Source organism: Agrococcus pavilionensis RW1, from assembly GCF_000400485.1.
GTDB lineage: Bacteria > Actinomycetota > Actinomycetes > Actinomycetales > Microbacteriaceae > Agrococcus > Agrococcus pavilionensis.
Genome location: NZ_ASHR01000030.1, coordinates 111,489 through 219,256 on the forward strand (window position 1 = coordinate 111,489; position 107,768 = coordinate 219,256).

Here is a 107,768-nt window from a genome sequence, read left to right on the forward strand (position 1 = left end):
CGACAACCCGGCGCCCACGCTCGTCGAGCTGCGCATCGACGCGGCGAGCGGCACCATGACGGAGACGCGCTGGGCGTCCTACCGCTCCGGCGGGGTGTGGGCATTCCAAAGCACACCGTTCAGGACGCGCGCGATCCTCGCAGGAGTCTTGCCACCTGGTCGATCGTTGCCGTCGGGGGGCTCCGTGGGGCGTGCGTTCGACTACTTCGCAGCCGACGGACGCGCGCTGCCGCTGCCGACGAGCGGGCAGCTCACCGACGCGCAGCGCGCGGAGGTCTCGTCGATCCACGTCGCCCTGGCAGTGCAGGCGCAGCCCGGCACCGCGGCCGCCCCCGCTGTCATCGAGACGACCGTCATGATGCCGAACATCCCCGAACCGGACGAGGAGGACTGATGCGCAAGAACCTGCAGATCCTCAGCGAGCAGCGCGATCGCGGCGCCGCGCTGATCCTCGTCATCGGCATCGGCGCGCTCGTGACTGCGCTGATCGCCACCGCGATCGTCGTCGCGGTGAACGGCTCGCGCCACGCTCGCAACGACGTCGACCGGCAGGGAGCGCTCGCGGCCGCCTACGCCGGCGTGGAGGAGTACCAGAGCCGCCTCGATGCGGATCCGGGCTATGTGAACTCGGGCAACGACGACGCCGCGTTCAGCGCGGGAAGCGGGCTCATCGACGATGTCAGCAACCCGGCGCTGGGCTACGGCGGCAGCTGGGCCGACGTGCCCGGCTCAGACGGCACCGCGAGCTACCGTTACGCGGTCGACACGTCGCGGTATGACACCGAGGGCACCATCCGACTGCAGTCGACCGGTCGCGTCGGCGATGAGACGCGGACCGTCGTCGTCGACCTCCGGCAGGACGAGTTCCTCAACTACCTCTACTTCACCGATTACGAGATCCAGGATCCCGCGGTGTCGCGCAGGACGGACGCGTGCAAGAAGTACTCCTATCAGGGACGCGACGACACCTACTGCGGCATCATCCAGTTCGGCAACGGCGACCGCGTGCTCGGGGAAGTGCACTCGAACGACACGATCTACGCGTGCCAGGCGACATTCGACGGGACCGTCACGACCGCTTGGGCACGGCCGTCCGGCGTTCGGTACCTCAGGACGAGCGACTGCAACCGAACCCCCGTGTTCGAGGTGCGCGATCCTGTGCGCGGCAACTCGCCGCTGTACCGCCGCGCGCTCCAGATGCCGGAGACCAACACCGAGATCCGCGCTGACGCGATCGAGTCCGGCTGCCTGTACACGGGGCCGACCAGCATCACGTTCACCGCCGACGGGCGGATGGCGATCAAGTCGCCGTGGACGCGAGTCACCAGGCCAGGAGCTGCAGTGCCGAACCCGCCCGAATGCGGAGACCCGGCCTCGGTTCGCGCTGGCACGACGATCCCGGTGCCGAACGGCGCCGCCATCTACGTGCAGACCGTGCCAGGAGCCGGGGATGTCAACTACTGGACGACCAACAAGCCGAGCTGCGGACGGGGGAACCCGGTCGGATATCCGCGCAGCGATGAATCGATCCCGGCAGAGGTCGACGGTGTGCCCGCCTACGGCTGCCAGAACGGCGACATCTTCGTCCAGGGCACGCTCGACGGGCAGGTCACGCTCGCGGCCCAGAACTACGTCTACGTCGTCGGCAGCACGATGTACGAGGACCCCGACGACGACATGCTCGGCCTCATCGGCAACAACATGGTCTGGGTCTGGAACCCGATCATCAACAGCCGGACGGAGCCGCGCAACGTGACGATCCACGCCGCGATCCTGTCCCTCCGCAGCTTCACCGTGCAGAACACCGCTGAATACGCTCGGGCCGACAGCCGACTCAGCGCCACCCCGACGCTGACCGTTCGCGGATCCATCGCCCAGCGATACCGCGGGATCGTCTACACGAGCTGGAGCTCGGGCTGGACGTCCTACAGCACGGGCTACACCAAGAACTACCAGTACGACTCACGATTGCGGTTCCGCTCGCCGCCCCACTTCCTATCCCCGGTCGCGACACGCTACGGCATCTCGACGTGGATCGAGTCCCCTCCCGCGTACGACGCCCAAGGGAACGAGCGGTGATCGCCGCGATCGCGGGAGTCACCGGCGGCTTCGGCCTGCTCATCGGCTCCTTCCTCAATGTCGTGATCTTCCGCGTTCCGGCCGGGCGCTCGATCGTGAACCCGCCGAGCGCGTGCGGTGGCTGTGGCGTACGCATCCGGCCGTTCGACAACGTGCCGGTGCTCAGCTGGCTGCTGCTGCAAGGTCGGTGCCGCGACTGCAGCGCTCGCATCTCGCCGCGATATCCGATGATCGAGCTGCTCACCGGGCTCGTGTTCGCCGGTGTCGCGTTGCGGTTCGCGCCGTGGGAGGCACTCGAGCAGTCATCGCTCGCCGCGATGGGGCCGGTCGCCGAGACGCTCGCGTTCGCGGTGCTCGCTGCCGTCGGGATCGCGCTCGCGTGGATCGATCTCGACACGCAGCGGCTGCCGGATGTCATCGTGCTGCCGTCGTACTTGGTCGTCGGCGCGCTGCTCCTTGCAGCCGCCGCCGCGACGGGAGACTGGGGAGCGCTGCTGAGGGCGGCAGCCGGCGCAGCGATCCTCTTCGCCGCGTACTTCGCCATGGCGTTCGCCTACCCGGCCGGCATGGGGCTCGGCGACGTCAAGCTCGCGGGCCTGCTCGGCCTGGCGCTGGGCTGGCTGGGCTGGGGCGAGCTCGCGGTCGGCGGGTTCGGCGCCTTCCTGCTCGGCGGTGCGTTCGCACTCGTGCTCGTCGCACTCGGCCGTGCCAAGCGCGGCAGCGGCATCCCGTTCGGCCCCTGGATGCTGCTCGCAGCCGCGGTGGCCGTCTTCGCAGGCGAGCCGATCTGGCACGGATACCTGCAGCTCGTAGGACTGGAATAAGGGGGATCCGATGGCGAACAGCATGGTCGGACTCGACATCGGCGCGACGGGCATCCGCGCCGCCGAGGTCACGCGCACCCGGAAAGGCATGGCGCTCGCGCGCTACCACTCGATAGCGCTTCCGCCCGGTGCAGTCGTGCGCGGCGAGGTGATGGAGCCGCACGTCGTGACGGGCGCGCTGCGGGAGCTCTGGAAGCGCGGCAAGTTCTCAAGCAAGCGCGTCGTCCTGGGCGTCGGCAACGACCGCGTGCTCGCTCGCGAGCTGACGGTGCCGGCCGCTCCGCTGCCGATGATCCGCGAGTCGCTGCCCTTCCAGGTGCAGGACCTGCTGCCGGTGCCGATCTCGGAGGCGATCCTCGACTTCTACCCGATCAGCGACGCGGGCCACGGCCAGGTGCACGGGCTCCTGGTCGCGGCGGTCAAGGAAGGCGTGCTCTCCACGATCGAGGCTGTCAGGCGCGCGAGGCTCGAGACGGTCGCCGTCGACTTCGTACCCTTCGCGCTCACGAGAGCGCTGCCGCAGCGGGCCGAGGACGGCGACGCGATCGCCGTCGTCGACGTCGGCGCCCACACGACCACCGTCGTCATCTCGCGGGCGGGTGTGCCGCACTTCGTGCGCATCATCCCGACCGGCGGCGACGAGGTCACGCAGACCTTGCACGCGCGGCTGCAGCTCGAGCGGCCGGTCGCGGAGGACGCGAAGCGCACGCTCGGCCTCGGCATGAACGGCTTCATGCCGCACGACCAGCCAGTCATCGAGGCGATCCGCGAGGTGACGGGGGAGCTCGTCACCGGCGTGCGCAACACCGTCTCCTACTTCGCGAGCTCACGCCCCGACCTGCCGGTGCGCCGCGTCGTGCTGACGGGCGACGGCGCGAGCCTCGGCGGGTTCCCCGCTGCCCTTGGGGAAGTGATGCGCTTGCCCATCGACTGGGGCGACCCGCTCGCCTCGGTGCTGACGAAGGAGCGCGACCGCCCTCGCACGAACGGCGCGGCGAACCGAGCGGCCGTCGCGCTGGGCCTGGCGATGCGGAGCGCAGCATGAAGGTCTTCGGGATCACCATCGGGAGCGGCGACCCGGCTCCGCTGATGCTCGGCGCGCAGCCGGCCGTCAACCTGCTGCCGGGCGAGGTGCTCGCCGCGCGCAAGAGCCGAGGGGTGCGGCGCGGCATCGTCGCAGCCGCCATCGTGCTCATCGTCAGCGCGGGCGGCGGCACCGCCGCCGCGAAGCTCCAGGCCCTCGCAGCCGAGGTCGAGCTCGCCTTCGCGGAGGCGCAGACCGTCGAGCTCCTCGCCCGTCAGGCCGAGTTCGCTGACGTGCTTGCGGTCGAGGCGGAGATCGAGGCGCGCCAGGCGGCGCGCGAGGTCGCGACCGGCACCGAGATCGACTGGCGAAGCGTGATCGACGGGATCGTCGCGACCCTGCCGGAGGGGGCGACGCTCGTGAACGTCACCGCCGAGGGCAGCTCGCCCATGGCCGGGCACGCGCAGCCGGTGGCACCGCTGCAGGGCGCACGCGTCGCGACGGTGACGTTCACCGTGCGGAGCACCGCGATGCTGCCCGACGTCGTTGATGCGCTCGAGGGGCTCCCCGGGTTCGTCGACGCGCAGGTGCCGACGCAGACGGTCACCCCCGAGGAGGGCATCGTCGACTCGACCTTCGTCGTGCACCTGGACGAGGGCGCCTACACGAACCGCTTCCCGCCGACCGTGCAGGCGCAGCCCGAGTCGGGCCAGCCGGCAGCCGGCGCGGAGGGCAGCACGGATGCGGAAGCCAGTGGCGAGGAGGGCCAGCAGTGAAGGCATCGGATCGGCTCTGGAGCCTCGGCTCGGGCCTCCTCGCGGTCGGCATCGCGGCCGGCACGTGGTTCGGCGTCATCTCGCCCGACCTGCAGGCCGCGGCGACCGCGCGGGACGACCTCGCGATGGTCGAGCAGCAGAACGCCATCCACCAGGCGCGCATCACGGTGCTCGAGGAATCGGCCGCCAAGCTGCCGCAGTACGAGGTCGAGCTCGCCGAGCTCGCGCAGGGCATCCCCGCGGAGGCGGGTTACGCCGACTTCATGCGCCAACTCGAGGCGCTCGCCACCGAGACCGGCGTGACGCTGCAGTCGGTCACGAATGCCGACGCGATCGCCTACGTGCCGCCGGTGGTGGAGGCGGCGGCGCCTGCCGACGCGTCGGAGGGGACGGACGCGGCCGCAGACCCGGCGGCCGCCGATCCCGCGGCCGCACCGACGGGAGCCGCCCCCACGCCGCACACGAATCCGCTCATCAACGAGCAGAACTTCGCCGCGCTGCCGATCACGATCTCCGCGACCGGCGGCACGGCGGAGCTCGGTGACTTCCTGCAGCGCCTGCAGATGGGCACGAGGCTCACGTCGGTGACGAGCACGACGCTCACGACGGCCGTCGACGACGTCCCGGGCACCGCCGAGATCGTCGGCTACCTCTACGTGTTCCGGAGCGCGCTCACCGGCCCCTGACCGGCGTCCTCGAGAGGCGGTGTGGGAGAATCGGTGCAATGCGCACCACCCACGCCACCTTCTCGATGTCGCTCGTGGGTGAGACCGACGTCACGCTCCTCGTCCTCCCCGCCGCGGCCTACGCATCCGACGACCGCATCGACGTCACCGTCGACGGCGCACCCGTCGGGTGGCGCATCCAGCCCGCTCAGCACGACACCCGCGAGCTCGTCTTCACCGCCCCCGCGGGGCAGCTCGAGGTCGAGATCCGGTCGACCGTCTCGGGGCTCGAGCGGCCCGTCGACGAGGGCGACCCGGCGCGCTACCTCGACGACTCGCGCTACGTCGAGGCGAGCGCGCTGCGCGGCTTCGTCGACGAGCGCTTCGGGCGCGCGAGCGGCCACGAGCAGATCGCGGCGATGCGCAACTGGATCGCGCGCGGCTTCACCTACTCGCCGTCGCTGTCGGAGATCGACGACACCGCGGTCGACACCATCCGCAAGAGCGGCGGCATGTGCCGCGACTACGCGCACGTCATGATCGCCCTCGCGCGCGCGGCCGGCATCCCGGCGCGCTACGTCGGCGTGTACGCGCCGGGGCTGCGACCACCCGACTTCCACGCCGTCGCTGAGGTGCTCATCGACGGCGAGTGGTTCGTCGTCGACCCGACCGGACTCGCGCCGCGGCAGAGCCTCATCCGCATCGCGACGGGGGCGGATGCGCTCGAGACGGCGTGGGCGACCACGGCGCGGAACCCGATCACGCTGCAGTCGGTGGCGGTGCGGGCGGAGGACGACGCGCTCGAGGAGGGCGCTATGGACGACGTGCGGGCGCTCGTCAGGATCGGCTGAGCGGTCTCGATGCGCCCGCTGCGCGGGCTACTCGACCAGCGGGGAAGCTTCCGGCTACTCGACCAGCGGGGGCGAGGCGGGGAGGCTCAGCCCAGGTTCGCGAGCACCTGGTCGAGCACCTCGCGCGCGTCCTGCTCGCTCGTGAAGTACTGCGAGGCGACGCTCACGATCGTGCCGCCCGACGGCGCCGTCGCGACGCCCAGGTCGCCGACGGTCTCGAACGCGGGCGCCTGGAAGCCGTCGGGCTGCTGCAGCACGCCGACGACGAGCCGGTCGCCGCCCGTGACGTGCTGGTACGCGCACACGGTGCCGCCCGCATCCACGATGTCGGCGATCGCGCCGGGCAGCGTGCCGGCGTCGCTCGACGGGGCGAAGTTCGGGTTGAACGCGTAGAGCTGGTCGGCCGTGTAGACCTGCGAGCACGGCACGTCGCCCGCGACCGGCGGCGTCGTCGGCAGCGCCGAGCCGGTGGGCGCGGGTGTCGGCTCGGGGCTCTCGACGGGCGTCGTCGCCGAGGGCGAGGGCGTCGCGGTGGGTGAGCTCGAGGCCGACGGCGACGGCGACTCGCTCGGCGCGAGCACGCCCGGCTCGCACCCCGTCAGCGCGAGCGCGGTCGCCGAGGCGATGATCGCGGCGGGCAGGAGACGACGGATGCGCTGGGTACGGCTCGGCATGCTGTCAGACTACGGGCGCTCCCACGCCCGGGCGGTCGAGGCGCGCGCAGTACCCTAGAGGGATGCAGCCCTCCTCGCTCTCGTCCGCCGTGCTCGCCGCCGTCCAGGGCGCCGTGGGCCGACGAACGGCCGAGGTCGAGGTGCGCGAGGCCGACATCGTGCTCGAGCGGCCCCGCAACCGCGACCACGGCGACTGGGCGACGAACGCCGCGATGCGCTTCGCGAAGCGCGTCGGCACCTCGCCGCGCGAGCTCGCCGACGAGGTCGCGGCCGAGCTCGCCACGATCGACGGCATCGCCAAGGCGGAGGTCGCGGGCCCCGGCTTCATCAACCTCACCCTCGCGGCCGGCGCCGCGGGCGAGCTTGCGCGCACGATCGTCGAGGCGGGCGACGCCTACGGCGCGGGCGAGAGCCTCAAGGACGTGAAGATCAACCTCGAGTTCGTCTCCGCGAACCCGACCGGACCCATCCACATGGGCGGCACGCGCTGGGCCGCCGTCGGCGACAGCCTCGGCCGCGTGCTCGAGCGGCAGGGCGCGCTGGTCACCCGCGAGTACTACTTCAACGACCACGGGGCGCAGATCGACCGCTTCGCGAAGAGCCTCGTCGCGGCCTTCCGCGGCGAGCCGACGCCCGAGGAGGGCTACGGCGGCGCCTACATCGCCGAGATCGCCAAGCGCGTCGACGACGGCTACGACGGCGACCTGCTCGACCTCGACGACGCCGACCTGCAGGAGACGTTCCGCGAGCGCGGCGTGCAGCTCATGTTCGAGGAGATCAAGCGCGACCTGCACGACTTCGGCGTCGACTTCGACGTCTTCTTCCACGAGCACCAGGTGCAGTCCGACGGCTCGGTGCAGCGCGCGATCGACGTGCTGCGCGAGCGCGGCCACGTCTTCGAGGAGGACGGCGCGCTGTGGCTGCGCACGACGACCTTCGGTGACGATCGCGACCGCGTCATCGTGCGCTCGAACGGCGCCCCCGCGTACTTCTCGGGCGACCTCGGCTACTACCAGAACAAGCGCGAGCGCGGCTTCGAGCAGAACATCATCATGCTCGGCGCCGACCACCACGGCTACGTCGGCCGCATGATGGCGATGTGCGCGGCGTTCGGCGACACCCCGCACGAGCACCTGGAGATCCTCATCGGCCAGATGGTCAACCTGCTGCGCGAGGGCAAGCCGGTGCGCATGTCGAAGCGCGCGGGCACCGTCGTGACCATGGAGGACCTGGTGGATGCGGTGGGTGTCGACGCCGCTCGGTACGCCCTGGTGCGCTCGAGTGCGGACACGCCGCTCGACATCGACCTCGAGCTGCTGACGCAGCGCACGAACGACAACCCCGTCTACTACGTGCAGTACGCGCACGCCCGGATGTCGGCGGTCGCGCGGAACGCCGTCGCCGCGGGCGTCGACCGCTCGGAGTTCCAGCCGGAGCTGCTCTCGCACGAGACCGAGTCGGCGCTGCTCGGCGCGCTCGCGGACTTCCCGCGCGTGCTCGCGCAGGCCGCCGAGCTGCGCGAGCCGCACCGCGTCGCGCGCTTCGCCGAGGAGCTCGCCGGGCTTTACCACCGCTGGTACGACGCGACGCGCGTCGCGCCGCAGGGCGACGAGGAGGTCACGGCGCTGCACCGCACGCGGCTGTGGCTCAACGACGCGGCCGGCCAGGTGCTGCGCACGGCGCTCGCGACGGTCGGGGTGTCGGCGCCGGAGCGGATGTAGCTCCCCTCCGCCCGCTGAGCGGGTCGAAGCGCGGCTCAGCCGGCGGCGAGCGACCCGAGGTGGCGGTGCACCGACGAGATGACGACCGCGCCCTCGCCCGCCGCGTTCGCGACGCGCCGCACCGAGCCGCGGCGCACGTCGCCGACCGCGTAGAGGCCCGGCAGGGACGACTCGAGCGGTGCCGGGTCGATCGCGGGGTCGCCGAGCCACGCGCGCCGGCCGCCCTCCTCGAGCACCGCGAGCCCGGTGATGATCGAGCCCCAGCGGTCGCGCAGCACCTCGGGCGGCAGCCAGTCGGTGTGCGGGCGCGCGCCGATCGTGATGAAGAGGGCGTCGGCGCGCTGCTCGAAGCGCTCGCCGCTCGCGCTCCGCTCGAGCACGACGCGGTCGAGCCGGTCGACCCCCGTGCCGCCGACCGCGTCGACGACCGATGCCCCGGTGATGAGGCCGACGCCCGCCGCGAGCAGCTGGTCGACGAGGTATTGCGACATGCTCGCCGCGAGCTCCTCGCCGCGCACGACGAGCGAGACCGAGCGCGCGTAGCGGGCGAGGTGCAGCGCCGCCTGGCCGGCCGAGTTGCCGCCGCCGACGACGAGCACGTCGCGTCCCGACTGCGCCCGCGCTTCGACCGCCGTGACGCCGTAGAAGACCGACGCGCCGACGAACGGCCGCAGGCTCGACACCGCGAGCCGGCGATACGTGACCCCGGTCGCGACCACGACGGCACGTGCCCTCGCGACGTCCCCCGGCGCGACGTCGAGCTCGAAGATGCCCTCGACCGCGCGCACGCCGACCGCGCGACGGGTGTGGCCGAAGCGCGCGCCGAACACCCACGCCTGCTGGTAGGCGCGCTGCGCGAGCTCTGCGCCCGACACCCCGCGCGAGAACCCGAGGTAGTTGCGGATGAGCGAGCTCGACCCCGCCTGCCCGCCGATCGACTCCGCCTCGAGCACGAGCGTGTCGAGCCCCTCCGAGGCCGCGAACACCGCCGCGCCGAGCCCGCCGGGCCCCGCGCCGACGATCGCGACGTCGACCGTCTCCTCCGGCAGCGTCGTCGTGAGCCCGTACGCGCGCGCGAGCGCGGCATCGTCGGGATCCGAGAGGATGCGCCCGTCGGCCGTGCGCACGAGCGGCACACCCGCGTACCGCACGCCCGCTTGCTCGAGCAGCGCCGACGCATCTGGAGAGGAAGGATCGAGCTGCTCGGTCGGTACCCCGCCCCGCTCGAGCCGCGTCTGCAGCGTGTGGGTGCGGGCTTGCGCCGCCTCGCCGATGACGGTGAAGCCGCGGTGCCGCTTGCCTGCCGCGCCCTCCCAGTCGCGCAGCAGGTCGGTGACCGCGCGGTGGAACGACTCGTCGGGGGAGTGCAGCGGGCGCACGACGTAGTAGTCGATCTGCAGGTGCTGCATGAGCTGCAGCACGGCGTCGGCGGTCGCGCGGTCCGACCACGCGCCCCACTCGATCACGAGCCCGCGGCGCGCGTCGCGGAACGCCTGCCGCGCGATCGCGAAGACGCTCCCGCGCCCCTCGACCGGCGCCGCGTCGTCGGCGAGCACGAGCGCGAGGTCGCCGCCGCTCGCGAGCAGCGCGTCGATCGCGGCAGCGCCCGCGGTCGCGCCGTCGGCCTCGAGCACGCGGTAGTCGAGCGCGTAGCGGCGCCGGAGGGGCTCGAGCAGCGAGGCCCGCACGGCGTCGTCGGCCGAGACGACCAGGATCGCGGGCGCATCCGCCGCCTCGAGCGCCGTCACGTCGCCTCCTCGCCGCAGGGGAGCGACGGCCCGGCCGCCGCGCGGCGAGCATACGGCGCAGCCCGCGCTCGCGACAGGGGCCGATTCGGCGACCGCGCCTCAGCGCTGCCGCTGCACCGCCGGCCGGTAGGCCGAGACGCTCGGCTCGCCCGGCACCCAGAAGCGCCAGGGGAAGGCGGATGCGTCGCCACCCGGACCGCTGACGCCCACGCGAGGCCCGGTGCGGTAGGGCGGCGGCACCTCGGCCGGCGCGAACGACCACGTCGCCGCCTCGACCCCGTCGGGGCCCGTCACGCCGTCGCCGAGCTCCGCGCCGGTCAGGGCTGCGCCGTCGTCGACGAGCGTCGCGCCGAGCGCCTGCGCGACGTTGCCCGGGCCGCGCGCGAGCTCGCCGGTCGGCTTCGTGCGTCGCCGCGCCGAGCGCCGCTCGAGCGCGAGCTCGTGCCCCTCGACGATCTCGCCGGCGCGCACGAGCACGCCCCAGCCGTGGCCCTCCGGCCCCGCGACGATGTTGACCGCGTGGTGCATGCCGTAGGTGAAGTAGCAGTAGACGCGGCCGCCGGGGCCGAACATCGTCGCGTTCCTCGCCGTCTTCCCGCGGAACGTGTGCGCGCCCGGGTCGTCGCTGCCGCGGTAGGCCTCGGTCTCGGTGATCCGCACCGCGACCGCGCCCGACGCGTCCGCCCGCCGCAGCACGCCGCCGAGCAGGAGCGGCGCGAGCTCGAGCGGGTCGCGCTCGAACCAGCTCGGGGGAGGGGTGGGCACGATCGGCACCGTATCGGGCGCGCCCGAGCGTCGGCTTGCGGATGCGGTGGGTCACGCAGGGAGTCGATGTCACGGGGGGAGGCGCGATTCGACTCCTTGCGGGGCGGATGCCGGGAATCGACTCCCTGCGTGCACCGGGCACCCGCGGCTCGTCGCGAGCAGCGGTGCGATCGCGGCGGCGGGTGCACTTCGACCGCTGCTCGCCGCGGATCGGCGGGATCACCGCCGCTCGCGACAGCCGGCGAGGCGCACAGGCGCCGAGCGGCACGCGGCGGTTGCCTAGGATGGAGGCAGAGCGCCACAAGCGCCGACGCCGCCTGCCAGCCAGGCCCACAGCACCCCACCCGGACGGAGTCCCGTGCCGCATCCGCTCGCCCCGCACCTCACCGACGCGGGCGACCCCAACGCCCTCGCCGAGGGCGTGTGGCCCGCGTCGGCCGAGCGCGTCGACGGCCGCCTGCGCGTCGGCGGCGTCGACCTCGAGCGCATCGCCGAGCAGCACGGCACGCCCTTCCTGCTCGTCGACGAGACCGAGGTGCGCGGCCGCGCCCGACGGATCCGCGAAGCCTTCGAGGCCGCCTTCTCGCCCGAGGCGGGCGGCGCGGGCGTCGACGTCTACTACGCCGGCAAGGCGCTCCTGACGGGCGACGTCGCCCGCTGGATGCGCGACGAGGGGCTCCGCATCGACGTGTGCACGGGCGGCGAGCTCGCGATCGCGCTCCGCGCAGGGGTCGATCCCGCGCTCATCGGATCGCACGGCAACAACAAGTCGCTCGCCGAGATCGAGGCGGGCGTCACCGCCGGCATCGGCACCTTCGTCATCGACTCGGCCATCGAGGTCGAGCGCATCGCCGCGGTCGCCGAGCGCGCGGGCCGCGTGCAGCGCGTGCGGCTGCGCATCTCGGTCGGCGTGCACGCGTCGACGCACGAGTTCCTCGCCACGAGCCACGAGGACCAGAAGTTCGGCATCCCGATCGACGAGGCGCCCGCGGTCGTCGCGCGCATCCGCGAGCTGCCGAGCCTCGAGCTCGCCGGCCTCCACACGCACATCGGCTCGCAGATCTTCGACCACGCGGGCTTCGCCGAGTCGGCGCGCCGCATGCTCGCGCTCCACGCCGAGCTCGGCGCCGACGAGCCGCTCCCCGAGCTCAACCTCGGCGGCGGCTTCGGCATCGCCTACACGGCCGCAGACAGCCCGGAGCCGATCGAGGCGATCGCGTCGAGGCTCGCGGATGCCGTGCGGCAGGCCGCGGGCGAGCTCGGCATCCCGGTCCCCAGGATCGCGATCGAGCCGGGCCGCTGGATCGTCGGCCCCGCCGGCGTCACCGTCTACTCGATCGGCACCGTCAAGCCCGTGCGGCTCGCGGACGGCGCCCGCACCTACGTCGCGGTCGACGGCGGCATGAGCGACAACGCCCGCCCGGCGCTCTACGACGCGCAGTACTCCGCGCGGCTCGCGAACCGCGCGTCCGACGCGGAGCCGACGCTCGTGCGCGTCGCGGGCCACCACTGCGAGTCGGGCGACATCGTCGTCGACGCCGAGTGGCTGCCCGCCGATGTCGAGCCCGGCGACCTGCTCGCGGTCGCCGCGACCGGCGCCTACTGCCACTCGCTCGCCTCGAACTACAACGCGACGCCCCGCCCGCCGGTGCTCGCCGTCGCCGACGGTGCGGTGCGCGTCCTCGTGCGCCGCGAGTCGATCGACGACGTGCTCTCGCGCGACGAGGGCCTCGCGGCCTCGCCGCCCGCCGGCACCGAAGCCCCGCGACCCGACGACGACACGACCGGAGCCGCAACCGCATGAACCCCTACCCCACGGACCACTACCGATCGCTCCGCATCGCGCTGCTCGGCGCCGGGAGCGTCGGCTCCCAGGTCGCCCGGCTGCTGCTCGAGCACCGCGACGAGCTCGCCGCGCGCGTCGGCGCGCCGCTCGAGCTCGTCGGCATCGGCGTGCGCGACGTCGCCGCGAAGCGCGACGTCGAGCTGCCGGCCGAGCTGCTGACGGACGACCTCGGCACGCTCGTCGCGAGCGCCGACATCGTCGTCGAGCTGCTCGGCGGCATCGAGCCGGCGCGCTCGCTGCTGCTCGACGCGCTCGCCGCGGGCGCCGACGTCGTCACCGCCAACAAGGCGCTCATCGCCGCGCACGGTCCCGAGCTCTTCCAGGCCGCCGAGACCGTCGGCGCGCAGGTCAACTATGAGGCGGCGGTCGGCGGGGCGATCCCCATCATCCGCCCGCTCGAGCAGTCGCTCGCGGGCGACCGCGTCATGCGCGTCATGGGCATCGTCAACGGCACGACGAACTTCATCCTCGACCGCATGCACACCGAGGGTTCGACCCTCGAGGAGGCGCTCGCCGTCGCGACCGAGCTCGGCTACGCCGAGGCCGACCCGACCGCCGACATCGAGGGCTTCGACGCCGCGAGCAAGGCGACGATCCTCGCCTCGCTCGCGTTCCACACGGTCGTCCCCGTCGAGGTCGTGCACCGGCAGGGCATCACGGGCGTGACGGATGCGATGGTCGAGCAGGCGGAGCGGAACGACCGGGTGCTCAAGCTCGTCGCGATCTGCGAGCGCCTCGAGGGCGAGGGCGGCGAGGCCGTCTCGGCCCGCGTGCATCCCGTCTCGCTGCCGGCGACGCATCCGCTCGCCGCCGTGCGCGAGGCGAAGAACGCCATCTTCGTCACCGCCGAGTCGGCGGGCGACCTCATGTTCTACGGCGCGGGCGCGGGTGGCCCAGAGACGGCCTCGGCCGTGCTGGGCGACCTCGTCTCGATCGCCCGCCGGCACGTGCTCGGCGGCCCCGGCGCGGCCGCGTCGACGCACGCCGACCTGCCGATCGCGCCGTTCGGCGACGTGCTCGCGCGGCACGAGCTCGCGCTCACCGTCGCCGACCGCTCCGGCGTGCTCGCGGGCGTGGCGGGGCTCTTCGCCGAGCACGGCGTCTCGGTCGAGTCGGTGCGGCAGGACCCGGCCGACGGCGAGGCATCGCTCGTGCTCGGCACCCACACCGCGAGCGAGGCCCGCATCGCGGCCGTGCTCGACGCGCTCGAGGCGCACCCCGACGTGGAGCGGATCGACAGCGTGATCCGGCTCATCGACTAGGAGGAATGACCCATGGCGAACCAGTGGCGCGGCGTGCTGCGCGAATGGGCCGACGTGCTCGACGTGACGGATGCGTCGACGGTCGTGACGCTCGGCGAGGGCGGCACCCCGCTCATCGAGTCGCGCGCGCTCTCGGCCATGACCGACGCGCGCGTCTTCGTGAAGTTCGAGGGGCTCAACCCCACGGGCTCCTTCAAGGATCGCGGCATGACGGTCGCGATCTCGCGCGCGATCGAGCGCGGCGCGAAGGCGATCGCGTGCGCGTCGACGGGCAACACCTCCGCCTCGGCCGCCGCCTACGCCGCCGCCGCGGGCATCCAGGCGATCGTGCTCGTGCCCGAGGGCCGCATCTCGATGGGCAAGCTCGCCCAGTCGGTCGTGCACGGCGCGCGCATCGTGCAGGTGCGGGGCAACTTCGACGACTGCCTCGAGATCTCGAAGGAGCTCGCCGAGCGCTACCCCGTGCACCTCGTCAACTCCGTGAACGACGACCGCATCGAGGGCCAGAAGACCGCCGCGCTCGAGATCGTCGACGTGCTCGGCGACGCGCCCGACATCCACTGCATCCCGGTCGGCAACGCCGGCAACATCTCGAGCTACTGGCGCGGCTACTCGCTCGCCGAGTCGAGCGGCATGGCCACGAAGCGGCCGCAGATGCTCGGCTTCCAGGCCGCCGGCGCCGCCCCGATCGTGCGCGGCGAGGTCGTGCGCGAGCCCGACACGGTCGCGACCGCGATCCGCATCGGCAACCCCGCCTCGTGGCAGCAAGCGTTGGAGGCGCGCGACGCCTCGGGCGGCCACATCGGCGCGATCGACGACGCCGCGATCCTCCGCGCGCAGCGGCTGCTCGCCTCCTCGACCGGCGTCTTCGTCGAGCCCGCCTCGGCGATCTCGGTCGCCGGCCTGCTCGAGCGCCACGCCGCTGGGCAGATCCCGGCCGGCTCGACGGTCGCGCTCACCGTCACGGGCCACGGCCTCAAGGACGCGCAGTGGGGCCTCAAGCTCGACGACGGCTCCGACGCCGCGCCCGAGTCGGCCGACGCCGACACCGCGCAGGTCGCGGCGCTCCTGGGGCTGTCGTGAGCGACGCCGTCTCCGGCATGGCGGATGCGTCGGGCCCGGTCGTCCCCGTCGGCCGGGCCGTGCGCGTGCGCGTCCCCGCCACGAGCGCGAACCTGGGCCCCGGCTTCGACACGCTCGGCCTCGCCCTCAACGTGCACGACGAGCTCGAGGTGACGGCGACCGAGTCCGGCGTGACCGTCGAGGTCTCGGGCGTCGGTGAGGGCTCGGGGGAGGGCGCCGTGCCGACCGACGAGTCGAACCTCGTCGCGCGCGCCGCGCTGCACGTCTTCGACCGCGTGGGCGTCCCCGCGCCTGGCCTCGCGCTCACGGCGACCAACAGCATCCCCCACGGCCGCGGCCTCGGGTCGTCGGGCGCCGCGATCGTCTCGGGCGTGCTCGCCGCGAAGGGGCTCCTCGAGGGCGTCGTCGACGTCTCGGACGACGACGTGCTGCGCTTCGCGACCGAGCTCGAGGGCCACCCCGACAACGTCGCGCCGGCGATCTTCGGCGGCCTCACGATCGCGTGGGTCGACGAGACCGGCCCGCGCCACAAGCAGCTCGCCGTGCACCGCGGCGTCTCGCTGCTCGTCGCCGTGCCCGAGGCGACGATGTCGACGAAGCTCGCGCGCAGCCTCCAGCCGGAGGCGGTGCCGCACGCCGACGCCGTCTTCAACCTCTCGCGCTCGGCGCTGCTCGTCGCGGCGCTCACGCAGAGCCCCGAGCTGCTCTTCGACGCGACCGAGGACCGGCTGCACCAGACCTACCGCGCGAGCGCGATGCCCGACACGAGCGCCCTCATCGGCGAGCTGCGGGCCGCGGGCCACGCGGCCGTCGTGTCGGGCGCGGGACCCTCGGTGCTCGTGCTCGCCTCCGACCCCGCGGCTCGGCTCGAGGCCGCGCGGATCGTCGAGGAGCGGTCGACCGCGCCGGGCGCCGGCTGGCACGCGCGCCTGCTGGCCGTCGACATCCGCGGTGGTACAGTGGAGCCCATCCCCAGCAGCGCCGCGGCCTAGCCGCGCCGGGGGACTTCCTGACTCCACTCTCCGCAATCTGAAGCGCCCGTCGACCGAACCGGCCGTGAGCGCAGCGCGAGACATGGTCCCACGCCCGCGAGCATCGCGCGCGGGCCGACATCGAAGGAGCACTCGCACATGACGAGCGAGATCACCGACAGCATCTCCGCGGTCGAGGCCGCACCCGAGGCCCCCGCATCGCAGCAGCCCGAGGAGGCGCCCGCCGCCCCGAAGCGCCGCTCGCGTCGCGCGTCGACGGCGACCGTGACCGCAGAGCCGGCCAAGGCCGACGCCGCCCCTGCCGAGGCGCCCGCCGCCGACGCGCAGCCGGCGGCCGAGCCCGCTGCCGCCGAGGCAGCGGCGCCCGCCGCGACGAAGCGCCGCGCCCCCGCCCGCCGCAAGAAGGCCGCGCCCGCCGCCGAGGAGGCGACGGCCGAGTCCGCGCCCGCCGAGGCGCCGGCCGCCGAGGCGCCGGCCGCCGAGCAGCAGGCCGCTGAGGCACCGGCCGCCGAGCAGCCGGCCGCCGAGGCCGCCGCCGAGCAGGGCTCGGAGCCGTCCGGCGAGCAGTCCGCCGACGAGCAGGCCGAGGCGCCCGCACGCGGCCGCCGCGCGCCGCGCGCGAGCCGCTCGCGCAAGGCCGCCGCCGAGCCGGCCGCCGAGCAGGGCGAGGCGCCCGCCGGCGACGCCGAGCCGGCCGCCGCCGCCGCCGAGGCCGAGAGCGGCGCGCGGGACGACGCATCCGACGCCGCGTCCGAGGGTGACGAGCAGCAGGGCGGTCGCGACGGCGAGCAGCGCGAGGGCACGTCCCGCCGCCGCCGCTCGCGCGGCAAGGGCTCGCAGCAGCAGGACGAGCAGGACTCCGACGACGACGACGAGTCGTCGCGCCGGGGCCGCGGCCGTGGCCAGAAGGGCCAGAACGGCGATCGCGGCCAGCAGCAGGAGGAGGGCTCGCGCCGCGGCCGCGGCCGCGGGCGCGACCGCCAGCGCACGCAGGGCCAGGACGCCGAGCCGGAGATCCGCGAGGACGACGTGCTCCTGCCCGTCGCCGGCATCCTCGACGTGCTCGACAACTACGCCTTCGTGCGCACCTCGGGCTACCTCCCGGGCCAGAACGACGTCTACGTCTCGCTCGCGCAGGTGAAGAAGCACGGCCTGCGCAAGGGCGACGCGATCGTCGGCGCCATCAAGCAGCCGCGCGAGGGCGAGCAGCACTCGAGCCGCCAGAAGTTCAACGCGCTCGTGCGCGTCGACTCGATCAACGGCATGTCGAGCGAGGATGCGCTGAACCGCGTCGAGTTCTCGAAGCTCACGCCGCTCTACCCGCAGGAGCGCCTGCGCCTCGAGACGACGCAGAACAAGCTCTCGACGCGCGTCATCGACCTCGTCTCGCCGATCGGCAAGGGCCAGCGCGGTCTCATCGTCTCGCCGCCCAAGGCCGGCAAGACCCTCGTGATGCAGGCCATCGCGAACGCGATCGCCGAGAACAACCCCGAGGTGCACCTCATGATCGTGCTCGTCGACGAGCGCCCCGAGGAGGTCACCGACTTCCAGCGCACCGTCAAGGGCGAGGTCATCGCGTCGACCTTCGACCGGCCCGCCGAGGACCACACGATCGTCGCGGAGCTCGCGATCGAGCGCGCGAAGCGGCTCGTCGAGCTCGGCCACGACGTCGTCGTGCTGCTCGACGGCATCACGCGCCTCGGCCGCGCCTACAACCTCTCCGCCCCGCCCTCGGGACGCATCCTCTCGGGCGGCGTCGACTCGAGCGCGCTCTACCCGCCGAAGAAGTTCTTCGGCGCCGCGCGCAACATCGAGCACGGCGGCTCGCTCACGATCCTCGCGACCGCGCTCGTCGAGACGGGCTCGAAGATGGACGAGGTGATCTTCGAGGAGTTCAAGGGCACCGGCAACATGGAGCTGCGCCTCTCGCGCAACATGGCCGACAAGCGCATCTTCCCCGCCGTCGACGTCAACGCCTCCGGCACGCGCCGCGAGGAGATGCTCATGGGCGTCGAGGAGACGAAGGTCATGTGGAAGCTGCGCCGCGCGCTCGCGGGCCTCGAGACGCAGCAGGCGCTCGAGCTCGTGCTCAAGCAGCTCAAGGAGACGCAGTCGAACGTCGAGTTCCTCATGAAGGTCTCGAAGTCGGTGCCCGGCCAGCACGACAAGGACTGAGGTGTTCGAGTCGGTCTCCGGCCTCCTCGCCGAGCACGCCGACCTCGAGTCGCAGCTCGCCGACCCGGCGCTGCACGCCGATGCCGGTCGTGCGCGCCGGGTGAACCGGCGCTACGCCGAGCTCAGCCAGATCAAGGCGGCGCACGAGCGGTGGCGCGCGGGCGTCGACGACCTCGAGGCCGCGCGCGAGCTCGCTCGCGAGGACGAGGCGTTCGCCGAGGAGGTGCCGGCGCTCGAGGAGGCCGCGCACGAGGCGGAGGAGCGCTTGCGGCGCCTGCTCATCCCGCGCGACCCCGACGACGGTCGCGACGTGATCATGGAGGTCAAGGGCGGCGAGGGCGGCGAGGAGTCTGCGCTGTTCGCGGCCGATCTCGTGCGCATGTACTCGCACTACGCGACGAGCCGCGGCTGGAAGGTCGAGATGCTCGAGTCGACGCCCTCCGACATGGGCGGCTTCAAGGACGTGCAGATCGCGATCAAGGGCTCCTCGAACGACCCCGCCGAGGGCGTCTGGGCGTCGCTCAAGTACGAGGGCGGCGTGCACCGCGTGCAGCGCGTGCCCGCGACCGAGACGCAGGGACGCATCCACACCTCCACGACCGGCGTGCTCGTCTTCCCCGAGGTCGACGAGCCGGAGGAGGTGCAGATCGACCAGAACGACCTGAAGATCGACGTCTTCCGCTCGTCGGGTCCCGGTGGGCAGTCGGTCAACACGACCGACTCGGCGGTGCGCATCACGCACGTGCCGACCGGCATCGTCGTGTCGATGCAGAACGAGAAGAGCCAGCTGCAGAACCGCGAGGCGGCGATGCGCGTGCTGCGCGCGCGCCTGCTCGCGAAGCAGCAGGAGGAGCTCGACGCGGCCGCGTCCGACGCGCGCCGGTCGCAGATCCGCGGCATGGACCGCTCGGAGCGCATCCGCACCTACAACTTCCCCGAGAACCGGATCGCCGACCACCGCACGGGCTTCAAGGCCTACAACCTCGACTCGGTCATGGACGGCGCGCTGCAGCCGGTCATCGACTCGTGCATCGCGGCCGACGAGGAGGCGCGGCTCGCGGCCCTCGGCGGCGACGACTGACGCTGCCGCGCGAGCGAAACCGGGGGCTTGTCGGTGCGCCTCGCGAGGCGCACCCTGGTGCGCGGCGGCACTCCCGCCGCCGCACCACCGGTTAGGTGAGGAGCGTCCCATGTCTCGAAAGCTCCGTTCGACCGCGGCAGCGGCAATCGCCGCCGCGGCCCTCGGCCTCAGCTTGATCGCCGCGAGCGGTCCACCCGCGTTCGCCGGCGACGACCACCGCGGCGGCGGCCACGGCGGTGGTCAGCACGGCGGCGTCGTGACCGTCGCCACCGGCCTCGACAATCCCCGGCAGCTCACAGTCGGGCACGGCAACCGCCTCTACGTCGCCGAGGCGGGCGTCGCCGAGGCGTGCGAGCCCATCCCCGGCGCCGACGCCGGCTTCCAGGTCTGCGGGCTCGAGGGCGCCGTGACCGAGGTGCGTCGGCACGGCCCGCGGCGGGTCGTGACCGACCTGCCCACCATGACGTTCCAGGGCGAGGTGATCGGCGCATCCGACGTCGCCGTCCGCGGCGACCGCATCGACGTGCTCATCGGCGGACTCGCGGGCGCCGCGAGCTTCCGCGCCGACCTGCCGGAGCAGTACCAGGCCTTCGGCACGCTGCGCTCGGAGCGGATGCGGTGGGACTCGCTCGAGGGCGACGACCTCGACCTCGTGGCCGACATGAACGCGTTCGAGGTCGCGAACAACCCCGACGGCAACCAGCCGCCCGACAGCAACGCCGTCGGCCTCGCCGCGCTCGGGCACGGTCGCTGGGCCGTCGCCGACGCGGGCGGCAACGCGCTCCTGCGCGTCGGTCGCGGCGGCGAGCGCGTGCTCGCGGTCTTCCCGAACGGCGCACCGGTGCCGAACCCCTTCGGACCCGGCGAGATCGCGCCGCAAGCCGTGCCGACCGATGTCGCGATCGGGCCCGACGGCGCCTACTACGTGTCGCAGCTCACGGGCTTCCCGTTCCCCGACGGCGGCTCGACCATCTGGCGCGTGACGCGCGACGGCGAGGTCTCGGCCTACGCGACGGGCCTCACACTCGTCACGAGCCTCGCGTGGAAGGGCCGCACGCTCTACGCGGTGCAGCTCGACGACACGAACTACCTCGACGGCGTGCACCTCGGCTCGCTCCGCCGGATCACGCCCGGCGGCTCGGAGCACGAAGCGGTCGTCGACGGGCTCTCGGCGCCCTACGGCGTCGCGGTGCAGGGGCGCTCGGCGTACGTGACGGTCGACTCCATCTCGGCCGGCGGCGGCTCGGTCATCAGGGTCGACCTGCGCTGACAGGCGCAGGCCCGTCGACCGGGTCGGCGGGGGAGAGCGGCTGATAGCGTCGCGGCATGATCATCGCCGCCGCGAACCCGCTCCTCCCCGCCGGCTACGACGTGATCTGGACGATCGCGATCGTCCTCGTCGCGAGCCTCGCGGTCGTCGCGATGGCGCAGCTCGTGCGGGCGAAGCACGTGCGCGGCACCGAGGCCGCGATCTGGATGCTCGTCATGCTGGCGCTGCCCGTCGTCGGACCCGCCGCATGGTTCGCGGTGCGGCCCGACCGGCGCGCCGAGCGCGCGCTGCGCGCCTGAGCCGCTCCCGCCGGCGAGCGCGCGGCTAGGCTCGCGCGCATGGCGCTCGTCACGCTGCTGTGCGGCCCGGTCTGCGCGGGCAAGACGACGATCGCGCGCGGGCTCGAGGCCGCCGGCGCCCTCGTGCTCTCCTACGACCGCGAGGCGTGGGCGCGCGGGGTGCGCGACGGCCGGCCGCCGCGCGAGCTCGTCGAGCAGATCGACGCCGACTTCCTGCGGCGCCTCGAGGGCGCGGTGCTCGGCGACCGCGACGTCGTGCTCGACGCGTCGCTCTCGACGCGCGCGGTGCGGGATCGGTGGCGGATGCGCTGCGGCGCGATGGGCGTGACGGTCGAGCTCGTGGTCGTGCGGGCGCCGCTCGCGACGCTGCTCGAGCGCCTGCACGAGCGAGAGCCGGGCCCCGAGTCCGTCGTGCTCGACGACGAGGCGCTGCGCGCGTACGTCGAGGCCTTCGAGTGGCCGGGGGCGGGCGAGCCGCACCGCGTGGTCGAGACCGGCTGAACGGGTCGCTCGGGGCATGGACGACGCATCCGCCGCGTCCTACGCTGGCGCCGAGCGAGGAGGCGGCATGGCGGCATTCGTGGGGGAGCCGTCGTGGTGAGCGCGCTCGCGGGAGCGCTGCGCGACTCCTACTGCTCGTTCGCGTGGGGCGGCAGGCTCCGCGCGCGGCGCGCCGATCCCGACACGGCCGCGGCGGTGCTGCGCGGCGAGGAGGCGGCCGGCGGCACCGCGCTCGACGTGTCGGAGCGCACGATCGCCGTGGTGAGCGCGCTCGCGGGAGCGCTGCGCGACTCCTACTGCTCGTTCGCGTGGGGCGGCAGGCTCGCGCGCGCGACCGATCCCGACACGGCCGCGGCGGTGCTGCGCGGCGAGGAGGCGGCCGGCGGCACCGCGCTCGACGTGTCGGAGCGCACGATCGCCGCGTGGGCGCGCCGGCTCGCGCGCGACCCGAACAGCACGACCGCGGCCGACGTCGCCGCGCTGCGCGACGTGGGCCTCGACGACCGCACGATCGTGGCGCTCACCGCCTACATCGCCGCGCGCATCGCCTTCTCGACCGTCAACGACGCGCTCGGCGCCCTCCCGGATGCCGAGCTGCACGCATCCGCTCCCGACGCCGTGCGCGACGCGATCTCGTGGGGGAGGGCGCCCGCGCGCTGACGTGCCAGGATCGGGGCATGGAAGTCGCGCTCATGGCCGCAGGCTCGGTGCTGCTCGCGCTCGGCGCGATCGCCATCGCGATCGTCGTGCACGCGATCGGCCTCGGCCGCGTGCCGCGCACGGGTGCGCTCGGCCTGCCGGGCAAGCGGCTGCGGGCGGATGCGTTCACCTACCGGAGCGCGCACCGCGCCGCGACGCCGCTCACGTGGCTCGCCGGCTCGGTCTCGGCGGTCGCGGCCCTCGGCGCGCTCGTCGCAGCCTTCGCCGCGGGCGTCGAGGAGTGGGCGGTGCTCGCCGTGCTCGCCGCGCTCGTGCTCGTCGTCGGGCTCGTGCTCGCGACCTGGCGGGCGCACGCGTCGCTCGCCGCTGACCAGCCGGGCTGAGGCCCGCTTGCTACCCTGGGGACTGGATCCGACGCCGGATCCGCGGACGAGGGAGCCGTACCCGCAGGGCGACAAGACGGCCAGTAGGGACTCGTCATGTCTTGGGTGATCCTGATCGCCTCCGGCCTCCTCGAGGCCGTCTGGGCGGCTGCCATGCAGTCGTCGAAGGGCTTCCGCAAGTGGCGGCCGACGGTGCTGTTCGTCGTCGCGATGGCGGCGTCGATGGGCGGGCTCGCGTGGGCGATGCTCGAGATCCCGACCGGCACGGCGTATGCCGTGTGGGTCGGCGTGGGAGCGGTCGCGACCGTGGTCCTGCAGGTCGCGCGCGGCAAGGAGCGGCTCACGCTCGTGCGCTCGCTCCTGCTCGTGCTGCTCGTCGGCTGCCTCGTCGGTCTGAAGCTGGTGAGCTGAGATGCGCCGAGGAACCGCGTGGGCCGTGCTGCTCGCGAGCGCCGTGCTCGAGGCCGTCTGGGCGACGGCGCTCGGGCAATCGGAGGGCTTCTCGCAGCCCGTGCCGACGGTCGTGTTCGCGATCGCGGCCGTGCTGAGCTTCATCGGGCTCGAGCGGGCGGTGCAGTCGATCCCGCTCGCGACCGGCTACGCGGTCTGGACGGGCGTGGGCGGCGCGCTCACGGTGATCTGGGCGCTCACGACGGGTGCGCAGCCGTGGAACCCGCTCATGCTGCTCTTCCTCGCCGGCATCCTCGTCGCGGTCGCGGGCCTCGCGCTCACCGAGCGTCCGGAGCCAGGCGAGCCCACCTCATCCGCCCCGACCGACCCGCCGACCGGCGCCGCTCGCTCGTGAGTGGCGCCTGCCGGAGGTCAGTGGCGCCTCCGGCAGGTGAGTGGCGCCTTGCGCAGGTGAGTGGCGCGTCTGGCAGGTGAGTGGCGCTTCCTGCACGTGAGTGGCGGACAATCTGGGGCGTCGCCACTCAGGCACCGGAGCCGCCACTCAGGCACCGGAGGCGCCACTCAGGCACCGGAGGCGCCACTCAGGCACCGGAGGCGCCAGTCGCCAGCAGGCGGCCGCTAGATCGAGTACTCGATGTGCGGCAGCTCGGCGGGCGACGTGCCGCCGACCGGCTTCGCGGGCACGCCGACGAGCGTGACGCCCGAGGGCGCATCCTTCAGCACGACGGCGTTCGCGCCCACCTTGACGTCGTCGCCGAGCGCGATCGGCCCGAGGATCTTCGCGCCCGCCCCGACGAGCACGCGGTGCCCGAGCGTCGGGTGGCGCTTGACGGCGGCGTTCGCCGTGCCGCCGAGCGTCACGCCGTGGTAGAGCATGACGTCGTCGCCGGTCTCGGCCGTCTCGCCGATCACGACGCCCATGCCGTGGTCGATGAAGAAGCGCCGCCCGAGCCGCGCGCCCGGGTGGATCTCGACGCCCGTCATGAAGCGCGCGAGCTGGCTGCCGGCGCGCGCGAGCGAGCGCGCACCGGCGTGCCAGAGGCGGTGGTGGATGCGGTGGGCCCACACCGCGTGCAGGGTCGAGTAGGTGAGCGCGATCGTCAGCGCGCCGCGCGCGGCGGGGTCGTGTCGCTTCGCGTTCTCGATGTCCTCGCGGATGTTGAGCAGGCCCACCGTGCTCCTCAGGCCAGGTCGGCGAAGATCGGCATCGAGAGGTAGCGCTCGCCGGTGTCGCACACGACCGCGACGATCGTCTTGCCGGCCGACTCCGGGCGGCGCGCGATCTCGAGCGCGGCCCACACGATCGCGCCCGACGAGATGCCGGCGAAGATGCCGTCCTTCGCGGCAAGCTCGCGGCCGACGCGCACGGCGTCGTCGAGCTCGACGTCGATCACCTCGTCGTAGACGTCGGTGTCGAGCAGCGCGGGCACGAAGTTCGCGCCGAGGCCCTGGATCTTGTGCGGGCCCGCCTGGCCCTTCGTCAGCAGCGGGGAGTCGGCGGGCTCGACCGCGACGAGGTGGAGCTCGGGCTTGAGCTCCTTGAGCCGGCCGCCCGCGCCCGTGACGGTGCCGCCCGTGCCGACGCCCGAGACGAACACGTCGACGTCGCCGTCGGTGTCGGCCCAGATCTCCTCGGCGGTCGTCTCGCGGTGCACCTTGACGTTCGCCTCGTTCTCGAACTGTCGGGCGAGGATCGCGCCGGGCGTCTCGGCGACGATCTGCTGCGCGCGCTCGACGGCGCCGCGCATGCCGTCGGGGCCCGGCGTGAGCACGAGCTCGGCGCCGTAGGCCTTCAGGATGTTGCGCCGCTCGACCGACATCGTCTCGGGCATCGAGAGGATCACGCGGTAGCCCCGGGCCGCGCCGACGAACGCGAGCGCGATGCCCGTGTTGCCACTCGTGCCCTCGACGATCGTGCCGCCCGGCTGCAGCTCGCCCGACGCCTCGGCGGCGTCGATGATCGCGCGGCCGATGCGGTCCTTGACCGAGCCGGCGGGGTTGAAGGACTCCATCTTGACGAGCACGGTCGCGTGCGTGTCGTTCGTGCGGCCGAGCCGCACGAGGGGAGTGCCGCCGATCGTTGCCGTGATGTCGTCGAAGATGCGCGCCATTCGCGTTCCTTTCACCGGATGGAAGCCAGGGTTCTCACTGTAACGGCCTCACGCTGAGCAACCGCTCGCACCGCCCTGCGCATTCCCGCACGTCGTCGACGGCTGCTCGGGCTACCGTGATGGCGTGCAGCCCTCCTCCGTCTCCGACGCCGTGCGCGACGCCCGCGCGCGGCTCTCCGCCGTCGGCATCGAGGGTCCCGACGCCGAGCTGCTGGCCGCGTGGGCGTCCGGCTCCTCATTCGGGGAGCTGCGCGTCGAGATGGCGATGGGGCGTGCCTTCGAGGCGGATGCGCTGGCGCGGTTCGCGCGCGCGGTCGCGCGTCGCGAGTCCCGCGAGCCGCTGCAGCACATCACCGGCACCGCGCCGTTCCGCCACGTCGACCTGCGCGTCGGCCCCGGCGTCTTCACGCCGCGGCCCGAGACCGAGCTGCTCGTCGACGTCGCGCTGCGGCACCTCCGCCGCGCCGAGTCGCCGCTCGTGCTCGACGTCGGCACCGGCAGCGGCGCCGTCGCGATCGCGATCGCGCGCGAGTCGGGCGCTCGCGTGGTCGCGGTCGAGCGGAGCCCCGCCGCCTACGTGTGGGCGCGCCGCAACTTCGACGAGCTCGCGCCGGACGCGACGCTGCTGCACGCCGACGCGCGCGACCTCCAGGCGCTCGCCTCGGCCGGCGTCTCGCCCGGCTCGCTCGCCGCCTTCGTGAGCAACCCGCCCTACGTGCCCGACGCATCCGTGCCCCTCGACCACGAGGTGCGGCACTTCGACCCGCACGCGGCGCTCTACTCGGGCGCCGACGGGCTCGACCTCATCCGCAGCCTCGCGCCGCTCGCCGCCGACCTCCTCGCGCCCGGCGGGCTCGTCGCGTTCGAACACGCCGAGCACCAGGGGGAGGCGATCCGCGAGATGCTCGCCGACGCGGGCTTCACGCGCGCGCACACGCACGCGGACCTCGCCGGTCGCGATCGGGTGACGGCCGCCATCCGGTAGCGGCGGCGGCCGACGCCGCCGAACCGCGATGGGCCGAACTACCATGGCTTGGTGCCCGCGCTCTACGACTGCTCCGACCCCGCCTCCCTGCTCGACGGCATCCGCGCGGCTCGCACGGCCATCGCGGCGGGGCGCAGCATCGTCATCCCGACCGACACGGTGTACGGCATCGCGGCCGATGCCTTCTCGCACGAGGCCGTCGCCGGGCTGCTCGCCGCGAAGGGCCGCGACCGCGGCTTCCCGCCGCCCGTGCTCGTCGCCGACCGCCACATGGCGGCCGCCCTCGCCGAGCGCGTGCCGGCGGAGCTCGAGCCGCTGCTCGACGCGCACTGGCCCGGCCCGCTCACGGTGATCCTGCGCGCCCAGCCGTCGCTCACGTGGGACCTCGGCGACACGGGCGGCACGGTCGCGATCCGCGTGCCCGACCACCCGATCGCGATCGGCCTGCTGCGCGAGACCGGCCCGCTCGCCGTCTCGAGCGCGAACCTGCACGGCATGCCCGCGCCGACCGAGGCAGCGGCCGCTGCCGAGATGCTGGGCGACCGCGTCGCGCTCGTGCTCGACGCCGGGACCGTCGGCGGCTCGGCCGCGCCGGGGGAGCAGAACGGCTCGACGATCCTCGACTGCTCGACCGACGGAGTGGCCCGCATCGTCCGCCAGGGGGTGCTGCCGCGCGCGACGATCGCCGCCGCGATCGGCGAGCTGCTCGCCTCGGGGTGACGCCGTGATCTTCCTGCTCATCGCCGCCGTCGCGGCCGTCGTGACGTTCGTCGCGAGCCGCATCGTGCTGCGGCTCGCGCTCAAGCACGGCATCCACCCGCCGGTGCGCGAGCGCGACGTGCACTCGCGGCCTACGCCGAGGCTCGGCGGCGCGGCGATGTGCATCGGCGTGATCGCCGCGCTCGCGGTCGCCTCGCTCGTGCCGGAGTTCGCGGGGGTGTTCGCCGAACCCGTGCGGGTGTGGACGCTCCTCGGCGGCGCGATCGCCATCTGCGCGATCGGCGTGCTCGACGACCTCGTCGACCTCGACTGGATGCTCAAGCTCGGCGCGCAGATCCTCGTCGCGACGAGCGTCGCGCTCTTCGGCGTGCAGATCGTGAGCCTGCCGATCGCGGGCATCGTCGTGCCCTCGGCGACGATGGCGATCTCGCTCACCGTGCTCATCATCGTGCTCGTCATGAACGCCGTGAACTTCATCGACGGCCTCGACGGGCTCGTCGCCGGCACGACGATCATCGGCTCGACCGCCTTCTTCGGCTACATCTGGATGATCAGCCAGAACTTCGCGCAGCAGAACGCGTACTTCTCGCTCGCGAGCCTCATCACCTCGATCATCGTCGGCGTGTGCGTCGGGTTCCTGCCCGTCAACTGGCACCCGGCGCGGATGTTCATGGGGGACGGCGGCGCGCTCATGCTGGGCCTGCTGACCGCGGCGAGCGCGATCGCCGTCACGGGCCAGATCGACGTCGGCACGATGGGCGGCCGGAGCCAGATCCTGCCCGCCTTCATCCCCGTGCTGCTGCCGCTCGCGATCCTGCTCCTGCCGCTGACCGACTTCGCCCTCGCGGTCATCCGCCGGGTCGCGAACGGCAACAGCCCGTTCGCCGCCGACCGGCGCCACCTGCACCACCGCCTGCTCGACATGGGCCACTCGCACCTCGGCGCGGTGCTCATCTTCTACTCGTGGACCGCCGTCGTCTCGATCGGCTGCCTGCTCTTCCTCATCGTCCAGTGGTGGGTGGCGGTCGGTATCATGGTGCTCGGGTTCATCGTGTGCGCCCTGCTCACGGCCGCGCCCGTCGGTCGCAGGGTCTGGCGCACGTTCCTGCGAGTGATGCGCGAGCGTCGCGCTCGCCGCACCGGACTCCAGCCGACCAGCGCCAGCATCGACTCCCAGGGGGACTCCCGGTGACCACCACCCAGATCATGCAGCGCATCCTCGTGTGGGGCGCGATCCTCGCCGCCGCGGTCGCCGTCGTCGGCGGCGTCATCGGCTGGATGCTCGCCGAGGGCGCGGGCCTCGCCTCTGCGCTCGTCGGCACCGCGCTCGCGATCGTCTTCTGCATGCTCACCGCCGGCAGCATCCTGCTCGCGCTCAAGGCGTCGAGGGGCCAGATGGTCTCCGGGGCCTTCTTCGGGATCGTGCTCGGCGGCTGGCTGCTGAAGTTCGTGCTGTTCATCGTGCTCGTCTTCGTGCTCGGCGACCAGGACTGGCTGCACCGCGGCGTCGCCTTCGGCGCGCTCGTCGCCGCCGTCATCGGATCGCTCGTCATCGACTGCGTCGTGATCGCGACGAGCCGGCAGCCCGTGATCGACAGCGCTGCGGACGACGAGACGCAGGGCCGACCGGCCTCCGGCGCGCGCGCGTGAGCGCCGCAGGACGTCGAGCCATCACGATCCCCTCTGATAGAGTCGTTGACGTTCCCCCAACTGCGCCGCTCGTCATCGAGCGCGTCTGCGCGAGGGGGCGCACCGACGTCAAGAAGGCGCCAGGCGCCACGAGCTTGAGGAAGAGACGCTGAACGCCGTGTTGTCGATGCTGGCCTCCGCTGCCAACGAGCCAGAGCCGTTCCACCCGCCGTCGATCGCGGAGTTCTTCCCGCAGGTCTTCCTGTTCATGGAGCCGACGGTCTCGTGGCTCGGGAGCGAAGAGCCGATCTTCGGCATCAACCGCATCATGCTCATCCGCATCCTGGCGGCGCTCGCGATCATCCTGATCTTCGTGCTCGGCACGCGGAAGATGAAGCTCATCCCGACGCGCGGCCAGAGCATCATCGAGCTCGGCCTCGGCTTCGTCCGCGACGGCATCGTCTACGACCTCCTCGGCGAGAAGGACGGCCGGCGCTTCCTGCCGATCATCACCACGATCTTCTTCATGGTCCTGGCGATGAACATCACGGGCATCATCCCGTTCCTCAACATCGCGGGCACCTCGGTGATCGGCGTGCCCCTCGTGCTCGCGATCGTCTCGTACATCGCGTTCATCTACGCGGGCGTCAAGAAGCACCCCGGCGCGTTCTTCAAGAACTCGCTCTTCCCGTCCGGCGTGCCGTGGCCGCTCTACATCATCGTGACGCCGATCGAGTTCGTCTCGACCTTCGTGCTGCGCCCCGTCACGCTGACGCTGCGACTCATGATGAACCTGTTCGTCGGCCACCTGCTGCTCGTGCTGTTCTTCGCCGCGACGCACTTCTTCTTCTTCTCGGCCGGCGGCTTCTTCACGCTCTTCGGCGTGGGCACGCTCGCCTTCGGCTTCGCCTTCACCGTCTTCGAGATCCTCGTCGCGGTGCTGCAGGCCTACGTCTTCGCCATCCTGACCACCGTCTACATCCAGCTCGCGCTGGCTGAAGAGCACTGACCCCGGACCCTCCGGACAACCGAAAGGAACGACCGTGGACAACGCCACGACCATCCTCGCCGAGATCAACGGCAACATCGGCACCGTCGGCTACGGCCTCGCGGCCATCGGCCCCGCCATCGGCGTCGGCATCGTCGTCGGCAAGACGATCGAGGGCGTCGCTCGCCAGCCCGAGCTGCAGGGCCGCCTGACGGTCCTCATGTTCATCGGCATCGCCTTCACCGAGGCACTGGCGTTCATCGGCATCGCCACGTACTTCTTCATGGTCTGACGCCCTGATGCTCACCACTCCTCTCTTCCTCGCGGAAGAAGCGGGGGAGACCACTCAGAACCCGCTGCTTCCGGCCCCGTACGACATCATCTGGTCGTCGGTCATCTTCGTCGTCCTCCTGCTGGTCTTCTGGAAGGTCGTCCTGCCTCGCGTGCAGGCGCTGCTCGACGAGCGCGCCGCGGCGATCGAGGGCGGCATCAAGAAGGCCGAGGAGGCGCAGGCCGAGGCGGCTGCGGCGCTCGAGTCGTACAACACCCAGCTCGCCGAGGCTCGTGCCGAGGCCGCTCGCATCAAGGACCAGGCTCGCGCCGACGCCGCGCGCATCGAGGCCGACCTCAAGGCTCGCGCCAACGAGGAGGCCGAGCGCATCACCGCCCAGGCGCACCAGCGCATCGAGGCGGAGCGCCAGGCCGCGTTCTCGTCGCTCAAGACCGAGGTCGGCTCGCTCGCCCTCGACCTGTCCGAGAAGGTCGTCGGCGAGTCGATGGACGACGCGCGCTCCGCGGCGATCGTCGAGCGCTTCCTGGCCGACCTCGAGCGCGAGGGAGCGAACCGCTAGTGGGCAGCGCGACCAGCCAGGCGCGAGCCGGCATCGACGAGGCCGTCCAGGCTCAGCCGCAGGCGGGGCTCGAGGACGCGCGGGACCTCTTCCGGGCATCGCGCGCGCTCGAGCGCAGCCCGCAGGTGCTCTCCTCGCTCGGCGACGCGGTCTCGTCGCCCGACTCGCGCGCCGCTCTCGCGCAGCGCGTGCTCGGGCAGCTGGGTGGAGCGGCGGTCTCGATCGTCGCGCACCTCGCTCGCCAGCGCTGGTCCGAGACGGACGACCTGCTCGCCGCGATCGACGAGGCGGCCGTGCGGATCGCCGTGCGGTCGACCGGCGACGACGTCGTCGGCGAGATCGCGTCCTTCGAGCGCATCGTCGCCTCCGACGCGCAGCTCGAGCTCGCGCTCGGCGGCCTGCAGGGCTCCGCCGACGAGAAGTCGGCGCTCGTGCACCGGCTGCTGTCGGGCCGCGCGAGCGAGACGACGCTCGCGATCCTCGACCACCTCGTGCGCGCTCCGCGCGGCCGCCGCATCGGCCAGCGCCTGCGCTCGGCCGCCAAGCAGGTCGCCGCCGCGGCCGGCCGCTCGCTCGCGACGGTCACCACGGCTCGCGAGATCAACCCCGCCCAGCTCGACCGGCTCCGCGCCGGCCTCGAGCGCCAGTACGGCCGCACGCTGCAGCTGCAGCAAGTGGTCGACCCGGCCGTGCTCGGCGGCCTGCGCGTCTCGATCGGCGACGACGTCATCGACGGCACCGTCCGTTCCAAGCTCACCGACCTGCGCCTGTCGCTCGGCTAGGTCGAAGAAACCCGAACAGGAAGACACATGTCAGAGCTCACCATCAGCCCCGACGAGATCAAGGGCGCCCTCGCCGACTTCGTCTCGTCCTACGAGGCGTCGACCTCGACGACCGCCGAGGTCGGGCACGTCGTCGACGCGGCCGACGGCATCGCGCACGTCGAGGGCCTCCCCGGCGTCATGGCGAACGAGCTCGTCCGCTTCGCGGACGGCACGCTCGGCCTCGCCCAGAACCTCGACGAGACCGAGATCGGCGTCGTCGTCCTCGGTGAGTTCGACGGCATCGAGGAGGGCATGGAGGTCACCCGCACGGGTGAGGTCCTCTCCGTCCCCGTCGGCGAGGGCTACCTCGGCCGCGTCGTCGACCCGCTCGGCAACCCGATCGACGGCCTCGGCGAGATCGCCTCGAGCGGCCGCCGCGCCCTCGAGCTGCAGGCGCCCGGCGTCATGCAGCGCAAGTCGGTGCACGAGCCGCTCCAGACGGGCATCAAGGCGATCGACGCCATGATCCCGATCGGCCGCGGCCAGCGCCAGCTCATCATCGGCGACCGCCAGACCGGCAAGACGGCCCTCGCGATCGACGCGATCATCAACCAGAAGGCCAACTGGGACTCGGGCGACGTCAACAAGCAGGTCCGCTGCATCTACGTCGCGATCGGCCAGAAGGGCTCGACCATCGCATCCGTGCGCGGCGCTCTCGAGGACGCCGGCGCGATGGAGTACACGACGATCGTCGCCTCGCCGGCCTCCGACCCGGCCGGCTTCAAGTACCTCGCGCCGTACTCGGGCTCGGCCATCGGCCAGCACTGGATGTACGAGGGCAAGCACGTCCTGATCGTCTTCGACGACCTGTCGAAGCAGGCAGAGGCCTACCGCGCCGTGTCGCTGCTCCTGCGCCGCCCGCCGGGCCGCGAGGCGTACCCCGGTGACGTCTTCTACCTGCACTCGCGCCTCCTCGAGCGCTGCGCGAAGCTCTCGGACGAGCTGGGTGCCGGCTCGATGACGGGCCTCCCGATCATCGAGACGAAGGCCAACGACGTCTCGGCGTACATCCCGACCAACGTGATCTCGATCACCGACGGCCAGATCTTCCTGCAGTCCGACCTGTTCAACGCCAACCAGCGCCCCGCGGTCGACGTCGGCATCTCGGTCTCGCGAGTCGGCGGTGACGCGCAGGTCAAGTCGATCAAGAAGGTCTCCGGCACGCTCAAGCTCGAGCTCGCCCAGTACCGCTCGCTCGAGGCGTTCGCGATGTTCGCCTCCGACCTCGACGCGGCCTCGCGCCGTCAGCTCGAGCGCGGCGCGCGCCTGACCGAGCTGCTCAAGCAGCCGCAGTACTCGCCGTACCCCGTCGAGGAGCAGGTCGTCTCGATCTGGGCCGGCACGAACGGCAAGTTCGACGCGGTGCCCGTCAACCAGGTGCTGCAGTTCGAGGCGGAGCTCCTCGAGCACCTGCGCGGCACGAGCACGGCGCTCACGACCCTGCGCGAGACGAACGTGCTCGACGACGCCACGCTGGCGACGCTCGAGTCCGAGGTCGACGAGTTCGCGCGCAACTGGCAGGGCAAGGATGCCGCGAGCATCACCGACCCCGGCACCGAGGCGAACAACCCGATGGTCGAGGACGTCAACCAGGAGCAGATCGTCAAGGGCCGTCGCTGACGCGAGCTCGCTGAGGAGGCGGAATGGGAGCCCAGCTCCGGGTCTACACGCAGAAGATCAAGTCTGCGCAGTCGACCAAGAAGATCACGAAGGCGATGGAGCTCATCGCTGCATCGCGGATCCAGAAGGCGCTCGCCCGCGTGCAGGCGTCGAACCCGTACGCACGGGCGCTGACGCGCGCCGTGAGCGCGGTGGCCACGTTCTCGAACGAGCCGCACCCGCTCACGGTGGAGCGCGCGCAGCTCAAGCGCGCGGCGATCGTCGTCGTCACGTCGGACCGCGGCCTCGCCGGCGCGTTCAACTCGCAGATCCTCAAGGAGGCGGGTGAGCTGCGGGCGAAGCTCGAGGCGGAGGGCAAGGAGGTCGACCACTACCTGGTCGGCAGCAAGGCCGTCGGCTACTTCAAGTTCCGCCAGCGCCCGTACATCCGGGAGTGGACGGGGGAGTCGGACGTGCCCACGCCCGAGCTCGCGCAGGAGATCGCCGAGGCGGTGCTCGAGGCGTACGTCTCCGAGCAGGTCGACGAGATCCACGTCGTCTACAACCGCTTCGTCAGCATGATGACGCAGGACCCGACGACGGTGCGGCTGCTGCCGCTCGAGATCGTCGAGGCCGAGAGCGCCGACAAGGCCGAGCACTTCCCGCTCTACCAGTTCGAGCCCGAGCCCGCGCTCGTGCTCGACGCGCTCCTGCCCGTCTACGTCGAGAGCCGCATCTTCAACGCGCTGCTCCAGTCGGCCGCCGCCAAGCAGGCCGCGACGCAGAAGGCGATGAAGTCGGCATCCGACAACGCCGACAAGCTCATCATCGACTACACCCGCCTGCGCAACAACGCGCGCCAGGCCGAGATCACGACGCAGATCTCCGAGATCGTGGGCGGCGCGGACGCCCTCGCCTCGGCGAAGTAGCCACGAAAGGCAAGCACAATGACCATCACTGACACCCCCGTCGAGCAGCGCCAGGCTGCCGTCGGCCGCGTCGCGCGAGTGACCGGGCCCGTCGTCGACATCGAGTTCCCGCACGACTCGCTCCCCGAGGTCTACAACGCGCTCAAGACGACGGTCGACTTCCAGGACGGCTCCGAGCCGCAGGAGATCACGCTCGAGGTCGCCCAGCACCTCGGCGAGGACCTCGTGCGCGCCATCGCCCTCAAGCCGACGGACGGCCTCGTCCGCGGCCAGGAGGTGCGCGACACCGGCGAGTCGATCACCGTGCCCGTCGGCGACGTCACGAAGGGCAAGGTCTTCAACGTCATCGGCGAGCCGCTCAACCTCGGCGAGGGCGAGACGCTCGAGGTCACCGAGCGCTGGTCGATCCACCGCAAGGCGCCCTCGTTCGACCAGCTCGAGTCGAAGACGCAGCTGTTCGAGACCGGCATCAAGGTCATCGACCTCCTCACCCCGTACGTGCAGGGCGGCAAGATCGGCCTCTTCGGCGGTGCGGGCGTCGGCAAGACGGTCCTCATCCAGGAGATGATCCAGCGCGTCGCGCAGGACCACGGCGGCGTCTCGGTGTTCGCGGGCGTCGGCGAGCGCACCCGTGAGGGCAACGACCTCATCCACGAGATGGAGGAGGCGGGCGTCTTCGACAAGACCGCCCTCGTCTTCGGCCAGATGGACGAGCCGCCGGGCACGCGCCTCCGCGTCGCCCTCTCGGCGCTCACGATGGCGGAGTACTTCCGCGACGTGCAGGGCCAGGACGTGCTGCTCTTCATCGACAACATCTTCCGCTTCACGCAGGCCGGCTCCGAGGTCTCGACGCTGCTCGGCCGCATGCCGAGCGCCGTCGGCTACCAGCCGAACCTCGCCGACGAGATGGGCATCCTGCAGGAGCGCATCACCTCGACGCGCGGTCACTCGATCACCTCGCTGCAGGCGATCTACGTGCCGGCCGACGACTACACCGACCCGGCCCCGGCCACGACGTTCGCGCACCTCGACGCGACGACGGAGCTCAGCCGCGAGATCGCGTCGAAGGGCCTCTACCCGGCCGTCGACCCGCTCACGTCGACGAGCCGCATCCTCGACCCCCGCTACCTCGGCGAGGACCACTACCGCGTCGCGACGACGGTCAAGCAGATCCTCCAGAAGAACAAGGAGCTGCAGGAGATCATCGCGATCCTCGGTGTCGACGAGCTCTCGGAAGAGGACAAGATCGTCGTCAACCGCGCGCGCCGCATCCAGCAGTTCCTCTCGCAGAACACCTACATGGCGAAGAAGTTCACCGGTGTCGAGGGCTCCACGGTGCCGCTCAAGGAGACGATCGAGTCGTTCGACGCGATCGCCAAGGGCGAGTTCGACCACGTGGCCGAGCAGGCGTTCTTCAACGTCGGCGCGATCTCGGACGTCGAGGCCAAGTGGGCGCAGATCCAGAAGGAGAACGGCTGATGGCTCTGACCGTCAGCATCGTGTCGGCCGCGGCCGAGGTGTGGACGGGCGAGGCCACGCAGGTCATCGCCCGCACCACCGAGGGCGAGATCGGCATCCTGCGGGGTCACGAGCCGGTGCTCGCCGTGCTCGCCGAGGGCCAGGTGCGCGTCACCGACGCCTCCGGCACGGTGCACGCGGTCGACGCTGAGGACGGCTTCCTCTCGGTCGACCACGACCGAGTCGAGATCGTCGCTCGGAACGCCAAGCTCGCGTGATCGTCCTGCTGCCGCCCAGCGAGACGAAGGCGGCAGGCGGGACGGGAGCGCCGCTCTCGACGGCCAGTCTGGGATTCCCCGGGCTGGCCGTCGGCCGTTCCCGGGCGCTCGCCGCGCTCGACCGCCTCGTCGCCGAGGGCCAGGACACCTCGACGCCGGCGAAGGCCCGCGCCGCCGCCGACAACGCCGCCGTCCGCAGCGCGCCGACGATGCCCGCGATCGAGCGGTACACGGGCGTGCTCTACGACGCGCTCGGCGCCGCCGAGCTGCCCGCCGCCGCCCGCGCGTGGGTCGACGACCACGTCGTCATCCAGTCGGCCCTGCTCGGCTTCGTGCGCGCATCCGACCCCATCCCCGCCTACAAGGTCTCGGAGCACTCGAAGCTGCCCGGCGAGCGGATGCGCGACCTGTGGTCGGGCGCGGGAGACGCGATCGAGGGCTTCGCGCTCGACCTGCGCTCGAAGGCGTACGCCGCGCTCGCGCCGGTGCCGGGCGCCGAGCCCGTCGAGATCGTCTCGCCCGAGGGCAAGGCGCTCAACCACTGGAACAAGGCGGGCAAGGGCGCGCTCGTGCGCTGGCTCGCGCTCGCCGGCGTGCAGGCGGAGACGGCGGATGCGCTGCTCGAGTGGGCGGCGTCGGCCTCCGTGCCGCTCACGCGCGCCGAGCGCGGGCTGCGGCTCGTCGTGCAGGATCCGCGGCTCGTCGGGGCTGGCTGAACCGGAGGAGTTCTCCACAGGCGCGCGGCGATGTCAGTGGCCCGTGATGGGATGCGCGCATGCACGGGGGCAGGGAGCACGAGGAGGGCGTCTTCGATGCCGCCGCGCTCGCCGCCGCCGGCGTCGATGCGCGCGGTGATCGCTCTCATCCGGGCCGGTGTCGTGCTCGATCCGCTCGGGCGCTCGGCCGAGGAGCTCGCGCTCGAGCTGAGGGACCGCGACGCGGAGGCCCGCGGCTTCCGCGTGATGCGCGCCTCGTTCGGGCTCGTGCGCAGCGGCAAGCTCGTCGCGATGCTCGCGTGGGAGCTGTCGCACATCGACGAGCCGCTGCCGCCGGAGCTCGCGCGCCTCGCCGACGACGACGAGTTCGCGCACCACATGCGCACGATCGAGCTGCGCTCGGCTCGCATCGAGGGCGAGCGGCGAGCGCTCATGGCGCGGCACGTCCAACGGGCCCTCGACGGCCCGGGCGACACCGCGATGGCCGTGCGCGAGCTCGCGTCGATCGCCGCTGTCGCCCTGCACCTCTCGCGGCGGAGCGTCGAGACCCGGATGCAGGCCGCGTGGCACACCGTCACCGAGCTGCCCGTCGCCCACGAGTCCGCGGCCGCCGGCCGCATGTCGCTCGCGCACCTGCGCGTGATCGAGGACGAGACGCGCGGCCTCCGCGCGAGCGGCGACACCCCTGAGGACGACCGGCGTCGGGTCGAGCGGGAGCTCGTCGCGCTCGCCGAGACCACCTCGCCCGGCCGGCTGCGCGATCGCTCGAAGCGCATCGTCGACTCGGCGCTCACCGAGCCGCTGCAGCAGCGCCACGACGAGGCGAGGGAGCAGCGCGGCGTCCGGTTCGTCGACGTCGGCGACGGCATGGGCGACCTCATCGCGCGCGTGCCGGCAGTGCGCGGCATGGCGATGCTCGACCGGCTCTCGCAGGCCGCCCGGAGCAAGCCGAAGGACGATCCGCGCACGTTCGACCAGTTCCGCGCCGACGCGCTGTGCGAGGTGGTCATGGGCGGCGTCGTGCCCGACGGCGTGCACGGGCTCGACAACCTCACGGCGCACGTCTCGGTGCTCATCCCGGCGACGACGCTCGTCGCCGCCGGCGGCCCCGACGACAACCCGGCACTCGACCCGACCGCGTTGCGGTTCCCCGCGGCGCTCGACGGCCGGGTGCTCGTCGATCCCGAGACCGCGCGGCGGCTCGCGCTCGGCGCCGCGGTGTGGGAGCGGCTCTTCACCGACCCGGTCTCGGGCGTCGCGGTCACGGTCGACTCGCGGCGGCCGAGCGCCGAGCAGGTCCGCTGGCTCCGCGCTCGCGACGGCGGGTGCCGCGCGCCGGGCTGCGCGTGCAGCGGGCGTCGCGCCGACCTCGACCACACGATCGCGTGGGCGCAGGGCGGCCCGACCTCGATCGACAACCTCGCGACGCTGTGCCGCAGCGACCACATGCTCAAGCACGCCTCGCGCTGGAGCATGCGGCAGCTCGACCACGGCGTCGTCGAGTGGACGAGCCCGCTCGGCGAGGTGATCGTCGACGAGCCGCGACCGGTCGGGCCGACGTTCGCCGAGCTCGAGCCCGCGCTGCCGCCGCCGCGAGCGCGATGGGGCGAGCCGCTGCCGCGGCGCGGTCCGCCGGGGCCGTCGCCCGCGCCCGACGCCGAGCCGCCGCCGTTCTGACGCTGAGGAGCGCGGTCAGCCGCGCGATCTAGCATCACCGCATGCCTCCCCGCTCCTCGCGCGCCGATCAAGCCGCCGGTACCGACCGGGGGAGCGTGGGCGACCGCATCCTCGCCGCCGCCCGAGAGTACGGCTGGGAGGAGCTCCGTCCCGGGCAGCGCGAAGCGGTCGAAGCGGCGGTCGAGGGGCACGACGTGCTCGCCGTGATGCCGACGGGGCACGGGAAGTCGGCGATCTACCAGCTCGCCGCGAAGCTCCTCGACGGGCTCACGGTCGTCGTCTCGCCGCTCATCGCGCTGCAGCGCGACCAGGTCGAGCAGCTCGAGGAGCTGGGCGCCGATCCGGCGGTCGCGGTCAACTCCTCGCAGCGCGTCGGCGAGAATCGCGAGGCGTGGGAGGAGCTCGAGGCGGGCGACGCCGAGTTCGTCTTCCTCGCCCCCGAGCAGCTCGCGCGCGACGAGGTGCTCGAGCGGCTGCGCGAACTGCGGCCGTCACTGCTCGTCGTCGACGAGGCGCACTGCGTCTCGGCGTGGGGCCATGACTTCCGGCCCGAGTACCTCCGGCTCGGCCACGTCGTCGAGGCGCTCGGGCACCCGACGACCGTCGCGCTCACCGCGACCGCCGCGCCGCCCGTGCGCGAGGAGATCGTCGAGCGGCTGCGCATGCGCGACCCGCGCGAGGTCGTGCGCGGCTTCGACCGCCCGAACATCTTCCTCGAGGTGCAGCGGCACAGCGACGACGACGCCAAGCGCGACGCGATCGTCGAGCGAGCGATCGCCGAGGCGAAGCCAGGGCTCATCTACGTCGCGACGCGCAAGGACGCCGAGCGCTACGCGGAGGCGCTCGCCGAGGCCGGCGTGCGCGCCGAGGCGTACCACGCCGGGATGTCGCGCGCCGAGCGCGAGCGCGTGCACGACGCCTTCAGCGACGGCAGCGCCGAGGTCGTGGCGGCGACGTCGGCCTTCGGCATGGGCATCGACAAGGCCGACGTGCGCTTCGTGCTGCACGCCGCGCCGCCCGACTCGCTCGACTCGTACTACCAGGAGATCGGCCGCGGCGGCCGCGACGGCGAGCCCGCGCTCGCGGCGCTCTTCCACCGGCAGGAGGACTTCGGAGTCCACCGCTTCCGCACCGGCGGCGGCGCCGACGTCGACATGCTCTCGGCGGTCGCCTCGCGCGTCCGGCGCGCGAAGCAGCCCGTCCCGCCCGAGCGGCTGCGCGAGCGGCTCGACGTGGGCGCGAGCCGGCTCACCTCGGCCGTCAACCTGCTCGAGCAGGCCGGCGCGGTCGAGACGACCGACGACGGCGACCTCGTCTGGCGCGAGGGCACGGTCAAGCCCGCCGTCGAGGAGGCGGCCCGCATCGCCGAGGCGCGCCGCCGCGTCGACCGCTCGCGCGTCGAGATGATGCGCGGCTACGCCGAGACGGGCGGCTGCCGCCGCCGCTTCCTGCTCGGCTACTTCGGCGAGGAGCTGCCCGAGCTGTGCGGCGCGTGCGACACGTGCCGCTCGGGCTCGGCCGAGCGCGTCGAGGATGCGCGCGAGTCGGCGGATGCGTCGACCGAGGCCGCGGGGGACTGGGCCGTCGGGCAGCGCGTGCGGCACGAGTCGTGGGGCGAGGGCGGCGTCGTGAGCGACGACGGCGACCGCATCACCGTGCTCTTCGACGAGGAGGGCTACAAGACGCTCGCCCTCGAGGTCATCGAGCGCTCCGGAGTGCTGCAGCCGCTCTGACGCGACGGCCGTGCCGGTGCCATGATCGACGCATGCCGAACCGGCCAGAGACGCTCGAGCGCATCCTCGCCGCCCTCGACCCGCTGCCGATCCGCCTGCAGTCGATGTTCGGCGAGCATGCCCTCTACTGCGACGACCGCATCTTCGCCTTCGTGTGCGACGACACGCTGCTGCTCAAGCTCGTGCCCGAGGCGGCCGAGCTCACCGAGCCGCTCGCGCGCGGCGAGGCGTACCCGGGCTCGAAGCCCTACGGGATCGTCGAGGTCGATCGGCTCGGCGACGTCGACTGGCTGCACGAGACCGTGCAGACGATCGCGGCGACGCAGGTGCCGAAGCCGCGCAAGCCGTCGGCAGCGCGGAGCGCGAAGCCCGGCCGGTAGCCGTGCAGGATCGCCGCCCGCGCGCGATCTAGGCTTGAGCGCATGACGCGCACTCTCGGCAACTCCGGCATCGAGGTCTCGCCCATCGGGCTCGGCTGCAACAACTTCGGCCGCAAGGGCACGGTCACCGAGGACCAAGCGGGCACCGACGCCGTCATCCACGCCGCGATCGACCACGGCATCACGCTCTTCGACACCGCCGACATCTACGGCAACCCCGCGACGACCTCCGAGTCGCTCATGGGCGTCGCCCTCTCGAAGGCCGGGAGCGCCGCGCGCGACAGGATCGTGCTCGCGACGAAGTGGGGCCACCAGGACTTCGCGATCGAGGGCACCGAGGAGTGGGGCGCGAAGGGCTCGCGCGGCTACATCCGCAAGGCCGTCGAGGCATCGCTGCGCCGCCTGCAGGTCGAGCACATCGACCTCTACCAGCTGCACACGCCCGACCCGGTGACGCCGATCGAGCAGACGGTCGAGGCGCTCGACGAGCTCGTCGCCGAGGGCAAGATCCGCGCCTACGGCCACTCCAACCTCTCGGCCGAGCAGATCCGCGAGGCGGCCGCGGTCGAGACCCCCAACGGCTTCTCGACGGCGCAGGACGAGTACTCGCTCGTCGAGCGCGGTGTCGAGCGCGACGTGCTGCCCGCGGTGCTCGAGGCCGGCCTCGGCTTCCTGCCCTACTTCCCGCTCGCCAACGGGCTCCTGACGGGCAAGTACTCGCAGGAGTCGTCGCCCGCCGACGCGCGCCTGACGCGCCTCAAGCCCCAGCTGCTCGAACAGGCCGACTGGGCGCGGCTCGAGCGCTACGAGGAGGTCGTGCGTGGCACCGGTCGCTCGATGCTCGAGGTGACCTTCCAGTGGCTGCTCGCGCAGCAGGCGGTCACGAGCGTCATCGCCGGCGCCACGAAGCCCGAGCAGGTCGCGCAGAACGCGGCGGCCGGCGAGGGCCGGCTCGACGCCGCGACGGTCGAGGCGATCTCCGAGATCTTCGCCTAGCGCTCAGCGCAGCGCGGCGTAGCCCTGCTCGTCGCGCGCGTTCGAGGCGGCGCGGATCGTGCCGCCCTCGCCCGGTCCGCCCGGCTCGTGCGACGCGAACGAGAGGCGACCGAGCGACCAGGGCCCCGCATCCGTCACCGCGTGCCCGCGCGAGCGCAGGTCGTCGATGACCGCCTCGCCGAGCCGCGACTCGACGTGCAGGCCGCCCGGCTCCCACACGCGCGGCTCGAACGACGACACGAGGTGCGTCAAGTGCCACGAGGGCGCGTCGATCGCTGCTTGCGGGTCGAGGCCGAGCACGCGCATGCCGAGCAGCATCGCGAACTGCCACTGGTCCTGCTGGTCGCCGCCGGGCGTGCCGAGCGCGGCGACCGCACCGTCGTCGTCGACGAGCATCGTCGGCGAGAGGGTCGTGCGGGGGCGGATGCGCGGGGCGAGGCTCGTGGGCAGGCCCTCCTCGAGCCAGAGCATCTGGGCGCGCGTGCCGAGGCAGAAGCCGAGCTCTCCGATCGTGGGGCTCGACTGCAGCCAGCCGCCCGACGGGGTCGCCGAGACGACCATGCCGTCCTTGTCGACGACGTCGATGTGGCACGTGTCGCCGCGCGTGGGCTCGCCCGTGCCGGAGCGGGGCGTGCGGGGCGCCTCCTCGGCGACGCGCACGGCCGCGAGGCGCGGCTCGCCCCGCAGCGCGCCGGGCCGCAGCTCGAGCGAGGCGCGGTCGCCGATGAGCGCGCGGCGCTCGGCGAGGTAGGCGGGGTCGAGGAGGCGCTCGAGGTCGGCGCCGTCGCCGAACCACGCGTCGCGATCGGCGAGTGCGAGCTTCATCGCCTCGGCCGCGACGTGCACGATGTCGGCCGTGAACGCATCCGCCCGCTCGGGCAGGAGCGGCTCGACGATGCCGAGCGCCTCGAGCATCGCGGGGCCCTGCGACCACGCGCCCGCCTTGTGCACGGTGGTGCCGCGCCACGGCATCGACGTCGTCGGCTCCCACGAGGGGCGCCACGCGGCGAGGTCGTCGCCCGTCAGGAGCCCCGCGTGGGCCGCGCCCGAGGAGTCCATCGCCGCGTGCCGCGAGTGCCGGTCGATCGCCTCCGCGACGAAGCCCTCGCTCCAGGCGGCGATCGCCGCGTCGCACGCGGCCTCGCGCGAGAGGCCGCTGCCCGCGTCGGCGAGCCGGCGGTACGTGCCGGCGAGCACGGGATTGCGGATGACGTCCCACGGCTCGGGCGCCGGGTCGGCCCAGAGGTCGGCGGACGCGGGCCAGTGCTCGCGGAAGAACTCGGCCCGGCCCGCGATCGTGCGGGCGACGCGCGGCAGCACCCGGTGGCCGCGCTCGGCGAGCTCGATCGCGTAGGCGAGCACGTCGCCGGGCGTCCACGTGCCGTGGTCGCGCAGCAGCGTGAGCCACGCGGGCACCGCGCCGGGCACGACGGCCGCGAGGAGGCCGGTGCCGGGGATGTGCTCGATGCCCTCGGCGCGCATCCGCTCGATCGTCGCGGCCGCGGGCGTCGGGCCCTGCCCGGCGAGCACGCGCGGCTCCCGGCCGGGCACGCGCACGATCGCGGGCAGGTCGCCGCCGGGGCCGTTGAGGTGCGGCTCGACGACGTGGAGCACGAAGCCGGCCGTCGCGGCCGCGTCGGCCGCGTTGCCGCCGCGCTCGAGCACCGACATGCCGCTCGACGATGCGAGCCAGTGCGTCGAGGCGACGGCTCCGAACGATCCCTGCAGCGGCGGTCGGGTGCGCATCATGCCGACACGGTAGCCGCCTCCTGCCGAGCGGCGGCCGAGGGCGCTGCGTCGAGCACGCGGGCGGCGCTCGCCGCCGGGTCGAGGTCGAGGCGGCGGAGCAGCTGCGCGTTGAGGGCGACGACGATCGTGGAGAGCGACATGAGGAGCGCTCCGACCGACATCGGCAGCACGAAGCCGAAGGGGGCGAGCACGCCGGCCGCGAGCGGCACGGCGAGCAGGTTGTAGCCCGCGGCCCACCACAGGTTCTGCACCATCTTGCGGGCGCTCGCGCGCGAGAGCTCGACGACCGAGAGCACGCTCCGCGGGTCCGAGCTCGCGAGGATCACGTCGGCAGAGGCGATCGCGACGTCGGTGCCGGCGCCGATCGCGAGGCCCACGTCGGCGCGCGCGAGGGCTGGCGCGTCGTTCACGCCGTCGCCGACGAAGGCGACGGCGCGCCCCTCGTCCTGCAGCCGCGCGACCTCGCGCTCCTTGTGCTCGGGGCGCACATTCGCGGCGACGCGGTCGATGCCGAGCTCGCGCGCGACCGAGTGGGCGACCGCGTCGGCGTCGCCCGTGACCATTGCGACCTCGACGCCCAGCCGGTGGAGCGCATCCACCGCTTCCCTCGACTCGGGCCGGATCGCGTCGGCGAGCCGAAGCGCGCCGACGACCTCCCCGTCGACGACGACGTGCAGGATGATCGCGCCCTCCGCGCGCCACGCCTCGACGGCGGGCAGCTCGGCGACCCCTTCCTCCTCGAGCAGATGCGGGCCACCCACGCGCACGCGCGCTCCCTCGACGACGGCCGTGACGCCCACCGCGGGGGAGGAGGAGAAGTCGGATGCGTCGGGCACGTCGAGCGCGGCTCGCTCGGCCGCGCGCACGATCGCGCGGGCGAGCGGGTGCTCGCTCGGCCGCTCCGCCGCCGCGGCAAGCGCGAGCACCCGGTCGGCGTCGCCGTCGACGGCGAGCACGTCGAGCACCGTGGGCTCGCCGGCCGTGAGCGTGCCGGTCTTGTCGAACAGCACGACGTCCACGCGGCGCATGGTCTCGAGCGCGAGCCGATCGGCGACGAGGACGCCGCCGCGCGCGGCGCGCTCGGTCGCGATCGAGACGACGAGCGGGATCGCGAGGCCGAGCGCGTGCGGGCACGCGATCACGAGCACCGTCACCGTGCGCACGATCGCGTCGTCCGGGGCGCCGAGCGCGCTCCACGCGATGGCGGTGATCGCGGCGGCGCCGAGCGCGAACCAGAAGAGCCAGCCCGCAGCCCGGTCGGCGAGCCGCTGCGCCCTCGAGGTCGACGCCTGCGCGTCGGCGACGAGGCGTCGGATGCCCGCGAGCGCCGTGCCCTCGCCGACCGCGTCGACCCGCACGCGCACGCCCGAGTCGGTCGCGACGGTGCCCGCGACGACGCGGTCGCCCGCACCGCGCGCGACCGCGCGCGACTCGCCCGTGATCATCGACTCGTCGAAGCTCGCGCCGCCCTCGACGATCGCGCCGTCGGCCGGCACGCGAGCGCCGGGGCGGACGATCACGACGTCGCGGATGCGGAGCTCGGCCGGGGAGACGCGCTCGATGCCGGTCGGCGTCTCGCGCTCCGCCTCGTCCGGCAGGAGCGCCGCGAGCGAGTCGAGCGCCGACGAGGTCTGCGCGAGCGAGCGCATCTCGAGCCAGTGGCCGAGCAGCATGATGACGACGAGGAGGGCGAGCTCCCACCAGAAGTCGAGGTGGTGGTCGGCGAAGCCGAGCGACGCCGCCCACGAGGCGATGAACGCGGTCGTGAGCGCGAGCGCGATCAGCAGCATCATCCCCGGTCGGCGCGAGCGCAGCTCGTCGACCGCGCCGGTCAGGAAGGGCCGGCTGCCCACGACGAACATGGCGGTGCCGAGCGCGGGGGAGACCCAGCGCAGCCCGGGCGCGTCCGGGAGGGCGTACCCGACGATCGACGCGAACATGCCACTCAGCAGCACCGTCGGGATCGCGAGCGCGAGCATCCACCAGAACAGGCGCCGGTAGAGGGCGACGTGGTCGCCGTGGCCGGCATGGCTGCCGTGACCGGCGTGACCGGCGTGACCGGCGTGTCCGGTGTGGTCGCCGTGATCGCGGTGCTCGGCGTGCTGCGGGTGCTGGGCGTGCGCCGCGTGCTCGTGCTGGGCATGCGCCGCGTGCTCGTGCTGGTGGTGCGCGGCGTGCTGATGCTGGTGGCGCTCGTGCGGCTGCGGCGCGCCCCCGTGCTCGTGCCTCGTGCTCGTCTCGTCGAGTCCAGCTCATGCTGCGAACCCATACCCCCTGGGGGTATGTGGCAAGGTGCGCTCGCCGCGGCTCTCCACAGGTCCGCGGGGAACGCTCTCGGCCCGACGGCGCGATGCCGCACCCTGCGCGCATGGAGACCGTCAAGATCCGCACCCCGCAGTCGCTGCTGCGCATGCTGCCCCGACTCGTCGGGCACACGGAGGCGCCGTCGCTCGTCGCCCTGCCCTTCTCGCGCGGCCGCTCGGGCATGCCCATGGCGCTCGACCTGCCCGACCGCCGCTCGGCCGCGCCGATCGCCCACGCGGTGCGCCGAGGCGCGCGCGGGGCCGACGCGGTCGTGCTCGTCGCGTGCCTCGCGCAGCCGCTCGGTGCCGGCCGGCTGCCGCTCGCCGACGAGCTCGGGCACGTCGCCCGACGGCTCGAGCGGGCGGGCATGCGCGTGCTCGAGGTGCTCGCGCTCGCGCCCGACGCGTGGGGCGACTACTCGGCGCCCGCGGGCGCGCGCGGCCCGCTCGCGGAGCTCGAGCTGCTCGACGATCCCGCGCCGGGCGTGCCCGAGCCGCCGCCCATCCCTGCCGTGCCGGAGGGCCGGGGGAGCGCCGCGGCGCTCGAGGTCGCCGCGTGGCTCGGCGAGCTGCAGGGCGGCGACGTCGCCGCGGCGCGCGACGACCCGATCGCGGCGCTCGAGCTCGCCGTCTCGCTCGCCGATCGGCTCGACGATGGGCCGGGCGTGCTCGGCGTCGACCCGGCGAAGGCGGCGGCGCTCGCGATCGCGCTCGTGGCGAGCCCCGCGCAGCGCGACCTCGCGATCGAGCTCGCGATCGACGGCAGGGCCGCCGCCGAGCGCACGCTCGACGCCATCGAGGGCGACGCCGCGACCGAGGCGGCCGCCAATCGCTTCCTCGGCGTGGGGCCGGCGCCCGACGCCGAGCGGCTCCGCGACCGGCTGCGCCGATGGACGGCGATCGCCGAGGCGACCCCGCTCGAGCTGCGCGCACCGCTGCTCGTCATCGTCGGCTTCCTGCACTTCTTCCTCGGCCGTGGCCGATCCGCGGGGCGGTGCGCGGAGCTCGCGATGGCGATCGACCCCGCGCTCACCATGGCCCCGCTGCTGCGCGACATCGTCGACGCGAAGGGGGCGCCGGACTGGGTGCTCGGAACCGGCATCGAGGTCGGCGCACGCCCAGCGACCGAGGAGTAGCGTCTGGCCATGGCGGCAGAGCGAGTGCACGACGTGCTGGTGGTCGGCGGGGGCAACGGCGGCCTCTCGGCCGCGGCCCACCTGCGTCGCCGGGGATGCCCCGACGTCGGGCTCATCGAGCCCTCTGAGCGCCACGTCTACAAGCCGCTGCAGAACTACGTCGGCACGGGCCTCGCGAGCGACGACGAGCTGTCGAGGCCCCAGGCGTCGCTCATCCCCGAGGGCGTCGAGTGGCATCGCACCGCGGCCGTCGCGATCGACCCCAAGCGTCGCGAGGTGCGCTGCGCCGACGGCTCCGTCGTCCGCGGCCGCGACCTCATCGTCGCGACCGGCGCGGTCATCGACTGGAGTCTGCTGCCCGGCGCGACGGAGGCGCTCGCGAGCGGCCTCGCCGTCACGACCTACGTCGACACCGAGCTCGCCCGCACTCGCGAGCGCATCGCGGGCTTCACCTCGGGCCGCGCGATCTTCGAGCTGCGCGGGCAGCCGGTCTCGGGGCGTGAGACCGCCCTCAAGCCGCTCTTCATCGCGTGCGACGCGTGGCGCGCGAACGGCGCGCTCGACGCGATCGAGGTCATCCTCGTGCACGACGGCGACCGCCTGCACCCCGTCGACGCGATCGCGGCCGAGATCCGCCGCCACCTCGACCGCTACGGCATCGAGGCGCGGCCCTCCACCCACGTCGTCACGCTGCGCGGTGACGAGGTCGACCTCGCGGGGCCGCGCGGCACGATCCCCGAGCGGGCCGACCTCGTCCACCTCCACCCGCCCTACCGCGCGCCGGAGGTCATCCGGGAGTCGGGCCTCGACGCCGACGGCACCGGAGGGTTCGCCGCCGTCGACCCCGAGACGCTCCGCCACCCGACGCATCCGCGCGTGTGGGTCGTCGGCGACGCGGGCGACCTCGGCGACGCCCGCACGGGCGGCGCCCTCCGCGAGCAGGTGAAGATCGCGGTCGAGAACATCCGCCGCTCGCGAGCCGGCGAGCCGCTCGAGCGCTACGACGGCTACACCGTCGCGCCGATCGCCACGTCGCGGCGGAGCCTCTCGTTCGGGGAGTACGACCGCGAGCTGCGCCCGCGCCACTCGCTGCCCCTGCCGGCGCGCGGCCAGATCCGCTCGAGCCCGCTCTGGTACGCGCTCGACCGGCACGCGCTCCCGCAGATCTACTGGAACCGCATCCTCAAGGGCCGCTTGTGACGGCACCGGGCCCCGAGCCGCTGAGCGCCGGGTGCGAGGAGCGGGCGCGCGGCGTGGGAGACTGGAGGACGTGACCCACATCGGAGCGGCGAGCGGCGAGCACGCGACACAGGGCCCGGAGGCCCAGCAGTTCGCGGTGCGCTGGGCAGGCATGACCGACACCGGCTTCCGCCGCCAGCACAACGAGGACTCGCTCATCACGCAGCCGCCGGTCTTCGCGGTCGCCGACGGGATGGGCGGCCACTCGCACGGCGACCTCGCGAGCAAGGCGGTCGTCGAGCGGCTCGCCGACCTGCACGAGCTCGCGGCCGTCGAGCCGATCGATGTCGTCGACGCGCTCCGCCGCGCGACCGACGAGATCGAGCTCCTCGGCGTCGGCGAGGGCTCCGCGGGCACGACCGTCACCGGCTGCGCGTTCGCGCTGCACGAGGGCGCGCCGCACTTCGCGGTCTTCAACGTCGGCGACTCGCGCACCTACGCGATGCTCGGCGAGCGCCTCACGCGCATCACGGTCGACCACTCCGTCGTGCAGGAGCTCATCGACGCGGGCCTGCTCACCGAGGAGGAGGCCGAGACGCACCCCGAGGCGAACGTCGTCACTCGCGGCGTCGGCGCCGGCATCGACCCCGTGCCCGACTACTTCCTGCTGCCGATCATGCCGCAGCTCCGCCTCCTGGTGTGCTCCGACGGCCTCACGAAGGAAGTGCACGACGTCGACATCGAGCGCTTGCTGTGGGAGCACGACGACCCGGCGGCCGCCGCCCAGGCCCTCGTCGCCGCCGCCCTCGACTCGGGCGGGCGCGACAACGTCTCGGTGATCGTCATCGACGTGACGCGCGCGCCGAGCGTCGACGACGTCGACCGGACCGTGCCGCGCACGACGCTCCGCGACGAGGAGCCGCGGCGGTCCTGATGGCCAGGCGGCTCCCCTCCGCGCCGCCGGTGCTGCCCGGCTACTCGCACCTCCACGTGCTCGGCACGGGCGGGTACGCCGACGTCTTCCTCTACGAGCAATCGCTGCCTCGGCGACCCGTCGCGGTCAAGGTGCTCCTCGCGGAGCTCGTCGACGAGGACGTGCGCCGTTCCTTCCGCACCGAGGTCAACCTCATGGGGCGACTCTCGTCGCACCCGAGCATCCTCACCGTCTACGGCGCCTCGGTCGCGAGCGACGGCCGCCCCTACCTCGTGATGGAGCTCGCGAACCCCGAGCTCGGCGAGCGATTCCGCACCGAGCCGCTCGCGCCCGAGGCCGCGCTGCGGGTCGCGATCCGCATCGGCGCCGCGGTCGAGACCGCGCATCGCGCGGGGGTGCTGCACCGCGACATCAAGCCGGCGAACATCCTCACGACCTCGTTCGGGCACCCCGTGCTGAGCGACTTCGGCATCGCCGGCCTCCAGCACGACGCGAGCGAGGCCGCGGGTGTCTCGGTGCCGTGGGCGGCGCCCGAGGTGCTGCGCGGCGAGACGGGCGGCACGATCGCGACCGAGGTGTGGTCGCTCGCCGCGACCCTCTTCTCGCTCATCGCGGGCCGCACCCCCGCCGAGCAGCCCGGCCGCGCCAACGACCACGCCGCGCTCTCGGAGCGCATCATCGCCCACGACCTGCTGCCCTCGCGCGCGATCCCCGCGGCGCTCCGACCCGTGCTCGACAAGGCGCTCGCCGCCCGGCCGGGCGACCGCCACGCGAGCGTCGAGGAGCTGCTGGGCGAGCTGCAGCGCGTGCAGCGCGAGCTCGGCTTCGAGGTGACGCCGATCGAGGTCGAGGTCGACGCGTGGGCCGCCGAGCCGATCGTCGACGATGACGTCGAGGAGGACTCGGATGCGCTGCGGCTGCGGCAGCGACGCTCTCGTCGCGCTCCCGGCATCACGGGCAGCCGCGTCGACATCTCGCAGTCGACCGGCCGACGCCAGCCGCCGAAGCCCAAGCGCTTCGTGATCGGGCTCGGCATCGCCGCCGCGAGCGCCGTCGTGCTCGGCATCATCACCGTCGCGGCATTCGCGCTCTCGAGCGTCTCGTCGCAGATCCCGATCGTGCAGGACATCGCGGTGAGCCCCGAGCAGGGCCGGGTCGCGTTCGCGTGGGAGGACCCCGGCCTCGTCGACACCGACACGTACCACGTGCGCACCTCGACGGGCGATGCCGTCATCCAGGGCGGCCGCGAGTTCACGCTCACGGGCGCCGCGGGCGAGCGGCTCTGCATCTGGGTCGCCGTGAACCGCGACGGGTCGACGGGCGAGCCGAGCGAGGCGTGCGGGGAGCCGCTGCCGTGAGGGCGCGGCGATGACGGAGCCGGCGTGAAGGCGCGGGCCGGCCTCGTCCTCGGCGGGCTGCTCACCGCCGGGATCGTCGCGGGCGCCGTGCTCGCGCCGGGCTACCAGGCGCTCGAGCCCGAGCTCGACGGCTCGAGCGTGTGGATCGCGAACGCTAGCGCCGGCGCGATCGGCCTCGCGAACACCGCCAACAGCACGATCGAGCGCACGGTGCAGGTCGGCGGGGTCGACGAGGTGCTGCAGACGCCGTCGGGCACCGTCGTCGTCGACCGCAGCGCGTCGACCGTGCGCGTCGTGCGCGAGGGCGCGGCGCAGGCCGGCCCCGCCGTGCCGATCGTCGCGGGCGCGGTCGTCGCCGCGCGCGACGACCGCGTCGTCATCACCTCGCCCGCGACGGGCGACGTGTGGCGCACGACCACGGGTGCGATCGCCGAGGGCACGCCCCTCGACGAGCCGGTCGTCGCGCTCGGCCGCGGCGGCGTCGCCGTGCTCGGCGAGGAGAGCCTGCTCGCCGCCTCCCCGGGCCTCGGCCGCGTGCTGCGCGTCGACGACGAGGGCGAGACGGTCGCGAGCGAGCGCGCCCCCGTCTCGCCCGCCGCGCCCGACCTGCAGCTCACCGCGCTCGGCGACGAGTGGGTGCTCTACGACGCGGGCTCCGGCGTGCTCTCGACGAGCTCGTGGCAGCGCTCCGTCGACGAGACGGGCGTGCGGCTCCAGGAACCGGGGCCAGCCGCATCCGCCGTGCTCTACGCGACCGACTCCGCGCTCGTGCGCCAGCAGCTCGGCGTGCCCGCCGCGACGACGCTCGCCTCGGGCGCGAGCGGCGAGCCCGCGAGGCCGGTCGTGGGCGACGGATGCGCCTTCGCGGCGTGGCAGGGCGGCACCGGCTGGCGATCGTGCGAGGGCGAGGAGCCCGTCGTCCTCGCGCTGCAGGGCGTGCCGCTCGACGCGAGCCTGCGGATCCTGCAGCGCGGGAGCGCGACCGCGGTGACGGACGTCGGTTCGGGCGACGCGTGGGCGATCGACCGCGACGGGCGCCGCATCACGGGCTGGCAGCTCGAGGACGACGAGCCCGCACCCGAGGCGCCGGTCGACGGTGAGGCCGTCGAGGAGACCGTCGAGGCCGCGCCCGAGCCGCCCGTCGCGGTGGACGACGAGCTCGGGGCGCGCGCCGGCGCGGTGACGGTGCTCCCGGTGCTGCTCAACGACAGCGATGCGAACGGTGACCCCATCCTCATCACCGACGTCGCGCTCGACCGGGACGACGCATCCGCCACCATCACCCCCGACGGGCGCGGCATCCGCTTCGAGGCGCCCGCGGCGGGCGTGACGCGCGTCGACTACCGCATCTCGGACGGCGCCGAGAGCGATCGCGCGGTCGCGACGGTGACGCTGCGGGAGGGCAACGAGCCGCCCGTGCTCGAGCGACCCGTGCGCGCGACGCTCGAGGCGGGCTCGACGATCGCCCTCGACGCGCTCGACGGCTGGGTCGATCCCGAGGGCGACGCGCTCGCGGTCGTCCGCGCCGAGGCAGCCGCCCCCGACCGCGTGAGCGTGCGCTCCGACGGTCGGCTCGAGTTCACCGACGGCGGCTCGGGCACCGAGCGGCGGGTGCTCGTGACGGTCACCGACGGCCAGGCGGAGGCGACCGAGGAGATCGTGCTGACCGTGCACGCCGGCGCCGTGCCGATCTCGGCGCAGCCCGTCACGGCCGTGACGCGCGTCGGCCAGCAGCTCGTGCTCGAGCCGCTGCTCGCCGCCCAGGGCGGCGCGGGTGAGCTGAGCCTCCACAACGTCGTCGCGCCGAACTACCCGGTCGACCCGAGCTTCGCCGACGGCACGATCCTCGTGCGCCCGACCGACGCGGGCCTCATGCGCTTCTCCTACGTCGTCACGGACGGCACCGCGACGCAGGAGGGGCGCGTCGTCGTCCGGGTGCTCGATGCCGCGGACGCGTCGAGCCCGCCCACGACGATGCCGGTGCGCGCGGCGCTCCCGGCGGCCGGCACGGTCGAGCTCGACATCGACGAGCTCGCCCTCGACCCTTCGGGCGGCGTCGTCGCGCTCACCGCGGTCGCGAGCGACGACACCGCTGTGCGCGCGGAGGTCGTCGACGCCGAGCAGCTGCGGCTCACGCTCACCGACGAGCTCGCGCAGCAGACGACCGTGCGATACACCGTCACGAACGGCGTGCAGAGCGCCGAGGGCGAGCTGCGCGTGTCCGCGAGCGGCTCGGCCGCGCTGCAGGCGCCCATCGCTCGCGACGACGAGGTGACCGTGCGCCCCGGCGGGCTCGTCGAGATCCCGGTGCTCGTCAACGACGAGCAGCCCGACCGGCTCCCGCTCGAGCTCGATCCCGCGATCGTCGCGCCGCCCGAGGCCGGCCTGCTGTTCGTCGACGGCGACCGGATGCGGTTCGTCGCCCCCGACGAGCCCGGCACCTTCACGGCCGACTACGCCGTGCGCGGACCGGACGGCCAGTCGTCGACGGCCGGCATCACGATGCAGGTCGCCGAGGCGGCGCGCACGACGAACGCGGCGCCCGCCGCGCCGCCGATCGAGGCGCGGGTCGTCGCCGGCGCGACCGTCGACCTCGCGCTGCCGCTCTCGAACGCCGACCCGAACGGCGATCCCGTGCAGCTGCTCGGCCCCTCGACCGCGCCGACGCTCGGCTTCGTCACGCAGCTCGGGCGCTCGACCCTGCGCTACCAGGCGGGGGACTACTCGCGCGGCACCGACGAGTTCCGCTACCGCGTCACCGACGACCTCGGCGCGACCGGGGAGGGCGTCGTGCGGGTCATCGTCGTCGAGCCGGGGCCCGCGTTGCCGCCCGTCCTCGGCGCCGACTCGGCCGCGATGCGCCCCGACTCCACGCTCGTCGTGCCCGTGCTCGACAACGACCGCGACCCCGCGGGGCTCCCGCTCGAGATCGTCGACGTCGAGACCGCCTCGCCGGGCGCGACCGCGTCGATCCGCGACGGCGCCGTGCTCGTCTCGGCCGCGCCCGACGCATCCGACATCGGCATCGTCGTCACGGTCGAGAACTCCGCCGGCACCGCCGCGGCGAGCTGGCTGCGCATCGACGTCGACCCGGACGCGCCGCCGCCCGCGCCCGACGTCACCGACGTGCAGGTGCCCATCCAATCGATCGCCTCGGCGGAGGCGGTGCGCATCGACCCGCTCGCGCAGGCCACTGTGCGCGACGGCCGCGCCGACGCGCTGCGCGCGAGCCTCCCGCTGCCCGCCGAGGGCGTGGCGCTGCGCGACGACGGCTCGATCGAGATCGCGATCGCCGACCGCACGCGCTTCGTGCCGTTCACGGTCGAGCGCGACGACGCCGAGGGCGCGAGCGCGACGGCCGTCATCGCGGTGCCCGGGCGGGACGACGCGCTCCCGCAGCTCAAGCCCGGCGTCGCGCCGCTCGAGGCGCGCGCGGGGGAGACGCTCGAGATCGCGATCGACGACGTCGTCGACACGGTGGACGGCGACGGCGCGATGCTCACCGACGCGAGCGCCGTGCGCGCCGCGCCGACCGACGGCTCGAACCCCGTGATCGACGAGAAGACGCTGCGGTTCGTGCCCCAGCCTGGCTACTTCGGCCCGGCGAGCATCACGTTCGAGGTCACCGACGGTGAGAGCCCCACCGACCCCGACGGCAGGGTCGGCACGATCGTGCTGCCGATCGAGGTGCTGCCGGGCGATCGCGTGCCGCTCACGGTGCTCGGCTCCTTCGTGCAGCTCGAGCCCGGCACCGAGCGCTCGATCGACCTCGCCCGCATCACGCGCGCGCCCGATCCCGCCCGGATCGCGAGCGCCTCGTGGTCGATCCTCGACGACGTGCCCGCGGGCTTCCAAGCCGTGATCGACGGCTCGACCCTCACGGTGCGAGCGCTCGACCGCACCGACCGCGGCACGCGCGCCGACCTCCGCATCGGCGTGCGCGACGCCGCGGGCGAGGGCGTGCCCGGCACCGTCTCGCTCGCCGTCATCTCCACGACCGCGCCGCTCGTCGCACCCGAGCCCGATGCCGTGACCGTGCAGCGCGGCTCGAGCGCCGAGGTGCAGCCGCTCGTCAACGACGAGGCGTCGAACCCGTTCCCCTCGACGCCGCTGCGGATCGGCGGCCTGCGCGTCACGGGCGCCGAGGAGCGCGGCATCACCGCGGTCGTCGACGGCTCGACGGTGCGCGTCTCGGCCTCGGCGACCGCGGCGATCGGCACGACGATCGTGCAGGTGCTCGTGCTCGACGCGGCGGGCGTGCCGGAGCGCGGCGTGTGGAGCCCCATCGCGGTGACGGTGCAGGACGTGCCGGATGCGCCCGCGCCCCCCGTGCAGGCGTTCGACGAGCACGTCGACGGGGTCGTGACGATGGCGATCGACCCGCCCGCGAGCAACGGCAGCCCCATCACGGGCTACCGCATCGTCGGCAGCGGCGTCGACGTCGCGTGCGGACCGACGCCCCGCTGCCGCCTCGAGGGCCTCCCGGCGGGCGTCGACCTGCGGCTGCAGGCGATCGCGACGAACGCGCTCGGCGACAGCCTCCCCTCCGACCCGTCGGAGCCCGTGCACGCCGATCGGCTGCCCGCGGTCGTGCCGGGCGTCCAGGCGACGCCCGCGAGCGCACCGGGCTCCGTGCGCGTCGTCTGGCAGGGCGTGCCGCAGCCGCCGGGCGGCACCCCCATCGAGGCCTACCTCGTGCGCGTCTCGGGATCGGGGCTCGACCAGCTCGTGCGCGTCGGCCCCGCCGAGCGGCAGAGCGTCATCTCGGGGCTCACGCCCGGCCGCGCGTACTCGATCGAGGTGGCGGCCGCGAACCGCGCGGGCGTGCCCGACACCGCGTGGCGCTGGCCCGCAGCGCCGGTGCCGTTCACGGCCGTCGGCCTGCCGGGCACGACGCCCGTGCTCGTGACGGGCCACGACGGCGGGAGCGTCACCGTGCGGTGGGCGGCGGTCGACCCCGCGGGCGCGGCCGCCGTGCGCTACGCCGCTCGCGTCGTGCCCGTCGGGGAGCGGCCCTCGTGCTCGAGCGCGGGCGGCGGCAGCCCCGCCGGCTCCTCGGCCCTCTCGGCGACGCTCCCGGTCGCGGCCGGGTCCCGCTCGGTCGTCGCCGTCACCGCCGACAACGGCTGGCACTGCTCGGTCTCCGTCTCGGATCCCGTCTTCGGCACGCCCGCGCCCGTCGACGCATCCGCCGTCGCCGTCGCCACCGAGGTGCGCGAGGACGCCCTCGACGCGAGGCTCGAGCGGGCACCGACGCTCGCGAGCGGCACGTGGCTCGAGGCGCGCGTCGCGGGCGGCCCGTGGCAGCGGGCGCAAGCGGGCACGTGGCTCACGCCCTCGAGCGCCGCGTTCCAGTACGGCGAGCAGGTCGGCGTCGACGTGCGCGCGTGCGCGCCGGGCGCGACCCAGGGCGTGTGCTCGGCGGCGACGACCGTCGGCCAGGTCGTGCCGCTGCGGCTGCGCGCGACGATCGAGGCCTGCCGGCCGCTCGTGCCGCTCGAGGCGAGCGTCGAGGGCAACGCGTCGCCGCTCGCGCAGGACGAGGTCTTCGCGAGCTACCTCGTCGGCGGCTCGTGGACGAGCGAGCGGCCCGCGACCCAAGCGGTGCCCGCGGGGGCGACGCGAGTGCGCGCGTGGGGCCAAGTAACCTATCCGGAGTCCGGGCCCCACAGGGATCCGTCGCCGACCGAGGCGGGATGCGGGCTGTGACCGACAGGGAGGAGCCCACGGTGTTGGACGCGAGGACGGACGCGAGCGCGGTCGACGCGGGCGTCGACGTCTCGACCATCCAGGAGCTCGCCGAGCGGGTCGTCGAGCAGGTCGAGCGCGTGCTCGTCGGCAAGCCGCACGTCGTGCAGCTCTCGCTCACCGCGATGCTGAGCCACGGGCACCTGCTGATCGAGGACAACCCCGGCACCGGCAAGACGTCGCTCGCCCGCGCGCTCGCGACGGCGATCTCGGGGACGTCGAACCGCATCCAGTTCACCCCCGACCTGCTGCCGGGCGACATCACGGGCGTGAGCGTGTGGAGCCAGCGCTCGGGGGAGTTCGAGTACCGGCGCGGCCCCGTGTTCGCCAACGTCGTGCTCGCCGACGAGATCAACCGCGCGAGCCCGAAGACGCAGTCGGCGCTGCTCGAGGTGATGCAGGAGGGGCAGGTCACGGTCGACGGGATCGCGCACGCGGTGCCGCAGCCGTTCATGGTCATCGCGACGCAGAACCCGGTCGAGCACGCCGGCACCTACCAGCTGCCGGAGGCGCAGCTCGACCGCTTCGCGCTCAAGGCGTCGATCGGCTACCCCGACCACGCGTCGACCCTGCGGATCCTCGCCGACTCGGGCGACGAGCTCTCGCCCGAGGAGATCGAGCCCGTCGCCGACGTGCACCTCGTGCAGGCGCTCGCGCGCCAGGTGCGCGGCGTCCACGTCGAGGCGTCGATCGTCGACTACGTCGCGCGGCTCGTCGACGCGACGCGCGAGGCCGACGAGGTGCGCCTGGGCGTCTCGGTGCGCGGCGCGCTCGCGCTCGTGCGGACGGCGCGCGCGTGGGCAGCGATCCACGGCCGCGACTACGTGACCCCCGACGACGTCAAGGCGCTCGCCGTGCCGGCGCTCGCGCACCGCCTCGTGCTGCAGCCGGAGGCGGAGTTCGACGACGTCCGGCCCGAGAGCATCGTGCAGCAGCTCATGCTCACCGTGGCGCCGCCCAGGCGCTGACGATGCGCTGGCTCGACGCCGCCCTGCGCGCCATCACCCCGTGGGGCTGGGCGCTGCTCGCGGTCGTCGCGCTCGGCGTCTTCCTCGCGCGCTCGCTCGGCTGGGCGGAGGCGCTCGTCTCCGCCGTCGCGGCGGCGACGCTGCTCGTCGGCGCGATCCCGTGGATCGTCGGCGAGCGCTGGGCGCGCGCCCGCATCGGCTTGAGCGCCGAGCGCGTGCCTGTCGGCGCCGACGCGCTCGCGCTCGTCGAGGTGTCGCGCCCGACGCGCGCCGCGACGCCGCGCCAGATCGACCTCGACATCGGCGACGAGGAGGCCGTGCTCGAGATCCCCTCGCTCGGTGTCGGCGGCAAGGTGCTGCGCTCGGTGCCGCTCGACACGAGCCGCCGCGGGCTGCGCACGATCGGGCCCGCGACGATCATGCGCACCGACCCCTTCGGCGTGCTCGAGCGCCGCCACCGGCTCACCGAGACGCGCACGCTCGTCGTGCACCCGCGCGTCGTGCGGCTGCCGGGCGGCGCGGGCGGCATCGTGCGCGACCTCGAGGGCGAGGCCGCCGCCGAGCGCACCGCCGACGACGTCTCGTTCCACAGCCTGCGCGAGTACGCGCCGGGCGACGACCGACGGCTCGTGCACTGGCGCTCGAGCGCGCGCCACGGCTCGCTGCTCGTGCGGCAGTTCGAGCCCTCGCGCCGCGCCGACACGCTCATCGTGCTCTCGACCGACCCGCGCGAGTACGACGGCGACGACTTCGAGCTCGCGCTCTCGATCGTCGGCACCCTCGGCCTCGCCGCGATCGCCGACCGCCGCTCGCTCCGCGTCGTCGAGAGCCCGCGCGCCGAGCGCAGCGCCGTGCGGCCGATCGACGCCGTGACGCGCGACCGGCTGCTCGACGCGCTCGCGGTGCTCGAGCCGCGCGGCGGCGTCGGCATCGCCGCCGCCGCGCGCGCGTCGCGCAGCACCGCGCGCGGCAGCGTCGCGTGGCTCGTGACCGGGTCGACCGTGCCGCCGCGCGAGCTCCGCACCGCCGCGAACGGCATGCCCGAGGGCGTCGTCTCGGTCGTCGTGCGCGCGGCGGTCGGCGCGGTGCCGACGCGGGCGCGGCTCGGCGACGCCGACGTCGCGACCGTCGGCGCGATCGAGGACCTCTCGCGCGGCATCGGCGACGCGGGGCGAGCGTGATCCGCCGCGCGCCGAGCGTCGGCCTGCTCATGCTCGCGATCGCGGCAGCGTGCGTGCCGATGTGGTGGATCTTCGGCACCCTGCAGCTCGTCGTCGCGGTCTCGGTCGCGCTGCTCGTCGGCGCCGGCATCGGCGTCCTCGGCGCGGTGCGCCGCTGGGGATCGCTGTCGATGCTGCTCGTCGCGCTCGTCGCGCTCGCCGTGCTCGCCGTGCCGCTCACCGCCCCGCAGCGCATCGGGCGAGGCGAGTGGGGCGAGGGGCTCATCGACGCCGCGGCGGCGACGGTGCTCTCGTGGCGCCGCCTGCTGACGATCGGGCTCCCCGTCGGCACGAGCGACGCCCTCCTCATGGCGCCCGTGCTGCTCGTGCTCTTCGGCACCCTCATCGGCGTGTGGATCGCGCTGCGCTCGCGCTCGGCCGAGTCGGCCGCGCTCGTGCCCGCGGTGATCGGCGTGTGGGCGATCCTCTGGGGACCGCTCGCGATGCCCGCCCCGTGGCTGCTCGGCATGATCGCGCTCGTGCCGATCGGGGCGTACATCACCGTCGTGCGGCAAGCGCGGCGCCGCAGCCGCGCGCCGCGCGCGCTCTCGTCGCTCGCTCGGCGCGTCGGCGCGGGCGTCGCGGTCGCGCTCGTCGCCGCGCTCGCGGCGGGCACGGCGGGCGCGCTCGTCGAGCTGCCCGAGCGCGTCGTGCTGCGCGGCGGGAGCACGTGGTCCGTCGAGCTGCCCGGGGCATCGCCGATGGCCGCCTACCGCTCGTTCTGGGCCGAGGACCGGCGCGGTGCCCGCCAGCTCACCGCCACGGGCCTCGTGCCGGGGGACCGCATCCGCATCGCCGCCCTCGACGGCTACGACGGCGAGGTGCTCTCCGTCGAGCGCGCCGGCTTCGAGCGCGTCGCGAGCGCCGAGGAGGGCAGCGGCCGGCTCGTCGGCATCACGGTCGGCGAGCTCTCGACGCCCTGGCTGCCGACCGTCGGCGTGCCCACGGGCGTGCGCTTCGTCGGCGAGCGCGCCGAGCGGCTCGGCTCGACGCTCCACCGCGATCGCGACTTGCGCACGCTCATCGTCGAGGCCGGGCTGCGACCGGGCGACGGCTTCCAGATGCAGGTCGAGCAGGGTGCCCCGGTCGTGCCGCCCGAGCAGGTGGCCGAGCTCGTGCCCGCCGATCCCGCGCGCGCCGCGATCGAGCTGCCGGAGGAGATGCTCACCGCGCTCGCCGCGTGGACGGGCGACGCCGAGACCCCGGGAGAGCGCCTGCACGCGATGGTCGAGGGCATGCGCGCGAGCGGCTACATCAGCCACGGCGTGCTCGAGGACGAGGCGCCCTCGCGGCCGGGCCACTCCCTCGAGCGGCTCGCGGAGCTCTTCACCGAGCCGATGATCGGCGATGCCGAGCAGTACTCGACCGCGGCGATGCTGCTCGCGCGCCAGCTCGGCTTCGACGCGCGCGTCGTCGTGGGCTTCACGCCCGATGCCGTGCAGCCCGGGCAGCCGACGCCCGTCGTCGGCGCCGACGCGGATGCGTGGATGGAGGTGCGCACGCCGGCCGGCTGGGTCGCCATCGACGTCTCGCCCGCGCCGCGGCCGATCCCCGAGCAGGAGCAGGGCGCGCCGGCGATCGTCGAGCAGCCGCCCGCCCAGCAGGCGCCCGCGCCCGCGCCGGGCGGGCAGCGGCAGGGCGCCGACCCCGCCGCGCCGAACGCGCCCGAGCGGAGCGAGGACGGCGCCTCGCGGCTGCTCGCCGCGCTCGGCGCCGCGGCCGCCGTGCTCGGGCTCCTCGCGCTCGTCGCCGCGCTGCCCGTCGGGCTCGTGGTCGCGAAGGTCGTGCGCCGACGGCGCCGCCGCCGCGCCGACGAGCCGCGCGATCGCGCCGAGGGCGCGTGGGCGGAGGTCGTCGACGGACTCCGCGATCGCGGCGATGCGGCGCCCGAGGGCGGCACGCGGCTCGAGCAAGCGGGCGACGACGACCGGATGCGCGAGCTCGCGGACCGCGTGGACCGCGCGGTGTTCGCGCCGAGGCCGCCGAGCGAGCCAGAGGTCGACGCCGCGTGGGCGCTGAGCGATGCGGTGCTCGAGCGCCGCGACGAGGGGGAGGGGCGGCTGCGGCCGCTGCTCGCGCGGCTCAACCCGGCATCGCTCGTGCGGCGCTAGCGCGGAGCGGTCTCCACAGCCGCCCCGCGCGGCGGTGCGCGGTCGCGGCCCCGCGCGGCACCCTGCCGCCATGGAGTCGCGCATCGACCTCCCGCGCCCGCCCGCCGAGCCGGAGCCCGCGTCGTTCCCGCTGCTCGCGAGCCTCGCTCCGGTGCTCGGGGCCGTGGCCATGTGGCTGCTGCTGCAGACGCCCACCGTGCTCGTGCTCGCGCTGCTCGGCCCGGTGATCGCGCTCGCGAGCCTCGGCGACGGCAGGCGCGTGCGGCGCGCGCGGTCGCGCCGCGAGGAGGCGCGCTGGCGCGCGGAGATCGCGGATGCCGCGGAGCGCATCGACCGGGCGGTCGGGGAGCGGCGGCGCGAGCTCGAGGCCGCGCACCCCGACGCGCGACGGGTCGCGGCGCGGCCGCCGCACGACCCGCACCGCTGGCGCCGCTCGCGCGGGGCGCCGCTCGACGTCGTGCTCGGCATCGGTGCGCTGCCCTCGGGGATCGTCGTCGAGGGCGCCGTCCCCACGCGCGACCCCGCCGCGCTGCGGCTCGGCGCTGCCGAGGAGGTGACGCGGCTGCGCTCGGCCGCGGCGGTCGTCGAGGGGCCGGTGACGGTCGACGCGCGCGACGGGATCGGCTTCGTCGGCCCGCCCGCGATCGCGGTCGCGCTCGCGCGCGCCGCGCTCGTGCAGGTGCTCGACGTCGTCGCGCCCGACGAGGCGGAGGTCATCGCGCCCGACGGCGAGGCGTGGCACTGGCTCGCGCCCCTCCCGCACCCCGTGCACCGGGAGCCGGGCGGGCACGTGCGGGTCGTCGGCGACGACGTCGACGTCACGATCGCGACCGCGCTCGCGCCTGCGCTCCTGCCGCGCGAGTGCCGCGTCGTGGTGCGGGCCGCGCTCGACGCCGCTCGGCTCGCGGGCCGCGAGCTCGCGCCCACGGCGCTCAGCGAGCGGGAGGCGGCGAGCGCCGCCCGCTCGCTCGCGCTCGCCGCCGAGCACGCGGGGTTCCTGCGCGCCGGCGGGCTCCCCGCCCGCGTCGACCTCGACGCGCTGCCGACGGGGGAGCGCGGCCTCGAGGCGGTCTTCCTCGTCGCCGACGCCCCGGTGGTGCTCGACCTCGTGCGCGACGGCCCGCACGCGGTCGTCGGCGGCACGACCGGCGCAGGCAAGAGCGAGCTGCTCGTCGCGTGGGTCGCGGCGATGGCGGCAGGCCGCTCGACCGAGGAGGTGTCGTTCCTGCTCGTCGACTTCAAGGGCGGCGCGTCCTTCACGGCGCTGCAGGCGCTCGCGCACGTCGTCGGCGTCATGACCGATCTCGACGAGGCGGGCGCGCGACGGGCGATCGAGAGCCTCCGCGCCGAGCTGCGGCGGCGCGAGCGCGCGCTCGCTGAGCGGGGCGCGCGCTCGATCGAGGAGGCGACCGGGCTGCCGCGCCTCGTGATCGTCGTCGACGAGTTCGCCGCGATGCTCGACGAGCTGCCCGACCTGCACCGGCTCTTCGTCGACCTCGCGGCGCGGGGACGCTCGCTCGGCGTGCACCTCGTGCTGTGCACGCAGCGACCGGCCGACGCGGTGCGCGACGCGCTGCTCGCGAACTGCGGCATCCGCATCTCGCTGCGCGTCACCTCCGAGGCCGACGCCGTCGCGGTGACCGGGAGTCCGGAGGCGGCGGCGATCCCGCTCGAGGCGCGCGGGCGATGCGTCGTGCGCGTGAGCGGCGGCGCCACCCGGCTCGCGCAAGCCGCGCTCGCGTCGCCCGCGCTCCTGCAGCGGCTCGTGTCGGCGGCCGCGGCGATGCCGAGGCCGCCGCGGCCGTGGCGCGAGCCGCTCCCGGCCCGCGTGCGGCTCACCGACGTGCCGCTCGCGAGCGCGGCCGGCGGCGGCGAGGGCGCCGGCGATCGCACGGTGCGGCTCGGCCTCGTCGACCGGCCGGCGCGGCAGGCGGTCGAGCCCGTGCGGTGGCGGCCGGCCGTGGACGGTCCGCTGCTCGCGATCGGGGGTGCGGGCAGCGGCCGCTCGAGCCTCGCCGACCTCATCGCGGGCCAGCTCGGCGTCGCGGTCATCGATCGGGAGGACGCGCTGTGGGACGCGCTCGAGGAGGCCGGGGCACCCGGAGCGCACAGCGCGCTCGTCGTCGACGACCTCGACCTGCAGCTCGCTCGGCTCGGCGAGGCGCAGCAAGCGGTCGCGGTGCAGCTGCTGCTGCGCCGCATGCGCGAGGGCGCCGCCGTCGCGCTCACCGCGCGGCGCGTCTCGAGCGCGATGAGCCAGGTCGCCGCGCTCGCCGAGTGGCTGGTGCTGCTGCGGATCGCGAGCCGGCAGGAGCACGTCGTCGCGGGCGGCGCCGGCGCGCTGCACGACGCCGGGCTGCCGCCCGGCGCGGGCTGGCTCGCCGACGAGCGCATCCAGCTCGCGCTGCCCGACGCGCCGGCGCCGCGGCGAGCGCCCGCGACCGTGCCGATGCCGCAGGGGCCGCTCGCCGTCGTGCTGGGAGCGGGAGCCGCGCTGCCGGCCTCGCTCGCGGGCGCCGCGCGACCTGCCGTCGGCGCGACCGCGACCGCGGTCGTCGGCTCGGTCACCGAGTGGGAGGCGGCGTGGGGCGAGCTCGACCGGCTCCGCGCCGAGCGTCCCGTGGTCGTGCTCGGCGTCGAGGAGCGGGCGCTCCGGCAGGTGCTGCGGCACGCGCCGCTCGCGCCGCCGATGCGCGAAGCGCCCGCCTGGCTGCTCCAGGGCGGGCGCTTCGCGAGGCTGCGCTATCCGAGCAGCGACGCCACCGATGCTGCCTGAAGGCCGAGGGCCGAGGCGACGCCCTCGTGCGCCACCCGTCCGCCCGTGGTGTTGAGGCCCGCCGCGAGACCGGCGTCCGCCTGCAGGGCGTCGCGCCAGCCGAGGTCGGCGAGCCGCAGCGTCGCCGCGAGCGTCGCATTCGTGAGCGCCTCCGTCGACGTGCGCGGCACGGCACCGGGCAGGTTCGCGACGCACGCGAACACGGTGCCGTGCACGTCGAACGTCGGGTCGCCGTGCGTCGTCGGCCGGGAGTCGGCGAAGCACCCGCCCTGGTCGATCGCGATGTCGACGAGCACCGAGCCGGGACGCATCCGCTCGACGAGCTCGCTCGAGACGAGCTTCGGCGCCTTCGCGCCCGGGATGAGCACCGAGCCGATCACGAGGTCGGCGTCGACGACGGCCTGCTCGACCGTCACGCGGTTGGAGTGCAGCGTCTGCACGCGCCCGCCGTAGATCGCGTCGAACTGGCGCAGTCGCGGGAGCGAGACGTCGAGCACCGTGACGCGCGAGCCGAGCCCGACGGCCATCTCGACCGCCGCGGTGCCGGCGACGCCGCCGCCGAGCACGACCGTGTGCCCCGAGCGCGTGCCGGGCACGCCGCCGAGCAGCAGCCCGGCGCCGCCCTGCGGCGCGGTGAGCAGCGAGGCGCCCTGCACGACCGAGAGCCGGCCGGCGACCTCGCTCATCGGGGCGAGCATCGGCAGCGAGCCGTCGGGTCCGCGCACCGTCTCGTAGGCGATCGCGGTCGTGCCGCGATCGAGCAGCGCCTGCGCGAGCTCGGGCGCCGCCGCGAGGTGGAGGTAGGCGAAGAGCGTCAGGTCGTCGCGCAGGAGGTCGAGCTCCGGCCCGACGGGCTCCTTGACCTTGAGCACGAGCTGCGCGCTCCAGGCCTCCTCGGCCGTCGCGACGATGCGCGCGCCGGCCGCCTCGAACGCCTCGTCCGCGATGCCGCTGCCGACGCCCGCGCCCGACTCGACGAGCACCTCGTGGCCGCGCGCGACGAGCTCCGTCGCGCCGGTGGCGGTGAGCGCGACCCGCGCCTCGTCGGTCTTGATCTCGCGCGGGACGCCGATGAGCATCAGGCGGCCTTCGTGCTCGCGATCGCGCGATCGATGACGTCGACCGCCTCGCGCAGCTGGTCGTCGGTGATCGCGAGGCTCGGCAGGAACCGCAGCACGTTGTAGTCGGTGCCGGCGGTGAGCACGAGCACGCCGTCCTCGCCGCACGCCTTCGAGATGGGCGCGGCGGGCACGGGGGCGCCCGTCGCGGGGTCGACGAGCTCGATCGCGAGCATCGCGCCGCGGCCGCGCACCTCGATGATCTCCTCGTGGCGCTCGGCGAGCTCGTCGAGCAGCGGGCGCAGCACGCGCTCGACCCGCTGGGCCTGCGCGTTGAGGTCGTGCTCCTCGATCTGCTCGAAGACGGCGACCGCCGCGGCGCACGAGACGGGATTGCCGCCGAAGGTGCCGCCGATGCCGCCGGTGTGCACGGAGTCCATGATCTCGGCACGGCCGGTGACGCCCGCGAGCGGCATGCCGCCCGCGATGCCCTTGGCGGAGAGCACCATGTCGGGCTCCCAGCCGAACAGCGACGACGCGAAGGTCGCGCCGGTGCGCGAGATGCCCGACTGCACCTCGTCGGCGATCATGACGACGCCGTTCGCGGTGCACCACTCCTGCATCGCGGGCAGGTAGCCGTCGGCGGGCACGATGAAGCCGCCCTCGCCCTGGATGGGCTCGATCACGAGGCACGCGAGGTCGGAGACGCCGACGTGCTTCTCGAGGTAGTACTGCGTGCGCTCGGCCGCCTCGGCGCCGTCGAGCCCGTCGTGCAGCGGGTAGGAGCCCGGGGCGTGGAAGATGTCGGAGGCGAGCGGACCCATGCCCGTCGCGTACGGCGCGGGCTTGAAGTTCATCGTCATCGTGAGGTTCGTGCGGCCGTGATAGCCGTGCTCCACGACGGCGACCGCGCGGCGGCCGGTGAACTTGCGCGCGATCTTCACGCCGTTCTCGACGGCCTCCGAGCCGGAGTTGACGAAGAAGGTCTTCTTCGCGAAGTCGCCGGGGGTGTGCTTCGCGAGGTACTCGGCGACGCGCACGTAGGGCTCGTAGGGCGTCGTGCCGAAGAGCGAGTGGGTGAGCTTGCCGACCTGCTCGCGCACCGCGGCGACGACCGCGTCGTTCGTGTGGCCGATCGTCGTCACGCCGATGCCGCAGCCGAGGTCGATGAAGCGGTTGCCGTCGACGTCGGTGATGATCGCGTCATGCGCCTCGGCGATGAACACGGGCAGCTGGTGGGGGATGCCCTGGGGGACGGCGGCCGCCTTCCGCTCGAGGAGCGCGCGGCTGTTCGGGCCGGGGATCTCCGTGACGATCGAGCGGGAGGGCGCGGTGGCGACGGTGTCAGTCATGCCGCCGATCCTACGCCTGAGCGCGCGCGAGCGGGCGCTCCCGACGGGCCGCGCCTACGCTGGAGCCATGCCGATGCGCCACGCCTATGCCGTCGAGGTCGAGTGGACGGGAGCGGGCTCCGAGGGCACCGCGACCTACCGCTCCTACACGCGCGAGCACGTCGTGCGCATCGAGGGCCTCCCCGACATCCTCGGCTCCGCCGATCCGACGTTCCGCGGCGACCGCGGTCGCCACAACCCCGAGCAGCTGCTGCTCGCGGCGCTCGCGCAGTGCCACATGCTCAGCTACCTCCACCAGGCTGCGAGCCGCGGCATCGTCGTGACCGCCTACCGCGACGCGGCGACGGGCGAGATGGAGACGAGCGGCACCGGCGGCCGCTTCACGCGCGCGGTGCTGCACCCCGTCGTCACGATCGCCGACGCGACCCAGGCGGCGGATGCGCTCGACGCGCACGGGCAGGCCGGTCGCGACTGCTTCATCGCATCCTCCGTCGCGTTCCCGGTGCTGCACGAGCCGACGATCGTCGCGGACGGCGAGGTCGTCGCGCAGCACGACCGGGCCGCCGAGGCCGAGGGAGCCCGCTGATGCGCCGCCGCGTGATCGTGCTCGGCTCGACCGGCTCGATCGGCACGCAGACCCTCGACGTCATCCGCGCGAACCCCGACCGCTTCGAGGTCGCCGGGCTCGTCGCCGGCAGCGACCGCGCGGGCCTCGAGGCGCAGCAGGCCGAGTTCGGCGGCGAGGCCGCGCTCGGCGCCGACGCCGCCGTGACGATGATCGAGTCGGTCGAGAGCGACGTCGTCGTCAACGGCATCACGGGCTCCGTCGGCCTCGCGCCGACGCTCGCCGCGCTCGACGCCGGCCGCGTGCTCGCGCTCGCCAACAAGGAGTCGCTCATCGCGGGCGGCGACCTCGTCATGCAGCGCGCGCGGCCCGGCCAGATCGTGCCGGTCGACTCCGAGCACTCGGCGATCGCGCAGTGCCTGCTCGCGGGCGACGCGCGCGAGGTCCGCAGGCTCGTGCTCACGGCATCCGGGGGTCCGTTCCGAGGCTGGTCGCGCGAGCGGATGGCGGCCGTGAGCCCCGCGGATGCGCTCGCGCACCCCACGTGGGACATGGGCCCGATGGTGACGACGAACTCCGCGACGCTCGTGAACAAGGGACTCGAGGTCATCGAGGCCCACTTGCTGTTCGACGTGCCCTTCGACCGCATCGACGTGACGGTGCACCCGCAGTCGATCGTGCACTCGATGGTCGAGTTCGTCGACGGCTCGACGATCGCGCAGGCCTCGCCGCCCGACATGCGGCTGCCGATCTCGCTCGGCCTCGACTGGCCGCACCGCGTCGCGGGCGTCGGCGTGCCGCTCGACTGGACGCGCGCGTCGACCTGGACGTTCGAGCCGCTCGACGAGGATGCGTTCCCGTCGGTCGCGCTCGCGAAGCGCGTCGGGCGGGCGGGCTCGACGTTCCCCGCGGTCTTCAACGCCGCGAACGAGCAAGCGGTGCAGGCCTTCCACCTCGGCGAGATCGGCTTCCTCGACATCCTGCCGGCGGTCGAGCGCGTGCTCGAGCAGCACGAGCCGGGCGAGCTCACGGTCGAGCACGTGCTGCAGGCCGAGCGCTGGGCGCGTCGCGCCGCCGACGAGATCTGCGGCGTCGGGCGGTGACGGTCGAGGTCCGACGAGCGACGGCGGCGGATGCGTGGAGGCTCGCGGCGTCGGAGCCTCCCGGCGCCGCTGTGGCTGCGTCGCACCTGCGCCGGCAGGAGGCGGGCGAGGTGCTCTTCCTCGTCGCGCTCGAGGACGGCGAGCCGCTCGGCTCTGGCGTGCTCGTGCCGGGTGACGTGCCCGAGCTGCGCCACCTCTTCGTCGCCGAGGCCGCGCGCGGCCGTGGCATCGGCGCCTCGCTCATCGGCGCTGCCGAGCGGGAGGCGGCGGCGATGGGGGCGACGCTCGTCGAGCTCGGCGTGGGCGTCGACAACCCGAGAGCGGCGGCGCTCTACCGCCGCCTCGGCTACGCCGAGACGGGAGAGCGCTCGAAGACGACGTACGAGTACGTCGACCGCGACGGCGTGCGCCGCACCGCGACGGAGACGGACGTGCACATGCGGAAGCGGCTGCGAGGCTGACGCGGCGCTGCCGCGCCGCGCGCAACGGACCCCATCTCGGCATGCGGACCCGAGATCTCGGGTCCCGTTCGGGAGATGGGGTCCAGGTATGCGCCTGTGTCGAGTCAAGGAGGATCGAGCGGGAGGGGTTGCGCGCGGCGCACGAGGCGGGCGTCAGCCCGAGCGGTCGAGCTCGACGCGCACGTCGGCGGCGTCGATCGCCGCGACGACCTCGCCCGCGTCGTCCCACCAGCGCGCGTAGTGGTCGGGATCGCGGTTGATCTGCACCGCGTGCGCGACGCGCGTCGGCGCCATCGCGTCGCGGCCCTCGACCCTCGCGAGCGCGCGGTAGAAGAGCACGGCCGAGCCGTACGCATCCATGCGCACCTCGTACGGGCCCCAGCCGTCGCGCTGCTGGAAGAGGCCGCGCGAGTCGGGCCCCGCCTCGTCGCCTCGATCGAGCACCCGCAGGCTCGACTCGCCCATCGCCGTCATGACCGCGAGCCGCACGTCGCGCTCCGAGAGGCCCAGGTCGCGGCCCGCGCGCATGATGATCGCCGCGTGCTCGAGCTGCGCGTCGCGCCAGTCGCCGACCCGCGCGGGCAGCTCGCCCTCGACGCGCGCCGACTGCGGCACCGGCACGGGCTCGGCGGGAGGCCTCGACGCGACGAAGACGAGCAGCACGACGAGCGCGACGCCGACGAGCCCCGCGATGAGGCCGAGGGCGCTCCCGCCGGGCGCGACGCGCTCGGCGACGGCGCGGCGGGCGGGAGCGGGCATGCGAGTGACGCTAGCCGCGCCGCCTATGGACGCCACCGCATCCGCGTGCACGGCTGATAGGTGCCGGCAGTAGCCTGACGGGCGACATGGAAGCCGTGCTGCTCTACGCCGTCGGCGTGCTCGTCGTCGTGATCGGCCTGGCCGTCTCGATCGGCCTGCACGAGATCGGCCACCTCGTGCCCGCGAAGCTCTTCGGCGTGCGCGTCGGGCAGTGGATGATCGGCTTCGGCCCGACGCTCTTCTCGCGGCGCTTCGGCGAGACCGAGTACGGCGTGAAGGCGATCCCGCTCGGCGGCTACATCTCGATGTCGGGCATGTTCCCGCCGCTCAAGGTCGGCGGGGAGTCGAGGGATGCGTCGACGGGCTTCTTCGACACCCTCGTCCAGGACGCGCGCGACTCGAGCGCTGAGACGATCCACGAGGGCGAGGAGGAGCGGGCGTTCTGGCGCCTCGCGACGTGGAAGCGCATCGCCATCATGCTCGGCGGGCCGCTCATGAACCTCGTGCTCGCGGTCGTGCTCTACGCGATCGTGCTGTGCGGCTTCGGCATCGCGGTGCCCTCGACGACCGTCGCGAGCGTCTCGGAGTGCGTCATCGCGGCCTCGGAGCAGCGGGCGGAGTGCGAGCCCGGCGACCCGCTCGCGCCCGCCGCCGAGGCGGGCGTGCAGCCAGGCGACACGATCGTCTCGATCGACGGGCAGCCCGCGGGCAGCTGGGATGACGTGCAGGCCGCGATCCGCGACCTCGCGGGGCAGCGGGTCGAGCTCGTCGTCGAGCGCGACGGCGCCCGGCAGGCGCTGCAGCTCACGCCGCTCGCGACCGAGCGCTACGTCTTCGACGACCGCGGCGATCCCGTCGAGGTCGACGGTCGGCAGCTCACCGAGACGGTCGGCTTCGCGGGCGTCGGCCCGCAGTACGAGGTCGCGCAGCAGCCCGCATCGGCGGTGCTGCCCGCGGTCGGCGACAACGTCTGGCGCGTCGGGCAGCTCATCGTCAACCTGCCGCAGCGGCTCGTCGACGTCGCCGCGGCGGCGTTCGGGCCGGGGGAGCGCGACCCGAACGGCCCGATGTCGGTCGTCGGCGTCGGCCGCATGGCCGGCGAGATCGCGGCGCTCGACCAGGTGCCGGTGCTCGAGCGCATCAGCGCGATGGTGCAGCTGCTCGCGAGCCTCAACGTCGCGCTGTTCGTCTTCAACCTCATCCCGCTCATGCCGCTCGACGGCGGCCACATCCTCGGCGCGGTCGTCGACGCGGTGCGGCGCGGCTGGGCGAGGCTGCGCGGCACGGTCGCGACGCCGCTCGACACCGCGAAGTGGGTGCCGGTCACGCTCGTCGTCACGGGCCTGCTCGGCATCATGAGCGCGCTGCTCATCTACGCCGACATCGTCAAGCCGATCGCGCTGTTCGGGGGGTAGCGGGGGTCAATCCTCCGGCGTGCCCTGGTGGAAGCGCTGCCGCCAGCGCCCGCCGACGCGTACCCACAGCGAGCTGCGCAGCGCGCTCCCGCGAGCGCCCACCGAGCGCCACACGAGCAGCAGCGCGTCGTCGCCGAGCTCGTGCGTCGCGAGCACCTCGAGCTCGGCGCGCTCCGGCAGCGGCGCGATCTCGGCGAGCAGCTCGTCGCGGCTCCAGCGGCGGCCCGAGGCGCCGATCGCTTCCCACTCGGGGTGCAGCAGCGCCGCGACGCTCGCGGCATCCGCGCGCACCTCGTCGCTCAGCAGCGAGCGCTCGAGCCGCACGACCTCGGCCTCGGCGGGCGTGTCGGTGAGGAAGTCGAAGCCGTCGAAGAGGTCGGGCGAGGCAGGGACCTCGGCGGCGCGGGCCGTGGGCGCCGCCGCCGGGGTCACGCCCCCGAACCCCGGTCCCGCATCCGGCACCGCACCGCGCTGGTAGGCCGCCGCCGCGCCGTTCGCGAGCCGGTCGGCCGCCTCGTTGAGCGGGTGGCCCGCGTGGCCCTTGACCCACTCGAAGCGCACCGTGCCGCCCTCGGCCTTCCGCTCCGCCATGAGCCGGTCGAGCTCCTCGAGCAGCTCGCGGTTCATGACCGGCTTGCCGTCGGCCTTCCGCCAGCCCTTCCGCTTCCAGCCGGCCATCCACTTCGTCACCGAGTTGATGACGTACTGGCTGTCGCACAGGATGAGCAGCTCGTCGACGCCGCGCGTCTGCCGCAGCAGGTCGACGACCGCCGAGAGCTCGCCGATGTTGTTCGTGCCCGTGCGCTGGCCGCCCGCCGCCCATCGCGCGTCGTCGATGTACCAGCCCCAGCCGGTGGGGCCGGGGTTGCCGAGGGAGGAGCCGTCTGCCGCTGCCGTGATCACCCGACGATCCTGCCAGCCGGCCGGCCGGTCGCACGCCGCGGGGCTTCGTCATAGCACCGCCGCGTAGGCTGTCGCCCATGGCAGCCATCAACCTCGGGAGCCCCGCGCCGCTCACGCTCGCGCCCCGACGCAAGACCCGGCAGATCAAGGTCGGCAAGGTGCTCGTCGGCGGCGACGCGCCCGTCTCGGTGCAGTCGATGACCACGACGAAGACGACCGACATCAACGCGACGCTCCAGCAGATCGCCGAGCTCACCGCGACCGGCTGCGACATCGTGCGCGTCGCCGTGCCGAGCCAGGACGACGCGGATGTGCTGCACATCATCGCGAAGAAGAGCCAGATCCCGGTCATCGCCGACATCCACTTCCAGCCGAAGTACGTCTACCAGGCGATCGACGCCGGCTGCGCCGCCGTGCGCGTCAACCCGGGCAACATCCGCAAGTTCGACGACCAGGTCGGCGAGATCGCCAAGCGCGCCAAGGCCGCGGGCGTCTCCCTCCGCATCGGCGTCAACGCCGGCTCGCTCGACCCGCGCCTGCTCGAGAAGTACGGCAAGGCGACGCCCGAGGCGCTCGTCGAGTCGGCCGTGTGGGAGGCGAGCCTGTTCGAGGAGCACGACTTCCACGACTTCAAGATCTCGGTCAAGCACAACGACCCGGTCGTGATGGTCAAGGCCTACCGCCTGCTCGCCGAGCGCGGCGACTGGCCGCTGCACCTCGGCGTCACCGAGGCCGGCCCCGCGTTCCAGGGCACGATCAAGTCGGCGACCGCGTTCGGCATCCTGCTCTCCGAGGGCATCGGCGACACGATCCGCGTCTCGCTCTCGGCGCCGCCGGTCGAGGAGATCAAGGTCGGCATGCAGATCCTGCAGTCGCTCAACCTCCGCGAGCGCAAGCTCGAGATCGTCTCGTGCCCCTCGTGCGGCCGCGCCCAGGTCGATGTCTACTCGCTCGCCGACTCGGTGACCGAGGGCCTCAAGGACGTGCAGGTGCCGCTGCGCGTCGCGGTCATGGGATGCGTCGTGAACGGCCCGGGCGAGGCGCGCGAGGCCGACCTCGGGGTCGCGTCGGGCAACGGCAAGGGGCAGATCTTCATCAAGGGCGAGGTCGTCAAGACCGTGCCCGAGGCGGAGATCGTGGCCACGCTCATCGAGGAGGCTCGCCGCATCGCCGACGAGCAGGGCCTGCCCGCGGGCGAGGCCCAGGTCGTCACCGCCTGAGGTGAGCGCGACCCCAGCGGTCGACGAGCCGGGGCAGCCAGAGCGGCAGCACCCGGCGCAGCGCCGCACGCTCGCCGTCCTCTCGCTCGCGCAAGCGCTCGGCGGGCTCTCGAACGGCGTCGCGCTCGGCGTCGGCTCGCTGCTCGTCGCGCAGGTGACAGGCCGTGATGAGCTCGCGGGACTCGCCGCGACGCTCCTGACGCTCGGCGGCGCTGCGCTCGCGGTGCCGCTCGCGCGGCTCGCGCAGCGCCGCGGCCGCCGCGTGGCGCTCACGAGCGGCGCGCTCCTCGCCCTCGCGGGTGCTCTCACGCTCGCGATCGGCGGCACGATCGGCGCCGCCGCGATCGTGCTGCCCGGCTTCCTCGTGCTCGGCGGCGCGATGGCGGTCAACCTCCAGTCGCGCTTCGCCGCGACCGACCTCTCGACCCCGAGGCATCGCGGCCGCGACCTCTCGCTCGTCGTCTGGATGACGACGATCGGCGTCGTCGTCGGCCCGAACCTCATCGGCCCCGGCGATGCGCTCGGCGTCGGGCTCGGCCTGCCGCCGCTCGTGGGCGCGTACCTCATCAGCGCCGTCGCGATGGCGGTCGTCGCGATCGTGCTGTGGACGCTGCTGCGGCCCGACCCGCTGCTCGAGAGCCGCATCGGGGCGCCCGCGCCGACGACGCCGCCGCGCTTGCGCCTCGCGGAGCACCCGCGGGCCCTCGCCGCCGTGATCGCGGTCGCGGCCGCGCACGCGACGATGGTCGGGGTCATGGCGCTCACCCCCGTGCACCTCGACCACGCGGGGCAGCACCTCGGCGTCATCGGCTTCACGATGAGCGCGCACACGGCGGGGATGTATGCGCTCTCGCCCGTCTTCGGCTGGCTCACCGACCGCGTCGGCGCTCGCTCGACCGTGCTCGTCGGCGCCGCCATCCTGCTGCTCTCGATCGCCTCGAACCTCGTGCTGCCCGTCGACCTCGCCCCGGTCGGGCTCGCGCTGCTCGGCCTCGGCTGGAGCGCCGCGACCGTCGCCGGCTCGACGCTCGTCGCCGCCGCGGTCGAGCCGCCGCTGCGCCCCGCGCTCCAGGGCCGATCCGACCTCGTGATGGGGCTCGCGGGCGCCGCCGCCGGCGCCACGGCCGGCCCCATCCTCGGGCTCGTCGGCTACGCGGGGCTCAACGTCGCGATGCTGCCGCTCATCGCCGCGATCGCGATCGCGGCGATCGTCGCGACGCGACGGCGCGAGCCGCAGCCCGCGTGAGGCACGGCGGCGTCACCGGCCGTGCATGGCTCAAGCCGGTAGCGTGACCGAGGCGGTGCCGCCGACGACCGACGGCCCGCCCGACGACGGCCCACCCACCGACCGCCACCGATAGGAGCGCGCGTGTCCGCAGCAGTCCCCGGACGGGACCCCATCACGCCTGAGGAGCTCGAGCGCGCGAAGGCGATCATCCGCTCGATCGAGCAGTCGTTCCAGTCGACGGTCGTCGGGCAGCACCAGCTGCTGCGCTCGCTCCTCGTCGCGCTCCTCACGGGCGGCCACGTGCTGATGGAGTCGGTGCCCGGGCTCGCGAAGACGACGGCGGCCGCGACCCTCGCGCGCTCGGTCTCGGCGTCGTTCCACCGCATCCAGTGCACTCCCGACCTGCTGCCGAGCGACATCGTCGGCACCCAGATCTACGACCAGCACACGGGCGAGTTCCGCACCCAGCTCGGTCCGGTGCACGCGAACTTCGTGCTGCTCGACGAGATCAACCGCTCGAGCGCGAAGACGCAGTCGGCGATGCTCGAGGCGATGCAGGAGCGGCAGACGTCGATCGGCGGCGAGACGCACCCGCTGCCGCAGCCGTTCCTCGTGCTCGCGACCCAGAACCCCATCGAGCAGGAGGGCACCTACACGCTGCCCGAGGCGCAGCTCGACCGCTTCCTGCTCAAGGAGGTGCTCACCTACCCCTCGCCGACCGAGGAGGCGGAGATCGTGCGGCGCGCCGAGTCGGGCGTGTTCGAGCAGGGGCACGGCGAGCCGGTCGCGACGCTCGACGACGTGCGGTTCCTGCAGGGGCTCGCGAAGCGCGTCTACGTCGACCAGGCGATCACGAACTACGTCGTGCAGCTCATGTACGTGACGCGCCACGCGACCGACTACATCGGCGCGCAGCTCGCCGGCTACATCGAGTACGGCGCGAGCCCGCGCGGCTCGCTGTCGTTCTCGCAAGCGGCGCGCGCGCTCGCGCTCGTGCAGGGTCGCGACTGGGTGATCCCGGAGGACGTCAAGGACCTGCGGCACGCCGTGCTGCGGCACCGCCTCATCCTCGGCTACGAGGCCGAGGCCGACGGCGTGACGACCGAGCAGATCATCGACGCCATCTTCGGCGCCGTGCGGACGCCGTAGGACCGGTCATGGAACGGCGGCTGCGCAAGGTGAAGACGACCATGTCGATCCACGCGCACCGTCGTACCCTCGAGCTGCTCGAGGGCGAGTACCAGTCGATCCACCACGGCCGCAGCCACGACTTCGACGACCTGCGCGAGTACCAGCCGGGCGATGACGTCAAGGACATCGACTGGAAGGCGACGGCGCGCAGCCACGTGCCGCTCATCAAGCGCTACATCGCCTCCCGCCAGCACAACGTGCTGCTCGTCGTCGACTCGGGCCGCAACATGGCGGCGATCGCGGAGTCGGGGGAGTCGAAGCGCGAGCTCGCGATCCTCGTCGCAGGGCTCCTCGGCTACCTCGCGACGCGCCACGGCGATCGCGTCGCGCTGCTCATGGGCGACGAGGAGCGCACCGAGAGCATGCCGGAGGGCGGCTCGGAGGCGCACCTCGAGCGCATGCTGCGGCGCATCGACGACGCGGTCTCGATCGACGGGCCGCTCTCGAGGCTCGAAGGGGTGCTCGAGCACGCGGTGCGGCGCATGCGCCGCCGCTCGCTCATCGTCGTGATCGCCGACGACCTCGCCTACACGCACGACCTCGACGTGCACCTCGGGCGCCTCCACACGCGCCACGAGGTGCTGTGGGTCTCGATCGGCGACGCCGACCTCATGGCGCGCGCGGGCGACCACCGCGAGCTCGTCGGCGTCGACACCGGCCTCGGGCTGCCGTCGTTCCTGCGCCGCGACAAGGGGCTCCGCCGGGCGTTCGACGAGCAGTCGGCGCTGCGGCGCGAGCGGCTCGAGGCGGGGCTGCGTTCGCTCGGCATCGCCTCGGTGCGCATCGGCTCGAGCGCGACCGCGATCGGCGGGCTCTTCCGCCTGCTCGAGAGGCACCGGCGTGCGCGTCGCTGAGCTCGGCGGGCTGCCCGCGCCCGACACCTACGGCCCGTTCGGCTACGGGCCGTGGTGGCTGCTCGGCGCGCTCGCGCTCGCCGCGGTCGTCGCCGCCTACGCGTTCGCGTGGCTCTGGACCCGCCCGCGCGGCATCCTCGAGCCCCCGCCGCCGCCCGCCGTGCCGATCGACGTGCGCAGCGTCAAGGAGAAGTACTTGCGGATGATCGACGAGGTCGCCGCGGAGCACGAGGCGGGCGAGATCGGGCCCAGGGAGCTCGCGCAGCGGCTGAGCCTCGTGCTGCGCTTCTTCGCGCACGAGTCGACGGGCGTCGTCGCCGAGGTGATGACGCTCCGCGACCTGCGGGACGCCGACCTGCCGGCGGTCGAGGGCGCGGTCGCGCAGTACTACCCGTCGTCGTTCAGGCGGGCGGCGAAGCACGACCCGGATGCGGCGATCGGCGCCGCGCGGCAGGTGGTGGCGACGTGGATGTGAGCCTGCTCTGGCCGTGGCTGCTGCCGATCGTCGTGGTCGCGGGGCTCGCGCTCGCGATCGTGGGGCTGCTGCTGCCGAAGCGCCGCCGCGACCGCGGCCTGCCGGTCGCGCACGTCGACCGGATGACGGCGCTGCCCGCCTTCCGCGGCGCGCTCGCCCGCTACCGGCTCTGGATCGGTGCGGCGCTCGTCGCGGCGCTCGCGGGAGTCGCGGTCGCGGGCGCCGTCGCAGCCCGGCCCTCCGGCGTGCACGCCAACCAGGAGGACGACTACAAGCGCGACATCGTGCTGTGCCTCGACGTCTCCGGCTCGATGGTCGACGTCGACGCCGAGATCCTCGGCGTCTACCAGGACATCGCCGCATCGCTCGACGGCGAGCGCATCGGCATGCGCATCTTCGACGCCTCGAGCGTCATGGCGTTCCCGCTCACGAGCGACTACGACTACATCCAGGAGCAGCTCGGCCGCTACGTGCGCGCGCTCACCGGCACCCTCGGCCCCGACGAGCAGTTCAACTACCTCGCCGGCACCGCGAGCGGCCTCGGCGCCTCGCTCGTCGGCGACGGGCTCGCCTCGTGCGTGCTCGACTTCGCCGACCTCGAGGCGAGCGAGCGGCCGCGCTCGATCATCCTCGCGACCGACAACGTCGTGAACGGGCAGCAGATCTTCACGCTGCCGCAAGCGGGCCAGCTCGCGGTCGACAACGAGGTGCGCGTGTACGCGATCAACCCCTTCGACTGGGGCCGCGACATGGCCTCGCAAGAGCTGCGCGAGATCGCCGAGGGCACCGGCGGCGCCTACTTCTCGCTCGACTTCGCGCAGACGGTGCCGCAGATCGTCGACCGCGTGAACGCGATCGAGGCCGGCTACATCGAGACGCCGCCGCAGATCCAGGTCGTCGACCGACCTGGCGCGCTCCCGCTCGTCGTGCTGCTGCTCGTCGCGGGGGTCGTGGCGATGGCGTGGAGGGCGAGGCTGTGATCACGTTCCACCCCACGCTGCCCGTCGTCGTCGCGATCGTCGGCGCGCTCGCGCTCGCGCTGTGCGTGTGGCAGCTCATCGCGGTGCGCGGCCGGAGGATCGCGTGGCTGCGCCGCTCCCTGCTCGTCGCGCTCGCGGTCGCCATGGCCTTCCGCCCGGCGCTGCCCGGCGGCGAGGTGCCCACGGCATCCATCTCCGCCCGCGTCTTCGTCGTCGTCGACACCTCGCAATCCGTCGCGGCCGAGGACTGGGGGAGCGAGCCGCGGCTCGCCGGCATGCAGGAGGACGTCGTCGAGATCGCGCGATCGTTCGCCGGTGCCGACATCTCGGTCATCTCGTTCGACTCCCAAGCGCTGCTGCGCGTGCCCCTCACGGACGACGGCTCCGCCGTGATCGAGATGGTGCGCGCGCTGCGGCCCGAGATCGCGCAGCAGTCCCGGGGCACGTCGGTCGCGGCCGGGCGCGACCTGCTGCGCACCGAGCTCGAGCGCTCGGCCGCGGCCGACCCGGGCTCGCCCGCCATCGTCTTCTACCTCGGCGACGGCGAGCACACCGCCGAGGAGCCGCCGCAGTCGTTCGCCGACGTCGGCGCGCTCGTCGACCGCGGGCTCGTGCTCGGCTACGGCACGGAGCAGGGCGGGCGCATGCGCGTCTCGAGCTTCAACCCGAACGAGGACCGCTACCTGCAGGATCCCGCCGGCGGCGACGCGGTGAGCCGCATCGACGAGGGGCAGCTGCGGTCGATCGCGAGCGAGCTCGGCGTCAGCTACCTGCACCGGCAGCCGGGGCTCCCGCTCTCGGATGCGCTCGGGCCCATGGCCGCGCTCGACGGCGCCGCGAACCTCGACCGCACCGAGGAGGCGCGGCTCGAGGTCGCGTGGGTGCTCGGCCTGCCGATCGCGCTCCTGCTCGCGTGGGAGGGGCTGAGCCTCGCGCGCTCGCTCCGCTCGACCCGCGGCATCCTGCGGACGGAGGCGCCGTGACCGTCCCCATCCCGCCGCGCCCCCGCCGCGTGCTCACCGATGCGCAGCGCCGCCGCTTGCGCTGGTGGCTCATGCTCGGGCTCATCCCGGTCGCGCTCGCCGTGCTCGTCGTGTCGACGAAGCTCATCAGCGTCAGCGCGCTCTCCGAGACCGCGATCGACCGCTTCGAGGGCCGCGCCTACGGGCAGGCCGCGGAGGCGGCGCGCGGGCTCGAGCTGTGGAACTGGGTCGAGCCGTGGAAGGCGCCCTTCGACCTCGGCGTCTCGCTCACGATGAGCGGCGAGCTCGAGGAGGGCAGGGCGAAGCTCGAGGAGTCGCTGCGGCTGCATGGCGAGCCCGTCACCGCGGGCCAGGTGCACGAGCACTGCATCATCGTCGCATCGCTCGCGACGACGATCGAGAAGCAGGGCGACGCCGCCCGCGAGGGCGACGACCGCGAGGGCGCGAACGCGTTCTACACCGAGGCGCTCGCGCTCATCGGCTCCGCCCCGGAGGGCTGCCACGACGAGCCGCGCGAGCGCGAGGCCGACACCGCCGCGCAGCTCGAGGCCGCCGTGCCGCGCATCGAGGAGAAGCTCGAGGAGTCGTCGTCCGAGCAGGGCGAGGGCGACGGCGAGGGCGACGGCGACGGCGAGGGGAACGAGCCGCAGTCGCCCGAGGAGCAGCTCGAGGAGCAGAACCAGGGCGCCCAGACCGAGCAGCAGCAGCAGGACCAGTACGACCAGGGCGGCGACGATCCGGGCGGCGGCTCGGGCGTCGAGCGGCCCTGGTGAGTCAGCCCGCGCCGACGATCCCGCGTAGGATCGCTGGGTGATCCGCCTCTCCGAGCTCTTCTTCACCACGCTTCGCGAGGACCCGGCCGAGGCCGAGGTCGCGAGCCACCGGCTGCTGCTGCGCGCGGGCTACATCCGGCGCGCCGGGGCGGGCCTGTACTCGTGGCTGCCGCTCGGCCTGCGCGTGCGGCGCAACATCGAGCGCATCATCCGCGAGGAGATGGAGGCCGCGGGCGCGCAGGAGGTGCTCTTCCCGGGCCTGCTGCCGCGCGAGCCGTACGAGCGCACCGGTCGCTGGACCGAGTACGGCGACAACATCTTCCGGCTCCAGGATCGCAAGGGCGCCGACCACCTGCTCGCGCCGACGCACGAGGAGGTCTTCACGCTGCTCGTGCAGGACCTCGTCTCGAGCTACAAGTCGCTGCCGCTCACGATCTTCCAGATCCAGGACAAGTACCGCGACGAGGCCCGGCCCCGCGCGGGCCTGCTGCGCGCGCGAGAGTTCACGATGAAGGACGCGTACTCGTTCGACGTCGACGACGCGGGGCTCGAGGCGAGCTACCAGCGCCAGCGCGACGCGTACGAGCGCATCTTCGCGCGCCTCGGGCTCGAGTACGTCATCGTCTCGGCCGACGCCGGTGCGATGGGCGGCTCGAAGTCGGAGGAGTTCCTGCACCCCACGCCCGTCGGCGAGGACACCATCGTGCGCTCCGCGGGCGGCTACGCCGCGAACGTCGAGGCGTTCGAGACGCTCGCACCCGAGCCGCAGCCGACCGAGGGCCTGCCCGAGGCACTCGTGCGCGACACCCCCGACACGCCCACGATCGAGACGCTCGTCGCCGACGCCAACGCGCGCTTCCCGCGCGAGGACGGCCGCGCGTGGACGGCCGCCGACACGCTCAAGAACGTCGTGCTGCGGCTGACGCACCTCGACGGCTCGAAGGAGCTCGTCGTCGTCGCCGTGCCCGGCGACCGCGACGTGGACGAGAAGCGCGTCGAGGTCGCCTTCCAGCCCGCCGAGGTCTCGGCGGCGGACGACGACGACTTCAAGGCCAACCCGGGCCTCGTGAAGGGCTACATCGGCCCGTGGTCGCCCTCGGGCGCCGTGCTGGGGGAGGAGGGTGCCACGGGCATCCGCTACCTCCTCGACAAGCGGGTCGTCGACGGCTCGAGCTGGATCACCGGCGCGAACGAGCCCGGCAAGCACGTCTTCGGGCTCGTCGCCGGGCGCGACTTCGTCGGCGACGGCTGGGTCGAGGCGGCGAGCGTGCGCGAGGGCGACCCCGCCCCGGATGGGTCGGGTCCCGTCACGCTCGAGCGCGGCATGGAGATCGGCCACGTCTTCCAGCTCGGCCGCAAGTACGCCGAGGCGCTCGGCCTCAAGGTGCTCGACCAGAACGGGAAGCTCGTCACGGTGACGATGGGCTCGTACGGCATCGGCGTCACCCGCAACCTCGCCGCGATCGTCGAGAAGTCGCGCGACGAGCGCGGCATCGTCTGGCCGCGCGAGGTCGCGCCGTTCGACGTGCACGTCGTCGCGACCGGCCGCGACGCGGGCGTGTTCGAGATCGCCGAGCGCGTCGTCGCGAGCCTCGAGTCGCGCGGCCTCGAGGTGCTCTACGACGACCGCCCGAAGGTCTCGCCGGGCGTGAAGTTCGGCGACGCCGAGATCATCGGCGTGCCGCAGATCGTGGTCGTCGGCCGCGACGCGCCCGAGGGCCTCGTCGAGGTGTGGGACCGCGCGACGGGCGAGCGGCAGCAGGCCCGGATCGACGAGCTCGAGGCGGCGCTCGGCCGCTGAGCGTCAGCCGCGGGCGTCGCCCGCGGAGCCGCGTCCCTCGGTCGTCGGGACGGCATCCCACGTGCCGGTGACCGACTGGACGTCGCGCCACTCCTCGACGCCGCGCAGCTCCGGGAGCATGTCGCGCGTGAACACCGGGTCGGTGCCCGCGCGGCGCTGCTCGTCGAAGTTCTTGAGCAACTTGAAGGCGACGCCCGAGAGCAGGCCGATCGCGACGAGGTTGACGATCGCCATGATGCCCATGAGCAGGTCGGCGGTGTTCCACACCGTCGCGGTCGCGACGACCGAGCCCGCGAGCACCGCGACGACCGCGAGCACGCGGTAGGTCGTGAGCACGGCGCGGCTCTCGGTGATGAACTCGATGTTCGACTCGCCGTAGTAGTAGTTGCCGATGATCGACGAGAACGCGAGCAGGAACACGATGACCGAGAGGGCGATGCCGGCCCACGCGCCGAGCTCGCCCGTGACCGCTTGGAACGTCAGGTCGATGCCGCCCTCAGCTCCCGCGAGGTCGGGGGTCGACACGAGGATGATGAACGCGGTGATCGAGCAGACGAGGAACGTGTCGAAGTAGACGCCGAGCGTCTGCACGAGGCCCTGCTTCGCCGGGTGGGTGACGGCGGCCGAGGCGCCGGCGTTCGGCGCCGAGCCGAGGCCCGCCTCGTTCGAGAACATGCCGCGCTTGACGCCCTGCATGATGATCGTGCCGATCGCGCCGCCCGCGACCTGCTGGAAGCCGAACGCTCCCGCGTAGATCTCGCCGAGCACGCGCGGCACCTCGGTGATGTTCATCGCGACGATGACGAGCCCGAGCACGAGGTAGAGCAGCGCCATCGCCGGCACGAGCGACTGCGTCACCTTCGCGATGCGGCGCACGCCGCCGAAGACGATGAGGCCCGTGAGCACCGCGACGACCGCGCCGATCGCCCAGGGCAGCCACGCCGCATCCGTGCCGACGGTCGAGGTGACCGTCGCGACGATCGTGTTCGCCTGCAGCGACGAGAACGCGAAGGGGAAGCAGACGATGAGGATGATCGCGAAGAGGATGCCCATCCAGCGCGCGCCGAGGCCGCGCTGCATGTAGTACGCCGGCCCGCCGCGGAACCCGTCGGCGTCGCGGTGCTTGTAGAGCTGGGCGAGCGTCGACTCGATGAACGAGGAGGCGCCGCCGACGAAGGCCATCGTCCACATCCAGAACACCGCGCCCGGGCCGCCGATCGCGATCGCGGTCGCGACGCCCGCGATGTTGCCGACGCCCACGCGGCTCGCGGCCGAGATCGTGAACGCCTGGAACGACGACACCGACTGCGTGCTGCCGTCCCGCGCGAGCGGCGTCCGGTCGGTCAGCACCCGGAGCATGGCCGGGAAGAGCCGCAGCTGCACGACGCCCGAGCGGATCGTGAAGTAGACGCCGAGCAGGGCGAGCACGGGCAGGACGATCCACGTCCACCAGAAGTCGCCGGCCGTGAGGATCGCCTCGTCGAGAGCTGCCATGCCGCCGAGCATAGGAGGGCCGCCCTGCGAGCCGGCCGGGCGGTAGACTGCTGGGTCGGCATCGCATGCCGGATGAGTCGTGACCCAAGGAGCCCACAAGTGAAGATCGATCTGACCGTGCTGAAGACCGTCGAGCGCGAGCGGGAGATCTCCTCGGACGAGCTGATCCGCATCATCGAGCAGGCCATCCTGCAGGCGCACGTCCGCTCGGGTGAGCACAAGCCCGACCCGAGCGCGCCGCAGCCGCGCGTCGAGGTCGACCGCCGCACGGGCGAGGTGACCCTCTTCGAGCCGGAGCTCGACGAGGACGGCAACCGCATCGGCGAGTCGGTCGCGACGACCGACGACTTCAGCCGCATCGCCGCGACCGCCGCGAAGCAGGTCATCTTCCAGGCCCTGCGCGACAAGAGCGACGAGTCGGTGCTCGGCGCCTACAAGGATCGCGAGGGCGACATCATCGCCGGCGTCGTGCAGCAGGGCACGAACCCGCGCATGGTGCACGTCAAGCTCGGCGACGACATGGAGGCGCTGCTGCCGCCCGAGGAGCAGGTGCCGGGCGCCGAGTACAAGCACGGCCAGCGCCTGCGCGTGTTCATCACGAAGGTCGAGCGCGGCCCGCGCGGCCCGCAGGTGACCGTGAGCCGCACCCACCCGTCGCTCGTGCGCCGGCTGTTCGCGCTCGAGGTGCCCGAGATCGCCTCGGGCGCCGTCGAGATCGTCGCGATCGCGCGCGAGGCGGGCCACCGCACGAAGATCGCCGTGCGCGCGACGCAGCCGGGCATCAACGCGAAGGGCGCGTGCATCGGCGAGCTCGGCGCGCGCGTGCGGGCCGTCCAGGCCGAGCTCGGCGACGAGAAGATCGACATCGTCGACTACTCCGACGACCTGCCGGCGTTCGTCGCGAGCGCGCTGAGCCCGGCACGGGTGTCGGATGCGTTCATGCTCGACGCGAAGACGAAGGCCGTGCGGGCGCTCGTGCCCGACTTCCAGCTCTCGCTTGCGATCGGCCGCGAGGGGCAGAACGCCCGGCTCGCCGCGAAGCTCACCGGGGCGAAGATCGACATCCAGCCCGATTCCGTGATGGACGAGGACTGAGATCGCTCCAGCGCCCGGGCGTGTCGTCCTGTAGAGTGGAACCCATCCGAACGTGCCTCGGCTGTCGCGCGCGCACCGAACCCGCACAACTCGTGCGGATCGCTGCGCCGGGCGGCACCGCGGTCGTCGACGAGGGTCGACGGCTTCCGGGCCGGGGCGCGTGGGTGCATCCGACGCAGCAGTGCGCGGAGCGCGCGATCCGCTCGCTCCCGCGGGCACTGCGCCAGCGGCACCTCGATACCTCGCCCATCGCACGGTGGGCGGACGGGCTCGCCTGAGCCCTGAACGAAGGAATGAACGGCACATGGACAACTGATGAGCGGCTCGAAATGAGACCCGTCAGCGATTGACGTCCGCCCTGTCCTGGGCGGACCAGGACAGGAGAGAAGTGGCAAACCCACGCGTTCACGAGATCGCCGCCGAGATCGGCGTCGAGAGCAAGGTCGCTCTGGCCAAGCTCAAGGAGATGGGCGAGTTCGTCAAGGGACCCGCCTCGGCGATCGCACCGCCGGTCGCCCGCAAGCTCAAGGCCGCCCTCGAGGCGGACGGCGTCGCCGCGCCCGCGGCCGCGCAGGAGAAGCCGGCGGCGAAGGCCCCGGCGAAGTCGGCCGCCAAGCCCGGCGCCGCGAAGCCGGCCGCCGCGAAGGCGACCCCCGCGGCACCCGCCGCACCGTCGGCGACCCCCGCTGCGCCCGCCGCTGCACCGGCAGCCGAGGCTCCGCAGGCCGCGCCCGCGCGCCCCGCCGAGGCCCCGGCCGCTCCGGCGACCCCCGAGAAGCCCGCTGATGGCGGCGCCGCGGCGCCCACGCCCAACGCGATCCCGCGCCCGATGGGCCGCCCGGGCGCCCCGCGCCCCGGCAACAACCCCTTCGCGTCGAGCCAGGGCATGGGCCGTCCGCGCGGCGGCAACAACCCGTTCACGAGCAAGCAGGGCGCGGCCGGTCCGCGCCCGGCGGCGCCGCGCCCCGGCGCCCCGCGCCCGGGTGCGCCGCGCCCCGGCTCGCCCCGCCCCGGCGCCCCGCGCCCCGGCGGCGGTCGCGCCGGCGGTCCGGGTCGTCCCGGCGGCTTCCAGCGCCCCGGCGCTCCCGCTCCCGGTGCTCCGGGCCGCGGCGGCCCCGCGTTCGCGGGCCGTCCCGGCGGCGGTGGCCGCGGTCGCGGCGGCACGGCCGGCGCGTTCGGCAAGGGCGGCGCCAAGGGCAAGTCGCGCAAGTCGAAGCGCACGAAGCGGCTCGAGTTCGAGATGCGCGAGGCGCCGTCGATCGGCGGCGTCAAGGTCCGGCGCGGCGAGGGCGAGACGGTGCGCATGCGCCGCGGCGCATCCATCGCCGACTTCGCCGAGAAGATCGACGCGATGCCCGGCGACCTCGTCACCGTGCTGTTCCACCTCGGCGAGATGGCGACGGCGACGGAGTCGCTCGACGAGACGACCTTCGAGCTGCTGGGCGCCGAGCTGGGCTACAAGATCCAGATCGTCAGCCCCGAGGACGAGGACAAGGAGCTCCTCGAGTCGTTCGACATCGACATCGAGCAGGAGCTCGAGGACGAGACCGATGAGGACCTCGAGTACCGCTCGCCCGTCGTGACCGTCATGGGCCACGTCGACCACGGCAAGACGCGACTGCTCGACGCGATCCGCGGCGCCAACGTCATCGACGGCGAGGCCGGCGGCATCACGCAGCACATCGGCGCCTACCAGGTCTGGCAGGAGCACGAGGGCGAGGACCGCGCGCTCACCTTCATCGACACCCCGGGCCACGAGGCGTTCACCGCCATGCGTGCCCGCGGTGCGCAGGTGACCGACATCGCGATCCTCGTGGTCGCGGCGGACGACGGCATCATGCCGCAGACGATCGAGGCGCTGAACCACGCCCAGGCGGCGAACGTGCCGATCGTGGTCGCGGTCAACAAGGTCGACAAGCCCGAGGCGAACCCGGCGAAGGTGCGCCAGCAGCTCACCGAGTACGGCCTCGTCACCGAGGAGTACGGCGGCGACACGATGTTCGTCGACGTCTCGGCGCTCGCGCGCACCGGCATCGAGGACCTCCTCGAGGCCGTGCTGCTCACGGCGGATGCGGGCCTCGACCTGCGTGCGAACCCCAACAAGGAGGCGCGCGGCGTCGCCATCGAGGCGAAGCTCGACAAGGGCCGCGGCTCGGTCGCGACCGTGCTCATCCAGTCGGGGACGCTCCGCGTCGGCGACGCGATCGTCGCGGGCACCGCCTACGGCCGCGTGCGCGCCATGGTCGACGACCGCGGCGAGCTCGTGCAGGAGGCCGGTCCCTCGATGCCCGTGCAGGTGCAGGGCCTCTCGAGCGTCCCGCGCGCCGGCGACACCTTCATCGTCACCGAGGAGGACCGCACGGCTCGGCAGATCGCCGAGAAGCGCGAGGCCGTCGAGCGCAACGCGCAGCTGGCGAAGGCCCGCAAGCGCCTCTCGCTCGAGGACTTCAAGCTCGCGATGGAGCAGGGCAAGGTCGAGACGCTCAACCTCATCATCAAGGGCGACGTGTCGGGTGCCGTGGAGGCGCTCGAGGAGTCGCTCATGAAGATCGAGATCGACGACACGGTCGACCTGCGCATCATCCACCGCGGTGTCGGCGCGATCACCGAGTCGGACGTCAACCTCGCGACCGTCGACTCGGCCGTCATCATCGGCTTCAACGTCCGCCCGGACACGAAGGCCCGCGAGCGCGCCGCCCGAGAGGGTGTCGACGTGCGGTTCTACAACGTGATCTACGCGGCGATCGAGGACGTCGAGAACTCGCTCAAGGGCATGCTCAAGCCCGAGTTCGAGGAGGTCCAGTCGGGTGTCGCCGAGATCCGCGAGGTGTTCCGCTCCTCGAAGTTCGGCAACATCGCGGGCTGCATCGTCCGCTCCGGCACGATCACCCGCAACGCCAAGGCCCGCGTCATCCGCGACGGCGTCGTGCTCGCCGATGGCCTCGCCATCGAGTCGCTGCGCCGCTTCAAGGACGACGTGACCGAGGTCCGCACCGACTTCGAGTGCGGCATCGGGCTCGGCCGGTTCAACGACATCCAGATCGGCGACGAGATCGAGACGATCGAGATGGTCGAGAAGCCGCGCGTCTGACGCGCAGTACGGTGTGGGGCGGCTGCTGGCCGCCCCACACTCGTCTCAACAGGAGGAACCCATGGCAGAGAACCCCCGGGCGAGGAAGATCGCCGACCGCATCCGCGAGATCACCGTGCGCGCCCTCGAGCGCGAGGTGCGCGACCCGCGGCTCGGCTTCGTCACGATCACGGATGTGCGGGTGACGGGCGACCTGCAGCACGCGTCGATCTTCTACACGGTGTACGGCACCGACGAGGAGCGCGACGAGACGGCCAAGGCGCTCTCGAGCGCGAAGGGCGTCGTGCGGCGCGAGATCGGCAAGGGCCTCTCGCTGCGCCTCACGCCGTCGATCGAGTTCCACCTCGACGCGCTGCCCGAGAGCGCGGCGTCGATCGAGCACCTGCTCGACGAGGCGCGCCAGCGCGACCTCGCCGCGCACCGGGCGGCGGAGGCGGCGCAGTACGCTGGCGACGCCGACCCGTACCGCAAGCCGAAGGACGCGGACGACGACGAGACGGCCGCGAGCTGAGCTCCTCCGCCGGCTGAGCCACGACTCGCTCAGCCGGCGGCGGCCTCGGCGAAGCGCAGGCTGCGCGTCGCGAGGTCTGCCTCCGTCAGCCGCGCGCGGATGCGCTCGCCGGGCGACGCATCCGTCTCGCACATCGCCTCGGTGGGCGGATCGATGAGCTGGATCGTCGCGCCCTCCTTGCGCGCCTGGACGACCACCGCGTCGAACTCCTCGCCGATGCGGTGTCTGAGCACCGCGATCTCGACCGCGTCGACCGACGCCCGCTCGAGCGCTCCCGCGATCCGGCTCGACTCCTGCATGATCTCGGGGAGCCCCTCGAGGCCCCGGGTCGCCCACGCGGGCACCTCGCGCCCGTTCGCGATCGCCTCGCAGTGCGCGAGCACGAAGCGGTCGACGAGCCGCCGCAGTGGCGCCGTCGCGTGCGCGTACGGGGCGCCGATCGCCGCCTGCACCCACTCCGACGCATCCGACGCGTCCGCCGCCTCGTCGACGACGCGGTACGACGCGCCGCGGAACAGCCGCCGCGCGGCCTGCAGGATCGCGAGCGTCGACGGCTCCGAGCGGTCGAGCCGCCGCAGGAAGTCGCCGTAGTGCTCGTCCTCGCGCCATGGCTCGCCGATCGCGGCGACCTCCGCCCGGAAGGCGCGTACGTCCGCCTCGGGCGGGCGCGGCATCGTCCGGAGGATCCCCGCGCCCGCGCCGAGCATGAGGCGCGCGGCCTCCATGCCGGTCATGAGCGAGAGCTGCGCGTTCCAGCGCTCGACGGGCAGCAGCTCGCGGCGCACGAGGCGGTAGTCGTCGCCGTCGCGCTCGATCTCCTCCTCGGGCATGTCGAGGCTCGCGCCGCCCCGCTCGGCCTCGAGCGCGATCCGCAGCTCGCCGACCTCGCGCAGCAGCGCGAGCATCGCGTCGCCCTCCTCGAGCAGCCGCTGCGCCTCGGCGTAGCTGCGCTGCGCGCGCGAGCGCACCCGCGCGCGCTCGAGACCGACGCGCACGGCGCGACCCGCCGCATCCAGCCCGAACGACCACACGTACGCGCCGCGCACCTCGCCCGCGAGCAGGCTCGCGGCGCCCTCGCTCACGACCGCGGGGTGCAGCGGCACGCGGCCGTCGGGCGCGTACATCGTCTGGCCGCGGCGGCGCGCCTCGGCGTCGATCGCGCCGCCCGGCTCGGCGAACGCGGCGACGTCGGCGATCGCGTAGTGCACGCGGTAGCCGTCGCCGTCGCGCTCGAGGTGCAGCGCCTGGTCGAGATCGGTCGAGCCCTCGGGGTCGATCGTGATGAAGGGGATGCCGGTGCGGTCGGCGTCCGGCAGCCGCGGAGCGGCCGCGAACGCCTCGGCCTCGGCGATCGCGGCGGGCGGGAAGGCCGCGTCGAGCCCGAGCTCGACGCGGATCGCCTCGAGGGCGGCGGCGAGGTCGTCGCTCGGAGCGGTGACGCGCTGGTGTCGAGCCGGCATGCCGCTCAACCTACCGAGCGCACCCGAGCGTCAGTCGGGCAGCCGCACGGCATCGGCCTCGCGCACGATGAGGCCGTCGGCGGCGAGCGAGGCGAGCGCGCGCTCGAGCTGCTCGGCGTCGTGCCAGCGCGCGTGCAGCTCGGCGGGGGAGAGCGGCACGTCGACCGCCCGCAGCGCGCGCAGCACCGTGCCGCGCGCCTGCCGGTCGCTGCCCTCGAACCGCGCTTGCCGCCGCGCGCGCTTGCCCTCGAACGGCGGGTAGCCCGCGGCCCGCCACGCGCACGCGTCGGCGATCGGGCACTCGTCGCAGCGCGGGGCGCGGGCGGTGCAGACGAGGGCGCCGAGCTCCATGAGCGCGATGGAGACGACGGATGCGTCGGCGCGGCCCTCGGGCAGCAGCGCCTCGACGTCGGCGAGGTCGCGCTTGGCTGCGGGCCCCGCCTCGCCGCGGCCGTGCACGGCGCGCGCGACGACGCGGCGCACGTTCGTGTCGACCACGGGATGCCGGTCGCCGAAGTGGAAGACGGCGACCGCGCGCGCCGTGTAGTCGCCGACGCCCGGCAGGGCGAGGAGCGACGGCACGTCGCGCGGCACCTCGCCGCCGTGCCGCTCGACGATCGCGCGCGCGGTGTCCTGCAGCCGCAGCGCGCGGCGCGGGTAGCCGAGCGTGCCCCACTGCCGGAGCACCTCGTGGGTCGGCGCGTCGGCGAGGTCGGCGGGCGTCGGCCAGCGCGCGAGCCAGCGGTCGATCTCGACCGCGACGCGCGCCGCTTGCGTCTGCTGCAGCATGACCTCGCTCACGAGCGTGCCCCACGCGTCGAAGTCGGGGCGCCGCCACGGCAGGTCGCGCGCGCTCGAGCGGTACCAGTCCGCGAGCGCGGTCGTGGAGCGGTCGCCGAGCATCCCGCCAGCGTAGACGCGCGACCGGGCCCCGGCCCGGCAGACCGCCTCGATAGCGTCGAGGCATGACCCACGCCGAGCAGATGCCGCCCGCCCGACCGCCGCAGCCGCATCCGTCGCAGCCGACGCCCGCCGGCGGGCCGATCCCCACGGCCGCCTGGCCCGCGCCCCCGGCGTGGCACGAGCCTGCCGTCGACGTCGCGGCCGCCGCGACGGCCGCCCGGGGCCGCAGCCTCGCGCCCGACCTCGCGCGCGGGCTCATGCTGCTGCTCATCGCGCTCGCGAACGTGCCGTGGCTGCTCCACGGCCGCGAGCAGGGGCTCTCGAGCGCGCACCAGCTCGGCCACGACGGTGCCGACCTCGGCTACCAGCTCCTCTCGCTCGTCGTGATCGACGGGCGCGCCTACCCGCTGTTCGCGTTCCTGTTCGGCTACGGCATCTGGCAGCTCTACAGCCGGCAGTCGGCGGCCGGCACGCCGTGGCGCGAGGCGCGGCGCATCCTGCAGCGGCGGCACGCGTGGATGGTCGCGATCGGCGCGGTGCACGCGCTGCTGCTGTGGTTCGGCGACATCGTCGGCGCCTACGGGCTCACGGGGCTCGTCGTCGTCGCGCTGCTGCTGCGCCGCTCCGACCGCGTGCTGCGCATCGTCGCGTGGGTGCTCGCGGGCCTGCTCGCGCTCTTCGCGGCGATGAGCCTCGCGGGCGGACTGCTGCTCGGCACGGGCATCGCCGGCGACCTCTCCTCCCTGGCGGGCGGCGGTCTCGCGACGCCCGCGGGCGAGCCGAGCTACCCGTGGTTCGCGCTCCAGAGCCTGGGGCTGTGGCTCCTCGCGACGCCCGGGCAGCTGCTCGCGCTCACCGTGCCGCTCGCGGTCGTGCTCGGGATGCTCGCCGCTCGCCGCGGCCTGCTCGACCGCCCGCGCGACCACCGGCGGACGCTCGTGGGCATCGCGGTGGTCGGCATCGCGATCGGCTGGGCCGGCGGCGCGCTCGCCGCGGCGCAGTTCGCCGGACTCGTGCTCGACCCGGCGCTCTCGTGGGGCACGATGGGCGTCTCGAGCCTCGCGGGCGTCGCGGGCGGCATCGGCTACGCGGCGCTCTTCGCGCTCGCCGCGGCGGCGATCGGCGAGCGGCGCGGCATCGTCGTGCGCGCGCTCGCGGCGGTCGGCAAGCGCTCGCTCTCGAGCTACCTGCTGCAGTCGGTGCTGCTCGTGCCGACGCTCGCGGCGTGGGGATTCGGGCTCGGCTCGACGCTCACGCCGCTCGCCGCGGCCGGCGTCGCGGTGGCCGCGTGGCTCGTGAGCGTCGCCGTCGCGCTCGTGCTCGACGCGCGCGGCACGCGCGGGCCCGCCGAGGCGCTGCTGCGGCGCCTCGCCTACGGCTCGCGGCCCGTCGCCCCGCCGACGCCCGTCGCGTGAGCGCCTAGGCTGACGCCATGATCGACCGCTCGCTGCTCATGCAGGCCGCCTCCTGGACGCCCGAGCAGAAGGCGCTCTACACCGACCTCGTCGACCAGCTGCTGCGCCGCAACCCCCGCGGCCGCCGGCTCTTCGCCGTCGAGGGGCGCGACGGGGTCGGCAAGACGCGCTTCGCGGATGCGCTCCAGGTCGCGTTCGCGCGCGCGGGCGTCGAGGCGTTCCGCGCGAGCGCCGACGACTTCCACCGACCGCAGGCGTTCCGCTACCGGCAGGGGCGCGACTCGCCGAAGGGCTACTACGAGGACGCGTTCGACGTCGAGCTGCTCGACCGCGTGCTGCTGCACCCGTTCCGGATGGGCGGGTCGACGGGCTTCGTGACGCGCGCCTTCGACCTCCACGCCGACCGCAGCGTCGAGATGGAGTGGGAGACCGCCGGGCCCGACGTCGTGCTCGTCGTCGACGGCGTCTTCCTGCAGCGGCCGGCGCTCGCGGGCAAGTGGCACGCGGTCGTCTACCTCGACGCCGACGAGCGCACGAGGGGAGAGCGGATGCGCGCTCGGGACGGCGCGCACCCCGACCTGCGCCACGAGTCGCACCGCCGCTACCGCGAGGCCCACGACCTCTACGAGCGGGCCGTGGACCCGCGCCGGAAGGCGGCGTTCATCGTCGAGAACAGCGACTGGCGCCGCCCCGTGCAGGTGTTCGCCGACTCCTGCTGACTAGGCGAGCTGCCGCACGACCGACGCCGGCAGGAAGCGGCCAGAGCGCTCGACCTCGTGCACGAGCTCCACGAGCGCCGCGTTGACCGGCGCCTCGCGACCGGCGCGCGCCGCCGCCTCCACGACCGCGCCGTTGATCATGTCGACCTCGGTCGGCTGCCCGCGCCGGATCGACTGCTGCGTCGAGCCGAGGTTCGGCACCTCGCCCATCCGTGCCCGGATGCGCAGCGGCACCTGCTGCGCGACGCGGTGCGGTGCCCATGCGAGCAGCCGCACGAGCAGGGGCGAGAGCCTCTGCATCGGCTGGAAGCGCACGCCGCTCGCGAGGCCGACCCGCGCGCACTCGCGCATCGAGGCGACCATCACGCGCCGCAGCCCCGGGTCGCCGATCACGTCCTGCACCGGGTGCCCGACGATCGCGGGGATCGCGTTGACCATGTTGATGAGCAGCTTCGTCCACTGCGAGCCCTCGAGGTCGGCCGTCCGCTCGATCGGCATCACCTCGCCGAGCAGCGCCGCGAAGCGCTCGCCCTCGGCGCCGCCGACGATCGTCGGGTTCGCGGCCGTGACCGTCACGACGCCGGGCTCGAGCGAGTTCGCGGCGATGAGCGAGAGCGCGCCCGCGACGCGCTCGTGCCCGAGCAGCCGCCCGGCCGTGCGCTCGCCGTAGAGGCCGTTCTGCGCCACGAGCAGCGGCACGTCGGCGAGCTGCCCGCGGTTCGCCTCGAGCGCGTCCGCGGTGCCGGTCGCCTTGACGGCGAGGATCGCGACGTCGGGCACCTCCTCGAGCCGCTCGAGCGCCGTCACGGCGGCGGTGTGCGTGCCGAAGCCGCCGCGCAGCCGCAGCCCGTGCTCGCGCATCGCCTCGAGGTTCGCGCCCCGCGCCGTGACGGTGACGTCGTGCCCCGCGGCCTGCAGCAGCGCCGCCATGGTGCCGCCGATCGCGCCGGCGCCGATGACGGCGACGCGCTGCCGGGGCGCCCGCTCCGCTTCGCTCGCCATGCTGGGAGGCTACCGGCCGATCCGGCCGCGACCGGCGGCCAGGAGCTGACCGGGACGAGCGTCTACACTCGCCTGGTGCCCTCCGACACCGACGCCCCCGACGGCATCCTGCTCGTCGACAAGCCGCAGGGCATCACGAGCCACACCGCCGTGAGCCGCGCGCGGCGGGCCCTCGGCACCCGCAAGGTCGGCCACGCGGGCACGCTCGACCCGATGGCGACGGGCCTGCTCATCCTCGGCGTCGGCCCCTCGACACGGCTGCTGACGCACATCGTCGGGCTCGACAAGACCTACACCGCCACGATCGCGCTCGGCGCGACGACGACGACCGACGACGCCGAGGGCGACGAGACGACGACGGCGGATGCGTCCCACCTGACGCGCGACGACCTCACAGCACCGATGGCGGCCCTCACTGGCGAGATCGAGCAGGTGCCCTCCTCGGTGAGCGCGATCAAGGTCGACGGCGAGCGCGCCTACGCGCGCGTCCGCGCGGGGGAGGAGGTCGAGCTCGCCGCCCGGCCCGTGACGGTCTCGCGCTTCGAGGTGCTCGGATTCCGGCCCGGCGTGCGCGCCGAGGTCGACGTCGTCGTCGACTGCTCGAGCGGCACCTACATCCGCGCGCTCGCGCGCGACCTCGGCGCGGCGCTCGGCGTCGGCGGGCACCTCACCGCGCTCCGCCGCTCGCGCATCGGCCCGTTCGACGTCGAGGGCGCGCCGCTCGCCGACGCGCTGCCCGACGGCGCTCGCGCGCTGCTGGAGCCGCCCGCCCGCGCCGCCTCCCGCATCCTGCCCGTCGCCCTGCTCGACGACGAGCGCGCGGCGAACCTCGCCCACGGCCGCCGCACGATCGCCCTCGAGGGGGAGCGCGGCCTCGTCGCGGCCGTGCACGGCGACCGGCTCGTCGGCATCGCCCGCGCCGAGGGGCGACGGCTGCTGCCCGTGACGAACTTCCCGACCGGGGGCGCCTCGTGATCAGCTGGCTCATGCTCGCGCAGGCGATCGCCTTCGGCGTCATCGGCGCGATCGTCGCGGTCGTGGGGCTCATGAAGCGCCCGTTCAACGACTTCGTGCTCGGCGCCGCGGCGTTCACGCTGCTCGCGCTCGTCGTGCAGGCGATCGCGTCGATCATCGCGCCGTTCACGGGCGCGGGCCCGACGGGCGACCTGCTCGAGTACTGGACGTACCTGCTCACCGCGCTCGTCATCCCGCCCGGCGCGGTGCTGTGGGCGCTCGTCGACAAGAAGGGGCAGTGGTCGACGCTCATCGTCGGCATCGGCATCCTCGCGTGCGCGGTGATGGTCTACCGCATGCACCAGATCTGGTTCGTGCAGATCGCCTGACCGCCGCCGCGGCGGGGCGGCCACCGCGAGATCGCTAGACTCGACCGAGTGAATGAGCGCAAGCACGCCGGCATCGGCCGAGTCCTGATCGCGGTGTACGCGGTGCTCGCGATGGCCGCGACGGGCCGCTCCTTCGTGCAGATCGTGCAGCGCTTCGACGAGGCCCCGCTCGCGTACTCGCTGAGCGCCGTCGCCGCCGTCGTCTACATCGTCGCGACCGTCGCGCTCGCGAGCCCGAGGGATGCGTGGCGTCGCGTCGCGCTCGCGGCCGTCTGCTTCGAGCTCGTCGGCGTGCTCGTCGTCGGCACGCTCTCGCTCGTCGCGCCGGAGCTCTTCGCGCACGACTCCGTCTGGAGCTACTTCGGCATGGGCTACCTCTTCATCCCCGCCGTGCTGCCGTTCCTCGGCCTGTGGTGGCTGCGCGCGAGCAGCGAGCGGGTGGCCGCGTGAGCGACCTCGCCGAGCGCGGGCTCGGCTGGGTCGAGCAGCTCGAGGCGGCGCCGAGCGCCATCACGATCGGCAAGTTCGACGGCGTGCACATCGGCCACCGGCGCATCCTGCAGCAGCTCCGCGCGATCGCCGACGCCGAGGGCCTCGTGACGACCGTCGTCACCTTCGACCGCAACCCGCTCGAGGTCGTGCGGCCCGACCGCGCGCCCCTGCCGCTCGTCTCGTTGCGGCACAAGGTCGAGCTGCTGCGCGACGCCGGCGCCGACCGCGTGGTCGTCATCCCGTTCACGGCCGAGACCGCCGCGCAGCCGGCGGAGGAGTTCTCGCAGCGCGTGCTCTTCGAGGGGCTCGGCGCCCGCGTGCTGCTCGTCGGCGACGACTTCCGCTTCGGGCACCGGGGCGCGGGCGACGCGGCGATGCTGCGCGCGCACGCCGAGCCGCGCGGCGCGCGCGTCGAGTCGATCGACGACATCTGCTTCGCCGACGGCCGCCGCGTCTCGTCGACCTGGATCCGCGAGGCGCTCGGCCTCGGCCGCATCCAGGAGGCGAACGCGATGCTCGGCCGCCGGCACCTGCTGCGCGGCGACGTCGTGCGCGGCTTCCAGCGCGGCCGCGCGCTCGGCTACCCGACCGCCAACCTCGGCTCGCCCGTCGAGGGCTTCGTGCCCGCCGACGGCGTCTACGCCGCGATCGCGCGCGTCGACGCGGGCGCCTTCCCCGCGGCGGTCTCGATCGGCGACAACCCGACGTTCGACGGCGTCGCCGCGAAGACCGTCGAGGCGTACCTCCTCGACGTCGACCTCGACCTCTACGACCGGCCGATCGAGCTCGAGCTCATCGACTTCGTGCGCCCGATGCACCGCTTCGAGAGCCTCGACGAGCTCGTCGCGCAGATGGGCCGGGACGTCGAGCGCACGCGCGAGCTCGTCGCGGCCGCGTCCGCCTGACCGACGGGTCCGCCGCGCCGCACCGGGGCGGGGCACCGGTCGGTAGACTGCCGTGACCCATCCGCCGCCCCGATCCGCGGGAGCGGCCCGGCCAGGGCAAGAAGGAACAGCGTGACATCGACCAGCGCAGCGCTCGCGCCCGCAGAGCGCGCCGTCCAGCTGCTCGGCAGCGACCTCTCCGAGGTCGCCCTCCGGCGGCACCTCGAGGGGCTGCCCGCGGTCGACGCGGTCGGCCTCGAGGCCCGCGCGGCGCGCTTCGGCACCCGCTCGATCAAGACGTCGTCGAAGGCCCAGGCCCTCGACCTCGCGATCCGCATGATCGACCTCACGACCCTGCAGGGCGCCGACACGCGCGGCAAGGTCCGCTCGCTCGTCGCGAAGGCGCTCGTGCCCGACGCGAACGACCCCTCGACGCCCCGGCCCGCCGCCGTCTGCGTCTACGGCGACATGGTCGGCCACGCCGTCGAGGCGCTCGGCTCGGCGTGGAGCGCCGGCAAGGACGACGGCATCAACGTCGCCGCCGTCGCGACCGCGTTCCCCGCGGGCCGCGCGAGCATCGAGGTCAAGCTGCAGGACACCCGCGACGCCGTCGCCGCGGGCGCCGACGAGATCGACATGGTCATCGACCGGGGCGCGTTCCTCGAGGGCAACTACGGCAAGGTCTTCGACGAGATCGTGCTGACGAAGGAGGCGTGCCGCCGCGCGGACGGCTCGTACGCGCACCTCAAGGTCATCCTCGAGACCGGCGAGCTCCACACCTACGACAACGTGCGCCGCGCCTCGTGGCTCTCGATCCTCGCGGGCGGCGACTTCATCAAGACCTCGACCGGCAAGGTGCAGCCCGCGGCGACGCTGCCCGTCACGCTACTCATGCTGCAGGTCGTGCGCGACTGGGAGCGGCTCACGGGGGAGCGCATCGGCGTGAAGCCCGCGGGCGGCATCTCGACCGCGAAGGATGCGATCAAGCACCTCGTCGCGGTCGCCGAGACGTGCGGCGAGGCGTGGCTCGACCCGAAGCTCTACCGCTTCGGCGCCTCGAGCCTGCTCAACGACGTGCTGCTGCAGCGCCAGAAGCTCACCACCGGCCGCTACTCCGGCCCCGACTACGTCACGATCGACTGAAGGCACCATGGCATTCCTCGACTACGCGCCGGCTCCCGAGTCGACGTCCATCCTCTCGCTGCGGGAGGACTACCGCCTCTGGATCGGCGGCGAGTGGGTGACGGGCGGCGGCGAGCCGTTCGCCTCCGTCTCCCCGAGCACCGAGCAGCAGATCGCGACCTTCGCGTACGCCGACGAGGGCGATGTGGATGCGGCGGTGCGCGCCGCGCGCGCGGCCTTCCGCGACGTGTGGGGACCGATGTCGGGCCGCGACCGCGGCAAGTTCCTCTTCCGCATCGCGCGCATCCTGCAGGAGCGCGCCCGCGAGCTCGCGGTCGCCGAGTCGCTCGACAACGGCAAGCCGATCCGCGAGACGCGCGACGCCGACATCCCGCTCGTCGCCCAGTGGTTCTTCCACTGCGCCGGCTGGGCCGACAAGCTCGACCACCTCGGGCTCGGCGCCGCGCCGCGGCCGCACGGCGTCGCCGCGCAGGTCATCCCGTGGAACTTCCCGCTGCTGATGCTCGCGTGGAAGGTCGCGCCCGCGCTCGCGGCGGGCAACACCGTCGTGCTCAAGCCCGCCGAGACGACCCCGCTCACGGCGATGCTCTTCGCCGAGGTGTGCGAGCAGGCCGGGCTCCCGGCGGGCGTCGTCAACCTCGTGACGGGCGACGGCGCGACGGGCGCGGCGCTCGTGCGCCACCCCGATGTCGACAAGGTCGCCTTCACGGGCTCGACCGCGGTGGGCCGCGAGATCGCGAAGGCGCTCGCGGGCACCGACAAGAAGCTCACGCTCGAGCTCGGCGGCAAGGGCGCGAACATCGTCTTCGACGACGCCCCGCTCGACCAGGCGATCGAGGGCATCGTCGACGGCATCTTCTTCAACCAGGGGCAGGTCTGCTGCGCCGGCAGCCGGCTGCTCGTGCAGGAGAACGTGCACGACGCGGTGATGGACCGGCTGAAGGAGCGCATGGCGACGCTCCGCGTCGGCGACCCGCTCGACAAGAACACCGACGTCGGCGCGATCAACTCGAGCGAGCAGCTCGAGCGCATCACGCGGCTCGTCGACCGCGGCGTCGCCGAGGGCGGCGAGGCGTGGAGCCCCGCGTGCGAGCTGCCGCAGGAGGGCTACTGGTTCGCGCCCACCGTCATCACGGGCGTCGAGGCGTCGTCGACGATCGCGCGCGAGGAGATCTTCGGCCCGGTGCTCTCGGTGCTCACGTTCCGCACGCCCGACGAGGCGATCGCGAAGGCCAACAACACGCCCTACGGCCTCTCGGCCGGCATCTGGAGCGACAAGGGCTCGCGCGTGCTCGCGATCGCCGACAAGCTCCGAGCGGGCGTCGTGTGGACGAACACGTTCAACAAGTTCGACCCGGCGAGCCCCTTCGGCGGCTACAAGGAGTCGGGCTACGGCCGCGAGGGCGGCGTGCAGGGCATGCAGGCGTACCTGAAGGCAGGCGAGCGATGACCACGACCACGAAGACCACCACGCGCCTCGACGTCCCGAAGACCTACAAGCTCTTCATCGGCGGCGCCTTCCCGCGCAGCGAGTCGGGCCGCGTGACCGAGGTGCGCGACGGCGAGGGCCGCTTTGTCGCGAACGTCGCGAAGGCGTCCCGCAAGGATGCGCGCGAGGCCGTGCGCGCGGCCCGCAAGGCCCAGCCGGGCTGGGCGGGCGCGACCGCGTACAACCGCGGCCAGGTGCTCTACCGCGTCGCCGAGGTGCTCGAGGGCCGCAAGGCGCAGTTCGTCGACGAGCTGCAGCGCACCGAGGGCCTCTCGGCCGCGCGCGCTCGCGCGCAGGTCGAGGAGGCGATCGACCTGTGGGTGTGGCACGCCGGCTGGACCGACAAGATCGCCCAGGTCGCGGGCTCCGCGAACCCCGTCGCGGGCCCCTACTTCAACATCTCGGTGCCGGAGCCGACGGGCGTCGTCGCGATCGTCGCGCCGCAGTCGCAAGGGCTGCTCGGCCTCACGTCGGTCGTCGCGCCCGCGCTCGTGATGGGCAACGCGGTCGTCGTCATCCCCGCCGCGTCGTCGCCGCTCGTGGCGATCTCGCTCGCCGAGGTGCTCGCGACGAGCGACCTGCCCGGCGGCGTCGTGAACGTGCTCACCGGTGACCCCGCCGAGCTCGCGCCGTGGCTCGCGAGCCACGCCGACGTCAACGCGCTCGACCTCACGGGCGCAGGCGACCTCGACTGGGTCGCGCTCGAGGTCGCGGCGGCCGACACGCTCAAGCGCGTCATCCGCCCCGAGCCGGGCATCGCGCCCGAGACGCCGCAGCGCATCCTCGCCCTGACGGAGACGAAGACCGTCTGGCACACCAAGTCGCGCATGTAGCGGCGGGCATGTCGGGGTCCCACGGGCACAGCCCCGGTGTCGGCGGCAGTGCCGATGGCAGTGCCGCGGTCGGTTCGCGCCGGCTCGCGGTCGCGTTCGGCATCACGGCGGCGCTCTTCGCCGCGCAGGTCGTGGGCTCGATCGTCACCGGCTCGCTCGCGCTGCTCGTCGACACCGTGCACATGCTCACCGACGTCGCGGGGCTCGGCGTCGCGCTCGGCGCGCAGCGGCTCGTGCAAGCCGCCCCGAGCGGGCGCCGCACGTGGGGCCTCGTGCGCGTCGAGGTGCTCGCCGCGGCGGCGCAAGCGGCGGCGCTGCTCATCGTCGCGCTCGTCGTGGTCGTCGAGGGCGTGCGGCGCATCGCCGAGCCGACCGAGGTGCCGGGGCCGCTGCTGCTCGCCTTCGGCGCAATCGGCCTCGCGGGCAACCTCGTCGCGCTCGCGGTGCTCGCGGGCGGCCGCGGCTCGAGCCTCAACCTGCGGGCGGCGTTCCTCGAGGTCGTGAACGACGCGATCGGCTCGGTCGCGGTGATCGCGGCGGCGGTCGCGATCTGGCTGTGGGGCTTCCAGCAGGCCGACCTCATCGCGAGCGCGCTCGTGGCGGTGCTCATCGTGCCGCGCTCGCTCGCCCTCCTGCGCGACAGCGGCCGGATCCTGCTCGAGTCGACGCCGCAGGAGCTCGACCTCGACGACGTGCGCGCGCACCTCATGGAGGTCGAGCACGTCATCTCCGTGCACGACCTGCACGCCTCGACGCTCGGCACGGGACTGCACCAGCTCACGGCGCACGTCGTGGTGGAGGAGTCGTGCTTCGCCGACGGCCACGCGCCGCGAGTGCTCGATGCGCTGCAGGAGTGCGCGGCCGAGCACTTCCCGCTCTCGCTCGAGCACGCCACCTTCCAGCTCGAGCCGCCCGGCCACGCCGACCACGAGCCGCACCTCCACGCCTGAGCGCCGTCGCGGCTGGGTGGTACCGATGTGCCGCTCGGCGAGGGCGCGAGCGACCCTCTGGTACCGCCGTCGCGGCTGGGTGGTACCGATGTGCCGCTCGGCGAGGCTGCGAGCGACCATCTGGTACCACCCTCGCACGTGGCGCAGCGGCGCGGAGAGCCTGCCGTGCGTCAGCGGATGGCGCTCGCGAAGTCGACCCACCGCATCCGCGGGGCGACGCCCTCGGCCGCCGCCGCGAGCCGCTCGTCGTCCGTGACGAGCGCGTCGGCCTGGAGCGAGGCGACCGCGAGCAGCTCCGCCGCGCCGATCTCCGCCCAGTCGAGCCGCGCGGCGATGCGCCACGCGACCGAGCGCGAGACGCGGTCGCCGAGCAGCCGCACCTTGAGCGCCGCGACCGCCTCGAGCTGCGCGCGCCCCTCCGCCTCGTCGAGGGCGCCCGCGCGCACCTCGTCGTAGAGCAGCTGCATCGCCTGCGAGCGCAGCGCCCCGGTGCTCACGAGGGAGTGCTCGCCGACGTCGACCCGCTCGCGCACGATCCGCAGGGCCGTCGGCGCGTCGATCGCGAAGCGGGTCATCAGCAGCTCGACTCGAGGAGGTCGGCGTACCAGCGGCAGCCGGCGAGCCACGTGTCGACGCGGATGCGCTCGTCGCGCGCGTGCAGCGTGAGCCGCTCCTCGCGCGTCATCTCGAAGGGCGCGAAGCGGTAGACGCGGTCGGTGATGCGGTGCGCGTGGCGGCTGTCGGTGCCGCCGAGCATGACGTACGGCACGGTCTGCACGTCGGGCCGCGCCCTCGCGATCGCCGCCTCGATCGCGTCCCAGCCGGGGCCGGCGGACGGGCTCTCGGGGCTCGGCCCGTGCCCGTGCAGCACCTCGAGCTCGACGCGTGGGTCGGCGATCGCGCGCCGCACGTGCTCGAGCGTCTCGTCGACCGAGGAGCCGAGCGCGATGCGCGCGTTCACGACCGCGGTCGCCTCCTCCGCGAGCGCGTTCGGCGCCGCCGCGCCCTGCAGCTGCGTCACGACCGCCGTCGTCGCGAGCATCGCCCGCGTCTCGTCGCCGCGCGCGAGGATCCGCTCGACGAGCGGCCGAGCCCGCCGCACGCGCCGCAGCACCGCGCCCTGCGCGCCCGGCGCATCCGCCCCGAGCAGCTCGAGCATGCGCAGCGCCGGCTCGGGCAGCGAGCGGGGGAAGGGGGAGCGGTCGAGCCGCCGGATCGCCCGCGCGAGCCGCGACGTCGCCGGCAGCCGCGGCGGCGTCGACGCGTGCCCGCCCACCTGGGCCACGCGCACCCGGATGTTCGCGAAGCCCTTCTCGGCCACCCCGACGACCGCGACGTCGCGCGAGAGCCCCGCGATGGGCGGCTCGATGATCGCGCCGCCCTCGTCGAGCGCCCACGCGGGCCGCACGCCGCGCGCGTCGAGCTCCGCGATCGCGGAGGCCGCGCCCGAGCCCATCGTCTCCTCGTCGTGCCCGAAGACGAGCCACACGTCGCGCTCGGGCGCGAAGCCGGCCGCGAGCAGCGCCTCGACGCCCACGCAGATGGCGACGAGCGAGCCCTTGTCGTCGAGGGTGCCGCGCCCCCACACGTGCGTGCCGTCGCGGTGGCCGGAGTAGGGCGGATGCGTCCAGCCGGCCTCGGGGGCGGGCACGACGTCCTGGTGGGCCATGAGGAGCGCCGGGCGGCCCTCGCCGCGGCCCGGCCAGCGCGCGAGGATCGTGTCGCCGACGAGCTCGACCTCGAGCGCGGCGAAGAGCCGCGGGAATCGCTCCTCGAGCGCGGCCCGGAAGGCCGGCAGCTGCTCGGGTCGCTCGGTCGGCACGCGCACGAGCGCGATGAGGTGGTCGACGGCGTCCTCGGCGATCAGCACGTCGGCAGGCTATCGTCGCGAGCGATGGAGCTGCGGGAGCCAGACGAGCTGCTGGCGGCGCTGCGCGACTCGGGGAGCGTCTTCCCCGAGCGCGAGCTCGCCGAGCTGCAGCGCGCCGCGAGGATCGACGACCCGTGGATGATCGAGATGATGGTCGAGCGCCGCACGCTCGGCGAGCCGATCGAGCACATCGTCGGCAGCGCGCGCTTCGCCGAGCTGCGCATCGCCGTGCACCAGGGGGTCTTCGTGCCGCGCCGGCGCACCGAGCTGCTCGCGACGCTCGCCGCCGACCTGCTGCGCGAGGCCGCCGAGCGCGAGCCGCGAGCGCCGCGACTGCTCGACCTCGGCTGCGGCTCGGGCGCGATCGCGGCGCTCGCGATGCACCGGGTGCCGGGCGTCGAGGTCGTCGCGATCGACGCCGACGCGGATGCGGTCGCCTGCGCTCGCGAGAACCTGCCGGGCGCGCTCGTCCTCCGTGCCGACTCGCTCGACGGCCTCGACGCATCCGCGCCCTTCGACGTCATCGCCGCGAACCTGCCCTACGTGCCCACCGCCCACCTCGTGCACCTCCCGCGCGAGGCGGCGGAGTTCGAGCCGCTGCTCGCGCTCGACGGCGGCGTCGACGGCCTCGACCCGCTCGCCGAGCACGCGCCCGCGATGGTGCGGCTCCTCGCGCCCGGCGGCATCGCGCTCGTGGAGCTCGCGCCGCTCCAGGTCGAGGCGGCCGCCGACCTCGTCGCGGCGGCGGGCTTCCGCGACTCGGCCGTGCGCGCCGACGACGAGCTCGGCGCGACCGTGCTCGTCGCGACCCGCTGACCGCGCCGCCTGCCACTACCGTGGAGGCCGAGCCGAAGGAGGCCTGACGTGTCCGTCGAGCACAACACCCGCGAGATCGAGGACGGGGTCGTCACCGACCTGCGCGAGCGGATGACCTACGGCTCCTACCTGGGGCTCGACTCGCTGCTCGCGTCGCAGCACCCGCGCAGCCGCCCGGAGCACCACGACGAGATGCTCTTCATCATCCAGCACCAGACGACCGAGCTCTGGCTCAAGCTCGTCATCCACGAGCTCGATGACGCGAGGAGGCTGCTCGCGGCCGACGACCTCGGCGCGGCGCTCAAGCGCATCGCGCGCGTCAAGCACATCCAGGAGGTGCTGACGCAGCAGTGGTCGGTGCTCGCGACCCTCACGCCCACCGAGTACGCGCAGTTCCGCGGCGCCCTCGAGGGCGCATCCGGCTTCCAGAGCGCGCAGTACCGCATGGTCGAGTTCGCGCTCGGCAACAAGCACGAGCGCATGCTGCAGGTGTTCGAGTCGAGCCCCGCCGAGCACGCGGCGCTCGCGGCCGAGCTCGAGCGGCCGAGCCTCTACGACGAGTTCCTGCGGCTGCTCGCGCGCCACGGCCACGACGTGCCCGCCGAGGTGCTCGAGCGCGACGTCACGAAGGCGCACGTCTACACCGAGTCGCTCGTGCCCGTCCTCCAGCGCATCTACGAGGGCGCCGCCGAGCCGGGAGCGCCCGACTGGCGCGCCTACGAGACGTGCGAGGAGCTCGTCGACCTCGAGGACAACTTCCAGCTCTGGCGCTTCCGGCACCTGCGCACCGTGACCCGCACGATCGGTCGCAAGACCGGCACGGGCGGCTCGAGCGGCGTCGACTTCCTCGCCCGCGCGCTCGACCTGACCTTCTTCCCCGAGCTCTACGCCGTCCGCACGCGGATCGGCACGTGATCGCACCGGTCGTCGCCCGCGTCGCGCACGCGCGCATCGGCGGTCGGTGGGTGGCGGATGCGGTGGTCGAGCTGAGCGCGACCGGCTTGCGGCTCGTGCCCGACGGCGACGCGCCGCGGCGGCTGGCGCGCATCGAGGGAGCGCTCATGCCGCCGCTCACCGACGCGCACGTGCACCTCGGCCTCTGCGACGCGGCCCGCGACGAGCCGACCGCGCTCGGCCGCGTGCTCGACCTCGGCTGGGCGCCGAGTGAGCTGCCCGCGCTCGTCGACGCGGTCGCGGCCGCGCATCGCGGCGTCGAGGCGCGCTTCGCCGGGCCGTTCCACGCGGCCGTCGGCGGCTACCCGTCGGATCGCTCCTGGGCGCCGCCGGGATCGGTGGTCGAGCTCTCGACGCCGAGCGAGGCGGCCAGCTCCGTGCGCGCGCAAGCGGAGGCCGGCGCCGCCGCGATCAAGGTCACGCTCAGCAGCGACGACGGACCCGTGCTGGAGGACGATGTGCTCTCCGTGCTCGTCGCCGAGGCGCGCGAGGCAGGGCTGCCGGTCGTCGCGCACGCGCGCGGCGCGGGGCAGGTCGAGCGAGCGATCGCGGCGGGCGTCGACGTGCTCGCGCACGCGCCGTGGACCGAGCCCCTCGACGACGCCGTGATCCGCGCGGCCGCGCCCCGGCAGACGTGGATCTCGACCCTCGCGATGCACGAGCGCGACGGCGACGAGCGCGCCCTCGCGATCGCGACCGACAACCTGGCGCGCTTCGCCGCCGCAGGAGGATCGGTCGCCTACGGCACCGACCTCGGCAACGGGCTCGACCGCTTCGACCTCGACCCGGCCGAGATCGCTGGGCTCCGCCGCGCCGGCATCGACGGCACCGCGCTCGTCGACGCGCTGCTCTCCGAGCGGCTGCTCCCGCCCGGTCCGATGGTCGGCACGGTCGCGGGGGACGTCGTCGACGACGAGTCGCTGCTGGCCGACCTGCACCGCGCTCGATCGCTGCCCTACACGTGGTTCGACCAGGAGGCATCCGCATGACCGACCTCGCCCGCCGCGCCGCCGAGCTCGACGCCGCCGACCCGCTCGCCGAGCACGTCGACCGCTTCGTGCGCGGCGGCGACGTCGTCGCCTACCTCGACGGCAACTCGCTCGGCCGCCCGCTGCGCTCGCTGCCGCAGCGCTACGGCGACTTCATCGAGCGCGACTGGGGCGAGCGGCTCATCCGCTCGTGGGACGAGCAGTGGATGCGTCGGCCGTTCGACCTCGGGGATCGCATTGGCGCGCTCGTGGGCGCCGGGCCCGGGCAGGTGTTCGTCGGCGACTCGACGACCGTGCTGCTCTACAAGCTCGCGCGCGCCGCCGTCGACGCGCAAGCGGAGCGCGGCCGCACCGAGATCGTGATCGACGAGGACAACTTCCCGAGCGACCGCTTCATCGTCGAGGGCATCGCCGCCGAGCGCGGCTGCACGATCCGCTGGATCGAGGCTGACCCCGCCGGGGGCGTCTCGCTCGAGCAGGTCGAGGAGGCGGTGGGGGAGCGCACGGCGCTCGTGCTGCTGAGCCACGTCGCCTACCGCTCGGGCTTCGTCGCCGACGTCGCCGGCATCACGCGCGCCGCGCACGACGCGGGAGCGCTCGTGCTGTGGGACCTGTGCCACTCGGCGGGCGTCATCCCCGTCGGCCTCGACGAGCACGGCGTCGACCTCGCGGTCGGCTGCTCGTACAAGTACCTCAACGGCGGGCCGGGCGCGCCGGCGTTCGGGTACGTGCGCTCCGACCTGCACGAGCGGCTCGCGCAGCCGATCCAGGGGTGGATGGGCGCGGCCGACGTGTTCGCGATGGGGCCGCGCTTCGAACCGGCAGCCGGGCTCGGCCGCTTCCTGAGCGGCACGCCGCCCGTGCTCGCGACCGTCGCGCTCGAGGCGATGGTCGAGCTCGTCGAGTCGGTCGGCATCGACGCCGTGCGGGCGAAGTCCATCGCGCTCACCGACTTCGCCGAGGCGGCGCTCGCCGAGCACGTGCTGCCGCTCGGGGCGCGGCTCGCGAGCCCGCCCGCCGGGCCGCACCGAGGCAGCCACCTGACGGTGACGCATCCGTCGTTCCGGGAGGTCAACGCGCGGCTGTGGGAGCGGGGCGTGATCGGCGACTTCCGCGCGCCCGACGGCATCCGCATCGGGCTCTCGCCGCTGTCGACGACGTTCGCCGAGGTCGATGTCGGCGTCGCCGCGCTCGGGGAGGAGCTGCGGCGGGCGCTGCGCTAGTCCGAGGAACCGCGGCTAGCCGCGGATGACCTCGTGCACCGCGACGGCGGCGTCGACGGCCTGCTGGCCCGTGAACGCGGCCTCGCCGCCGTCCCAGCCGACCGAGACGGTCTCGAACTGGTCGAAGAGGTTGACGGTGCCCGCGAAGCGCTCGCTCAGCACGGGCGGCTCTCCGACGCCCATCACGAACAGGCCGCGCTCGTTCGCCCCCGCGTCGGACACGATGAGGCGCGAGCCCGAGATCGCGACGAGCTCGTCGGGCGCGAACGTGATGCCGCTCAGCGTGAGGCGCAGCGTGTCGCCGCCCGCGGTCCACGCGCACTGCCGCTCGACCGCGACGTCCTCCTGGTCCTGGGCGTCGCTCGCCGCCTGGTCGAACGAGAGCCCGCTCGTGAGCTCCGCGACGGCCGGCGCGATCTCGGCGCACTCGGGGAACTCGGTCGGCGGCGCGATCGGGTAGCCCTCGGGCGCGTCGGGGTCGCCCTCGGCCGTGATCGGCGACTCGCTCGCGCCCGGGAGCGGCCCGATCGCGGTCGGGGCGGGCGTCGGCTCCGCGCTCGGCTCCGGCGAGGTCGAGGAGCAGCCGACGAGCGCGAGCGCGGCGAGGGCGGCGAGGGGGAGGCTCAGGCGATGCACCCCAGCACGATACCCGCGCCGCCCATGCGCGCGGGCTAGGCTCGGAGGAGCGGGAGAACCCCGCCCCCACGCACCCCACCGCGCCCGATCGGCGCGCCGCCGCGGCAAAGGAGCCACCGTGACCGACACGCCCCAGTACAAGCTCGACCCGGCCCCGCAGGGCGAGCACCACTACGCCGGACCGACCCGCCTCGAGCGCGACTCGCTCGGCGAGCTGCCCGTCCCCGCCGACGCCTACTGGGGCATCCACACCGAGCGCGCCCTCATCAACTTCCCCATCACGGGCCGCTCGATCTCGGTCTACTCCGACCTCGTGAACGCGCTCGCGGTCGTCAAGCAGGCGTGCGCGCGCGCCAACCGCGAGATCGGCGTGCTCGACCCCGACAAGGCCGACCTCATCGACCGCGTCTGCATCCGCATCCGCGGGGGAGAGCTGCACGACCAGTTCAAGGTCGGCGTCATCCAGGGCGGCGCGGGCACCTCGACCAACATGAACACGAACGAGGTCATCGCGAACGCGTGCCTCGTCGAGCTCGGCCACCAGAAGGGGCAGTACGAGCACTTCCACCCGATCGACGACGTCAACCGCTCGCAGTCGACGAACGACACGTACCCGACATCGATCAAGGTCGCGATGGCGTTCACGCTCCGGCGCCTGCTCGACGAGCTCGCGAGGCTCGCGGATGCGTTCGACCGCAAGGCGGTCGAGTTCCGCGACGTGCTCAAGGTCGGCCGCACGCAGCTGCAGGACGCCGTGCCGATGACGCTCGGGCAGGAGTTCCGCGGCTTCGCGGTGACGCTGCGCGAGGACTACGACCGCCTCGAGGAGACCATCAAGTGGCTCGGCGAGGTCAACCTCGGCGCCACCGCGATCGGCACCGGCATCACCGCCGACCCACGCTACGCCGAGGCGGCCTCCCGCCACCTCGCCGAGCTCACGGGGCTCCCGATCGTGCCCGCCGCCGACCTCATCGAGGCGACGAGCGACACGGGCGTGTTCATGCTCGTCTCCGGCACGCTCAAGCGCGCCGCGGTGAAGCTCTCGAAGATCTGCAACGACCTGCGCCTGCTCTCCTCGGGCCCGCAAGCCGGCTTCGGCGAGATCTTCCTGCCCGCCAAGCAGGCCGGCTCGTCGATCATGCCCGGCAAGGTCAACCCGGTCATCCCGGAGGTCGTCAACCAGGTGGCGTTCGCCGTCATCGGCTCCGACGCGACGGTGACGGCGGCATCCGAGGCGGGCCAGCTGCAGCTCAACGCGTTCGAGCCGGTCATCGCCCACTCGATCCTGCAGAGCCTGCACTGGATGACGCAGGCGTGCCTCACGCTGCGCGTCAACTGCGTCGACGGCATCGAGGCGAACCACGAGCGGCTCGACCTCATGGTCGGCAGCTCCGTTGGCGTCGTCACGGCGCTCACGCCCTACCTCGGCTACGCGGCGTCCGCGCAGCTCGCCAAGGAGGCGCTCACGGGCCACAAGTCGATCGCCGACCTCGTCGTCGAGGCGGGCCTCATGGAGCGCGAGCGCGTCGAGAAGCTGCTCGAGCCCGCGCGACTGTCGGGACTGCACCCCGCGACCGCGGCGATCCCGGTGATCCTGCCCGACGACGAGGGCTGAGGGGCACCGCCGCTCGGTACGCTCGCGGGGTGAACGCCACCACGTCGTCGCTCTCGCCCCTGCGGCGCCAGCAGGGCCCGAGCGCCGGGCTCGTGTTCGGCCTCGTCGGCATCGGCGTGCTCGCGCTCGCCTCCTTCCTCGTCATCTGGTTCCTCGGCGGCGCGATCGGCAGCCCGCTGCTCGTCGCGGTCTCCGGCGTCATGGCGCTCGTGCCGCTCGGCTTCGTGCTCTGGGCGGTGCTCGCGATCGACCGCTGGGAGCCCGAGCCGCGCGTGGCGCTGTGGTTCGCGGCGCTGTGGGGCGGCATCGCGGCCGTGCTGCTGACGCTCGCGCTCAACGGCTTCGTGCTCGAGCCCCTCGTCGCGCCCTTCCTGCGGACGGCCGAGCAGTACGAGCTCTACGCGACGGTCATCCAGGCGCCGGTGACGGAGGAGCTGTGGAAGGGCGTGCCGGTCGCGATCATGTTCCTCTGCTTCCGGCGCAGCTTCGACGGCCCTGTCGACGGCGTCGTGATCGCGGCGCTGTCGGCGGCGGGCTTCGCCTTCACCGAGAACATCCTCTACTTCGGCACCTCGCTCGCCGAGAGCGGCGACGGCTCGTTCATCTTCTTCCTGCGCGGCATCATGAGCCCGCTCACGCACGCGATCTTCACCGCGGTCGGCATCGGGCTCGCGCTCGGCTTCGCGGCGAGGCTGCGCTCGCGCTGGTGGATCCTCCTCGCCGGCCCCGTCGGCTGGTTCGTCTCGGCGGCCCTCCACGCGCTCTGGAACTCCGCGAGCTGGTGGGTCCCGGGCGGCACCGTCGGCTTCTTCGTCTACTACCTCGTCGTGCAGGTGCCGCTGTGCGTGCTCGCGGCGGTCGCGGTGTGGCTGCTGCTGCGCCAGGAGATCAAGCTCACGAGGCTTCGGCTCGACGAGTACGGCCGCGCCGGCTGGTTCTCGAGCGAGGAGGTCGACCGGCTAGCCTCGAGCGAGGGTCGCGCCGCGCTCATGGAGTGGGCGCGCTCCCGCGGCCTGCGCAGGTCGATGCGCGAGTACATCCTCACGGCGACGCGGCTCGCGAACCACCGCCAGCACGCACTGCTCGGCCGGGAGCGCGCCCGCTCGCGGCTCGTCGCCGACGAGGCGACCCTGCTCGCCGACCTCATGCACCACCGGCGGACGATGGCGAGCGCCGCGATCGGCCAGCCCGTCCCGGTCACCGCGGGAGCCCAGGTGCCGGCGGGGCAGGGGCCCGTGCAGCGCTACGGCGCCATGCCGCCCGAGGTGCCTCAC

General features: G+C 73.8%; 98 protein-coding genes and 1 riboswitch (1 of these 99 only partly in view). Of the genes, 80 read left to right on the forward strand and 18 right to left on the reverse strand.

The genetic code is table 11. From position 1 onward, the window contains the following. The 7 genes in view from L332_RS30395 to L332_RS25425 are tightly spaced (at most 38 nt apart) and all read left to right on the forward strand, a layout consistent with a single transcriptional unit that may run on beyond the window. A protein-coding gene (locus L332_RS30395) for a PulJ/GspJ family protein (RefSeq protein ID WP_021011124.1) crosses the window boundary here: on the forward strand, nucleotides 1-394 show its 3' portion. 299 nt of this gene lie to the left of the window's left edge; the window shows 394 of its 693 coding nt (coding positions 300-693); the start codon falls outside the window, past its left edge; its stop codon occupies nucleotides 392-394. Then, nucleotides 394-2,079, forward strand: coding sequence for a pilus assembly PilX family protein (locus tag L332_RS30400; RefSeq protein WP_021011125.1), 1,686 nt, complete (start codon nucleotides 394-396; stop codon nucleotides 2,077-2,079). The genes L332_RS30395 and L332_RS30400 overlap by 1 nt, the downstream gene beginning before the upstream one ends. After that, nucleotides 2,076-2,903, forward strand: coding sequence for a prepilin peptidase (locus tag L332_RS25405; protein ID WP_021011126.1), 828 nt, complete (start codon nucleotides 2,076-2,078; stop codon nucleotides 2,901-2,903). The genes L332_RS30400 and L332_RS25405 overlap by 4 nt, the downstream gene beginning before the upstream one ends. Before the next feature lie 10 nt (nucleotides 2,904-2,913). Further along, a complete protein-coding gene (pilM, locus tag L332_RS25410; protein ID WP_021011127.1) occupies nucleotides 2,914-3,948 on the forward strand; it encodes a type IV pilus assembly protein PilM in 1,035 nt (344 codons plus the stop codon). Continuing rightward, a complete protein-coding gene (locus L332_RS25415) occupies nucleotides 3,945-4,703 on the forward strand; it encodes a PilN domain-containing protein (protein WP_021011128.1) in 759 nt (252 codons plus the stop codon). Before pilM ends, L332_RS25415 begins: the two co-directional genes overlap by 4 nt. After that, nucleotides 4,700-5,389 (forward strand): hypothetical protein, encoded by a 690-nt coding sequence (locus L332_RS25420; protein WP_021011129.1) that lies wholly within the window; start codon nucleotides 4,700-4,702, stop codon nucleotides 5,387-5,389. The genes L332_RS25415 and L332_RS25420 overlap by 4 nt, the downstream gene beginning before the upstream one ends. 38 nt (nucleotides 5,390-5,427) lie before the next feature. Next, nucleotides 5,428-6,219: a transglutaminase-like domain-containing protein gene (locus tag L332_RS25425; RefSeq protein WP_021011130.1), complete on the forward strand. Its 792-nt coding sequence runs from the start codon at nucleotides 5,428-5,430 to the stop codon at nucleotides 6,217-6,219. Nucleotides 6,220-6,305: 86 nt separating this feature from the next. Here L332_RS25425 and L332_RS0115485 read toward each other — a convergent pair whose 3' ends face one another. After that, the gene (locus tag L332_RS0115485) at nucleotides 6,306-6,893 is read right to left on the reverse strand and encodes a hypothetical protein (protein ID WP_021011131.1); all 588 of its coding nucleotides are present in this window, start codon (nucleotides 6,891-6,893) and stop codon (nucleotides 6,306-6,308) included. Nucleotides 6,894-6,955: 62 nt separating this feature from the next. Here L332_RS0115485 and argS point away from each other — a divergent pair, with 62 nt between their 5' ends. Then, entirely contained in the window at nucleotides 6,956-8,614 is a 1,659-nt protein-coding gene (gene argS / locus L332_RS25430) for an arginine--tRNA ligase (RefSeq protein WP_021011132.1), read from the forward strand. Nucleotides 8,615-8,649: 35 nt separating this feature from the next. Here argS and L332_RS25435 read toward each other — a convergent pair whose 3' ends face one another. Together L332_RS25435 and L332_RS25440 are read right to left on the reverse strand one after the other, a co-directional pair. Beyond that, nucleotides 8,650-10,362: an FAD-dependent oxidoreductase gene (locus L332_RS25435; RefSeq protein WP_021011133.1), complete on the reverse strand. Its 1,713-nt coding sequence runs from the start codon at nucleotides 10,360-10,362 to the stop codon at nucleotides 8,650-8,652. Between the two features lie 99 nt (nucleotides 10,363-10,461). After that, complete coding sequence (locus L332_RS25440; RefSeq protein ID WP_041204069.1) at nucleotides 10,462-11,127, reverse strand: DNA-3-methyladenine glycosylase; 666 nt, start codon at nucleotides 11,125-11,127, stop codon at nucleotides 10,462-10,464. Nucleotides 11,128-11,485: 358 nt separating this feature from the next. Between L332_RS25440 and lysA the strand changes: the two genes are divergently transcribed. The 13 genes from lysA (at nucleotide 11,486) to L332_RS25495 (ending at nucleotide 23,484) form a co-directional block, all read left to right on the forward strand. Then, nucleotides 11,486-12,931, forward strand: a complete 1,446-nt coding sequence (gene lysA, locus L332_RS25445) for a diaminopimelate decarboxylase (protein WP_021011135.1) — start codon at nucleotides 11,486-11,488, stop codon at nucleotides 12,929-12,931. Beyond that, complete coding sequence (locus tag L332_RS25450) at nucleotides 12,928-14,235, forward strand: homoserine dehydrogenase (RefSeq protein WP_021011136.1); 1,308 nt, start codon at nucleotides 12,928-12,930, stop codon at nucleotides 14,233-14,235. The genes lysA and L332_RS25450 overlap by 4 nt, the downstream gene beginning before the upstream one ends. 12 nt (nucleotides 14,236-14,247) lie before the next feature. Next, a complete protein-coding gene (gene thrC / locus L332_RS25455; protein WP_021011137.1) occupies nucleotides 14,248-15,318 on the forward strand; it encodes a threonine synthase in 1,071 nt (356 codons plus the stop codon). Between the two features lie 17 nt (nucleotides 15,319-15,335). Next, complete coding sequence (gene thrB, locus L332_RS25460; protein ID WP_031224023.1) at nucleotides 15,336-16,310, forward strand: homoserine kinase; 975 nt, start codon at nucleotides 15,336-15,338, stop codon at nucleotides 16,308-16,310. A gap of 138 nt (nucleotides 16,311-16,448) precedes the next feature. Beyond that, the gene (gene rho / locus L332_RS25465; RefSeq protein WP_021011139.1) at nucleotides 16,449-18,485 is read left to right on the forward strand and encodes a transcription termination factor Rho; all 2,037 of its coding nucleotides are present in this window, start codon (nucleotides 16,449-16,451) and stop codon (nucleotides 18,483-18,485) included. Between the two features lies 1 nt (nucleotide 18,486). After that, nucleotides 18,487-19,566 (forward strand): peptide chain release factor 1, encoded by a 1,080-nt coding sequence (gene prfA / locus L332_RS25470; protein ID WP_021011140.1) that lies wholly within the window; start codon nucleotides 18,487-18,489, stop codon nucleotides 19,564-19,566. 109 nt (nucleotides 19,567-19,675) lie between these two features. Next, nucleotides 19,676-20,836, forward strand: coding sequence for a ScyD/ScyE family protein (locus tag L332_RS25475; protein WP_021011141.1), 1,161 nt, complete (start codon nucleotides 19,676-19,678; stop codon nucleotides 20,834-20,836). 56 nt (nucleotides 20,837-20,892) lie between these two features. Next, on the forward strand, nucleotides 20,893-21,135 hold the full coding sequence (locus L332_RS0115495; protein ID WP_021011142.1) for a PLDc N-terminal domain-containing protein: 243 nt from the start codon (nucleotides 20,893-20,895) through the stop codon (nucleotides 21,133-21,135). A 39-nt stretch (nucleotides 21,136-21,174) separates the two neighbouring features. Continuing rightward, entirely contained in the window at nucleotides 21,175-21,636 is a 462-nt protein-coding gene (locus tag L332_RS0115500; RefSeq protein ID WP_021011143.1) for an AAA family ATPase, read from the forward strand. Nucleotides 21,637-21,732: 96 nt separating this feature from the next. Beyond that, entirely contained in the window at nucleotides 21,733-22,296 is a 564-nt protein-coding gene (locus L332_RS25480) for a carboxymuconolactone decarboxylase family protein (RefSeq protein ID WP_081646149.1), read from the forward strand. A gap of 17 nt (nucleotides 22,297-22,313) precedes the next feature. Continuing rightward, nucleotides 22,314-22,679 (forward strand): hypothetical protein, encoded by a 366-nt coding sequence (locus L332_RS25485; RefSeq protein WP_021011145.1) that lies wholly within the window; start codon nucleotides 22,314-22,316, stop codon nucleotides 22,677-22,679. Nucleotides 22,680-22,700: 21 nt separating this feature from the next. Then, nucleotides 22,701-22,764: riboswitch (guanidine-III (ykkC-III) riboswitch) on the forward strand. Between the two features lie 11 nt (nucleotides 22,765-22,775). Continuing rightward, nucleotides 22,776-23,090, forward strand: coding sequence for a DMT family transporter (locus L332_RS25490; RefSeq protein WP_021011146.1), 315 nt, complete (start codon nucleotides 22,776-22,778; stop codon nucleotides 23,088-23,090). Between the two features lies 1 nt (nucleotide 23,091). Further along, nucleotides 23,092-23,484 carry a DMT family transporter gene (locus tag L332_RS25495; protein WP_021011147.1) on the forward strand — a complete coding sequence of 131 codons (393 nt, stop codon included), beginning with the start codon at nucleotides 23,092-23,094 and terminating at the stop codon, nucleotides 23,482-23,484. Between the two features lie 224 nt (nucleotides 23,485-23,708). On the opposite strand, the gene epsC is transcribed toward L332_RS25495, so the two are convergent. After that, nucleotides 23,709-24,263, reverse strand: a complete 555-nt coding sequence (epsC, locus tag L332_RS25500) for a serine O-acetyltransferase EpsC (protein ID WP_021011148.1) — start codon at nucleotides 24,261-24,263, stop codon at nucleotides 23,709-23,711. An 8-nt stretch (nucleotides 24,264-24,271) separates the two neighbouring features. Next, a complete protein-coding gene (cysK, locus tag L332_RS25505; RefSeq protein ID WP_021011149.1) occupies nucleotides 24,272-25,201 on the reverse strand; it encodes a cysteine synthase A in 930 nt (309 codons plus the stop codon). 124 nt (nucleotides 25,202-25,325) lie between these two features. Here cysK and prmC point away from each other — a divergent pair, with 124 nt between their 5' ends. The 17 genes from prmC (at nucleotide 25,326) to L332_RS25585 (ending at nucleotide 40,964) form a co-directional block, all read left to right on the forward strand. Then, nucleotides 25,326-26,186, forward strand: coding sequence for a peptide chain release factor N(5)-glutamine methyltransferase (gene prmC / locus L332_RS25510; RefSeq protein WP_021011150.1), 861 nt, complete (start codon nucleotides 25,326-25,328; stop codon nucleotides 26,184-26,186). 51 nt (nucleotides 26,187-26,237) lie between these two features. Then, the gene (locus L332_RS25515; RefSeq protein ID WP_021011151.1) at nucleotides 26,238-26,906 is read left to right on the forward strand and encodes an L-threonylcarbamoyladenylate synthase; all 669 of its coding nucleotides are present in this window, start codon (nucleotides 26,238-26,240) and stop codon (nucleotides 26,904-26,906) included. Between the two features lie 4 nt (nucleotides 26,907-26,910). After that, nucleotides 26,911-28,098 carry an MraY family glycosyltransferase gene (locus L332_RS25520; RefSeq protein ID WP_021011152.1) on the forward strand — a complete coding sequence of 396 codons (1,188 nt, stop codon included), beginning with the start codon at nucleotides 26,911-26,913 and terminating at the stop codon, nucleotides 28,096-28,098. Then, nucleotides 28,095-28,556 (forward strand): hypothetical protein, encoded by a 462-nt coding sequence (locus tag L332_RS25525; RefSeq protein WP_021011153.1) that lies wholly within the window; start codon nucleotides 28,095-28,097, stop codon nucleotides 28,554-28,556. The genes L332_RS25520 and L332_RS25525 overlap by 4 nt, the downstream gene beginning before the upstream one ends. A gap of 166 nt (nucleotides 28,557-28,722) precedes the next feature. After that, on the forward strand, nucleotides 28,723-29,544 hold the full coding sequence (atpB, locus tag L332_RS25530) for a F0F1 ATP synthase subunit A (RefSeq protein WP_200860973.1): 822 nt from the start codon (nucleotides 28,723-28,725) through the stop codon (nucleotides 29,542-29,544). 34 nt (nucleotides 29,545-29,578) lie between these two features. Continuing rightward, nucleotides 29,579-29,815, forward strand: a complete 237-nt coding sequence (atpE, locus tag L332_RS25535) for an ATP synthase F0 subunit C (RefSeq protein WP_021011155.1) — start codon at nucleotides 29,579-29,581, stop codon at nucleotides 29,813-29,815. Between the two features lie 7 nt (nucleotides 29,816-29,822). Next, nucleotides 29,823-30,374 (forward strand): F0F1 ATP synthase subunit B, encoded by a 552-nt coding sequence (locus L332_RS25540; RefSeq protein WP_021011156.1) that lies wholly within the window; start codon nucleotides 29,823-29,825, stop codon nucleotides 30,372-30,374. Continuing rightward, a complete protein-coding gene (locus L332_RS25545; protein ID WP_021011157.1) occupies nucleotides 30,374-31,156 on the forward strand; it encodes a F0F1 ATP synthase subunit delta in 783 nt (260 codons plus the stop codon). Before L332_RS25540 ends, L332_RS25545 begins: the two co-directional genes overlap by 1 nt. Before the next feature lie 27 nt (nucleotides 31,157-31,183). Continuing rightward, nucleotides 31,184-32,818, forward strand: coding sequence for a F0F1 ATP synthase subunit alpha (gene atpA / locus L332_RS25550; protein WP_021011158.1), 1,635 nt, complete (start codon nucleotides 31,184-31,186; stop codon nucleotides 32,816-32,818). Between the two features lie 23 nt (nucleotides 32,819-32,841). Next, on the forward strand, nucleotides 32,842-33,726 hold the full coding sequence (locus L332_RS25555; protein ID WP_021011159.1) for a F0F1 ATP synthase subunit gamma: 885 nt from the start codon (nucleotides 32,842-32,844) through the stop codon (nucleotides 33,724-33,726). An 18-nt stretch (nucleotides 33,727-33,744) separates the two neighbouring features. Continuing rightward, complete coding sequence (gene atpD / locus L332_RS25560; protein ID WP_021011160.1) at nucleotides 33,745-35,205, forward strand: F0F1 ATP synthase subunit beta; 1,461 nt, start codon at nucleotides 33,745-33,747, stop codon at nucleotides 35,203-35,205. Then, nucleotides 35,205-35,462, forward strand: coding sequence for a F0F1 ATP synthase subunit epsilon (locus L332_RS25565; RefSeq protein WP_021011161.1), 258 nt, complete (start codon nucleotides 35,205-35,207; stop codon nucleotides 35,460-35,462). The genes atpD and L332_RS25565 overlap by 1 nt, the downstream gene beginning before the upstream one ends. Next, nucleotides 35,459-36,178 (forward strand): peroxide stress protein YaaA, encoded by a 720-nt coding sequence (gene yaaA / locus L332_RS25570; protein WP_021011162.1) that lies wholly within the window; start codon nucleotides 35,459-35,461, stop codon nucleotides 36,176-36,178. Before L332_RS25565 ends, yaaA begins: the two co-directional genes overlap by 4 nt. A 135-nt stretch (nucleotides 36,179-36,313) precedes the next feature. Further along, entirely contained in the window at nucleotides 36,314-37,855 is a 1,542-nt protein-coding gene (locus tag L332_RS29535) for an HNH endonuclease signature motif containing protein (RefSeq protein ID WP_158316725.1), read from the forward strand. A gap of 41 nt (nucleotides 37,856-37,896) precedes the next feature. Further along, nucleotides 37,897-39,588 (forward strand): RecQ family ATP-dependent DNA helicase, encoded by a 1,692-nt coding sequence (locus L332_RS25575; RefSeq protein WP_021065076.1) that lies wholly within the window; start codon nucleotides 37,897-37,899, stop codon nucleotides 39,586-39,588. Between the two features lie 32 nt (nucleotides 39,589-39,620). Beyond that, entirely contained in the window at nucleotides 39,621-39,968 is a 348-nt protein-coding gene (locus L332_RS25580) for a TfoX/Sxy family protein (RefSeq protein WP_021011165.1), read from the forward strand. 42 nt (nucleotides 39,969-40,010) lie between these two features. Then, entirely contained in the window at nucleotides 40,011-40,964 is a 954-nt protein-coding gene (locus tag L332_RS25585) for an aldo/keto reductase (protein ID WP_021011166.1), read from the forward strand. A gap of 3 nt (nucleotides 40,965-40,967) precedes the next feature. Here L332_RS25585 and L332_RS25590 read toward each other — a convergent pair whose 3' ends face one another. Both L332_RS25590 and L332_RS25595 read right to left on the reverse strand, forming a co-directional pair. Then, entirely contained in the window at nucleotides 40,968-42,713 is a 1,746-nt protein-coding gene (locus L332_RS25590) for a gamma-glutamyltransferase family protein (RefSeq protein WP_021011167.1), read from the reverse strand. Beyond that, nucleotides 42,710-44,692 carry a heavy metal translocating P-type ATPase gene (locus L332_RS25595; protein ID WP_021011168.1) on the reverse strand — a complete coding sequence of 661 codons (1,983 nt, stop codon included), beginning with the start codon at nucleotides 44,690-44,692 and terminating at the stop codon, nucleotides 42,710-42,712. The genes L332_RS25590 and L332_RS25595 overlap by 4 nt, the downstream gene beginning before the upstream one ends. A 389-nt stretch (nucleotides 44,693-45,081) precedes the next feature. Here L332_RS25595 and L332_RS25600 point away from each other — a divergent pair, with 389 nt between their 5' ends. The 9 genes from L332_RS25600 to L332_RS25640 all read left to right on the forward strand — a co-directional run bounded on the left by L332_RS25600 (nucleotide 45,082) and on the right by L332_RS25640 (nucleotide 62,446). Continuing rightward, on the forward strand, nucleotides 45,082-46,152 hold the full coding sequence (locus L332_RS25600) for a DUF4192 family protein (RefSeq protein ID WP_021011169.1): 1,071 nt from the start codon (nucleotides 45,082-45,084) through the stop codon (nucleotides 46,150-46,152). Nucleotides 46,153-46,161: 9 nt separating this feature from the next. Further along, entirely contained in the window at nucleotides 46,162-47,352 is a 1,191-nt protein-coding gene (locus L332_RS25605) for an NAD(P)/FAD-dependent oxidoreductase (protein WP_021011170.1), read from the forward strand. 70 nt (nucleotides 47,353-47,422) lie between these two features. After that, nucleotides 47,423-48,265 (forward strand): PP2C family protein-serine/threonine phosphatase, encoded by an 843-nt coding sequence (locus L332_RS25610; RefSeq protein ID WP_021011171.1) that lies wholly within the window; start codon nucleotides 47,423-47,425, stop codon nucleotides 48,263-48,265. Further along, on the forward strand, nucleotides 48,265-49,623 hold the full coding sequence (locus L332_RS25615; protein WP_021011172.1) for a serine/threonine-protein kinase: 1,359 nt from the start codon (nucleotides 48,265-48,267) through the stop codon (nucleotides 49,621-49,623). Before L332_RS25610 ends, L332_RS25615 begins: the two co-directional genes overlap by 1 nt. A 24-nt stretch (nucleotides 49,624-49,647) precedes the next feature. Beyond that, entirely contained in the window at nucleotides 49,648-55,332 is a 5,685-nt protein-coding gene (locus tag L332_RS25620) for an Ig-like domain-containing protein (RefSeq protein WP_021011173.1), read from the forward strand. A 20-nt stretch (nucleotides 55,333-55,352) separates the two neighbouring features. Next, complete coding sequence (locus L332_RS25625) at nucleotides 55,353-56,339, forward strand: AAA family ATPase (protein ID WP_407637638.1); 987 nt, start codon at nucleotides 55,353-55,355, stop codon at nucleotides 56,337-56,339. A gap of 2 nt (nucleotides 56,340-56,341) precedes the next feature. Further along, complete coding sequence (locus L332_RS25630; RefSeq protein WP_021011175.1) at nucleotides 56,342-57,520, forward strand: DUF58 domain-containing protein; 1,179 nt, start codon at nucleotides 56,342-56,344, stop codon at nucleotides 57,518-57,520. Continuing rightward, entirely contained in the window at nucleotides 57,517-59,670 is a 2,154-nt protein-coding gene (locus L332_RS25635) for a transglutaminase-like domain-containing protein (protein WP_021011176.1), read from the forward strand. Before L332_RS25630 ends, L332_RS25635 begins: the two co-directional genes overlap by 4 nt. Before the next feature lie 70 nt (nucleotides 59,671-59,740). Further along, nucleotides 59,741-62,446, forward strand: coding sequence for an FtsK/SpoIIIE domain-containing protein (locus L332_RS25640; RefSeq protein ID WP_021011177.1), 2,706 nt, complete (start codon nucleotides 59,741-59,743; stop codon nucleotides 62,444-62,446). On the opposite strand, the gene ald is transcribed toward L332_RS25640, so the two are convergent. After that, complete coding sequence (gene ald, locus L332_RS25645) at nucleotides 62,413-63,525, reverse strand: alanine dehydrogenase (protein WP_021011178.1); 1,113 nt, start codon at nucleotides 63,523-63,525, stop codon at nucleotides 62,413-62,415. The genes L332_RS25640 and ald overlap by 34 nt on opposite strands. Then, nucleotides 63,525-64,856, reverse strand: coding sequence for an aminotransferase class III-fold pyridoxal phosphate-dependent enzyme (locus L332_RS25650; RefSeq protein ID WP_021011179.1), 1,332 nt, complete (start codon nucleotides 64,854-64,856; stop codon nucleotides 63,525-63,527). Before L332_RS25650 ends, ald begins: the two co-directional genes overlap by 1 nt. A gap of 67 nt (nucleotides 64,857-64,923) precedes the next feature. On the opposite strand from L332_RS25650, the gene L332_RS0115510 reads away from it, so the two are divergent. Genes L332_RS0115510 through L332_RS25660 form a run of 3 tightly spaced genes read left to right on the forward strand, consistent with a single transcriptional unit; the run spans nucleotide 64,924 to nucleotide 66,985 of the window. Then, complete coding sequence (locus L332_RS0115510) at nucleotides 64,924-65,442, forward strand: OsmC family protein (protein ID WP_052588734.1); 519 nt, start codon at nucleotides 64,924-64,926, stop codon at nucleotides 65,440-65,442. After that, entirely contained in the window at nucleotides 65,442-66,524 is a 1,083-nt protein-coding gene (gene dxr / locus L332_RS25655; RefSeq protein WP_021011181.1) for a 1-deoxy-D-xylulose-5-phosphate reductoisomerase, read from the forward strand. Before L332_RS0115510 ends, dxr begins: the two co-directional genes overlap by 1 nt. Next, nucleotides 66,521-66,985 carry a GNAT family N-acetyltransferase gene (locus tag L332_RS25660; RefSeq protein ID WP_021011182.1) on the forward strand — a complete coding sequence of 155 codons (465 nt, stop codon included), beginning with the start codon at nucleotides 66,521-66,523 and terminating at the stop codon, nucleotides 66,983-66,985. The genes dxr and L332_RS25660 overlap by 4 nt, the downstream gene beginning before the upstream one ends. Nucleotides 66,986-67,138: 153 nt before the next feature. On the opposite strand, the gene L332_RS25665 is transcribed toward L332_RS25660, so the two are convergent. Beyond that, nucleotides 67,139-67,744 (reverse strand): hypothetical protein, encoded by a 606-nt coding sequence (locus L332_RS25665; RefSeq protein ID WP_021011183.1) that lies wholly within the window; start codon nucleotides 67,742-67,744, stop codon nucleotides 67,139-67,141. A gap of 86 nt (nucleotides 67,745-67,830) precedes the next feature. Between L332_RS25665 and L332_RS25670 the strand changes: the two genes are divergently transcribed. Continuing rightward, complete coding sequence (locus tag L332_RS25670; RefSeq protein ID WP_021011184.1) at nucleotides 67,831-69,159, forward strand: M50 family metallopeptidase; 1,329 nt, start codon at nucleotides 67,831-67,833, stop codon at nucleotides 69,157-69,159. A 6-nt stretch (nucleotides 69,160-69,165) separates the two neighbouring features. Here the strand turns inward: L332_RS25670 and L332_RS25675 are convergent, their stop codons facing one another. Continuing rightward, a complete protein-coding gene (locus tag L332_RS25675) occupies nucleotides 69,166-70,062 on the reverse strand; it encodes a ribonuclease HI family protein (protein WP_021011185.1) in 897 nt (298 codons plus the stop codon). Between the two features lie 77 nt (nucleotides 70,063-70,139). Here L332_RS25675 and ispG point away from each other — a divergent pair, with 77 nt between their 5' ends. The 9 genes from ispG (at nucleotide 70,140) to L332_RS25720 (ending at nucleotide 79,567) form a co-directional block, all read left to right on the forward strand. Then, nucleotides 70,140-71,282, forward strand: a complete 1,143-nt coding sequence (gene ispG, locus L332_RS25680; RefSeq protein ID WP_021011186.1) for a flavodoxin-dependent (E)-4-hydroxy-3-methylbut-2-enyl-diphosphate synthase — start codon at nucleotides 70,140-70,142, stop codon at nucleotides 71,280-71,282. A gap of 1 nt (nucleotide 71,283) precedes the next feature. Further along, nucleotides 71,284-72,528, forward strand: a complete 1,245-nt coding sequence (locus L332_RS25685) for an MFS transporter (RefSeq protein ID WP_021011187.1) — start codon at nucleotides 71,284-71,286, stop codon at nucleotides 72,526-72,528. Nucleotides 72,529-72,651: 123 nt separating this feature from the next. Next, nucleotides 72,652-73,659 (forward strand): AAA family ATPase, encoded by a 1,008-nt coding sequence (locus tag L332_RS25690; protein ID WP_021011188.1) that lies wholly within the window; start codon nucleotides 72,652-72,654, stop codon nucleotides 73,657-73,659. Nucleotides 73,660-73,667: 8 nt separating this feature from the next. Continuing rightward, nucleotides 73,668-74,555 carry a DUF58 domain-containing protein gene (locus L332_RS30405; RefSeq protein WP_021011189.1) on the forward strand — a complete coding sequence of 296 codons (888 nt, stop codon included), beginning with the start codon at nucleotides 73,668-73,670 and terminating at the stop codon, nucleotides 74,553-74,555. Then, nucleotides 74,542-75,030: a hypothetical protein gene (locus L332_RS25700; protein WP_021011190.1), complete on the forward strand. Its 489-nt coding sequence runs from the start codon at nucleotides 74,542-74,544 to the stop codon at nucleotides 75,028-75,030. The genes L332_RS30405 and L332_RS25700 overlap by 14 nt, the downstream gene beginning before the upstream one ends. Continuing rightward, on the forward strand, nucleotides 75,021-76,010 hold the full coding sequence (locus L332_RS25705; protein ID WP_144061077.1) for a vWA domain-containing protein: 990 nt from the start codon (nucleotides 75,021-75,023) through the stop codon (nucleotides 76,008-76,010). The genes L332_RS25700 and L332_RS25705 overlap by 10 nt, the downstream gene beginning before the upstream one ends. Then, entirely contained in the window at nucleotides 75,992-76,993 is a 1,002-nt protein-coding gene (locus tag L332_RS25710) for a VWA domain-containing protein (protein ID WP_021011192.1), read from the forward strand. The genes L332_RS25705 and L332_RS25710 overlap by 19 nt, the downstream gene beginning before the upstream one ends. Continuing rightward, nucleotides 76,990-77,766, forward strand: coding sequence for a hypothetical protein (locus L332_RS30410; RefSeq protein WP_021011193.1), 777 nt, complete (start codon nucleotides 76,990-76,992; stop codon nucleotides 77,764-77,766). The genes L332_RS25710 and L332_RS30410 overlap by 4 nt, the downstream gene beginning before the upstream one ends. Nucleotides 77,767-77,803: 37 nt before the next feature. Continuing rightward, nucleotides 77,804-79,567 carry a proline--tRNA ligase gene (locus L332_RS25720; RefSeq protein WP_021011194.1) on the forward strand — a complete coding sequence of 588 codons (1,764 nt, stop codon included), beginning with the start codon at nucleotides 77,804-77,806 and terminating at the stop codon, nucleotides 79,565-79,567. Nucleotides 79,568-79,570: 3 nt separating this feature from the next. On the opposite strand, the gene L332_RS25725 is transcribed toward L332_RS25720, so the two are convergent. Then, nucleotides 79,571-81,061, reverse strand: a complete 1,491-nt coding sequence (locus L332_RS25725) for an alanine/glycine:cation symporter family protein (RefSeq protein ID WP_021065077.1) — start codon at nucleotides 81,059-81,061, stop codon at nucleotides 79,571-79,573. 99 nt (nucleotides 81,062-81,160) lie between these two features. Here L332_RS25725 and nusA point away from each other — a divergent pair, with 99 nt between their 5' ends. The 4 genes from nusA to rbfA all read left to right on the forward strand — a co-directional run bounded on the left by nusA (nucleotide 81,161) and on the right by rbfA (nucleotide 85,758). Next, the gene (gene nusA, locus L332_RS25730; protein WP_021011196.1) at nucleotides 81,161-82,156 is read left to right on the forward strand and encodes a transcription termination factor NusA; all 996 of its coding nucleotides are present in this window, start codon (nucleotides 81,161-81,163) and stop codon (nucleotides 82,154-82,156) included. Between the two features lie 35 nt (nucleotides 82,157-82,191). Further along, nucleotides 82,192-82,434, forward strand: a complete 243-nt coding sequence (locus tag L332_RS0115515) for a YlxR family protein (RefSeq protein ID WP_021011197.1) — start codon at nucleotides 82,192-82,194, stop codon at nucleotides 82,432-82,434. Nucleotides 82,435-82,544: 110 nt separating this feature from the next. Then, nucleotides 82,545-85,247 carry a translation initiation factor IF-2 gene (infB, locus tag L332_RS25735; protein ID WP_021011198.1) on the forward strand — a complete coding sequence of 901 codons (2,703 nt, stop codon included), beginning with the start codon at nucleotides 82,545-82,547 and terminating at the stop codon, nucleotides 85,245-85,247. 61 nt (nucleotides 85,248-85,308) lie between these two features. Beyond that, nucleotides 85,309-85,758 (forward strand): 30S ribosome-binding factor RbfA, encoded by a 450-nt coding sequence (gene rbfA / locus L332_RS25740; protein WP_021011199.1) that lies wholly within the window; start codon nucleotides 85,309-85,311, stop codon nucleotides 85,756-85,758. Nucleotides 85,759-85,787: 29 nt separating this feature from the next. Here rbfA and L332_RS25745 read toward each other — a convergent pair whose 3' ends face one another. Both L332_RS25745 and L332_RS25750 read right to left on the reverse strand, forming a co-directional pair. Continuing rightward, a complete protein-coding gene (locus L332_RS25745; protein WP_021011200.1) occupies nucleotides 85,788-87,218 on the reverse strand; it encodes an RNB domain-containing ribonuclease in 1,431 nt (476 codons plus the stop codon). Nucleotides 87,219-87,248: 30 nt separating this feature from the next. Then, the gene (locus tag L332_RS25750; protein WP_021011201.1) at nucleotides 87,249-88,121 is read right to left on the reverse strand and encodes an HhH-GPD family protein; all 873 of its coding nucleotides are present in this window, start codon (nucleotides 88,119-88,121) and stop codon (nucleotides 87,249-87,251) included. Between the two features lie 62 nt (nucleotides 88,122-88,183). Between L332_RS25750 and L332_RS25755 the strand changes: the two genes are divergently transcribed. Both L332_RS25755 and L332_RS25760 read left to right on the forward strand, forming a co-directional pair. After that, on the forward strand, nucleotides 88,184-89,536 hold the full coding sequence (locus L332_RS25755) for a DUF418 domain-containing protein (RefSeq protein ID WP_021011202.1): 1,353 nt from the start codon (nucleotides 88,184-88,186) through the stop codon (nucleotides 89,534-89,536). A gap of 17 nt (nucleotides 89,537-89,553) precedes the next feature. Beyond that, nucleotides 89,554-90,255, forward strand: coding sequence for a nucleoside/nucleotide kinase family protein (locus tag L332_RS25760; protein ID WP_021011203.1), 702 nt, complete (start codon nucleotides 89,554-89,556; stop codon nucleotides 90,253-90,255). On the opposite strand, the gene L332_RS25765 is transcribed toward L332_RS25760, so the two are convergent. After that, nucleotides 90,256-91,257 (reverse strand): ketopantoate reductase family protein, encoded by a 1,002-nt coding sequence (locus L332_RS25765; protein ID WP_021011204.1) that lies wholly within the window; start codon nucleotides 91,255-91,257, stop codon nucleotides 90,256-90,258. It abuts the gene before it with no gap. A gap of 75 nt (nucleotides 91,258-91,332) precedes the next feature. On the opposite strand from L332_RS25765, the gene truB reads away from it, so the two are divergent. The 8 genes from truB to L332_RS25805 all read left to right on the forward strand — a co-directional run bounded on the left by truB (nucleotide 91,333) and on the right by L332_RS25805 (nucleotide 98,391). Further along, nucleotides 91,333-92,232: a tRNA pseudouridine(55) synthase TruB gene (gene truB / locus L332_RS25770; protein ID WP_021065079.1), complete on the forward strand. Its 900-nt coding sequence runs from the start codon at nucleotides 91,333-91,335 to the stop codon at nucleotides 92,230-92,232. Continuing rightward, a complete protein-coding gene (locus L332_RS25775; RefSeq protein WP_021011206.1) occupies nucleotides 92,229-92,600 on the forward strand; it encodes a hypothetical protein in 372 nt (123 codons plus the stop codon). Before truB ends, L332_RS25775 begins: the two co-directional genes overlap by 4 nt. Before the next feature lie 111 nt (nucleotides 92,601-92,711). After that, nucleotides 92,712-93,050, forward strand: a complete 339-nt coding sequence (locus tag L332_RS25780) for a hypothetical protein (RefSeq protein ID WP_235045094.1) — start codon at nucleotides 92,712-92,714, stop codon at nucleotides 93,048-93,050. Continuing rightward, entirely contained in the window at nucleotides 93,047-93,997 is a 951-nt protein-coding gene (locus L332_RS25785) for a bifunctional riboflavin kinase/FAD synthetase (RefSeq protein WP_021011208.1), read from the forward strand. Before L332_RS25780 ends, L332_RS25785 begins: the two co-directional genes overlap by 4 nt. Nucleotides 93,998-94,108: 111 nt before the next feature. Continuing rightward, nucleotides 94,109-95,119, forward strand: a complete 1,011-nt coding sequence (gene deoC / locus L332_RS25790) for a deoxyribose-phosphate aldolase (RefSeq protein WP_021011209.1) — start codon at nucleotides 94,109-94,111, stop codon at nucleotides 95,117-95,119. A gap of 7 nt (nucleotides 95,120-95,126) precedes the next feature. Continuing rightward, nucleotides 95,127-96,569 (forward strand): aldehyde dehydrogenase family protein, encoded by a 1,443-nt coding sequence (locus L332_RS25795; RefSeq protein ID WP_021011210.1) that lies wholly within the window; start codon nucleotides 95,127-95,129, stop codon nucleotides 96,567-96,569. After that, a complete protein-coding gene (locus tag L332_RS25800) occupies nucleotides 96,566-97,441 on the forward strand; it encodes an aldehyde dehydrogenase family protein (RefSeq protein WP_021011211.1) in 876 nt (291 codons plus the stop codon). The genes L332_RS25795 and L332_RS25800 overlap by 4 nt, the downstream gene beginning before the upstream one ends. An 8-nt stretch (nucleotides 97,442-97,449) precedes the next feature. Then, on the forward strand, nucleotides 97,450-98,391 hold the full coding sequence (locus tag L332_RS25805) for a cation diffusion facilitator family transporter (protein ID WP_021011212.1): 942 nt from the start codon (nucleotides 97,450-97,452) through the stop codon (nucleotides 98,389-98,391). Nucleotides 98,392-98,561: 170 nt separating this feature from the next. Here L332_RS25805 and L332_RS25810 read toward each other — a convergent pair whose 3' ends face one another. Then, nucleotides 98,562-98,966, reverse strand: a complete 405-nt coding sequence (locus tag L332_RS25810; protein ID WP_021011213.1) for a hypothetical protein — start codon at nucleotides 98,964-98,966, stop codon at nucleotides 98,562-98,564. Continuing rightward, nucleotides 98,966-100,261 (reverse strand): M20/M25/M40 family metallo-hydrolase, encoded by a 1,296-nt coding sequence (locus L332_RS25815; RefSeq protein ID WP_021011214.1) that lies wholly within the window; start codon nucleotides 100,259-100,261, stop codon nucleotides 98,966-98,968. The genes L332_RS25810 and L332_RS25815 overlap by 1 nt, the downstream gene beginning before the upstream one ends. A gap of 24 nt (nucleotides 100,262-100,285) precedes the next feature. On the opposite strand from L332_RS25815, the gene L332_RS25820 reads away from it, so the two are divergent. The 4 genes from L332_RS25820 to L332_RS25830 are packed head-to-tail and all read left to right on the forward strand — an operon-like array spanning nucleotide 100,286 to nucleotide 104,243. Then, on the forward strand, nucleotides 100,286-101,077 hold the full coding sequence (locus L332_RS25820; protein ID WP_021011215.1) for a N5-glutamine methyltransferase family protein: 792 nt from the start codon (nucleotides 100,286-100,288) through the stop codon (nucleotides 101,075-101,077). A gap of 48 nt (nucleotides 101,078-101,125) precedes the next feature. Next, nucleotides 101,126-101,992 (forward strand): tryptophan 2,3-dioxygenase, encoded by an 867-nt coding sequence (locus tag L332_RS25825; RefSeq protein ID WP_021011216.1) that lies wholly within the window; start codon nucleotides 101,126-101,128, stop codon nucleotides 101,990-101,992. After that, nucleotides 101,989-103,020: an amidohydrolase family protein gene (locus L332_RS30415; protein ID WP_021011217.1), complete on the forward strand. Its 1,032-nt coding sequence runs from the start codon at nucleotides 101,989-101,991 to the stop codon at nucleotides 103,018-103,020. The genes L332_RS25825 and L332_RS30415 overlap by 4 nt, the downstream gene beginning before the upstream one ends. Further along, nucleotides 103,017-104,243: a kynureninase gene (locus L332_RS25830; protein ID WP_021011218.1), complete on the forward strand. Its 1,227-nt coding sequence runs from the start codon at nucleotides 103,017-103,019 to the stop codon at nucleotides 104,241-104,243. Before L332_RS30415 ends, L332_RS25830 begins: the two co-directional genes overlap by 4 nt. 15 nt (nucleotides 104,244-104,258) lie before the next feature. On the opposite strand, the gene L332_RS25835 is transcribed toward L332_RS25830, so the two are convergent. Further along, nucleotides 104,259-104,879, reverse strand: a complete 621-nt coding sequence (locus L332_RS25835) for a hypothetical protein (protein WP_021011219.1) — start codon at nucleotides 104,877-104,879, stop codon at nucleotides 104,259-104,261. A gap of 118 nt (nucleotides 104,880-104,997) precedes the next feature. Between L332_RS25835 and L332_RS25840 the strand changes: the two genes are divergently transcribed. Both L332_RS25840 and L332_RS0115525 read left to right on the forward strand, forming a co-directional pair. Continuing rightward, entirely contained in the window at nucleotides 104,998-106,494 is a 1,497-nt protein-coding gene (locus tag L332_RS25840) for an aspartate ammonia-lyase (protein WP_021065081.1), read from the forward strand. Between the two features lie 29 nt (nucleotides 106,495-106,523). Further along, nucleotides 106,524-107,768 (forward strand): PrsW family intramembrane metalloprotease (locus tag L332_RS0115525; RefSeq protein ID WP_052588715.1); only part of this gene is annotated, 1,245 nt, incomplete at its 3' end.

Bases quoted from the DNA above. Each gene is read 5' to 3' on its own strand.
- L332_RS30400 (WP_021011125.1), top strand. From the start codon at position 394: ATGCGCAAGAACCTGCAGATCCTCAGCGAGCAGCGCGATCGCGGCGCC.
- pilM (WP_021011127.1), top strand. From the start codon at position 2,914: ATGGCGAACAGCATGGTCGGACTCGACATCGGCGCGACGGGCATCCGC.
- L332_RS25415 (WP_021011128.1), top strand. From the start codon at position 3,945: ATGAAGGTCTTCGGGATCACCATCGGGAGCGGCGACCCGGCTCCGCTG.
- L332_RS25425 (WP_021011130.1), top strand. From the start codon at position 5,428: ATGCGCACCACCCACGCCACCTTCTCGATGTCGCTCGTGGGTGAGACC.
- L332_RS0115485 (WP_021011131.1), bottom strand. From the start codon at position 6,893: ATGCCGAGCCGTACCCAGCGCATCCGTCGTCTCCTGCCCGCCGCGATC.
- argS (WP_021011132.1), top strand. From the start codon at position 6,956: ATGCAGCCCTCCTCGCTCTCGTCCGCCGTGCTCGCCGCCGTCCAGGGC.
- L332_RS25450 (WP_021011136.1), top strand. From the start codon at position 12,928: ATGAACCCCTACCCCACGGACCACTACCGATCGCTCCGCATCGCGCTG.
- thrC (WP_021011137.1), top strand. From the start codon at position 14,248: ATGGCGAACCAGTGGCGCGGCGTGCTGCGCGAATGGGCCGACGTGCTC.
- thrB (WP_031224023.1), top strand. From the start codon at position 15,336: ATGGCGGATGCGTCGGGCCCGGTCGTCCCCGTCGGCCGGGCCGTGCGC.
- rho (WP_021011139.1), top strand. From the start codon at position 16,449: ATGACGAGCGAGATCACCGACAGCATCTCCGCGGTCGAGGCCGCACCC.
- L332_RS25475 (WP_021011141.1), top strand. From the start codon at position 19,676: ATGTCTCGAAAGCTCCGTTCGACCGCGGCAGCGGCAATCGCCGCCGCG.
- L332_RS0115495 (WP_021011142.1), top strand. From the start codon at position 20,893: ATGATCATCGCCGCCGCGAACCCGCTCCTCCCCGCCGGCTACGACGTG.
- L332_RS0115500 (WP_021011143.1), top strand. From the start codon at position 21,175: ATGGCGCTCGTCACGCTGCTGTGCGGCCCGGTCTGCGCGGGCAAGACG.
- L332_RS25485 (WP_021011145.1), top strand. From the start codon at position 22,314: ATGGAAGTCGCGCTCATGGCCGCAGGCTCGGTGCTGCTCGCGCTCGGC.
- L332_RS25490 (WP_021011146.1), top strand. From the start codon at position 22,776: ATGTCTTGGGTGATCCTGATCGCCTCCGGCCTCCTCGAGGCCGTCTGG.
- L332_RS25495 (WP_021011147.1), top strand. From the start codon at position 23,092: ATGCGCCGAGGAACCGCGTGGGCCGTGCTGCTCGCGAGCGCCGTGCTC.
- cysK (WP_021011149.1), bottom strand. From the start codon at position 25,201: ATGGCGCGCATCTTCGACGACATCACGGCAACGATCGGCGGCACTCCC.
- atpB (WP_200860973.1), top strand. From the start codon at position 28,723: ATGCTGGCCTCCGCTGCCAACGAGCCAGAGCCGTTCCACCCGCCGTCG.
- L332_RS25540 (WP_021011156.1), top strand. From the start codon at position 29,823: ATGCTCACCACTCCTCTCTTCCTCGCGGAAGAAGCGGGGGAGACCACT.
- atpA (WP_021011158.1), top strand. From the start codon at position 31,184: ATGTCAGAGCTCACCATCAGCCCCGACGAGATCAAGGGCGCCCTCGCC.
- L332_RS25555 (WP_021011159.1), top strand. From the start codon at position 32,842: ATGGGAGCCCAGCTCCGGGTCTACACGCAGAAGATCAAGTCTGCGCAG.
- atpD (WP_021011160.1), top strand. From the start codon at position 33,745: ATGACCATCACTGACACCCCCGTCGAGCAGCGCCAGGCTGCCGTCGGC.
- L332_RS25565 (WP_021011161.1), top strand. From the start codon at position 35,205: ATGGCTCTGACCGTCAGCATCGTGTCGGCCGCGGCCGAGGTGTGGACG.
- L332_RS25575 (WP_021065076.1), top strand. From the start codon at position 37,897: ATGCCTCCCCGCTCCTCGCGCGCCGATCAAGCCGCCGGTACCGACCGG.
- L332_RS25580 (WP_021011165.1), top strand. From the start codon at position 39,621: ATGCCGAACCGGCCAGAGACGCTCGAGCGCATCCTCGCCGCCCTCGAC.
- L332_RS25585 (WP_021011166.1), top strand. From the start codon at position 40,011: ATGACGCGCACTCTCGGCAACTCCGGCATCGAGGTCTCGCCCATCGGG.
- L332_RS25590 (WP_021011167.1), bottom strand. From the start codon at position 42,713: ATGATGCGCACCCGACCGCCGCTGCAGGGATCGTTCGGAGCCGTCGCC.
- L332_RS25595 (WP_021011168.1), bottom strand. From the start codon at position 44,692: ATGCTCGCGCTCGCGATCCCGACGGTGCTGCTGAGTGGCATGTTCGCG.
- L332_RS25600 (WP_021011169.1), top strand. From the start codon at position 45,082: ATGGAGACCGTCAAGATCCGCACCCCGCAGTCGCTGCTGCGCATGCTG.
- L332_RS25605 (WP_021011170.1), top strand. From the start codon at position 46,162: ATGGCGGCAGAGCGAGTGCACGACGTGCTGGTGGTCGGCGGGGGCAAC.
- L332_RS25615 (WP_021011172.1), top strand. From the start codon at position 48,265: ATGGCCAGGCGGCTCCCCTCCGCGCCGCCGGTGCTGCCCGGCTACTCG.
- L332_RS25630 (WP_021011175.1), top strand. From the start codon at position 56,342: ATGCGCTGGCTCGACGCCGCCCTGCGCGCCATCACCCCGTGGGGCTGG.
- L332_RS25640 (WP_021011177.1), top strand. From the start codon at position 59,741: ATGGAGTCGCGCATCGACCTCCCGCGCCCGCCCGCCGAGCCGGAGCCC.
- ald (WP_021011178.1), bottom strand. From the start codon at position 63,525: ATGCTCATCGGCGTCCCGCGCGAGATCAAGACCGACGAGGCGCGGGTC.
- L332_RS25650 (WP_021011179.1), bottom strand. From the start codon at position 64,856: ATGACTGACACCGTCGCCACCGCGCCCTCCCGCTCGATCGTCACGGAG.
- L332_RS0115510 (WP_052588734.1), top strand. From the start codon at position 64,924: ATGCCGATGCGCCACGCCTATGCCGTCGAGGTCGAGTGGACGGGAGCG.
- dxr (WP_021011181.1), top strand. From the start codon at position 65,442: ATGCGCCGCCGCGTGATCGTGCTCGGCTCGACCGGCTCGATCGGCACG.
- L332_RS25665 (WP_021011183.1), bottom strand. From the start codon at position 67,744: ATGCCCGCTCCCGCCCGCCGCGCCGTCGCCGAGCGCGTCGCGCCCGGC.
- L332_RS25670 (WP_021011184.1), top strand. From the start codon at position 67,831: ATGGAAGCCGTGCTGCTCTACGCCGTCGGCGTGCTCGTCGTCGTGATC.
- ispG (WP_021011186.1), top strand. From the start codon at position 70,140: ATGGCAGCCATCAACCTCGGGAGCCCCGCGCCGCTCACGCTCGCGCCC.
- L332_RS30405 (WP_021011189.1), top strand. From the start codon at position 73,668: ATGGAACGGCGGCTGCGCAAGGTGAAGACGACCATGTCGATCCACGCG.
- L332_RS25725 (WP_021065077.1), bottom strand. From the start codon at position 81,061: ATGGCAGCTCTCGACGAGGCGATCCTCACGGCCGGCGACTTCTGGTGG.
- rbfA (WP_021011199.1), top strand. From the start codon at position 85,309: ATGGCAGAGAACCCCCGGGCGAGGAAGATCGCCGACCGCATCCGCGAG.
- L332_RS25745 (WP_021011200.1), bottom strand. From the start codon at position 87,218: ATGCCGGCTCGACACCAGCGCGTCACCGCTCCGAGCGACGACCTCGCC.
- L332_RS25750 (WP_021011201.1), bottom strand. From the start codon at position 88,121: ATGCTCGGCGACCGCTCCACGACCGCGCTCGCGGACTGGTACCGCTCG.
- L332_RS25755 (WP_021011202.1), top strand. From the start codon at position 88,184: ATGACCCACGCCGAGCAGATGCCGCCCGCCCGACCGCCGCAGCCGCAT.
- L332_RS25760 (WP_021011203.1), top strand. From the start codon at position 89,554: ATGATCGACCGCTCGCTGCTCATGCAGGCCGCCTCCTGGACGCCCGAG.
- L332_RS25765 (WP_021011204.1), bottom strand. From the start codon at position 91,257: ATGGCGAGCGAAGCGGAGCGGGCGCCCCGGCAGCGCGTCGCCGTCATC.
- L332_RS25780 (WP_235045094.1), top strand. From the start codon at position 92,712: ATGGCCGCGACGGGCCGCTCCTTCGTGCAGATCGTGCAGCGCTTCGAC.
- L332_RS25795 (WP_021011210.1), top strand. From the start codon at position 95,127: ATGGCATTCCTCGACTACGCGCCGGCTCCCGAGTCGACGTCCATCCTC.
- L332_RS25800 (WP_021011211.1), top strand. From the start codon at position 96,566: ATGACCACGACCACGAAGACCACCACGCGCCTCGACGTCCCGAAGACC.
- L332_RS25805 (WP_021011212.1), top strand. From the start codon at position 97,450: ATGTCGGGGTCCCACGGGCACAGCCCCGGTGTCGGCGGCAGTGCCGAT.
- L332_RS25810 (WP_021011213.1), bottom strand. From the start codon at position 98,966: ATGACCCGCTTCGCGATCGACGCGCCGACGGCCCTGCGGATCGTGCGC.
- L332_RS25820 (WP_021011215.1), top strand. From the start codon at position 100,286: ATGGAGCTGCGGGAGCCAGACGAGCTGCTGGCGGCGCTGCGCGACTCG.
- L332_RS25830 (WP_021011218.1), top strand. From the start codon at position 103,017: ATGACCGACCTCGCCCGCCGCGCCGCCGAGCTCGACGCCGCCGACCCG.